Source organism: Kribbella pratensis, assembly GCF_004365355.1.
Lineage (GTDB): Bacteria > Actinomycetota > Actinomycetes > Propionibacteriales > Kribbellaceae > Kribbella.
Genome location: NZ_SODP01000001.1, coordinates 230687 through 342514, shown reverse-complemented (window position 1 = coordinate 342514; position 111828 = coordinate 230687). Strand labels below are relative to the sequence as shown.

General features: G+C 67.4%; 115 protein-coding genes and 1 tRNA gene (1 of these 116 running past the window's edge). 47 read left to right on the top strand and 69 right to left on the bottom strand.

The genetic code is table 11. The features are described 5' to 3' along the window. Nucleotides 1-105: 105 nt before the first annotated feature. The 4 genes from EV653_RS01630 to EV653_RS01615 all read right to left on the bottom strand — a co-directional run bounded on the left by EV653_RS01630 (nt 106) and on the right by EV653_RS01615 (nt 3811). Nucleotides 106-996 (bottom strand): helix-turn-helix domain-containing protein, encoded by an 891-nt coding sequence (locus tag EV653_RS01630; protein ID WP_134097236.1) that lies wholly within the window; start codon nt 994-996, stop codon nt 106-108. Next, nucleotides 993-1760 carry a phytanoyl-CoA dioxygenase family protein gene (locus EV653_RS01625; protein WP_134097234.1) on the bottom strand — a complete coding sequence of 256 codons (768 nt, stop codon included), beginning with the start codon at nt 1758-1760 and terminating at the stop codon, nt 993-995. Before EV653_RS01625 ends, EV653_RS01630 begins: the two co-directional genes overlap by 4 nt. A 109-nt stretch (nt 1761-1869) precedes the next feature. Further along, nucleotides 1870-2118 carry a hypothetical protein gene (locus EV653_RS01620; protein ID WP_134097232.1) on the bottom strand — a complete coding sequence of 83 codons (249 nt, stop codon included), beginning with the start codon at nt 2116-2118 and terminating at the stop codon, nt 1870-1872. Between the two features lie 13 nt (nt 2119-2131). Continuing rightward, complete coding sequence (locus EV653_RS01615; protein ID WP_134097230.1) at nt 2132-3811, bottom strand: sodium:solute symporter family protein; 1680 nt, start codon at nt 3809-3811, stop codon at nt 2132-2134. A gap of 166 nt (nt 3812-3977) precedes the next feature. On the opposite strand from EV653_RS01615, the gene EV653_RS01610 reads away from it, so the two are divergent. Genes EV653_RS01610 through EV653_RS01600 form a run of 3 tightly spaced genes read left to right on the top strand, consistent with a single transcriptional unit; the run spans nt 3978 to nt 6221 of the window. Then, the gene (locus EV653_RS01610) at nt 3978-4463 is read left to right on the top strand and encodes a DUF1453 family protein (RefSeq protein WP_134097228.1); all 486 of its coding nucleotides are present in this window, start codon (nt 3978-3980) and stop codon (nt 4461-4463) included. After that, nucleotides 4460-5587 carry a sensor histidine kinase gene (locus EV653_RS01605; RefSeq protein WP_202871451.1) on the top strand — a complete coding sequence of 376 codons (1128 nt, stop codon included), beginning with the start codon at nt 4460-4462 and terminating at the stop codon, nt 5585-5587. Before EV653_RS01610 ends, EV653_RS01605 begins: the two co-directional genes overlap by 4 nt. Continuing rightward, nucleotides 5580-6221, top strand: a complete 642-nt coding sequence (locus EV653_RS01600; protein ID WP_134097226.1) for a response regulator — start codon at nt 5580-5582, stop codon at nt 6219-6221. The genes EV653_RS01605 and EV653_RS01600 overlap by 8 nt, the downstream gene beginning before the upstream one ends. Here the strand turns inward: EV653_RS01600 and EV653_RS01595 are convergent. Further along, nucleotides 6210-7208 (bottom strand): endonuclease/exonuclease/phosphatase family protein, encoded by a 999-nt coding sequence (locus EV653_RS01595; RefSeq protein ID WP_134097224.1) that lies wholly within the window; start codon nt 7206-7208, stop codon nt 6210-6212. The two genes, EV653_RS01600 and EV653_RS01595, sit on opposite strands and share 12 nt — an antisense overlap. Nucleotides 7209-7359: 151 nt before the next feature. On the opposite strand from EV653_RS01595, the gene EV653_RS01590 reads away from it, so the two are divergent. From EV653_RS01590 to EV653_RS01570, 5 genes are all read left to right on the top strand, one after another. Continuing rightward, nucleotides 7360-7977 carry a hypothetical protein gene (locus EV653_RS01590; protein WP_134097222.1) on the top strand — a complete coding sequence of 206 codons (618 nt, stop codon included), beginning with the start codon at nt 7360-7362 and terminating at the stop codon, nt 7975-7977. A gap of 91 nt (nt 7978-8068) precedes the next feature. After that, complete coding sequence (locus EV653_RS01585) at nt 8069-12790, top strand: ATP-binding cassette domain-containing protein (protein WP_134097220.1); 4722 nt, start codon at nt 8069-8071, stop codon at nt 12788-12790. After that, a complete protein-coding gene (locus tag EV653_RS01580) occupies nt 12787-13764 on the top strand; it encodes a hypothetical protein (RefSeq protein WP_134097218.1) in 978 nt (325 codons plus the stop codon). Before EV653_RS01585 ends, EV653_RS01580 begins: the two co-directional genes overlap by 4 nt. 43 nt (nt 13765-13807) lie before the next feature. Then, the gene (locus EV653_RS01575; protein WP_134097216.1) at nt 13808-14230 is read left to right on the top strand and encodes a carboxymuconolactone decarboxylase family protein; all 423 of its coding nucleotides are present in this window, start codon (nt 13808-13810) and stop codon (nt 14228-14230) included. Continuing rightward, on the top strand, nt 14230-14781 hold the full coding sequence (locus EV653_RS01570; RefSeq protein WP_134097214.1) for a dihydrofolate reductase family protein: 552 nt from the start codon (nt 14230-14232) through the stop codon (nt 14779-14781). Before EV653_RS01575 ends, EV653_RS01570 begins: the two co-directional genes overlap by 1 nt. Nucleotides 14782-14827: 46 nt before the next feature. Here the strand turns inward: EV653_RS01570 and EV653_RS01565 are convergent, their stop codons facing one another. The 7 genes from EV653_RS01565 to EV653_RS40920 form a co-directional block, all read right to left on the bottom strand. Continuing rightward, nucleotides 14828-15841: an ABC transporter substrate-binding protein gene (locus EV653_RS01565; RefSeq protein WP_238159497.1), complete on the bottom strand. Its 1014-nt coding sequence runs from the start codon at nt 15839-15841 to the stop codon at nt 14828-14830. 26 nt (nt 15842-15867) lie between these two features. Then, a complete protein-coding gene (locus tag EV653_RS01560) occupies nt 15868-18150 on the bottom strand; it encodes a glycoside hydrolase family 95 protein (protein WP_134097212.1) in 2283 nt (760 codons plus the stop codon). A 125-nt stretch (nt 18151-18275) separates the two neighbouring features. Further along, on the bottom strand, nt 18276-19937 hold the full coding sequence (locus EV653_RS01555) for an extracellular solute-binding protein (protein WP_134097210.1): 1662 nt from the start codon (nt 19935-19937) through the stop codon (nt 18276-18278). A 30-nt stretch (nt 19938-19967) separates the two neighbouring features. Then, a complete protein-coding gene (locus EV653_RS01550) occupies nt 19968-20918 on the bottom strand; it encodes a carbohydrate ABC transporter permease (protein WP_134097208.1) in 951 nt (316 codons plus the stop codon). Beyond that, nucleotides 20915-21916 (bottom strand): ABC transporter permease, encoded by a 1002-nt coding sequence (locus EV653_RS01545; protein WP_134097206.1) that lies wholly within the window; start codon nt 21914-21916, stop codon nt 20915-20917. The genes EV653_RS01550 and EV653_RS01545 overlap by 4 nt, the downstream gene beginning before the upstream one ends. 346 nt (nt 21917-22262) lie before the next feature. Further along, entirely contained in the window at nt 22263-23072 is an 810-nt protein-coding gene (locus EV653_RS01540) for a phosphotransferase enzyme family protein (protein ID WP_134097204.1), read from the bottom strand. Further along, nucleotides 23072-23365, bottom strand: coding sequence for an ArsR/SmtB family transcription factor (locus EV653_RS40920; protein WP_166679263.1), 294 nt, complete (start codon nt 23363-23365; stop codon nt 23072-23074). Before EV653_RS40920 ends, EV653_RS01540 begins: the two co-directional genes overlap by 1 nt. Nucleotides 23366-23678: 313 nt before the next feature. Between EV653_RS40920 and EV653_RS01530 the strand changes: the two genes are divergently transcribed. Next, on the top strand, nt 23679-24992 hold the full coding sequence (locus tag EV653_RS01530; RefSeq protein WP_134097200.1) for an MFS transporter: 1314 nt from the start codon (nt 23679-23681) through the stop codon (nt 24990-24992). Nucleotides 24993-25012: 20 nt separating this feature from the next. On the opposite strand, the gene EV653_RS01525 is transcribed toward EV653_RS01530, so the two are convergent. Further along, nucleotides 25013-25999, bottom strand: a complete 987-nt coding sequence (locus EV653_RS01525; protein ID WP_134097198.1) for a TerC/Alx family metal homeostasis membrane protein — start codon at nt 25997-25999, stop codon at nt 25013-25015. Between the two features lie 301 nt (nt 26000-26300). Here EV653_RS01525 and EV653_RS01520 point away from each other — a divergent pair, with 301 nt between their 5' ends. The 6 genes from EV653_RS01520 (at nt 26301) to EV653_RS01495 (ending at nt 32476) form a co-directional block, all read left to right on the top strand. Continuing rightward, nucleotides 26301-26849, top strand: a complete 549-nt coding sequence (locus EV653_RS01520) for a TetR/AcrR family transcriptional regulator (RefSeq protein WP_134097197.1) — start codon at nt 26301-26303, stop codon at nt 26847-26849. Then, nucleotides 26846-28345 (top strand): MFS transporter, encoded by a 1500-nt coding sequence (locus tag EV653_RS01515; RefSeq protein WP_134097195.1) that lies wholly within the window; start codon nt 26846-26848, stop codon nt 28343-28345. Before EV653_RS01520 ends, EV653_RS01515 begins: the two co-directional genes overlap by 4 nt. A 210-nt stretch (nt 28346-28555) precedes the next feature. Beyond that, nucleotides 28556-28867, top strand: coding sequence for a septal ring lytic transglycosylase RlpA family protein (locus EV653_RS01510; protein WP_238159496.1), 312 nt, complete (start codon nt 28556-28558; stop codon nt 28865-28867). Between the two features lie 13 nt (nt 28868-28880). Then, nucleotides 28881-29483: a cell wall protein gene (locus EV653_RS01505; RefSeq protein WP_134097191.1), complete on the top strand. Its 603-nt coding sequence runs from the start codon at nt 28881-28883 to the stop codon at nt 29481-29483. A gap of 1 nt (nt 29484) precedes the next feature. Continuing rightward, on the top strand, nt 29485-30306 hold the full coding sequence (locus tag EV653_RS01500) for a MauE/DoxX family redox-associated membrane protein (RefSeq protein WP_134097188.1): 822 nt from the start codon (nt 29485-29487) through the stop codon (nt 30304-30306). A gap of 133 nt (nt 30307-30439) precedes the next feature. Then, entirely contained in the window at nt 30440-32476 is a 2037-nt protein-coding gene (locus tag EV653_RS01495) for a PQQ-dependent sugar dehydrogenase (protein WP_134097186.1), read from the top strand. A gap of 57 nt (nt 32477-32533) precedes the next feature. On the opposite strand, the gene EV653_RS01490 is transcribed toward EV653_RS01495, so the two are convergent. The 4 genes from EV653_RS01490 to EV653_RS01475 form a co-directional block, all read right to left on the bottom strand. Then, nucleotides 32534-33391 (bottom strand): haloalkane dehalogenase, encoded by an 858-nt coding sequence (locus EV653_RS01490; protein WP_134097184.1) that lies wholly within the window; start codon nt 33389-33391, stop codon nt 32534-32536. Nucleotides 33392-33400: 9 nt separating this feature from the next. Continuing rightward, the gene (locus EV653_RS01485) at nt 33401-33838 is read right to left on the bottom strand and encodes a MarR family winged helix-turn-helix transcriptional regulator (protein ID WP_134097182.1); all 438 of its coding nucleotides are present in this window, start codon (nt 33836-33838) and stop codon (nt 33401-33403) included. 42 nt (nt 33839-33880) lie between these two features. Further along, entirely contained in the window at nt 33881-34123 is a 243-nt protein-coding gene (locus EV653_RS01480) for a hypothetical protein (RefSeq protein ID WP_134097180.1), read from the bottom strand. 265 nt (nt 34124-34388) lie between these two features. Beyond that, on the bottom strand, nt 34389-34898 hold the full coding sequence (locus tag EV653_RS01475) for an NUDIX domain-containing protein (protein ID WP_202871450.1): 510 nt from the start codon (nt 34896-34898) through the stop codon (nt 34389-34391). 52 nt (nt 34899-34950) lie between these two features. On the opposite strand from EV653_RS01475, the gene EV653_RS01470 reads away from it, so the two are divergent. After that, on the top strand, nt 34951-35346 hold the full coding sequence (locus tag EV653_RS01470) for a VOC family protein (RefSeq protein ID WP_134097176.1): 396 nt from the start codon (nt 34951-34953) through the stop codon (nt 35344-35346). Here the strand turns inward: EV653_RS01470 and sigJ are convergent. Together sigJ and EV653_RS01460 are read right to left on the bottom strand one after the other, a co-directional pair. Beyond that, nucleotides 35331-36206 (bottom strand): RNA polymerase sigma factor SigJ, encoded by an 876-nt coding sequence (sigJ, locus tag EV653_RS01465; protein WP_134097174.1) that lies wholly within the window; start codon nt 36204-36206, stop codon nt 35331-35333. The two genes, EV653_RS01470 and sigJ, sit on opposite strands and share 16 nt — an antisense overlap. Continuing rightward, on the bottom strand, nt 36206-36730 hold the full coding sequence (locus EV653_RS01460) for a cupin domain-containing protein (RefSeq protein WP_134097172.1): 525 nt from the start codon (nt 36728-36730) through the stop codon (nt 36206-36208). The genes sigJ and EV653_RS01460 overlap by 1 nt, the downstream gene beginning before the upstream one ends. 123 nt (nt 36731-36853) lie before the next feature. Between EV653_RS01460 and EV653_RS01455 the strand changes: the two genes are divergently transcribed. The 3 genes from EV653_RS01455 to EV653_RS01445 all read left to right on the top strand — a co-directional run bounded on the left by EV653_RS01455 (nt 36854) and on the right by EV653_RS01445 (nt 39362). Further along, on the top strand, nt 36854-37954 hold the full coding sequence (locus EV653_RS01455; RefSeq protein WP_134097170.1) for an NAD(P)/FAD-dependent oxidoreductase: 1101 nt from the start codon (nt 36854-36856) through the stop codon (nt 37952-37954). Between the two features lie 80 nt (nt 37955-38034). After that, nucleotides 38035-38475 (top strand): iron chaperone, encoded by a 441-nt coding sequence (locus EV653_RS01450; protein WP_134097168.1) that lies wholly within the window; start codon nt 38035-38037, stop codon nt 38473-38475. Next, the gene (locus EV653_RS01445; protein ID WP_134097166.1) at nt 38475-39362 is read left to right on the top strand and encodes an alpha/beta fold hydrolase; all 888 of its coding nucleotides are present in this window, start codon (nt 38475-38477) and stop codon (nt 39360-39362) included. Before EV653_RS01450 ends, EV653_RS01445 begins: the two co-directional genes overlap by 1 nt. On the opposite strand, the gene EV653_RS01440 is transcribed toward EV653_RS01445, so the two are convergent. Continuing rightward, nucleotides 39348-39818 carry an SRPBCC family protein gene (locus tag EV653_RS01440; RefSeq protein ID WP_134097164.1) on the bottom strand — a complete coding sequence of 157 codons (471 nt, stop codon included), beginning with the start codon at nt 39816-39818 and terminating at the stop codon, nt 39348-39350. The two genes, EV653_RS01445 and EV653_RS01440, sit on opposite strands and share 15 nt — an antisense overlap. Nucleotides 39819-39896: 78 nt before the next feature. Here EV653_RS01440 and EV653_RS01435 point away from each other — a divergent pair, with 78 nt between their 5' ends. Together EV653_RS01435 and EV653_RS01430 are read left to right on the top strand one after the other, a co-directional pair. Further along, nucleotides 39897-40571 carry a TetR/AcrR family transcriptional regulator gene (locus EV653_RS01435; RefSeq protein WP_202871449.1) on the top strand — a complete coding sequence of 225 codons (675 nt, stop codon included), beginning with the start codon at nt 39897-39899 and terminating at the stop codon, nt 40569-40571. 23 nt (nt 40572-40594) lie between these two features. Then, entirely contained in the window at nt 40595-43726 is a 3132-nt protein-coding gene (locus EV653_RS01430) for a BTAD domain-containing putative transcriptional regulator (RefSeq protein WP_134097162.1), read from the top strand. Here EV653_RS01430 and EV653_RS01425 read toward each other — a convergent pair. Continuing rightward, nucleotides 43710-44453 carry an ABC transporter permease gene (locus tag EV653_RS01425; protein ID WP_134097160.1) on the bottom strand — a complete coding sequence of 248 codons (744 nt, stop codon included), beginning with the start codon at nt 44451-44453 and terminating at the stop codon, nt 43710-43712. The two genes, EV653_RS01430 and EV653_RS01425, sit on opposite strands and share 17 nt — an antisense overlap. After that, nucleotides 44450-45394, bottom strand: coding sequence for an ATP-binding cassette domain-containing protein (locus EV653_RS01420; protein WP_134097158.1), 945 nt, complete (start codon nt 45392-45394; stop codon nt 44450-44452). The genes EV653_RS01425 and EV653_RS01420 overlap by 4 nt, the downstream gene beginning before the upstream one ends. A 150-nt stretch (nt 45395-45544) precedes the next feature. On the opposite strand from EV653_RS01420, the gene EV653_RS01415 reads away from it, so the two are divergent. Next, nucleotides 45545-46219, top strand: a complete 675-nt coding sequence (locus EV653_RS01415) for a DUF4097 family beta strand repeat-containing protein (protein WP_134097156.1) — start codon at nt 45545-45547, stop codon at nt 46217-46219. A 19-nt stretch (nt 46220-46238) separates the two neighbouring features. Here EV653_RS01415 and EV653_RS01410 read toward each other — a convergent pair whose 3' ends face one another. The 4 genes from EV653_RS01410 to EV653_RS01395 all read right to left on the bottom strand — a co-directional run bounded on the left by EV653_RS01410 (nt 46239) and on the right by EV653_RS01395 (nt 50350). Next, nucleotides 46239-47780, bottom strand: coding sequence for an alpha/beta fold hydrolase (locus EV653_RS01410; RefSeq protein ID WP_134097154.1), 1542 nt, complete (start codon nt 47778-47780; stop codon nt 46239-46241). Between the two features lie 75 nt (nt 47781-47855). After that, the gene (locus EV653_RS01405) at nt 47856-49208 is read right to left on the bottom strand and encodes a type II toxin-antitoxin system HipA family toxin (protein ID WP_134097152.1); all 1353 of its coding nucleotides are present in this window, start codon (nt 49206-49208) and stop codon (nt 47856-47858) included. Beyond that, the gene (locus EV653_RS01400) at nt 49205-49504 is read right to left on the bottom strand and encodes a helix-turn-helix domain-containing protein (protein ID WP_134097150.1); all 300 of its coding nucleotides are present in this window, start codon (nt 49502-49504) and stop codon (nt 49205-49207) included. The genes EV653_RS01405 and EV653_RS01400 overlap by 4 nt, the downstream gene beginning before the upstream one ends. Nucleotides 49505-49621: 117 nt before the next feature. Further along, nucleotides 49622-50350: a hypothetical protein gene (locus EV653_RS01395; protein ID WP_134097148.1), complete on the bottom strand. Its 729-nt coding sequence runs from the start codon at nt 50348-50350 to the stop codon at nt 49622-49624. Nucleotides 50351-50612: 262 nt separating this feature from the next. Between EV653_RS01395 and EV653_RS01390 the strand changes: the two genes are divergently transcribed. From EV653_RS01390 to EV653_RS01375, 4 genes are all read left to right on the top strand, one after another. Then, nucleotides 50613-51290 (top strand): dihydrofolate reductase family protein, encoded by a 678-nt coding sequence (locus tag EV653_RS01390; protein WP_202871448.1) that lies wholly within the window; start codon nt 50613-50615, stop codon nt 51288-51290. 81 nt (nt 51291-51371) lie between these two features. Then, nucleotides 51372-52016, top strand: coding sequence for a dihydrofolate reductase family protein (locus EV653_RS01385; RefSeq protein ID WP_134097146.1), 645 nt, complete (start codon nt 51372-51374; stop codon nt 52014-52016). A gap of 93 nt (nt 52017-52109) precedes the next feature. Next, entirely contained in the window at nt 52110-53582 is a 1473-nt protein-coding gene (locus EV653_RS01380; protein ID WP_202871447.1) for a serine hydrolase domain-containing protein, read from the top strand. Between the two features lie 47 nt (nt 53583-53629). Continuing rightward, entirely contained in the window at nt 53630-54436 is an 807-nt protein-coding gene (locus tag EV653_RS01375) for a GNAT family N-acetyltransferase (RefSeq protein ID WP_134097144.1), read from the top strand. 158 nt (nt 54437-54594) lie between these two features. On the opposite strand, the gene EV653_RS01370 is transcribed toward EV653_RS01375, so the two are convergent. Continuing rightward, the gene (locus EV653_RS01370) at nt 54595-55407 is read right to left on the bottom strand and encodes a MerR family transcriptional regulator (RefSeq protein ID WP_134097142.1); all 813 of its coding nucleotides are present in this window, start codon (nt 55405-55407) and stop codon (nt 54595-54597) included. A 79-nt stretch (nt 55408-55486) separates the two neighbouring features. Between EV653_RS01370 and EV653_RS01365 the strand changes: the two genes are divergently transcribed. Next, complete coding sequence (locus tag EV653_RS01365; RefSeq protein ID WP_134097140.1) at nt 55487-55855, top strand: nuclear transport factor 2 family protein; 369 nt, start codon at nt 55487-55489, stop codon at nt 55853-55855. A 12-nt stretch (nt 55856-55867) separates the two neighbouring features. On the opposite strand, the gene EV653_RS01360 is transcribed toward EV653_RS01365, so the two are convergent. Beyond that, entirely contained in the window at nt 55868-56254 is a 387-nt protein-coding gene (locus tag EV653_RS01360) for a hypothetical protein (RefSeq protein ID WP_134097138.1), read from the bottom strand. A 461-nt stretch (nt 56255-56715) separates the two neighbouring features. Here EV653_RS01360 and EV653_RS01355 point away from each other — a divergent pair, with 461 nt between their 5' ends. After that, complete coding sequence (locus EV653_RS01355; protein WP_202871446.1) at nt 56716-57231, top strand: ATP-binding protein; 516 nt, start codon at nt 56716-56718, stop codon at nt 57229-57231. Between the two features lie 78 nt (nt 57232-57309). Here the strand turns inward: EV653_RS01355 and EV653_RS01350 are convergent, their stop codons facing one another. Continuing rightward, on the bottom strand, nt 57310-57672 hold the full coding sequence (locus EV653_RS01350) for a hypothetical protein (RefSeq protein ID WP_134097136.1): 363 nt from the start codon (nt 57670-57672) through the stop codon (nt 57310-57312). Between the two features lie 25 nt (nt 57673-57697). After that, on the bottom strand, nt 57698-58135 hold the full coding sequence (locus tag EV653_RS01345) for an NUDIX domain-containing protein (protein ID WP_134097134.1): 438 nt from the start codon (nt 58133-58135) through the stop codon (nt 57698-57700). 363 nt (nt 58136-58498) lie between these two features. Between EV653_RS01345 and EV653_RS01340 the strand changes: the two genes are divergently transcribed. Continuing rightward, nucleotides 58499-59167, top strand: coding sequence for a Type 1 glutamine amidotransferase-like domain-containing protein (locus EV653_RS01340; RefSeq protein ID WP_134097133.1), 669 nt, complete (start codon nt 58499-58501; stop codon nt 59165-59167). 353 nt (nt 59168-59520) lie between these two features. Here EV653_RS01340 and EV653_RS01335 read toward each other — a convergent pair whose 3' ends face one another. Further along, nucleotides 59521-60009, bottom strand: coding sequence for a DUF1269 domain-containing protein (locus EV653_RS01335; RefSeq protein WP_134097131.1), 489 nt, complete (start codon nt 60007-60009; stop codon nt 59521-59523). Nucleotides 60010-60363: 354 nt separating this feature from the next. On the opposite strand from EV653_RS01335, the gene EV653_RS01330 reads away from it, so the two are divergent. Beyond that, complete coding sequence (locus EV653_RS01330; RefSeq protein WP_134097129.1) at nt 60364-60684, top strand: hypothetical protein; 321 nt, start codon at nt 60364-60366, stop codon at nt 60682-60684. Nucleotides 60685-60763: 79 nt separating this feature from the next. Here the strand turns inward: EV653_RS01330 and EV653_RS01325 are convergent, their stop codons facing one another. The 3 genes from EV653_RS01325 to EV653_RS01315 form a co-directional block, all read right to left on the bottom strand. After that, a complete protein-coding gene (locus tag EV653_RS01325; RefSeq protein ID WP_238159495.1) occupies nt 60764-61039 on the bottom strand; it encodes a hypothetical protein in 276 nt (91 codons plus the stop codon). 314 nt (nt 61040-61353) lie between these two features. Beyond that, a complete protein-coding gene (locus tag EV653_RS01320; protein ID WP_134097125.1) occupies nt 61354-61941 on the bottom strand; it encodes a GNAT family N-acetyltransferase in 588 nt (195 codons plus the stop codon). A 28-nt stretch (nt 61942-61969) separates the two neighbouring features. Next, nucleotides 61970-62179, bottom strand: coding sequence for a hypothetical protein (locus EV653_RS01315; RefSeq protein ID WP_134097123.1), 210 nt, complete (start codon nt 62177-62179; stop codon nt 61970-61972). A gap of 122 nt (nt 62180-62301) precedes the next feature. On the opposite strand from EV653_RS01315, the gene EV653_RS01310 reads away from it, so the two are divergent. After that, nucleotides 62302-62763, top strand: coding sequence for a hypothetical protein (locus EV653_RS01310; RefSeq protein WP_134097121.1), 462 nt, complete (start codon nt 62302-62304; stop codon nt 62761-62763). Between the two features lie 1083 nt (nt 62764-63846). On the opposite strand, the gene EV653_RS01305 is transcribed toward EV653_RS01310, so the two are convergent. Beyond that, nucleotides 63847-64572: a peptidase E gene (locus EV653_RS01305; RefSeq protein ID WP_134097119.1), complete on the bottom strand. Its 726-nt coding sequence runs from the start codon at nt 64570-64572 to the stop codon at nt 63847-63849. A 673-nt stretch (nt 64573-65245) separates the two neighbouring features. On the opposite strand from EV653_RS01305, the gene EV653_RS01300 reads away from it, so the two are divergent. Further along, nucleotides 65246-65785 (top strand): hypothetical protein, encoded by a 540-nt coding sequence (locus EV653_RS01300; RefSeq protein WP_134097117.1) that lies wholly within the window; start codon nt 65246-65248, stop codon nt 65783-65785. Nucleotides 65786-66784: 999 nt separating this feature from the next. On the opposite strand, the gene EV653_RS01290 is transcribed toward EV653_RS01300, so the two are convergent. The 7 genes from EV653_RS01290 to EV653_RS42445 all read right to left on the bottom strand — a co-directional run bounded on the left by EV653_RS01290 (nt 66785) and on the right by EV653_RS42445 (nt 70634). After that, on the bottom strand, nt 66785-67477 hold the full coding sequence (locus EV653_RS01290) for a PASTA domain-containing protein (RefSeq protein WP_238159494.1): 693 nt from the start codon (nt 67475-67477) through the stop codon (nt 66785-66787). A 453-nt stretch (nt 67478-67930) separates the two neighbouring features. Next, nucleotides 67931-68003 (bottom strand) — tRNA-Ala (locus EV653_RS01285). A gap of 576 nt (nt 68004-68579) precedes the next feature. Continuing rightward, a complete protein-coding gene (locus tag EV653_RS01280) occupies nt 68580-69224 on the bottom strand; it encodes a histidine phosphatase family protein (protein WP_134097113.1) in 645 nt (214 codons plus the stop codon). Then, the gene (rsfS, locus tag EV653_RS01275; RefSeq protein WP_134097111.1) at nt 69221-69613 is read right to left on the bottom strand and encodes a ribosome silencing factor; all 393 of its coding nucleotides are present in this window, start codon (nt 69611-69613) and stop codon (nt 69221-69223) included. Before rsfS ends, EV653_RS01280 begins: the two co-directional genes overlap by 4 nt. A gap of 7 nt (nt 69614-69620) precedes the next feature. Then, entirely contained in the window at nt 69621-70232 is a 612-nt protein-coding gene (gene nadD / locus EV653_RS01270; RefSeq protein WP_130438946.1) for a nicotinate-nucleotide adenylyltransferase, read from the bottom strand. 38 nt (nt 70233-70270) lie between these two features. Next, the gene (locus EV653_RS40915; protein ID WP_166679262.1) at nt 70271-70429 is read right to left on the bottom strand and encodes a hypothetical protein; all 159 of its coding nucleotides are present in this window, start codon (nt 70427-70429) and stop codon (nt 70271-70273) included. Between the two features lie 76 nt (nt 70430-70505). Continuing rightward, nucleotides 70506-70634, bottom strand: a complete 129-nt coding sequence (locus EV653_RS42445) for a hypothetical protein (protein WP_255510597.1) — start codon at nt 70632-70634, stop codon at nt 70506-70508. Nucleotides 70635-70778: 144 nt separating this feature from the next. On the opposite strand from EV653_RS42445, the gene EV653_RS01265 reads away from it, so the two are divergent. Beyond that, nucleotides 70779-71237, top strand: coding sequence for an Lrp/AsnC family transcriptional regulator (locus EV653_RS01265; protein ID WP_134097109.1), 459 nt, complete (start codon nt 70779-70781; stop codon nt 71235-71237). Here EV653_RS01265 and EV653_RS01260 read toward each other — a convergent pair. Next, a complete protein-coding gene (locus tag EV653_RS01260) occupies nt 71161-72381 on the bottom strand; it encodes an MFS transporter (RefSeq protein WP_238159493.1) in 1221 nt (406 codons plus the stop codon). The two genes, EV653_RS01265 and EV653_RS01260, sit on opposite strands and share 77 nt — an antisense overlap. A gap of 82 nt (nt 72382-72463) precedes the next feature. Here EV653_RS01260 and EV653_RS01255 point away from each other — a divergent pair, with 82 nt between their 5' ends. Continuing rightward, nucleotides 72464-73327, top strand: a complete 864-nt coding sequence (locus tag EV653_RS01255; RefSeq protein WP_134097107.1) for a winged helix-turn-helix transcriptional regulator — start codon at nt 72464-72466, stop codon at nt 73325-73327. Here the strand turns inward: EV653_RS01255 and EV653_RS01250 are convergent. After that, complete coding sequence (locus tag EV653_RS01250) at nt 73314-74198, bottom strand: alpha/beta fold hydrolase (RefSeq protein WP_134097105.1); 885 nt, start codon at nt 74196-74198, stop codon at nt 73314-73316. The genes EV653_RS01255 and EV653_RS01250 overlap by 14 nt on opposite strands. A 65-nt stretch (nt 74199-74263) precedes the next feature. On the opposite strand from EV653_RS01250, the gene EV653_RS01245 reads away from it, so the two are divergent. Next, the gene (locus EV653_RS01245) at nt 74264-74842 is read left to right on the top strand and encodes a PadR family transcriptional regulator (protein WP_202871445.1); all 579 of its coding nucleotides are present in this window, start codon (nt 74264-74266) and stop codon (nt 74840-74842) included. Next, nucleotides 74839-75507: a 4'-phosphopantetheinyl transferase family protein gene (locus EV653_RS01240; RefSeq protein WP_166679261.1), complete on the top strand. Its 669-nt coding sequence runs from the start codon at nt 74839-74841 to the stop codon at nt 75505-75507. The genes EV653_RS01245 and EV653_RS01240 overlap by 4 nt, the downstream gene beginning before the upstream one ends. Nucleotides 75508-75530: 23 nt before the next feature. On the opposite strand, the gene EV653_RS01235 is transcribed toward EV653_RS01240, so the two are convergent. From EV653_RS01235 to EV653_RS01190, 10 genes are all read right to left on the bottom strand, one after another. Then, complete coding sequence (locus EV653_RS01235; protein WP_134097099.1) at nt 75531-76775, bottom strand: glutamate-5-semialdehyde dehydrogenase; 1245 nt, start codon at nt 76773-76775, stop codon at nt 75531-75533. Nucleotides 76776-76969: 194 nt separating this feature from the next. After that, nucleotides 76970-77392, bottom strand: coding sequence for a spore germination protein GerW family protein (locus EV653_RS01230; protein ID WP_134097097.1), 423 nt, complete (start codon nt 77390-77392; stop codon nt 76970-76972). Nucleotides 77393-77675: 283 nt separating this feature from the next. Further along, entirely contained in the window at nt 77676-78788 is a 1113-nt protein-coding gene (proB, locus tag EV653_RS01225) for a glutamate 5-kinase (protein ID WP_134097095.1), read from the bottom strand. Beyond that, nucleotides 78788-80359: a GTPase ObgE gene (gene obgE / locus EV653_RS01220; protein WP_134097093.1), complete on the bottom strand. Its 1572-nt coding sequence runs from the start codon at nt 80357-80359 to the stop codon at nt 78788-78790. Before obgE ends, proB begins: the two co-directional genes overlap by 1 nt. Before the next feature lie 167 nt (nt 80360-80526). Next, on the bottom strand, nt 80527-80787 hold the full coding sequence (rpmA, locus tag EV653_RS01215) for a 50S ribosomal protein L27 (RefSeq protein ID WP_130381076.1): 261 nt from the start codon (nt 80785-80787) through the stop codon (nt 80527-80529). Between the two features lie 12 nt (nt 80788-80799). Then, entirely contained in the window at nt 80800-81114 is a 315-nt protein-coding gene (gene rplU, locus EV653_RS01210; RefSeq protein ID WP_134103758.1) for a 50S ribosomal protein L21, read from the bottom strand. A gap of 170 nt (nt 81115-81284) precedes the next feature. Continuing rightward, on the bottom strand, nt 81285-84836 hold the full coding sequence (locus EV653_RS01205; RefSeq protein ID WP_134097091.1) for an Rne/Rng family ribonuclease: 3552 nt from the start codon (nt 84834-84836) through the stop codon (nt 81285-81287). A gap of 154 nt (nt 84837-84990) precedes the next feature. Continuing rightward, nucleotides 84991-85818, bottom strand: coding sequence for a TIGR03936 family radical SAM-associated protein (locus tag EV653_RS01200; protein ID WP_134097088.1), 828 nt, complete (start codon nt 85816-85818; stop codon nt 84991-84993). Nucleotides 85819-85836: 18 nt separating this feature from the next. After that, nucleotides 85837-86343, bottom strand: coding sequence for an anthrone oxygenase family protein (locus EV653_RS01195; RefSeq protein ID WP_134097086.1), 507 nt, complete (start codon nt 86341-86343; stop codon nt 85837-85839). Between the two features lie 101 nt (nt 86344-86444). Continuing rightward, a complete protein-coding gene (locus EV653_RS01190; RefSeq protein ID WP_134097084.1) occupies nt 86445-86759 on the bottom strand; it encodes a hypothetical protein in 315 nt (104 codons plus the stop codon). A 316-nt stretch (nt 86760-87075) separates the two neighbouring features. Between EV653_RS01190 and EV653_RS01185 the strand changes: the two genes are divergently transcribed. The 4 genes from EV653_RS01185 (at nt 87076) to EV653_RS01170 (ending at nt 90416) form a co-directional block, all read left to right on the top strand. Next, entirely contained in the window at nt 87076-87570 is a 495-nt protein-coding gene (locus EV653_RS01185; protein ID WP_134097081.1) for a hypothetical protein, read from the top strand. Nucleotides 87571-87652: 82 nt separating this feature from the next. Beyond that, complete coding sequence (locus EV653_RS01180; protein WP_134097079.1) at nt 87653-88450, top strand: lysophospholipid acyltransferase family protein; 798 nt, start codon at nt 87653-87655, stop codon at nt 88448-88450. Between the two features lie 39 nt (nt 88451-88489). Then, nucleotides 88490-89368: a prephenate dehydratase gene (locus EV653_RS01175; RefSeq protein ID WP_134097077.1), complete on the top strand. Its 879-nt coding sequence runs from the start codon at nt 88490-88492 to the stop codon at nt 89366-89368. A 73-nt stretch (nt 89369-89441) separates the two neighbouring features. Then, nucleotides 89442-90416 carry a GNAT family N-acetyltransferase gene (locus EV653_RS01170; RefSeq protein WP_134097075.1) on the top strand — a complete coding sequence of 325 codons (975 nt, stop codon included), beginning with the start codon at nt 89442-89444 and terminating at the stop codon, nt 90414-90416. Here the strand turns inward: EV653_RS01170 and EV653_RS01165 are convergent. Next, complete coding sequence (locus EV653_RS01165; protein WP_134097072.1) at nt 90413-90955, bottom strand: hypothetical protein; 543 nt, start codon at nt 90953-90955, stop codon at nt 90413-90415. The two genes, EV653_RS01170 and EV653_RS01165, sit on opposite strands and share 4 nt — an antisense overlap. A gap of 242 nt (nt 90956-91197) precedes the next feature. On the opposite strand from EV653_RS01165, the gene EV653_RS01160 reads away from it, so the two are divergent. The 4 genes from EV653_RS01160 (at nt 91198) to EV653_RS01145 (ending at nt 96417) form a co-directional block, all read left to right on the top strand. Then, entirely contained in the window at nt 91198-93510 is a 2313-nt protein-coding gene (locus EV653_RS01160) for a M43 family zinc metalloprotease (protein ID WP_238159492.1), read from the top strand. 110 nt (nt 93511-93620) lie between these two features. Further along, the gene (locus EV653_RS41530; RefSeq protein ID WP_202871444.1) at nt 93621-93800 is read left to right on the top strand and encodes a hypothetical protein; all 180 of its coding nucleotides are present in this window, start codon (nt 93621-93623) and stop codon (nt 93798-93800) included. Further along, a complete protein-coding gene (locus tag EV653_RS01150; protein ID WP_134097070.1) occupies nt 93797-95113 on the top strand; it encodes a M28 family metallopeptidase in 1317 nt (438 codons plus the stop codon). Before EV653_RS41530 ends, EV653_RS01150 begins: the two co-directional genes overlap by 4 nt. A gap of 5 nt (nt 95114-95118) precedes the next feature. Continuing rightward, nucleotides 95119-96417, top strand: a complete 1299-nt coding sequence (locus EV653_RS01145; protein WP_166679260.1) for an HAD-IA family hydrolase — start codon at nt 95119-95121, stop codon at nt 96415-96417. Here EV653_RS01145 and EV653_RS01140 read toward each other — a convergent pair. Both EV653_RS01140 and pcaD read right to left on the bottom strand, forming a co-directional pair. Continuing rightward, nucleotides 96414-98345 carry a TIGR03960 family B12-binding radical SAM protein gene (locus EV653_RS01140; protein ID WP_134097066.1) on the bottom strand — a complete coding sequence of 644 codons (1932 nt, stop codon included), beginning with the start codon at nt 98343-98345 and terminating at the stop codon, nt 96414-96416. The genes EV653_RS01145 and EV653_RS01140 overlap by 4 nt on opposite strands. Nucleotides 98346-98416: 71 nt before the next feature. Then, entirely contained in the window at nt 98417-99163 is a 747-nt protein-coding gene (gene pcaD, locus EV653_RS01135) for a 3-oxoadipate enol-lactonase (protein WP_134097064.1), read from the bottom strand. A gap of 101 nt (nt 99164-99264) precedes the next feature. On the opposite strand from pcaD, the gene EV653_RS01130 reads away from it, so the two are divergent. Next, nucleotides 99265-100203 (top strand): LLM class F420-dependent oxidoreductase, encoded by a 939-nt coding sequence (locus EV653_RS01130; RefSeq protein ID WP_134097062.1) that lies wholly within the window; start codon nt 99265-99267, stop codon nt 100201-100203. A 71-nt stretch (nt 100204-100274) separates the two neighbouring features. On the opposite strand, the gene EV653_RS01125 is transcribed toward EV653_RS01130, so the two are convergent. Further along, on the bottom strand, nt 100275-100727 hold the full coding sequence (locus EV653_RS01125; RefSeq protein WP_166679259.1) for a DUF2000 domain-containing protein: 453 nt from the start codon (nt 100725-100727) through the stop codon (nt 100275-100277). Between the two features lie 37 nt (nt 100728-100764). Here EV653_RS01125 and EV653_RS01120 point away from each other — a divergent pair, with 37 nt between their 5' ends. Next, nucleotides 100765-101226, top strand: coding sequence for an Lrp/AsnC family transcriptional regulator (locus EV653_RS01120; RefSeq protein WP_134097058.1), 462 nt, complete (start codon nt 100765-100767; stop codon nt 101224-101226). Between the two features lie 2 nt (nt 101227-101228). Here the strand turns inward: EV653_RS01120 and EV653_RS01115 are convergent, their stop codons facing one another. The 11 genes from EV653_RS01115 to EV653_RS01065 form a co-directional block, all read right to left on the bottom strand. After that, the gene (locus EV653_RS01115) at nt 101229-102107 is read right to left on the bottom strand and encodes a sigma-70 family RNA polymerase sigma factor (RefSeq protein WP_202871443.1); all 879 of its coding nucleotides are present in this window, start codon (nt 102105-102107) and stop codon (nt 101229-101231) included. Beyond that, nucleotides 102056-102487 carry a carboxymuconolactone decarboxylase family protein gene (locus tag EV653_RS01110; RefSeq protein WP_134097056.1) on the bottom strand — a complete coding sequence of 144 codons (432 nt, stop codon included), beginning with the start codon at nt 102485-102487 and terminating at the stop codon, nt 102056-102058. Before EV653_RS01110 ends, EV653_RS01115 begins: the two co-directional genes overlap by 52 nt. Nucleotides 102488-102554: 67 nt before the next feature. Then, complete coding sequence (locus EV653_RS01105) at nt 102555-103289, bottom strand: hypothetical protein (protein ID WP_134097054.1); 735 nt, start codon at nt 103287-103289, stop codon at nt 102555-102557. Nucleotides 103290-103348: 59 nt separating this feature from the next. Continuing rightward, nucleotides 103349-104515 carry a rod shape-determining protein RodA gene (gene rodA, locus EV653_RS01100; protein WP_134097052.1) on the bottom strand — a complete coding sequence of 389 codons (1167 nt, stop codon included), beginning with the start codon at nt 104513-104515 and terminating at the stop codon, nt 103349-103351. Between the two features lie 10 nt (nt 104516-104525). After that, nucleotides 104526-106580 carry a penicillin-binding protein 2 gene (mrdA, locus tag EV653_RS01095; protein ID WP_134097050.1) on the bottom strand — a complete coding sequence of 685 codons (2055 nt, stop codon included), beginning with the start codon at nt 106578-106580 and terminating at the stop codon, nt 104526-104528. Between the two features lie 76 nt (nt 106581-106656). Then, nucleotides 106657-107187, bottom strand: coding sequence for a rod shape-determining protein MreD (mreD, locus tag EV653_RS01090; RefSeq protein ID WP_134097048.1), 531 nt, complete (start codon nt 107185-107187; stop codon nt 106657-106659). 4 nt (nt 107188-107191) lie between these two features. Beyond that, entirely contained in the window at nt 107192-108130 is a 939-nt protein-coding gene (gene mreC / locus EV653_RS01085; protein WP_134097045.1) for a rod shape-determining protein MreC, read from the bottom strand. An 11-nt stretch (nt 108131-108141) separates the two neighbouring features. Further along, a complete protein-coding gene (locus tag EV653_RS01080; RefSeq protein ID WP_441294967.1) occupies nt 108142-109170 on the bottom strand; it encodes a rod shape-determining protein in 1029 nt (342 codons plus the stop codon). Nucleotides 109171-109316: 146 nt separating this feature from the next. Further along, nucleotides 109317-109727 carry a nucleoside-diphosphate kinase gene (gene ndk / locus EV653_RS01075; protein WP_134097044.1) on the bottom strand — a complete coding sequence of 137 codons (411 nt, stop codon included), beginning with the start codon at nt 109725-109727 and terminating at the stop codon, nt 109317-109319. Between the two features lie 3 nt (nt 109728-109730). Then, on the bottom strand, nt 109731-110093 hold the full coding sequence (locus EV653_RS01070; RefSeq protein WP_134097042.1) for a DUF4233 domain-containing protein: 363 nt from the start codon (nt 110091-110093) through the stop codon (nt 109731-109733). Next, nucleotides 110090-111451, bottom strand: coding sequence for a bifunctional folylpolyglutamate synthase/dihydrofolate synthase (locus EV653_RS01065; RefSeq protein WP_134097040.1), 1362 nt, complete (start codon nt 111449-111451; stop codon nt 110090-110092). The genes EV653_RS01070 and EV653_RS01065 overlap by 4 nt, the downstream gene beginning before the upstream one ends. A gap of 74 nt (nt 111452-111525) precedes the next feature. On the opposite strand from EV653_RS01065, the gene valS reads away from it, so the two are divergent. After that, nucleotides 111526-111828: the 5' portion of a valine--tRNA ligase gene (valS, locus tag EV653_RS01060; RefSeq protein WP_134097038.1), read on the top strand. The gene runs 2241 nt beyond the window's last position; only the first 303 of its 2544 coding nucleotides appear in the window; it begins with the start codon at nt 111526-111528; the stop codon falls past the right edge of the window.

The following is a 111828-nucleotide window of genomic DNA, read 5'->3' as shown; positions in this document are numbered from 1 at the left end:
ACATAAAAAAGCCCCTCACGCAGGAGGGGATGCCGTACTGACCGCGCCAGTACGGCTAACTAAGGAGCAGGCTCACTCGCATGGTGCCAGGATAGCACTGCCGCATCAGATGAATTCGGTGCCGCCGGTACGGCGATGGTCGCCTGGAGTGCGGCCGTAGTGGCGGCGGAACGCGGTGGAGAACGGACGTACGTCGGAGTAGCCGCAGGCACGTGCTACTTCGGTCACGGTGACCGCGGGGTCGAGCAAGAGCTGGGCGGCCAGTTCCAGGCGCAGGCGGCGCAGAGTGGACATGATCGAGGCGCCGGTCTGTTGCTGGAAGAGGCGCTCCGCGTGGCGCTCGGAGAGATGTGCGGCCGCGGCGACGTCCCTGACGGTAATAGGCCGGGACAGGTTGTCGCGCAGGTGACGCTGCATCGCCTCCACCACCATGGGGCCACGGTCGCGGCGGACCGGTTCCACAGCTAGGTCGTCGTCCAGCGCGAACGCTCTCGCGGTCTCCATCACCAAAGCGGCTCCCAGAGACGCCAGGACGGTGCTGTAGCCGGAGACTGGTGCAGCAGCCTCGGCGGACAGTGCACTGATGAGTTCCGGCAGCGAGCCAACGCGGTCCGACATCACTGGACCGTCCGCGCGCGTCAGACCTGACCACCAGCCAGGCTCCAACGATCCCGGGCGGAAGGTGAAGCCCCAGAAGGCGATGCCCAGCGGGGACGAGTGCGACGACTCGATCTCGTGTACGTCGCCGGGGCGGGCCAGGAACACCGAGCCCGGCGTGACGTCGTACAAGGCAGAGCCGGAGTTGAAGCGACCCTCGCCGGAGTACGCGAGGCAGACCTCGTGGAAGGAGTGGGTGTGCCAGTAGTTGCGCCAGTACTCCGGCCGGTAGTGACCCCAGCTGAGGAAGTCCGCGTGGAAGCCGTCGACCTCGCAGGACTCCAGTAGTCCCGCGAGGTCGACGAACCGATCCGCCGCTGCGACGGACGCAAGACTCAAACAGCGCTCCTGCCGGTGGGGTCGACTCCTCGCAGCATCATGCCCTGACCGAGCGACCAGTCGTGGGTCTTGACCATCGGCGGGTCCGCCGGGTCGCGGTACTGGATCAACCAGGTGGTCCGCGCCTCGCCGCTCACGTTCACCCCGGACCCGTGCACGGTCAGATAGGTGAAGAACAGTACGTCGCCCGCCTCGGCCGGCTGCGGCGTCGCCTCCTCGAAGGCAGGCTCGAGAAGGTGGTACGACCCTTCTGCCTCATGCTCCCGCGGACCGGACTTGTGGCTGCCGGGAATGACCCGCACGCAGCCCTTCTCGACCGGTGCGTCGTCGAAGTGGAAGATCGCCGCCCCGACCCGGTGGTGCGTGTGCGGGAAGAACGGGTGGTCCTGGTGCAGCGGGAACGGCGAACCGTTCTCCGGCGGCTTCACGAACAGCTTGGTGTGGTGCAGCTGCACGTTGTCCACACCCATCACCGCAGCGGCCACGTCGGTGAACCGCGGGTCCACCAGCAGCTTCGAGAACGCCGCGTCGTAGAACTGCGCGTCGTGCAGGTGCTGCAGCTTCGTCGGCGCCTCGGTCATTCCCCGGGCGGCTCCCCAGGTGGGGTCGTCGGACCGGTTCAGCTGCGCCAGCAGGTCATGGCTGCGCTGCCGGTAGTACGCCGCTTCTTCCTTGCTGAGCAGACCTTTCACCAGTACGAAGCCTTGCTCGGCGTACTGCTGTGCCGCGGTCGACAGGTCGGGCCTGTCAGAAGTGATCGTCATCTCGAAGTTCCTCCTGATCGGGTACTTCGAGCCTACGAACGGCGGCGTCCGGACGGGAGGACCCGCCCGGACGCCGATGTTCGTCAAACGGACATGCAGCCCCGGCCGGCTACTCCCCGGTCCCGTCTTCCTCGACCGGTACGGCAATCGGCCGCAGCCGGGCCCAGAGGACGAACAGGGCGGTGAACACGAGCATCGCGATGCCGCCCCAGAGGTTGATGTTGATGCCGGCAGCCTTGTCGATCTCCTGCTGCTTCTCGACGATGCCGAGGATCGTCAGCACCACTCCGTAGATGCCGATCAGGGCCGCGATCACGATCCGGATGTCGAAGGCACCGGCCTTCTTCTTGTCTGCCATCTCGAGCCCTCCCTCAGGCGAAGATGATGTTGAGAATGATGGTCAGCGTGAGTGAGATCCCGGCCAGCAGGACCGGCCTGCGGTACCAGCCGCCGTCGCCCGCGACCGCCACCTCGGTGCGCTGTTGTTTCGGTGTCAGCGAGTACACGAGGCCGACCAGCTCGGTGTCGCGCTTCGGTGTCGTCACCAGGCTGACCACCACACTGATCACGATGTCGACCACGAAGGCCGCACCCGCGCCGACGAAGCTGGCGCCCTGACCCGGCAGGTTGATCACGCCGTTCTCGGACAGTACGAAGACCAGGATCGCCGTCGCCGTGCCGCTGACCAGGCCGATCCAGCCGGCCGTCGCGGTCATCCGCTTCCAGAACATACCGAGGATGAACGTGGCGAACAGCGGCGCGTTGAAGAACGAGAACAGCTGCTGCAGATAGTCCATCAGGTTGCTGTAGCCGGACGCGATCGCGGCCGTTCCGATCGCGACCAGTGTGCCGGCCACCGTCACGATCCGGCCGGTCTGCAAGTAGAACTCGTCCGGCCGGTCCTTGATCAGGTAGCGCTCGATGATGTCGTACGACATGACCGTGTTGAACGAGCTCAGGTTGGCCGCCATACCGGCCATGAACGAGGCCAGCAGACCGGTGATCGCCAGGCCGAGCATGCCGTTCGGCAGCAGGTCGCGCATCAGCAGCAGCAACGCGTCGTTGTAGTCGACCTGGCCGCTGCCGTTCGCCTTGAACTGGGCCAGCTCGGGCACGACCACCGCGGCGATGATGCCGGGGATGATCACGATGAACGGGATGAACATCTTCGGGAACGAGCCGATGATCGGAGTACGCCGGGCCGCCGACATGTTCTTCGAGGCCAGCGCGCGCTGGACCTCGGTGAAGTTCGTCGTCCAGTAGCCGAACGAGAGCACGAAACCGAGGCCGAAGACAATGCCGATCACGGACAGGAAGCTGTTGTGGAAGCCGCTCAGCGCATTGCCCGGCCACGCGGACATCTGCTCCGAACCACCCGGCGACGCGCTCACCTTGTCGACCAGGCCCTGCCAGCCGCCGACCTTGTGCAGGCCGACCAGCGTCAACGGCAGCAGCGCGGCGACGATCACGAAGAACTGCAGCACCTCGTTGTAGATCGCGGCGGACAGGCCACCGAGGGTGATGTAGCTCAGAACGATGGCCGCGGCAACGATCACCGACACCCAGATCGGCCAGCCGAGCAGCACATTCACGATGGTGGCCAGCAGGAACAGGTTCACGCCCGCGATCAGCACCTGCGCCAGGGCGAAGCTGATCGCGTTCACCAGGTGCGCGGGTTTGCCGAACCGGCGCAGCATGAACTCGGGGACGCTGCGGACCTTCGAGCCGTAGTAGAACGGCATCATTACGACGCCGAGGAAGAGCATCGCCGGGACCGCGCCGATCCAGAAGTAGTGCACGGTCGGGATGCCGTACTGCGCACCGTTCGCCGACATGCCCATGATCTCGATCGCGCCCAGGTTGGCCGAGATGAAGGCCAGGCCCGTGACCCAGGCCGGCAGCGAACGGCCGGACAGGAAGAAGTCCAGGCTGCTCGAGACCGCGCGTCTGGCCAGGTACCCGATGCCGAGCACGAAGACGAAGTACAAGGCGATGATGATGTAGTCGATCGCCGTGGCATCCAGTCTCAGGATGGATTGTTGCGGAAGCATCGCCCCTCCGTGTCGTCGCGTGTGACGCATCGTGGTGTTACCGGTGAGGAAGGTTACTCCTACTTTCAATCATCCGGGCGGCGACACCGCGCCCGATGGTTCTCCACCCGGATCTCCACCCTTGGTCGGTCCTCTGGAGAGACCGGACAGCCCTACCGTCCGTGACATGAGCTTCGGAACGTTACCCAACGCACTCGTCGTCGTCGCCGTGGTCGTCCTGGTCCTCGCCCGGCGGATGTCCTGGTCCGAGCTGGAGAATTCCGACACCGACGTCTGGCGCGGGCCGCTGATCCTGATGGCGGCCGGGGTCTACCAGTTGTACGACCGGCACACCGGCCTCGGCTTCCTCGACGTCGTCCTGCTGGTCATCGGCGCCGCGGTCGCCCTGATCGCGGGCACTGCCTCCGGCCGGGTCGCTCAGGTCGAGCGGCGGGCCGGGAAGGTGTTCTTCCGGCTCGGGACGCCCGGGCTCGCCATCATGGTGGCCTATCTGGTCGTCCGGCTCGGGCTGGCAGGAGTCGGGCACCTGCTCGGCGCCTCGATGTCCGGTGGCCCCGCGCTGATGGTCTCGATGGGTGCGAACCTGTTGACTCAGTCTGTGGTCATCCAGAACAAGGCCCGTCGCGAGGCAGAGGAGTACAGCACCCGGTGAATCTGAAGGCGCTGCTGCCGACCCGGCCGCACGGCGAGAGCGGCTGGGTCGGCCGGATCCTCACCGCCGGCGTCGTGGTCGCCGTACTGGCGACCGCGCGCCCTGCCGACGGGTGGGTCTGGGTCGTGCTCACCGTGAGCTTCGTCGTCTTCGTCATCGGCTCCGTGCTGATGGCGTCCCGTCCGTACGCCGCCCTCGTGCTGCTGTCCGCGGTCGCAGTCACCAACGCCCTGATCGCCGGCTACCCGCAGTCGAACTCGCTGGCCCTGGTGCTGGTCGCGATCACGGATATTGCCGTCATCGACTTCGAACGGCACGGCAATCGGCCGATCGTTGCTGCGGGCATCGGTGTCGCGGCGGCGTACGCCGGATCGGCGTGGTGGTTCGGCCAGCCGGACACTTGGTATTTCACCCAGTTGCTGTGGACCGCCGTACTCGTCGCGTTCGGGTTGAATCGGCGGCAGTACGAGGTGCAGGCCCGGCAGACCGAGCAGTTGCTGGAGCAGACCCGACTGGCGCAGAGCGAGCACGCCCGGGCTGCCGCGCTCGAGGAACGCGGGCGGATCGCGCGTGAGCTGCACGACGTACTCGCGCACTCGTTGGGTGCGTTGAGCGTTCAGCTCGAGGTGGCCGAGGCGCTGCTCGACGAGCGCGATGATACCGAGGGCGCGTTGGAGCGGGTACGCCGGTCGCGGCGGCTCGCCGTACAAGGGCTGACGGAGGCTCGCAACGCGGTAGCTGCGCTGCGGGCCGATTCGGTGCCGGACCTGGCGGAAGCAGTCGCGGCGCTGGCCGAACAGCATGAGAACGACCACGGTACGGCGGTGCGGCTGAGCGTGACCGGGACGGTCGTGCGGGCCGATTCCGGGGTGACTGTTGCCTTGCTCGGCGCTGCTCGGGAGGCGCTGACGAATGCGGCTCGGCACGCGCCCGGTCAGCCGATCGAGCTGCAGCTGGCTTACTCCGAGGGTGTGCGCCTGTCCGTGCGGAACAAGGGAGCGACAACCGGCGAGGGGTTCGGGCTCGCCGGGATGCGCGAGCGGCTGGCCCTGGTCGGTGGGACGCTGACGGCGGGTCCGGACGGGGACGACTGGCTGGTGGTCGCGGAGGTGCCGAATGAGTGATGCGATCCGCGTGGTGGTGGCCGACGACCAGCAGGTCGTGCGTGAAGGTCTGGTGGCGCTGCTCGGGCTGATTGACGGTGTCGACGTCGTCGGCGCTGCCGCGAACGGTGCCGAAGCCGTCGAGCTGGTTGCTGGAGGCAACGTTGACGTGGTGCTGATGGATCTGCGGATGCCGGTCCTCGACGGCACGCAGGCGACGGCGCGGATCACGGCCGACTTCCCGGACGTCGCCGTCCTGGTGCTGACGACGTACGCCGATGATGCGTCGATCGCGAACGCCCTGCGTGCCGGAGCGCGCGGCTACCTGACGAAGGACGCGGGCCGTGCCGAGATCGGCGCCGCGCTGCGGTCGACCGCGGCCGGGCAGTCCACGTTCGATCCCGAGGTGTCCAAGCGTTTGATCGCCGGGCTCGCACCCGAGTCGTCCGGCAGCGACGGGCTGACCGCGCGCGAGACCGAAGTATTGCGGTTGATCGCGCGCGGACTGAGCAACCCGGAGATCGCCGGGAAGCTGTTCATCAGCGAGGCGACCGTGAAGACGCACATCAACAACACGTTCGCGAAGATCGGCGCCCGGCACCGCGCGGAGGCGGTCCGGTATGCCTACCGGAAAGGAATCGCGTCAGATTCGTAGCTCGGCGACGACTGGGCGGTGGTCGCTGCCTGTGGGCTTCATCACCCAGGCTTTGGTGGGTGTGACGCCGCGCACGAGGATGTGGTCGATCCGCGCCATCGGGAACTTCGACGGCCAGGTGAAGCCGAACCCGGTGCCGGCCGCTCCCTGCGCCGAGCGCAGTCCGGAGGTCAGCGGGGCGAGGCTGCGGTCGTTCGCCGTGCCGTTGAAGTCGCCCATCACGATCACGCCGGCCAGTTTCTCGTCGGCGATCTGCCGGCCGAGCGCCTTGATCGTGTCGTTGCGCTGATCCGACGTGAAGCCGCTGGTGCCGACGCGCACGGAGGCGAGATGAGCGACGTACACTGCGACCTTGCCCTCCGGCGTGCTGACCTCGGCGCGGAAGGCGCGGGTCCACGCGAACCCGACGTCGACCGACTTGGTCTCCACCAGCGGGTACTTCGACCAGAGGGCGACGGTGTCGCGGGACACCTGGTACGGGTACTTCGCGGCGAACGCGGCCTTGTAGACCTTGAGGTCGGACGGGGTGATCTCCTCCAGCGCCATCACGTCCGCGCCGGCGCCGAGCAGGTCGTTCGCGGTCGCCTTCGGGTCCGGGTTGGCGGCGTCGACGTTGTGCGTGAGCACGCGCAGGTCGTACGCGCCGCCCGAGCCCTTGCCCGGGAGCAGCAGGTCACCGAACATCACGCCCCAGACGAGCGCGGGGACGAGCAGGGCGACGCCTGCGGTCGCGGAACGCCGAACCAGAGCCGCGACGGCGAGGATCGGCACGGCCAGGCCGACCCACGGCAGGAACGTGTCGAGCAGGCTGCCGAGGTTGCCGATCGAGTTCGGAACGTAACGATGGAAGATCAGTGTCAGCGCGGACAGGATCGCCAGCGCCGCGATGAACCAGCCGCGACGCCATCGACCGCCCTTCTTGCGTCGGCTCGCGTTGCTGCGCGACGGCGGTTGGCGGGTGGCGACTGCGGTTTGGCGGTCCGGCATGCAGCGATTGTTGCGGACACCGGGGCCGGACCAAAGTCGGTGGGCGGTCGAGTTCGGCGATTTCATCCGTCCGGACGACCGTTCCGGCCGTTCTGATGAGGAATCCGCGAGAACTCTGGTGCCTCGGAGTGACAGGCCCGACAATGCCCGTATGCCGTCAGCGCATCAACTCAGTCAGCCGTTCGTCGTCAAACGCCGCGGGATCGGCACCACGACGACCGCGCTTGCGGTGGGGACCGTCGTGTTCGGGCTGATGGTGGCGCTGACTCTGGTGATCGTCGTGGTGCAGGCGATCCGTGGGGAATCGATCCGGGAGCCGCTCGAGGCCGTGTGGCTGGCCTGGGGCGGTACGCCGCTGATTTTCGCGGTCGGGCTGCCGATCTTGTTGCTGGCGGGGGCGATCACGGCGCTGGAGGAGCGGCGTGAATCCGACGAGGACGACGTACTGCTGACTGTTGACGACTCGGGCATCTATCTGGGCGGGGAGCAGCCTCGGGCGATTCCCTGGGGGCAGATCCGCGGGGTGTGCCGGCTCGAGCGACACGAGGTCAACGACGAGGGCGACGAGATCTGGGAGCCTCGGCTGGTCGTGATGTTGCTGGACGAGGGGATGCTGCCCCGCAGCACGAAGGCGTGGGGACCGTCGTGCCCGTGGCCCGGCAGCCACGAGATTCTCGGCAGACCCCTCCTGTACGACGAACTTGTCACCGCCGTCGCCCAACGCGCGCCACACATCCAGGTCACCAATCGAGGCAGAGTCGCCGACTGACCGCCCCAGATCCGTTGCCTGGAGCAACGGGTGAGGGCTGATCCAGCGGCTCAGGCTCGTTCGTGCGCCTCGTAGCTGCGAGGATGGCGGGGTGGAGCGCCGAAGTGCGGGAGACGGTGTGGTCGGGCGTGCTCGCGGCCCGACGCGTCGGGGCGGGCGGATTCTCGACGTACAGGGCGCTGCTGAACACAATCTGCGCGCTGTCGACGTGTCCTTCGGGCCGGGGCTGACGGCTGTTGTCGGGGTGTCGGGGTCGGGGAAGTCGTCGTTGGCGTTCGACGTGGTGTACGCCGAGGCGCGGCGGCGGTTCGTCGAGTCGTTGGCCCTCGGAGGGAACAACGCGCGCGTTCCTGCCGCGAGGGTTCGGCGGATCGAGGGCCTGGGCCCGGCGGTGGCGGTGGCTCAGAACGTGCTCAACCGGAACCCGGCCTCGACGGTGGCGACGTCCGTCGGCCTGCACCCGTTCTTGCGAATCTTGTACTCACGCTTTGCCGAGGTCGAATGCCCGCACTGCCACCTACCGGTCCGGGCGATCTCGGCCGAGGAGCGCCTGACGACCGCTCTGGACCTGCTCGCCCGCAACGACGGCCTCGACGTCGAAGTCGCGATCGTTCGCGGGCTGGTTGGGAGTCACACACGACTGCTCGCCGGTATCCGAGGACAGTTCGCCCAGGTCACGGTCGACGGACGCCCGCGGTCGACGACCTCCAAGAGCCGCCTCGACCCGGCGCTCCCCCACGACATCGTCGTACGAGTGGCCACCCTTCACCCCGGCATGTCGGCAGCCGAGGTCCGGGCGACGCTGGAGCAAGCTGACGGGTTGGGCCGGCCCGAGGTGCTGCTCGGTGGTACGCCGGTACTGCGGGCGCCGATCTGTCCGCAATGTGGCGCCTGGGTCCGGCCGCTCGCACCGTCGGCGTTCCGGGGTGACAACGACACCTCGTCGCATCGCATCGCCGGCGTCACGCTTCAGGAGCTGACAGCTCGATCCGTGACCGAGGTCCTTGACTTCGTGCAGGAGCTCCCGCTCGGGTCGCGCGCTCAGCGCATCCAGGACGAGTTGCTGAGACGGCTGCGTCCGCTGCAAGAGCTCGGCCTTGGGTACCTCGCCCTCGACCGGTCGATGCCGACGCTGTCGCGCGGCGAGGCGCAACGAACGCGGCTCGCCGTCGTACTGTCGGGGCGCCTCGAAGACCTGCTGCATGTCCTCGACGAGCCGACGATCGGGTTGCATCACAACGATCTCAGCCGACTGCTCGACGCCATCGCTGCGCTTCCGGGACCGGTGCTGATGGTCGAACACGACCCGTTGGCCGTTGCCATGGCCGACGATGTCGTGGAGATCGGGCCTGGCGGCGGCGACGGCGGAGGGCGGTTGGTCTTCCAGGGTCCGCCCGCGGAGCTGTGGCGAGCCGGAACAGCCTCGGGCCTCGGCTTCTCCGCCGGCGCACGCCGACAGCGAGCGCAACGCCCGATATCCGGCGACCGGATCCGCATGACGGGCGCGAACCTGCGCAACCTCAGCGCTGTCGACTGCGAGATCTCGCTCGGATCGCTGACCGTGATCACCGGGCCGTCGGGAGCAGGCAAAACCACCCTCACCCAGGAGGTGCTGCTGGCATCCCTGCGCGAGCGTGCCCCGGTCGGATGTACGGCGTTCGACGCGCCGGCGACCCGCGCTCGTGCGGTGGATCAGGCTCCGCTGGGCAACAACCCGCGGTCGAATCCGGCGACGTACACCAAGGTGCTCGACCGGATCCGCGACGTCTTCGCGGACGAGACCGGACGATCGCCATCGGAGTTCACCTTCAACCGGGCGGAGGGTGCGTGCCCGGACTGCGAGGGCATGGGGTCAGTGGCGATCGGCATGAGCTCGCTCGCGCCGATCTGGGTTCCGTGCGAGACCTGCGACGGCCGGCGCTACCGTCCTGAGGTCCTCGAGGCGACCTGGGCGGGTCGGTCGATCGCCGACGTGTTAGCTCTAAGTGTCGACGAGGCCACTGCGGTGTTCGCTGAGCACCCTTCGGTGAGCCGCATCCTGCAACCACTACAGGAGGTCGGGCTCGGCTATCTGACGCTCGGGCAGCCGTCTCCGAGTCTTTCCGGTGGCGAAGCCCAACGCGTCCGGCTCGCCCGCGAGGTGGCCAAGGCGCGGTCCGGCGACCTCGTGCTGCTCGACGAACCCACGACAGGTCTGCATCCCGGCGACCTCGATCGGCTCCTGGCGGTGCTCGACCGGCTGACGGACAGCGGTTGCACGGTAGTCGTCGTCGAACATCAGCCCGACGTGATCGCCGCAGCCGACTGGCGCATCGATCTGGGCCCGGGCGGGGGTCCCGACGGCGGACGGCTGCAGCACTGCGGGCCTCCCGTTGCCGACGAGCAGCCGCCGGTGCGGCCTCGCGCCAAGCCGCGCACCAGCCGCCGGTCCAGCGACACCATCCAGGTCCGAGGCGCCCGCGCCCACAACCTGCACGGAGTCGACGTTGACTTCGCCAAGGACAGGTTCACCGTCGTCACCGGCGTATCGGGTTCGGGCAAGTCGTCGTTGGTCCACGACGTCCTCGAGTCGGAGGCGACCAGGCGACTGCTCGAATGCTTGTCGGTCTACGAGCGGCAGTCGGTCCGAGAGGGACCGGAGGCTCCGGTCGATTCCCTGACCGGCCTGGGTACGACGATGAGCATCGACCCGTCCGGCCTGAGCTTCGACGGGCGCGGGCCGGGCTTCTACGTCTGGGACGCCGACCGGGTCACCGTCGGCCGGTCCACCGACCTCGACCGCCTGCTCGCCGTGGTCATCGCGAAGGCCGGCGTCCGTACCTGCCTTTCCTGCGGAGGCGAGACCGTACGCCGGACGTCCCCGAAGCCGGAGTCGCCGTGGAGCTGCAGCGACTGCGGGACCAGCGCGGTGCCGATCGAGCCGCGTCATCTGGTCGGGTCACCCGTGTCGATCTGTCCGCAATGCCTGGGTCTCGGAGTCGAGCGAGAGTTCGAATTCGACAAGCTGATCGTGAACCCGGACGCGCCTGTCTACGGCGGCGTGTTCGGCGGCATGCTGGCGTGGTTCGGCACAACCAGTGGGGAGGAGCCGCCGATCCGCTCGCTGGCCGAGCGCTACGGGTTCGACTTCGACCGCACCCCTTGGAAGGCGTTGAGTGACGAGGCCCAGCACGCCGTTCTGTATGGTGACGCGTTCTGGCGCGGGTTGAACGCGTGGGCCGCGAACGACGTCGGCGGCACGGTCTCGACCGCGTCCCCATGTCGGGAGTGCGCCGGCCGGCGGCTGCGCGCGCCGTACCTGACGATCCGACTGCAGGGACTCGCGCGGGACGAGTTCTTTGCAGCCTCGCTCGCGGATCTGGAGGTCGTGCTGACCTCGATGGAGGTACCCAACGATCCACAGGCTGCGGAGGCCCGGACCGTCGCGCTGCGTCGGCTCGGCTTCCTGCGTTCCGTCGGGCTGGGCTATCTTCACCTGAATCGGGCGACCTGGACGCTCTCGGCCGGCGAGGCACAACGGATCAAGTTGGCGTCGGTGCTCGGCGACGGACTGGTCGGCATGACGGTGCTGCTGGACGAACCGTCGAGGGGTCTGCATCCCGCTGAAGTCACCGCACTGGCCGGGACGCTGACCGAGTTGCGGGCCGCCGGCAACACGGTCATCGCCGTCGAGCACGACCCGATCATCATCCGCGCGGCCGACGACGTGATCGAGATCGGCCCCGGTGCCGGGCCGTCCGGCGGTCGCCTGGTCGGTCTGGACAGCGCGCAGTCGGTGACGCGAGCGATCCTCGACGGACGGGTTCCGGCGGTACGCCGCGACCGCCGTCGGGAGCCGGCCGGTTGGATGAAGGTGACCGGAGCGCGCGAGAACAACCTCGACGGCCTCGACGCCGACGTACCCCTCGGCGTGCTGGTCGGGGTCTGCGGGGTGTCCGGGTCGGGAAAGTCGTCGCTCGTCGTCGACACCGTCGCGCTGGGTCTCGTCCGACCGAAGACCAACATTCCCGGCCGCGGTGCGATCCGCGTCCGGCCCGGCGACCACGACACCATCTCCGGTGCGCCGACCCGAACGGTGGTGGCCGACCAGTCCCGCGCGGAGATCACGTCACCCGGAATGTTCCTCGGGCTCAGCGGCGCCGTCCGGAAGGAGTTCGCCGCGAGCGAGGCCGCGATCGAGCAGGGCATCACGATTAAGGACCTGAGCTACGGCTGCGACGCTTGCAAGGGCAAAGGCACGTGGCAGCAGGACATGTCGTTCCTGCCGTCGGTTCGCCAGACCTGCGACGCCTGTGGCGGAACCGGCTATCGCCGCGAGGCCGCCGCTCTGCTCGATCGGGGCCGGAGTCTGGCCGATATCGAAGCGCTCACGATCGCCGAGCTGGTCGACGAGTGGGGCGACCTCGACGCCGTACGACGGGTGGGCGGCGCCGCCGTCGAACTCGGACTCGGCTACCTGGTACTGCGACAGCCGGGCTGGAGCCTCTCGGGCGGCGAAGCGCAGCGGCTGAAGCTTGCCAAGGAGTTCGCCCGGACGACGAAGGCAACCGCTCTGTACGTGCTGGACGAACCGACCGTCGGCCTACACGCCACGGATGTCGCGGTACTCGTCCGCACGCTCGACACCCTCGTTGCCGCTGGCAACAGCGTGCTCGTGGTCGAACACGATCCGGCCTTCCTCGCCGCCTGCGACTGGCTCATCGAGCTCGGACCGGGTGCGGGCCCGGACGGCGGCCGGATCGTCTTCGAGGGGCCGCCCGAGGCGATGGTTGACACGCCGACCGCGCCGCATCTGCTCGAGGTGCTGCGATGAACGTCGGAACCCTGTTGCTCGGAGATCCGTCCCCTTCGTTGCGGTGGCGAGCCGCCCGCGAACTGGAGGGCGCGAAGGACGAGGACGCCGAGGTAGCCGCGTGGCGTGCCGAGATTGATGGGAGCCCGGAGATCGAGGCACTCGTCTCGCGGCTGGTAGCGGCCGGGCCCTATGACGCGGGGCATCTGCTCTGCCAACTCGCCTACCTCGGCTATCGCGGACCGGCGATGGCGGCCGCGGCCGAGAAGCTCTTCGCCGTACAGCAACCGGATGGCTCGTGGTCGGTTCCTGGCCCGGTCGAGGGTCCTCGCTTCATCACGATGCACACCGTCGTACCGCTGCGTGGCATCGCCGCCGCGGGCTTCGCGACCGATCCCCGGGCCGAGCGTGCCTACGAGTGGCTGCTCGGCGTCCGCCTCTCCGATGGGTCGTGGCCCGCGGGCCCGAAAGCCGATCTCGGACAGGCGGGCCGCCCGGCCCCGCCGGAAAAGGAGTACCGCCGGTTGACTCGCGGGCTAGGGTGCCGATCGGCGACGACCGGCGCGGTCGCCTGCTTGGCGATGCATCCCGAGCGACGGCGATCCGACGCCGCACGGATCGGCGTCGACCACCTGCTCGCCCGCGAGACCCGAGACGCGTCGACGATCGGTTGGGAGGTGTCCCGGCTCGCCGGGCTCGAACGGGCGATGGGCCAGATCACGTTCTACGCCACCTTCGACCTCGCCTTCCTGCTCGACCTCGCCTCACGATGCGGCGTCTCCCCACAGGACCGCCGGATTCACGACCTGGTCGACTACTTGGAGAGCCTCCGCGGGCCTTACGGGCTGTGGCAACACGCCGTCCATCCACAGCTCGCCGGTTGGCTGACCCTCGATCTGGAGACCAGCCTGCGCCGCCTCGACGACGGCGACTGGATCGGCAACGAGGAGCCCGCCGGCTTCACGCCGTACCAGCGCGGACCACACCGCTACTGACGCATCGCGCGGGGGTAGCCCGGTCGCGGGTTAGCGTCGGAGTATGACGGCTCCTGACATCAACAGTCCTGAAGAGCAGGTCCGCTACCAGCGAGGGCTGGAGGTGCTGAACGCGGTCGACGGCGGCTCCGCGCCCGCCGTGATGGAGAACCTCGCCGACATCGCACCGGCCATGGCTCACCACATCGTCGCGTTCGGCTTCGGCGACATCTATTCGCGCCCTGGCCTGGACCCCAAGCAGCGCCAACTCGTCACACTGGGCATCCTCACGGCGCTGGGCGGCTGCGAACCTCAGCTCGAGGTCCACATCCGCACGTCGCTCAACGTCGGCCTGACCCCGACCGAAATCGTCGAAACCTTCACCCACGCAGCCGGGTACGCCGGATTCCCCCGCGCGCTCAACGCGATCGGCGTGGCCAAGCGCGTCTTCGCCGAGCGCGATCTACTGCCCGTCAAGGAGAACTGATGGCCAAGCTGGTCTACTCCGCGATCGCCTCACTCGACGGGTACGTCGAGGACGCCGAGGGCAGCTTCGACTGGGCCGCACCGGACGCGGAGGTCCACGCGTTCGTCAACGAACTGGAACGCCCGATCGGCACGTACCTGTACGGGCGCCGGATGTACGAGACGATGGCCTACTGGGAGACCGCCGCGGACCCGTCGCCCGTCAGTCAGGAGTACGCGAACATCTGGAAAGCGGCTGACAAGGTCGTCTACTCGCGGTCACTGGACGCAGTTACCACCACCCGCACACGCCTCGAACGCGACTTCACCGCCGAGTCGGTGCAACAACTGAAGGACTCGTCCACCACCGACCTCAGCATCGGCGGCGCAGAACTAGGCGGCCAGGCCCTCCAAGCAGGCCTCGTCGACGAGATCCACCTCCTCCTCAACCCGGTCATAGTCGGCGGCGGCAAACCCGCCCTACCCAACAACCTCCGAGCAAACCTGACCCTCCTCAACGAACACCCCTTCCCCAGCGGCGTCGTCCACCTCCACTACACCGTCCGGCCCTAGCGCAGCGACGAAGGAAGCGGCCGCGTAGCACGCGGGGGCTTACTAGCTAGCCGTTCGGGCCGAGGAGTTTCTCGAGGTCGGAGAGGACGTCCATGGCGCCCAGCGGGCCGAGGCCCAGGAACCAGACCTCGTCGTCGACGCGTGCCGACTTACCCGCCTTCACCGCGGCCAGCGACTTCCACAGGTTGCCGTTGACAACCTTGTTCTCGTCGGTCGTGTCCGGCTTGCCGTAGCTGGAGTAGAAGATCCAGTCGCCGGCAGCCTTGCCGATGTTTTCCTGCGACACCTCGACCGCGAGATCCTGCACGTCCTGGATCTTGGGCCGCGGCAGGCCGATGTCCTTCAGGATGACGCCGATGAACGACAGGTTGCCGTACAGCCGGATCTCCCCCGGCCGGAAGCGGACGAGCGAGATCGTCGGCGAGCCCTGGACCTTGGACTTCACCTCGTTGGCGCGCTTCTGGTAGTCGTTCAGGATTGCGGTGGCCTTGTCCTCCTCGCCGACCGCGTCCGCGACCAGCAGGAAGTTCTCCTTCCACGGGAAGCCGGGGCGGATGCTGAAGACGGTCGGCGCGATCGCGCTGAGCTTGTCGTATAGGTCGTTCGCGCGCAGTTTGCTGCCGAGGATGAGGTCCGGCTTGAGCGCCGCGATCGCCTCGAGGTTGAGTTCGCTGATGCCGCCGACCGTCTTGATGCCCTGCGCCTTATCGGCGAGGTACGACGGTACGCCGTTCTGCCCCGCGGTCGTCGCCATGCCGACGGGCGTGATGCCCAGGGCCAGTACGTCGTCCAGCTCGCCGCTGTCGAGCACGACTACGCGCGACGGCTTCGCCGGGATCTTGGTCTCGCCGAGCGCGCCCTTCACAGTCCGCGGGAACACTCCGGGCGCGGCGTCCGAGCCGAGTTTCGCGGTCTCGGCGTCAGCGGTGCTGAACAGCCGCCCGCCGGTCGCCACGTCCTTGTCCCCGACGCCGGTGTCCGCGCTCTTGGTGTCACCACCACCGCAGCCCGCCACGAGCAGGACGGCGGCCGACACGACGATTCCCATCAGCTTCTTCACGAACGTTGAGCCTACAACAACCAAGGTTAGGCAGACCTAACCAGGTCCACTTGTTGGCCGGCCGCGAGCTCCACAGTCCGCTCCCCGTCCGGCAACACGATGCGGTGCGTGCCCGCATGCGACGCCCGTACGACGGCCTCCGTCAGTACGCCGTCCCGCCACGCCACGTCGAACGACAGACCGCCCCGCGCAAGCAGCCCGCGGAACGAGCCGTCGGGCCACTCGGACGGCAGTGCCGGCAGAACGCGGATCACGTCGGTGTGACTCTGCAGCAATAGCTCCGGGATGCAGCCGGTCATCCCGAAGTTCGCGTCGATCTGGAAGATGTCGCCGTCGCGGTGCAGAAGGTTGTCCGACACGAGTCGACCCAGATAGTCCTGAATCACTGCAACTGCCTTCGAAGGCTCGAACAATCGCGCCCACAGCGCCACCAACCAGGCCGCGGTCCAGCCACCGTTCACAGCGTCATCGGTCCGCAGGTCCAAGGAAGCACGCGCGGCCGCAGCCCACTCCGGCGTACGCGTCGGGTCGATCTCGGCGCCCGGATACAACCCGTAAAGATGCGACTGATGCCGATGCTGCGGCTCGGACGGCTGCCAGTCCGTCGGCCACTCGTACAACCGGCCGTCCGGCGTCACCCGCACCGAAGGCAGGCGATCACGAGCCGCCGCAGCACGCGAAGTCAACGACGAGTCGAGCCCCAGGGCCTCAGCGGCTTCAGCCAGGTTCGCGAACAGTTCGCGGATCAGCCAGATGTCGTACGTCGAGGTCAGGTCGACGGAAGCCTTCGAGCCCGACGGCAAGATGAAATGATGCTCCGGCGCCGTCGACGGGATGAACTGCAGCACTCCATCGCCATCCTCGACGAGCATCGAGAGCACGAACTCCGCCGCGCCTGCGATCAACGGGTACGCCCGGTCGCGGAGGAAATCCACGTCCAGCGTGAACCGGTAGTGCTCCATCAGATGCGCCGTCAGCCAGACCCCGCAGGTCGCGCACATCGCCCAGACGGGATCGTCACCACCCGCGCCGACCGGCCAGGTCGCGCGCCACAGGTCCGCGTTGTGATGCGAGACCCACCCCGGCGCGTCGTACAGGATCCGCGCGGTCTCGGCGCCGGACGACGCCAGGCCCTCGATCAAGTCGACCAGAGGGTCGAAGCACTCGTGAAGGCCGGTCAGGTCAGCCGGCCAGTAGTTCATCTGGGTGTTGATGTTGTTGGTCCAGTCGCTGGCCCACATCGGCCGGCGGTCCTGGTTCCAGATGCCTTGCAGGTTGGCCGCCTGCGTCCCGGGGCGGGAGGACGCCATCAAGAGGTACCGCCCGAAGTTGAAGGTCAGCGCGACCAGGTCCGGATCGTTGCCCCCGGCAGCTGCCGCCTTGATCCGCTCGTCGGTCGGCAATTCACTGGGCGCACCCAACGAAAGCGACGAACGGTCGTACAGCGTCGCATGATCCTCGACATGACGCGCACGAAGCTTGTCCACAGCAACCGAATCGAGGACCTCCACCGCAGCAGCCAAAGCAACCAACGGATCCCGCCCCGGCGGCACTGACCAGCCGGCGAACGTACTTGCCGCCGACAACACGACTGTCACGCTGTCCGCACCACGGACCACAACGCCCGCGTCCGAAGCCACCGACGTCCCACCATCGACCAGCGCCCGGAGCGCGACACCGAACCCGATCCCGCGCCCTTCCTCGTACCGGATTGGATCCGGCCGATCCCGGTACTCGATCGTCAGATCCGACGGCGCATGCCCGACGACGCCATAGGTGCCATCGGCAACTTCCGGCCGGACCGGATGCTGACTCTCCAACGACAGTTCGAGATCGACAGCACCCGGCCGGCCGGCCGTGATCGTCCACACCATCACCTGGTCCGGGGTGGACACGAAGGTCTCACGCCGGAACCGGGTGCCGTCCACTGTGTAGTCCACACCGACGATCCCGGTGCGCAGGTCCAAACTCCGCCTGTAGTCCGCACCCACGCCGGCCGACCGGATCACCAGGTCGGCGAGCGGCTGGTACGACTCCACCAACGGACCCTGTAACGCGCGGGTCCGCTCGGTGGCCGCCAGCCGATCACCTTCCTCCAGCAACAACCGCCGTACGTCGGCCAGCACCGCCGGCCCGTCCGGCACCGTCAAGGTGCGCGGACCGTCACCCGACCAGACGTCGTCGAGGTTGAGCGCGATCCGCTCCTCACCGACCCGGCCGAACACCTTCCCGCCGAGATGCCCGTTGCCCACCGGCAAAGCCTCGAACCAATCAGGTGCAGGGGTGCGGAACCACAGTTCGCCGGTCATGGGGCCTCCCGGCCTGGACTGAGGAGCGGAGGGAGCGAAGCGACCGGAGCGACGAGGGAAGGACGGGAGTTACAGCCCCATGACCCGCCGCGCCGGAGGCGTGGCATCGGTACAGACATGAGGAGTTACTTGCTCCCGGACTTGTACTTGTCGTAGGCCTGCTGGTTGATCTGCAGGTACCGCGGCATGCCGGTGCTCTCCAGACCCTTCACGTACGCGTCCCAGTCGGTGTCGATGTTCTTCGAACCGGTGATGAACGCCAACTGGTTCTGGTTCACGTAGTTGTTCAGGTTCGTCTGCAGCGTGGCGATCTCACCGCTCAGGCTCGGGTCCGGCCACATGAACGACTGGGGGAACCACTGCGACTTGTCGACATGTCCCTCGTACTGCTTGGTCGCCTCCCACAGCCGCCGCTCCAGACCGGCGCCCGAGTAGATGTCCTTCGGCACGACCTGCGCGTTCCGGAAGGCCAACGTGTTGTTGTACTGACCGAGCGCGCCCCAGCTGATGTTCTTCGGGGCGTTCTGCGCCGGCTTGTACAGCGGCTTGGTGCTGGCGTCGAGCGCGATGTCACCGGCAGCGGGCTTGGTCCAGCCGACACCCTCCGGGCCCATGTTGGTGATCATCTGACCCTCGTCGCTGTAGATCCAGTCGAGCATCTTGATCGCCGCGACCTGGGCCTCCTTACTGGCCTTGTTGGTCAGCATGAACGTGTAGCCGGTCGAGGTCGGGTGGTTGTACCCGGTGTAGCTCTTGCCCTCCGGACCGGTCAGCGGCGGAACGGCGTCGTACTGCTTGTCGCGGCCGTCCTTGGAGTCGAGCTGGACGAAGATGCCCGGCCACAGGACCGGCACCGATCCGAGCTTGACCGCCTTCGGGTCGTTGCCCTGCGCCTGCAGCGCCTGCGCGTTCTGGGTGAACGCCGCCTGGTCGATCAGGCCGTCCTTGTAGAGGCCGTGGATGTACTTCAGGCCTTCCTTCCACTGGTCCGAGGTCACCGGCGTGACGACCTTGTCGCCGTTCAGGGTGAGCAGCGACCGTACGCCGTTGTTCGCGCCGACCGGGTCATAGGCGAACGCGTTCATCAGGTACGCGATCAGGCTGCTGTCCTGGACGTCGGTGGTCATCGGGATCTCGTCGGCCTTGCCGTTGCCGTTCGGGTCCTTGGTCTTGAACGCCTCGAGCACCTTACGCAGGTCATCGGTGGTCTTGGGCACCTGCAGGCCGAGCTTCTTCAGCCAGGTGCTGTTGATCCACAGCTTGTCCGGGTAGGTGCAGTGGAAGCAGTCGGCCCACTGCGGCAGCGCGTAGATGTGACCGTCGGGCGCGGTCGCCATCTCCTTGTATTCCTTGTTGCTGTCGAGCACCTTCTGGATGTTCGGCGCGTTGTCCTTGATCAGGCCCTCGAGCGGCACCGCGACGCCCTGCTGGCCGAGCTTGAGCACCTCGGCCTGGGTGAACGCGTCGACCCACGGGATCAGGAAGAACAGGTCCGGGTAGTCGCCGCTGGCCAGCGCGATCTGCCGCTTCTCCTTGGCCGGCCCGGCGTCGTACGTCGTGGTCTGCCAGCGGAACTGGATCTTGAACTTGTCGCTGACGATCTTGGTGACCGCGTTGGTGGTCAGGTTGGTGCTGGAGTCCGACGGCGTGAACGTGTCGATGACGACCTTGCCGTCGGCCGAGGTCTCGTTCGCCGCTCCCTTGGACGATTTGTCCGAGCTGCACGCCGCCAGGGCGAGCGCACCGGCGGCCGCCAGCGCGACGACCTTGCTCACGGATGAGCGCATTGCTGTGTTCCTCTCTGAAGTGGGCCGGGTTCAGCCCTTGACCGCGCCGACCATTACGCCCTTGGTGAAGTGGCGGGCGACGAACGGGTAGATGATCAGTACGGGCAGACTCGAGATGACGATCAGCGCGTACTTGAGGACGTTGGCCAGCTGCTGCTGTTCGAGCTGCTGGGCCAGGTTCGTCGTGGTGGTGGATCCGGTGAGGGTGTTCAGGATCAGCACGTTGCGGAGCACGATCTGCAGCGGGTACAGACCGGGATCCTTGAGATAGATCAGGGCGTCGAAGTAGCTGTTCCACTGGAAGATCGCGTACATCAGCGCGATCACCGCGATCACCGGCTTCGACAGCGGCAGCACGATCGACCACAGGAAGCGCAGGTCACTGGCCCCGTCGATGGTGGCCGCCTCGTACAGCTCGTCCGGGATCGTCGAGCGGAAGAACGTGCGGGCGATGATCACCTGCCAGACCCCGATCGCGCTCGGGATCACCATCGCCCAGCGGGTGTTCAGCATCCCGAGGTCCTGGACCACCAGGTACGTCGGGATCAGGCCGCCGGAGAACAGCATCGTGAAGATCAGCACGCTCATGATCACGTTCCGGCCGAAGAACGTCCGGCGGGACAGCGGGTACGCGATCGCGATCGTCAGCGTGACACTGATCAGTGTCCCGCCGATCGCGTAGATGAACGAGTTCAGGTAGCCCTTCATGATCAGCGGATCGCTGAAGGCTTCTTTGTAGGCACGGATACTCGGCTCGATCGGCCAGAACAGCACCCGCCCCGCACTCACCGCCGACGGGCTGCTGAACGAGTTCGCGACGATGTAGATCAGCGGGACCGCGACGATGATCAATGCCAGCCAGAGCATGATCTTCACGCCGGCCAGGAAGATCTTGTCGGTCCGCGTCTCCTCGATCGCGGTGCGCTTCGAGCTGTCCGGACGCTGCGCCGTACGCCGGAAGCCTTGCAGTGTGACGCTCATGACCAGAGTCCGTTTCCGGTGATGCGCTTGGCGACGAAGTTCACGCCGAGCAGGAGGAAGAGGTTGATCACCGAGTTGAAGAGCCCGATCGCGGTCGCCATGCTGAAGTCCGCGTTCAGCAGACCGGTCTTGTAGACGTAGGTGGCGATGATCTCGGACTGCGCGGTGTTCAGCGGGTTCTGCAGCAGGAACGCCTTCTCGAACCCGATCGACATGATGTTGCCGACGCCGAGCACCAGGATGATCACCGCGGTCGGCATGATCCCCGGCAGGTCGACGTGCCGGATCCGCTGCAACCGGCTGGCGCCGTCGATCCGCGCCGACTCGTGCAGCGCGGGGTCGATGCCGGACAGTGCGGCCAGGTAAATCACCGCGGAGTACCCGGTGGTCTGCCAGACGTCGGACCAGACGTAGATGTGACGGAAGTAGTTCGGGTTCCCGAGGAAGTCGATCGACGGTACGCCGAACAGCCCGATCGCGTCGTTCACGAAACCGAGCCGTGGCGACAGCACCAGGATCGTCATCGAGACCACCACGACGGTGGAGATGAAGTACGGCGCGTACGTGACCAGTTGGACGGTCTTCTTGAACCGGCCGTTACGGATCTCGTTCAGCGCGATCGCCAGGATGATCGGGATCGGGAAGCTGGCGAGCACCGTGTAGACCGACAGCAGGAAGGTGTTCTTCACCAGGGTCCAGAACACCGGATTCTGGAAAAACAGCTCGAAGTTCTTGAAGCCGACCCAGTCGCTGCCCCACGGGCCCTTGACCGGGCTGTAGTCCTTGAAAGCGATCACCGCGTTGGCGATCGGGATGTACTTGAAGATGACGAAGTACGCGAGCGGTACGACGACCAGCAGGTACAGCTGCCAATGCCGCCGCAGGCTCCGCCGGGCCTGGGTCCGCCGGGACGTTCGCGGTGGCTTCCGGGCAGCCGTCTCACCCGCCCGCGGCGCCGCTGGCGCCGGCGCCGGTTTCACCTCGAAGGTTGCGCTCACTCCGCATCCTTTCCCTCACGCGCTGGAGTGGAACCGATATCCGATAGGATCTCGGGTTTCGCTATCCCGGAGGATGACACACAACCCCTCCGGAGCGGAAGACTTCCCGGCCCGGTCGATACCGGACGGTGACCGATACGCCCGATTCCCTTGCACACAAGGAGAATCCGGTGTTGCCTGCAGCAACTACCGGGCGGCAAACGCCGAATGATCCGATGGCCAGCCACCGGATCCGGGCACACACCGATCAAGCCCGGAGTCGCTCTGAGCCACCGACACCGGACCGATCCACAATTTATTTCTTCCGTTAACTATATAGCAGTCAACCCGCCCGCCGGTCCTCATGTCAAGACCCGAACTTGTCCAGATGCCGGGTGATCATCGCCTCGTCGAACCGCCCGCCGTGCTGCCCGTTCCACAGCCCCGCCATCACCATCAACACCTGCAACACAGCTTGTAACGGCTCGATCGCGGCAAGCTCGGATTCGTTGAGTGGATGCGTAGTTGCCCGTTGGTATCCGGTCAGCAATCCAGGCGCCAGATCCAGCCGCGCGATCACGAACTCCCAGGCGGGGCTGTCGGGGTGAGCGAGGTCGAAGTCGATCACGCCGGCGAGCCTGCCGTCGTCGTCGAAATGCACGTTCCAGCTGGCGAAGTCGCCGTGGACGATCGTCTGCGGCAGTCGCAGCAGGTCGACTCCGCGCTCCCAGCTCTGGAACTCCCCCATCACGTCGAGGTCAGCCGCCTGAAAGAACCCAGGCCGCGACCCGAGTTCGAGGTCGCGCAAGTCAGCGTGGAGGCGGGCCAGCAACTCGCCCCGCTCGGCTTGCTGTGCCGCAGTCTCTTCCTTGTGCGGCTGCCCCGGCACGAACTGCGTGACGGCCCACAGGCGGTCGTCGTACCGGATCGGGCCGGCAATCTTCGCGGGTACGCACCATCCGCGTCCCGTGAGGTGGTCGAGAACCTTGGTCTCGTACGCGAGGTCCAACTCGCTCCGCAGCACGTGATAGCGACGGAGGACGTGGTGCTCACCGTCCCGCGTCCACAGATGCCAGTTGCCGTTGCCTGCAGAGTCGTCATCACCTGGTCGGGTCGGTTCGATGCGCTCCGCGTCGAGACCGAGTGCGGCCACGATCGCGTCCAACGAAAGAGGCATCAGACGTCGCTCGGGATCCTGTTCGTTGCCTCGACCACGTCGAGGGACCAGGCGGCGAGGGATTGGAGGGGTTCGGGGTTTAGTTCGTGCCAGCGGTGGCGGCCGGTGAGGGTGGTTCGGACTACCTCGGCTGTCTGGAGGATCTTGAGGTGTTGGGACACCGCGGGCCGGCTGATGGGGAGGAGTTCGGCCAGTTGGCCGGTGGTGGCAGGGCCCTGGGCCAGGCGGGTCACGATTCGGCGGCGGGACGCGTCGGCCAGCGCGGTCAGGACGGCGCCGATCTCGATCGCCACAGCGCTCCTCCCATCGCGTAAGCCGGACCTTACGCGTAAGGATCTACTTACGCAATGCGGCGAAAACCTGACCCGACCATCACGGGGGAACGGCCGGGCCAGGCAGTAACGATAGTACCCCGGATCACCGCCTGTGGTCGGCAAATCCGGAGGCGGACGCGCCGGGTCTCGTCTACCCTGAGCGACATGCAAACCCGCTCCTGAAAGCGCACCTCCGCGGGCCTGACACGGGCCGCCGTCGTGCGTCACGCCAAGCGCTGGACCGCCGGTCGCGCTTCGTCATGCCCGCACACGCTTTCGGGAGCACTTCGACATGTCTGTCTACCGGTCCGCGGACGCTGTTCGGACGTACTACGTCTACAACGCCGCCTGGTCGTTCCTCGCCGCACTGTCCTTCACCCTCAGCGCGGTCTATTACGTCCGCGACGCCGGCCTGAACCCGCTGCAGATGGTCCTGGTCGGGACCACGCTCGAGCTCGCCTGCTTCCTCTTCGAGATCCCCACCGGCATCGTCGCCGACCTCTACAGCCGCCGGCTCTCGATCATCATCGGCTTCGCCCTGATCGGCGCCGGCTTCCTGCTCCAGGGCCTGGTGCCCGCGTTCCTCGCGATCCTCGCCGCGCAGGTGCTGTGGGGCGTCGGCTTCACGTTCACCTCGGGCGCCGACCAGGCCTGGATCACCGACGAGATCGGCACCGAGCGCGCCGCTCCGGTCTTCGTCCGCGCCCAGCAGTTCGAACTGGGCGGCAGGATCGTCGGGATCGTCAGCGCCGGCGCACTCGGTCTGATCAGCCTGCCGCTGCCGATGGCGATCTCCGGCGCCGGGATGATCCTGCTGGCCCTGATGCTCGCGGTCTTCATGCGTGAGCAGAACTTCCACCGGACCCCGAAGCACGAGCGCGAGACGTTCCGGCAGATGGCCGAGACGTTCAAGAGCGGCCTCGACGCGGCCCGGCGGCGTCCCGTCGTACGCACGCTGGTGATCATCAGCCTGATCTCGGGCCTGGCCAGCGAGGCCTTCGACCGGCTGTGGTCGGTCAAGATCCTGAACTTCAGCTTCCCGACCGTGTTCGGTACGTCGGACCCCGCGTTCTGGTTCACGGTCCTCGCACTCGTCGGGACCCTGCTGTCGCTGTTTACGTCCCTCGTGCTGAACCGGCTCTCCCCCGACCGCCTGTCCGCAACACATCCGACCGGCATCCTCGCGACGCTGGCAATGCTGCAGGTGGTCGGCATCTGCTCCTTCGCGCTGCTCGGGAACCTCTGGCTCGCGCTCGCCGCGATGTGGCTGAACACCGTCGCAGGCACCCTCGCCTACCCGATCGAGTCCGCCTGGCTGAACCGCCACGTCGACTCGAAGTCACGCGCGACGGTGATCTCGATGGTCTCGCAGGCGAACGCGATCGGTCAGGTCGTCGGCGGCCCGCCGCTGGGCGCCCTCGGCCGTGCCTCGCTGCGCGCTGCATTGCTGGCATCCGGTCTGATCTGGCTACCGATCCCGGCGCTCTATCTCAAGCTCCGCGCCACCAACGCCCGGCGAGGCGGCCCGCCGGCACTGACCAACCCGGCACCAGCGGACGGCTCGCCGCTCATCAGTACTGGCGAAGCGGCGCCCGAGCGCGATTGATCAGTGCGGGCGGTCCGCGCTCAGTCCTCGATCTTGACGCGGACCTCTTCCCGGCGGTTGTCGTATGAGGACTTGATCAAGCTGGCGACCGTGGTGACGAACAGCGTGCCGACGATGAAGCCGAGCGACGTCAGGATGCCGATATGCGGTAGGTGGATCGCGCCGATGTCGTCGATGTGCGAGCCGTGCAGCGCCTCGATGATCAGCTTGACGCCGATGAAGGCGAGGATCACCGACAGGCCGACGTTCAGGTAGATGATCCGCTCGAGCAGGCCGCCGATCAGGAAGTACAGCTGGCGCAGGCCCATCAGCGCGAACGCGTTGGCGGTCAGCACGATGTACGCGTCCTGGGTGAGGCCGAAGATCGCCGGGATCGAGTCGAGCGCGAAGATCACGTTCGCCATCCCGATCGCGGCGATCACGATCACCAGCGGCGTCATCAGCCGGCGACCGTCCAGACGGGTGGTCAGCTTGTCGCCGTCGTAGTTGTGCGAGATCGGGAGAATCCGGCGCATCCCCCGCAGTACGGCGTTCTCCTGGAAGTCGCTCTCGTCGTTCTCACCCTCGAGCGCCAGCCGGACGGCGGTATAGACCAGGAAGGCGCCGAAGATGTAGAACACCCAGCTCGCCGCCGAGATCGCCGCCGCGCCGGCCAGGATGAAGATCGCCCGCAGCAGCATCGACACGACGATGCCGATGTACAGCACCTTGTCCTGCGCCAGGCTCGGTACGGCGAAGCGCGCCATGATGATCACGAACACGAACAGGTTGTCGACGCTGAGGCTGTACTCCGTGATGTACCCGGCGACGAACTCGCTGCCGCTCTGGCCCGGGCTGAACAGGAACAGGCCGAGCGCGAAGAGTCCCGCGAGGCCGACATAAAACAGCACCCACCGGGTCGCGTCCTTGATCGTCACGGTGTGGTTGCGGCGCGCGATCACGACCAGGTCGAACGCGACGATCGCGAGCAACCCGATGATCGTGAGCACCCAGACAACGGGTGGCATGACAGAGACCATAACGAACCTCCGGACGTCGGCGAACAGCAAGCTTGGTCCGGAGGTCTCTTCCACCCGAGCGGTCCTCGAACTCGACCAGCTCGGGCCGGCAGCACCGGTTCGGCCGCCCAGGCCTCCCGTGATGACGACACTGCCGTGGCGGAATACTCCCCTCCACAAACGCAACAAGTATATCCGGGCCTGATTCATTCCCGGTCACACCCGTCCCGTTCACCCGGATCGTATACCGCATACTGACTCCAATGCTAGAGGAGAGACACGAGTGTCTCAAATGGGTTAGGCTTGTCTCATGGCTGTAGATCGGGAGCGAGTACTGCGGGATGCCGCCGGACTGCTGATGCGGAAGTCCGGGGCGACGATGGACGAGGTCGCGCGGGCGGCCGGGATCAGTCGCGCGACGCTGAACCGGCAGTTCGCCGGACGCGACGCACTCGTCCGGGCGCTCGAGGAGCTCGGACTCACCGAGTGCGAGAGCGCAGTGGAGAAGGCAGACATCGACGACGGTCGGGCCGCAGACGCGGTGCGACGGCTGGTGCGAGAGCTGGAGCCGGCCGCGGGCCTGCTCGCGTTCCTGTACTCGGAGAACCAGCTCTTCGAAGGCGACGGGCAGAACGAGGGCTGGGCCCGCCTGGATGCCCGCATGGTCGCGCTGTTCCGGCGCGGTCAGGAGGCCGGCGAGTTCCGGATCGACCTCAGCCCGGTCTGGTTGAGCGAGGCGCTCTACGGCTTGCTGGTCTCCGCGGCCTGGACGATCTACGAGGGCCGCGTCGCCTCCCGGGATTTCACCTCGAACATCACCGAGTTGCTGCTCGGCGGCGCAGTACGGAGAACGGAATGAAGCAGCAGGTCATCCGGCCCGGGCGCTGGCTGGCGCTCGGCGTACTCGTGCTTGCCGTGCTGCTCGTCGCGGTCGACGCGACGGTCCTCGGCCTGGCAACTCCGTTCCTCACCGAGGATCTGAAGCCGTCGGGCACCCAGCTGCTGTGGATCGGCGACGCCTATTCGTTCGTCCTCGCCGGGCTGCTCGTCTCGATGGGCAGTCTCGGGGACCGGATCGGCCGCAAGCGGATCCTGCTCATCGGCGCGACGGCGTTCGGCGCGATCTCCATCCTCAACGCGTACGCGAACTCGGCCGAGCTGATGATCGTCGCCCGAGCGCTGCTCGGTGTCGCCGGCGCGACGCTGATGCCGGCCACGCTCGCGTTGATCCGCAACCTGTTCCACGACCCGCGCGAACGCAGTCTCGCCATCGGCATCTGGGGTGCGTCCGCATCTGCCGGTATGGCGGTCGGACCGATCGTCGGCGGCGTACTGCTGGAGAACTTCTGGTGGGGTTCGGTCTTCCTGATCAACCTGCCGGTCATGGCGGTGCTGGTGGTCGTCGGTGCGAAGCTGCTGCCCGAGTCGCGCAACCCTCGGCCGGGTCCCTGGGATCTGCCCAGTGTCGTCCTGTCGATGGTCGGCATGATCGGTGTGGTCTACGCGATCAAGGAGTTCGCGGCACACGGCTTCGGCTGGATTGCCGTTGCGGCGTTGGTCGTCGGCGTGGCCGCGCTCTATGGATTCGTACGGCGTCAGCGGCGGCTGCCGATCCCGTTGCTGGATCTGCGCTTGTTCCGCCACCGCGGTTTCAGCAGCGCGGTCCTGGCGGATCTGCTCACGATCCTCGGACTGTCCGGCTTGATCTTCTTCCTCTCACAGTACCTCCAACTGGTGCAGGGCAGGGGGCCGTTCGAGGCCGGACTCGCGGAGCTTCCCGCCGCGATCGGGTCGGTTGTCGCCGGTTTGCTGGCGGGTCGCGTCGCACGACGCTTCTCGGTGCGCGCGGTCGTCGCCGGTGGTCTGGCTGCGATCGGCCTGGCGCTGGCTGCGCTCACGACGATCAGCCACACGACCGGGTATCCGTTGCTCGGTGCGGCGCTCCTCGTGGTCGGGGCAGGAGCTGGCTTCGCGTTCACCGTGACGGCTGACGTGATCCTGACCGCAGTCCCGAAAGAGCAGGCCGGCGCGGCGAGTGCGGTGTCCGAGACGGCGTACGAGCTCGGTGCGGCGCTCGGTATCGCGCTGCTCGGCTCGATCGTCGCAGGCATCTACCGAGGCTTCCCGGGCCCGGTCGGTACGCCGGCCGCGGCGCACGAGTCACTCGGCGGCGCCGTCGAGGCCGCGGCGCATCTGCCACCCGAAGCCGCAGCCGCACTGCTGGACGCGGCCCGCCAATCCTTCGCTAGCGGTGTCGCGACGGCGGCGGGTGTGGGCGCCGCGGTTCTGCTGGCGACGGCGGTCGCCGTGTGGTTCCTGCTGCGCGGTCAAACGCTGAGCACGCACGAACAGTAGGCAAAAAGTTTCCATTTCCGCGCTGAGCTCTGGGACATTCCGCCGGAACGGAGTACAAACAGTCCTTGTAGGTCTTACCGCCCCTAGGCCTAGGAGGAATCTGTCATGGCCGGAATCACTGCCGAAGCCTCATGGTTCTGTTGTGGGAACGCATGGGGTCCCTGTGGAAGCGCCGGACACGGCGCATGCGGGACATGCAATTCGGGAAACATGCAGCACGCTTGGCCGAACACCTCGGACTCGTGCTACGCCATCACCCATCCGGACACCTGCGGGATCACCGCGATGTCCCGGCGTACCTGCGGTTTCAGGCACGCCACCACCAGCCTGTGCACCGGCAAGCGGGTGGTCACGTCGATCGCGGACTGCGGTCCGCAGACCGACCTGTTCTGCGGCGAACGGACCTGCTGCGGCGGGAACTGCGCCTCGAACCGGGTCATCGACTTCACGCCGGCCGCGTTCAGCGCGCTCGGCCTCAGCCTGAACAGCGGCCTGTCCCCCGTATCGATCGACGTGGCGTGAGAGGAGAGCCGAGATGACTACCACGATGGACCGTCGTTCCCTGCTCTCCCGCGCGGCCCTCGGCGCGACCGGCCTGGTCGCCGCCAGCGCCCTGGGGTCGCTAGCCCCGGAGACCGCGTTCGCCGCCGGCGCACAGTTCGCGGATGCCGGCCAGCCGGACCCGAACTTCGCCGAAGGCCTGATCACCGGCCGGAACCAGGATCTCCTGCAGGTGCAGGGATCCGACGGCCGCCTGCACCGGATCCAGTTGACCGGTGTGACGAGTGTCTGGAAGCTGCGCCCGACCACGATCGACCAGGCCAAGATCGGCGACGGCCTGTACGCGCGTGGCGTGCTGCTCCCGGACGGAGTACTGGCCGCCGAGGCGGTTTGGGTCAACATCGTCAACCTGACCGTCGCCATCACGTCGATCGCCCGCTCAGGCGTGCAGTTCGACCACCACGGGCAGAAGGTCGTCGGCCACGTCCAGGCCGGTACGACGGCAGCCGTGTACAACGGCACGCCGGCCGTCTCGGACCTGTCGATGCTCAAGGTCGGCCGGCACGCCCAGGTGATCGGCGCCTGGCGACCGGGCACCAACGAGATCGACATCGCGACGATCTACACGTCGAACTGACATGGGTACCGAACAAGTAGCGGCCGCCCAGCCGCTCCTGATCGGCGTACTCCTGCTCTGGTCGTCCTACGGCAAGTTCAAGAATCCCCAGCAGGCGGACCGCACGGCACTCCCCCGCCTGGTAGGCGATTCACGCGCAAAATCCGCCTATCTAGCGGTCGCCGCGCTCGAGGCGCTGATCGCCCTCGGCTTACTTGCACCGCCTTTTACGGCGATCGAGGCAGTTGCCGCTGCTGCACTGGGCCTCGGCTTCACCGGATTCCTCATCTACTCGAAGATCGTCGTACCAGAAGCATCGTGTGGATGTGCGGGGAAGTCGGCCAAACCTGTTGGTTACCGGGCGATCGCACGCGCCTTGTTGCTGTTGGCAACTGCAGTTCTGGCGACGACGGCCACGGGCGGCTGGTGGTCGGCAGGTCTGGCGTTGGTCGTGCTCGTGGCCGAGGCAGCGGTATTCGTGATGTTGTCCGCCGAACTCGACCGCTACTGGCTGCTCCCGATCCGCCGATTCCGGACCAGGCTCAGTCATCCGTACGCCGGTACCGCGTCCAGCACCCCACCACTCGCCGCAACCCAGCGGCGCGTTCTGCTCAGCCCGGCGTACCGCGCGGTCGACGGGATGCTGCGGTCCGACATCCACGACTACTGGGACGACGAGGACTGGCGCTACCTGAGCTACATCGCCAGGTACGACGGCCGCCGCGCGACCGCCGTCTTCGCCGTACCGCACCAAGACTCCACGCCGGAGTCCGTCCGGGTCGCCGTCGTCGACGAGACGTCCGGGCTGACCCTCTACCGCCCGACGGTGCTTGCCACCGCCTAACCCACCCCAGCGACGCCCCCGCGGACCAGATTCGCGGGGGCGTCGTGCTGTTGACAGATCTCATTACTGTTAGGAAGCTTTCCTAATAGTTAGTCCCCTGCAACTCCTCCGCCCCGGAAATCCAGGAGACCTCATGAGACCCCGCTTGATCTGGACTGTCACCGCGCTGGCCGTCGCCACGCTCGGGCTCAGCGCACCACCCTCCGCCACCGCGGCGTCCACCGACTACCAGGCCGAGGATGCGGCCATCTCGCAAGGTGTGGTCGAGTCCAACCATGCCGGCTACACCGGCAGCGGCTTCGTCAATTACGACAATCTCGCTGGCAGTTATGTCGAGGTGACTGCTCCGGCCGGCCCGGCCGACGTCACTCTGCGGTACGCGAACGGTACGGCGGCCACCCGGCCGATGGACATCACCGTCAACGGACAGCCGGGCGCGGTCGGCATCACGTTCCCTGGCACGGGTGCGTGGACGACGTGGAAGACCAAGACCGTTCGTCTGCAGCTTGTTGCCGGCACGAACAAGATCCGCGCCCGCGCGACCAGCGCCGACGGCGGACCCAACGCCGACAAGCTGACCGTCACCCCGACCACCGACGACACCACACCACCGTCGGCGCCCGGCAACCTGACCGTCAGCGACCTCAAGTCGAACGCCGCGACCTTCCATTGGACTGCCGCGACCGACAACGTCGGCGTCGTCCGGTACGAGATCAACCGCGGCGGCAACGTCCTGAAAGTTGTCGACGGCAACACTCTCTCCGCGACCGTCGACACGTTGACCGCGAACACGTCGTACGACATCTCGGTCGGCGCGTTCGATGCCGCAGGCAACGCTTCGCAGCAGAGCAACGTGGTCACGTTCACCACGCCCGGCAGCGGCGACACGCAACCACCGTCGGTGCCTGGGAACCTGCACTCGACCGGCACGAGCGCGAACAGCGTCTCGCTCGCCTGGAACGCATCGACCGACAACAGCGGCAGCATCGCCGGGTACGACGTGTACCAAGGCTCGACGAAAGTCGCGACGACTGGATCGCTGACTACGACGGTGACTGGCTTGACCGCCAACACGGAGTACACGTTCACCGTCAAGGCGCGCGACCCTGACGGCAACGCTTCCGCGGTGAGCAACGCTGTCACGGTTCGTACGTCGACCGGTGGCACCGGCGGGATTCCGGCGTACGACAAGGACATCGCGAAGGTGGATCTCGGCTGGAGTGCGGCGTTCCTGCCGGACGGGTCGGCGCTTGTGACGGAGCGGGACCGGTTCGAAGTACTGCGGGTGACGGCGTCCGGCCAGAAGACGACGCTCGGGAAGGTGCCGGGAGTGGTGACGACCAGCGGTGAAGGCGGCCTGCTCGGCGTCGCGCTGTCGCCGAACTTCGCGACCGACCACTGGGTGTACTTCTACCACACGGCGTCCGGCGACAACCGGATCGTGCGGATGAAGTACGAGGACGGCAAGCTCGCCACGACGTCGTCGCCGGTGCTCACGGGTCTGGCGAAGAACCGGTATCACAACGGCGGACGGATCGCGTTCGGTCCGGACGGGAAGCTGTACGCGACCGTCGGCGACGCCAAGAACTCCGGCAACGCGCAGAACAAGAACTCACTCAACGGCAAGATCCTGCGGATGAACCCGGACGGTACGCCGCCCAGCGACAACCCGTTCTACAGCAGCGGCGGCAACGCCCGATACGTCTGGAGCTGGGGTCACCGCAACCCGCAAGGCCTGGCGTGGGACTCGCACGGCCAACTGTGGGCCGCCGAGTTCGGCGAGAACAGCCAGGACGAGCTCAACCTGATCCAGAAGGGCGGGAACTACGGGTGGCCGTCGTGCGAGGGCACGATCGGCGACTGCTCCGGATACATCGCGCCGAAGCGGACCTGGTCGACGTCGCAGGCCGGGCCGAGCGGCATCGAGATCGTCAACGACTGGATCTACATCGCCGGCGTCACCGGCGAGCAGCTGTGGGTCACGAAGATCAATGCCGCAGGCAACGGTGTCGGGACACCGCAGGCCGTGTTCTCCGGTCGGTGGGGACGGCTGCGCAGTGTCACGCGTACGCCGGACGGCGGGCTGTGGCTGACCTCGACCAACGACGACAAGAACGGCGGGACACCGAGCACGATCGACAACGTGATCGTGCGGCTGAAGTTCTCGTAGCTGCGCGGCCCTCGGCGTCAGTTCCTGCTGGATGGCGTCGAGGGCCCCGGCCGGTAGCTAGCGCAGGTCTCGTTTGTCGATCCAGGTGGAGATCTCGGTCCCGATCTCCTGCGGCCGATCCTCTGCGGCGTGGTGGCCGGCCTTACCCACGTGCACGATGTCGAGCGCGGCGATGTTGGTCTCGCACCAGTTCTTGTAGTTCTGGTCCATGAGCAGGGTCGGGGAGCCTTCGAACGTGAGCAGCAGCTTCGGTACGTCGATGCTCGCGGCGAGCCACGCGTCGTACGCCTCGATCCTGGCGACCAACTCGGCCGGGTCGCCGCCGAGCGGGATCTGGCGGGCCCAGGCGAGGATCGGCTTGCGAGTCTCGGGTGTCGGGTACGGCGCCAGGTAGATCTGCAGGTCCTCGTCGGGGACGGGCGTGAGCACGCCGCCGGTGAAGGCTTGGCGGACAAAGAGGTTCTGTTCGAGGACGAGGTCCTCGCCGGGACCCGTCGTACGGATCAGGCGGGAGCGTTCCGCGGCCTGTGGCGACAGGTCCTCCCACGCCATCGGTTTCACGATGCTCTCGAAGAACGCGATGCCCTTCACACGCTCGGGATGACGCGCGGCCCAGTCGAACGCGAGCGCGCCGCCCCAGTCGTGGCCGACCAGGATCACGTCGTCGAGCTCGAGCGCGTCGAACCAGGCGTCGAGGTAGCGGGCGTGGTCGGCGAACCTGTACTCCAGGTCGGGCTTGCCGGAGCGGCCCATCCCGATCAGGTCAGGCGCGAGCCGGCGTCCTTCACCGACGAGCGGGGTGATGTCGCGCCAGACGTACGACGACGCAGGATTGCCGTGCAGGAAGACGATCGGCGTACCGCTGCCAGTGTCTTCGTAGTGGATTGTCGAGTCGAGCAGATCGATATCAGGCATGACTGTTCCTCACAGTGGAGTGTCGAGAAGTTCGGTGAGATCGCGCACGAAGCTCTTCGTCCGCGCACCCCGGCGTCCCCCGAGCGGCGCCAGCAGTTTGTCCAGCAGGGCAGCGACTTCCGCGATCGCGGGCTCGATGGTCTCGCGTCCTCTTGCAGTCAGCTCGAGCCGCATTGTGCGCGTGTCAACGGCATCCCGGGTCCGCTGCATCAGCCCGTCGGCATCGAGACTGCGCGCCAGCTTCGAGACGTACAACGCCTCCAGCCCGGTGTGATCAGCCAGCTCCCGCTGACTGGGCACCCGCCCGTCCCGCTCGAGCCCGTACAACGACGCCAACATCACATACTGCGCATGCGTCAACCCCCGAGGCGCCAACGCCCGATCCACCGCCACCCGCCACTTCATGGACAACCGCCACACCAAATGCCCCGGAGTCGCTTCAACCATGTCAGATACAGTACATGGCTACTAAGTACATGGCTACTATTTTCAGAACAGGCGGAACTGTTCACACTCGGGATGGAAGCCGGCGGCTCGACGGACAGCTTCGTCAAGCGGTACGCCGTACGTGTGGAGGAAGAAGAGGTTGCTCACAAAGGCGAGCGCGGCGGCTCCGTCCGGGGAGTCAACCGGCGCCACGTAGGACGTCGTACCCGCTGCACGGAAGGCGGCGGACAGGTCGTCGGAGCCGGTGCAGCATCCGAGGTTGACGACGGTTTGCCTTCGAGGCATGCGTGATCGCGGACGTCGCCGGGCGTAATCGGATCTTCGTCGGGGAGCAGGATGCCGTGCTCGTCGCCGTGGCAGGAGACGATCACCACCTGGTCGGTCGGGATCTCCCCGGTCAGCAACTTGATCGCCTCGGCGCGCGAGCCAACCCAATGGCTGCTCGTTCGGTAGTTGAGGCCCTCGAGGACTGCGCGAACGGCGGTTGCTTCCAGGGGGTCTGCGATCGCGATCAGTGTGACGTTCCGCTTAGGGACGTACGGGATCTCGGTCACCTGGCCCGCCCGAAGTCGGCGTAGGTGGGGGTGTTTGTGGTTAGGGCGTGTTGGGCCAGGGATAGGCGGCGGGCCATGGAGGGGCGGAGGTGGGGGGTAGCCTCGGCGAGGGTTAGGTAGTGGTGGGCCCTTGCTTCGGTGGGGTCGAGGGTTAGAGGAACCTCGTCCAGGACGCCGCCGTCGAAGACGAAGGCGAGGGCGTCGGACCAGGGGCCTAGGGCGGGGACCCAGTCGACTACCAGGAGGCGGCCTATCTGCAGGTCGAGGCCGATTTCTTCTTTGACCTCGCGGCGGCAGGCCTCGTACGGCGATTCGTCGTACTCGACGATGCCGCCGGGGATGTCGAGCGTGGGTTTGTAGGTGGGCTCGAGGAAGAGGATGCGGCCGGCGCGGTCGCGGATGAGCGCGCCACCGGCTGCCGTCTTGCGGGGCAGGCGGGCGGCGATGCCGGGGTTGAACTCCTTCTCCGGCTCCCCCTCGGCGGCGAGATCGTTCTGTCGGTTCACGGGTCTAGTGTCGGGCAAACCACGACCGAGGAGACCGAGGAGAGGTACTGCGATGCTGCGAGGACGTTCGGAGAAGGGGCATTGGTTCGGGACCGTGATCGACGCGCCGGACCCGCAGGCGCTCGGCATGTTCTACCACGCGGTGCTCGGCTGGGAGATCCACAAGAACGAGCCCAACGAGTTCACCCTCGCGGTCCCCGGCAACTCCGAGACCTACCTCGCGTTCCAGGCGCAGACCTCCGCGCCCTGGGCCCGCCCGGTCTGGCCGGCCGCCGAGGGCGAGCAGCAGATGATGATGCACCTGGACATCGAGGTCGGCGACCTGAACGCCGCGGTCCAGCACGCCGTGGAGCTCGGCGCCACACTGGCCGAGTTCCAACCGCAGGACGACGTCCGAGTCCTCTTGGACCCGGCCGGCCACCCCTTCTGTCTCTACGCCAACGGCTGAAGTTGCGTGCGGAGGTAGGTGAGTTTGTCGGGGTTGAGGATGGCGCGGATCGTGGTGATGCTGCCGTCGTGGATCTCGGGGATGAGGACAGCGGTGAGGTCGCCGGATTCGTGGACGAGGATCGCGGTGGCGTTGTTGATGTCGGCAACGGATAGGTGGGCGGCCGGTGCGCGCGGGCTGGACGCGAGTCCGGCCAGGTAGTGGGCGGCGTTGGAGCGGCCGAAGATCGGTTCGCGCGCGGCGATCGCCTTACCGCCGCCGTCGGCCCAGATCGCGGCGTCCTCGGTCAGGATCGCTTCCAGCCCCGCAACATCGCCCTCGACGGTGGCCGCGATGAAGCGTTCGACCAGCTTGGTCCCGTCAGCAGGCCGTACGTCGAACCGGCGCCGCGCCTCACCGAGCCGGGCCAGCGCTCGGTGGTACAGCTGCCGGGCATTCGCCTCGTCGACGCCAAGGACCTCCGCGCTCTCACGGTGCGTGTAGTCGAACGCCTCCCGCAGTACGAAGACGGCCCGCTCCGGCGGCGTGAGCTTCTCGAGCAGGACGAGGAATCCGAGCGACACCGTGTCCCGACGCTCCATCAGCTCGGCAGGATCGTTGCCCGTAGCAACCGGCTCGGGCAGCCACGGGCCGACGTACCGCTCACGACGGGCGCGCGCCGAGGTCAGCCGGTTGATGCACAAGTTGGTGACGACCGTGGTCAGCCAGGCAGCTGGCGTCCCCACCGCGGCAGGCCGCGATCGCCAGCGCAGGTACGCGTCCTGGACGACGTCCTCCGCCTCGCTCGCCTCGCCGAGCATCCGGTACGCGATCCCGAACAACCGGCGCCGCTGCTGCTCGAACTCCACAACCTCGATCATCACCCCTCCGGCTTCGAAGGAAAGGGGACCACCTGTTCCCGTTCACCTTCGCGTACGGCGAGCTCCTGCCGCCAGACCGGATTGTCGACAAAGTGGTTGTCGAACCGCTCCGCTGTCGCGAGCACCTCGGCCGGCGACGCCTCGCCGCGGCGGATGCGATCACCCAGCCGGAAGTAGTCGAAGCGGTTGTTCCCCGGAGCCTTGACGATCAGTACGTCGGCGCCGCTGCCCATCGGCGTACCCCAGGCGTGGTGCATCATCGGCGGCACGAGCAGGTAGTCGCCCTTCTCGATCGTCACGACCCGGTCGCCGGCCAGCACCCGGAGCGCGCCGTCGAGCAGGTAGAACATCTCCGGAGACTCCTTGTGGAAGTGCGGCGGCGGGCCGTCGACGCCCGGGCCGAGCGTGGTGCGGACGACGTTCATGATCCCGTCGGTGTGCTCGGCGTCGGCGATCAGCCAGGTTCGGTTGGGCGCCTCGCCCAGCCGTTCGGCGTCGGCGCCGCGGGTCAGGACTGCCTTCATAGCTGCCTCCTCGATTGTGACGACCACCTGACCGAGTGGCCCCCGCGATTCGTGACGTGACCGTCGTCACGTCACATCCGGAGCGGTGAGCGGTGTCTGGTGTTCGTCGAAAGGAGTGCGGACATGCACATCGTCGTACTAGGAGCCGGGTACTCCGGTCTCGTCGCAGCCAAGCTGGCGGCCCGCCGGACGGATTCATCCGTCACGCTTGTCAACGCCCGGGAGACCTTCGTCGAGCGGGTCCGGATGCACCAGCTCGCGTCCGGGCAGCAGCTGCCCGAGCGGCCGATCAAGGACCTGCTCGAGGGGACCGGCGTCGAGTTCGTCGCCGATCGGGTGCAGCGGATCGACGCCGCGAACCGGACCGTCGTACTGAGCGATCGGGAGCTGCGGTACGACGTACTGATCTATGCGCTCGGCAGCCGCGCGGACCTGAACTCGGTGCCTGGGGCCAACGAATACGCGTACACCGTGGCTGATGTGGACCACGCGGGTAAGCTCCGGGAGCGCCTCCGCAGCAGCGGAACCATCGCTGTCGTCGGCGGTGGGCTGACCGGGATCGAAGCCGCGACCGAGCTCGCCGAGACGTACCCGGATCGGGTCGTTCGACTGGTCACGAGCGGTCGACTCGGCTCCGCTCTGTCCGAGCGCGGCCGTAAGCACCTGCACGGCGCGTTCGACCGCCTCGGCATCGAGCTCGTGGAGAATGCGCGCGTCGCCGCCGTGGACGCCGACGGTCTCAAGCTGGACGACGGAGATCGCGTGGCCGCCGACGTCGTGGTGTGGACGACCGGGTTCGAGGTGTCCCCGCTGGCCGCCGAGGCTGGGTTCGCCGTCGACGCGCACGGTCGGATGCAGGTCGATGCGACGCTGCGTTCCACGTCGCACCCGGACGTCTACGCGGTCGGGGATGCAGCCGCGGTACGCCGTACCAGCGGTCAGGAGCTGCGGATGGCGTGCGCGACCGGTCTGCCGGCGGCGGCCCACGCCGTACGGTCGCTCAAGGCCCGTCTCGAGGGGCACGAGCCGAAGCCGCTGCGGTTCCGCTACATCAACCAGTGCATCAGCCTGGGGCGCCACGACGCGCTGATCCAGTTCGTCCACGCGGACGACTCGCCTCGCAAGGCGGTGCTCACCGGGCGGGCCGCCGCCCGCTACAAGGAAACGATTGTCCGCCTCGCCTACCTCACCCAACGGCGCCCCGGCCTGACCGCCTTGACCTGATCGATCAGTTTTCAAGAAGCGCCCGGCGTACGGCGGCTCTTAGTGTTTGGAGTGTTCAGACCGACCGAGAGGACACTCCGATGGCCACCACGAAGAAGACAGCAGCCAAGGGCAAGTCGTACGAGGGGTTCACCGAGGACGAGGTCGCCGCGATGAAGGAGCACGCGAAGGACCTCAAGAGCAAGCAGGACCCGACCGAGGCGCAGCTGGCGAAGATCGCGGGCATGGCCGACGGCGACCGCGAGATGGCCCAGCGGCTGCACGACCTGATCGCAGCCGAGGTGCCGGAGCTGTCGCCGAAGCTCTGGTACGGCATGCCCGGCTGGACCCTCGGCGGCAAGAACGTCTGCTTCTTCCAGGACGCCGCCAAGTTCAAGGCCCGCTACGCCACCTTCGGCTTCAGCGACGAAGCCAAGATCGACGACGGCGACCTCTGGCCCACGTCCTACGCCGTCAACAAACTCACCCCCGCAATCGAAAGGAAACTCATCACCCTGGTGAAGAAGGCCGTCCGCTCGTAATGACGCCGGACCCAGCCCTCGCGGCGTTCGACGCGCTGATCGGACGTGGGGCCACGCGCCGGGAACTCGACCGCGGAGGTCGCGCACTCCGGTGGATCGAGGCGGGCGAAGGTCCGAGCGTCGTACTCGAGGCAGGGGCGATGTCGCCGGTCGTCGGGTATGCGGCCGTGTTCAGGGAACTGGCTGCCGACTTCCGCGTGATCGCCTACGACCGAGCAGGGTACGGCGCGAGCGATCCTGCTCCCCTGAGCTTGGACCTCCAGGTCGACGACCTGACCGCCGTACTCGAGGAAACCGGGCCAAGCGTCGTCGTGGGGCACAGCTGGGGTGGGCTGCTCGCCCAGCTCGCCACCTGGCGCCGGCCCGACCTGGTGAGCGGGCTCGTGCTCCTCGACCCGTCGCATGAGACCTTCTGGCGCGACGCCGAGCCTGAACCACACCCGGATCGCACCCGCCCGCCTGCGGACGACCCTCGTACCAAGGACGTGCTGAACTTCGGCGCGGAGCTGGCGGCCGACGTCTCCCGCAGCGTGGCGGCCGATCGAGACCTGGAGCACCTGCTGACCGAGGCATGCCACTCGTACCTACAGACCGACGACCAGCTCTTCAGCTATCTCGACGAGCTGCCGATGATCCTCGACCACATCGACGACCTGGGCACCCGTCGTGCGCGGGCCGCCTGGCCGAAGATCCCGATCGTCGTGCTCACCGCCACCAAGGGCAGGCCCGCGGAGTTCACTCCTCAAGTCATCGCAGTCCAGGACCGCCTGGCCGCTCAATCCGGCGCCCGCCACCAGGTAGTTCCCGACTCCGGGCACTACCTTCACATTGATCGGCCCGAGCTGGTTGCCGGATGCGTCCGGGAAGTTGCCTCAGGCGCCAGCTGAGGGTTTGTGGAGGGTGCCGGTGTCGTCGAGGTTTGTGAGGAGGGTGGGGAGGGCGACGGTCAGCATTTTCTTGCGGACTGCGCCGAGGAGTTTGGACATCGCGAAGCCGGTGATGCCGACAAAGCCGGTGTGGTGGTAGGTGAAGCGGGTGCCGTCGGCTGTCGGCTCCAGGAGGTAGGTCACGTAGCTCGGCGGCTCGCCCTCGGAGCCGACCCAGGTGTAGCACAGGAACTCCTGGTCGCGGACCTCCAGCACCTCGCAGTCGACGATGCCCCGCCATCCGGGCACCGGCTTGGCGACGAACTGGAAGTGGTTGCCGACCACGGGCTCGAAACCGACCGCACGGGCGCCCTGGCCGGTCGAGGTCCAGTACGGGATCAGGTCCGGGTCGGTCATCGCCTGCCAGACCTTCCTCGGCGAATGGGGATAGTCGCACACGATCTTGATCTCGGCCATGAAGCCCTCCAAGAAGAATTCAGTGACTAGAAATTTAGAGTAACAGTATATTTCTGGTGACTGTAGTAGTCTGCGGCCATGAGCACGGAGGGCCTGCGAGAGCGGAAAAAGCGCGCGATGCGCCGGCAACTGTCCGACACGGCCGCGCAGATGTTCCTCGAGCACGGGTACGACGCCGTACGGGTGGCCGATGTCGCCGAGGCCTGCGGTGTCTCCGAGAAGACCGTGTTCAACTACTTCCCGAGCAAAGAGGCGCTGGTCCTCGACCGCCTGGAGCCGACCGCCGACGCACTGCGTACGCACCTGGCCGACCCGACGCTCCCCCCGGTAGCCGCGATGCTGAAGGTCCTCGACGACGAACTGCAGAGCCTCAGCGCGAGCCTGACGACCGCGCCCGACCAGGTCGAGGCGGTGACCCGCTACCGCAAGTTCGGGGACCTCATTCAGGAGGCGCCGTCATTGCGGGCGTACCAGAGCGACATCGCCGAGCGGTTCGCCGATGTTGCGGCCGAAGTACTGGCCTCCCGGCTCGGACTCGAGCCCGCAGACCCGGAGCCTCAGGTCGCCGCAGCCGCACTGCTCGGTCTGTGGAAGATCCAGTTCCGCGCGATGCGGACCCACCTGCGTCCAGGGCGCCCGATCCAGGACGCAGTCGACGCCGCGGCCTCCGAGGTCCAGCGCGCTGCCGCCCTGATCGAGGCGGGCCTTGCCACGCTCCCGAACCGGGCGGAGCAGGTCACCAAAGCGGGTTAGCGCCTCGTGGCACAATCTGCCGGGTGCAGATCGGGATGTTGGGGCCATTCGAGGTTCGTGCGGACGATGGCGGCATCGCCGACGTGCCGGGCGCGCGGTTGCGCGCGCTGCTGATTGCCCTGGCTCTCGAACCCGGGCGCGTGGTCCAGAAGGCGACGCTGGTCGACTGGATCTGGGGTGAGCAGCCGCCGGCCGACGCGGCGAACGCCTTGCAGCGCTTGGTTTCCCGGCTCCGGAAGGTGCTCCCTGAGGGGTCCGTCGAAGGTCACACGGACGGCTACCGCCTGCAGGTGGATCCCGACGCGGTGGACGCCGTACGGTTCGAGCGACTCGTTGCCCGGGCCCGCACCGACCAGGATCCGCAGGGCGTCCGACTGCTCCGCGAGGCACTGGAGCTGTGGCGCGGTGCCGCGATGCAGGACGTCGGGCTCACTGAGAGCGGTGCGTTCGACGCGGCTGTGACCCGGCTCGACGGTCTCCGGCTGACCGCCATGGAGGATCGGTACGACGCCGAGATCGCCCTCGGCCGCGGCGCCGAGATGGTGACGGAACTGACCGACCTCGTCGCGGCGAACCCGGTCCGCGAACGCCTCGTCGCCGCGTTGATGCGCGCCCTCGTCGCGTCCGGCCGCGACACCGAAGCGCTCCGCGTGTACGAGCGCACCCGAGAAACGCTCGCCGACGAGCTCGGCGTCGACCCTTCACCCGAGCTCTCCGCACTCCACGTCGCCCTGCTCCGCGGCGAGCTGGTACGACGGGACGAGAAGCGCAACACCAACCTCCGCGAAGAGCTCACGACGTACGTCGGGAAGGACGCCGACATCGCCGCCGTGCGCGATCTCATCGGCGAGCACCGGCTCACCACGCTCATCGGGCCGGGCGGATCGGGGAAGACCAGGCTGTCCGCGGAGACCGCGCGTACGCTCCTCGGCGATCTGCCCGACGGAGCCTGGATGGTCGAGCTCGCAGCCATCGGCCCCGACGGCGACGTGGCGCAGGCGACCCTCTCGGCCCTTGCGCTCCGGGATGCGCTGCTGGGCGACGTACCGGAGGCAGATCCGACCGACCGCGTGATCGCCGCGGTCCGCGAGCGGGCCATGTTGCTGATCCTCGACAACTGCGAGCACGTGATCGAGTCGGCGGCGGCGTTCGCCCACCGGATCCTCGGCGAATGCCCGCGGCTGCGGATCCTCGCGACGAGCCGCGAGCCGCTCGGCATCACCGGTGAGGCGCTGTGGCCGGTCGCACCGCTCGCGGTCCCCACGGACAGCGGCGAGATCGACTCCTCACCCGCCGTTCGCCTCCTGCAGGATCGTGCCGGTGCAGTGCGCGCAGACCTCACGGCGGACGCGCAGACTTTGGCCACGATGGCCCGTATTTGCAGGGCATTGGACGGTATGCCGCTCGCCATCGAGCTCGCCGCCGCCAGGTTGCGGACCATGTCCTTGGAGCAGCTCGCCAACCGCCTCGACGATCGCTTCCGCCTGCTGACCGGCGGCAGTCGTACGGCGCTCCCCCGGCACCGCACGTTGCGCGCGGTGATCGATTGGAGCTGGGAGCTGCTGTCAGATGCCGAGCGATCGGTCCTGCGCAGGCTCTCGGTCTTCGCCGGCGGCGCGAGCCTGGAAGCAGCCGAACAGGTCTGCCTCGGCGGAGCGGTCGAGTCGTGGGAGGTGCTCGACCTGCTGACCGCGTTGACGGAGAAGTCGCTCGTGGTCACGAAGGACGAAGGCGCTCCGCGCTACCGGATGCTCGGCACGATCAAGGAGTACGCCCAGCAGCGTCTCGAAGAAGCCGGCGAGTCGGATCTGACCCGTCGTACGCATCTCGCGTACTTCACGGATCTCACCGAGACCGCGGACCCGCATCTTCGTCGCGCCGAGCAGCTCGAATGGCTGGCCATTCTCGAACCGGAGCACGACAACATCGCCGCGGCGATGCGGGGCGCGCTCGCTGCTCAAGATGCCGACGGAGCGATGCGGCTGGGCGCGGCAGCCGGCTGGTACTGGTGGTTCGCCGGACACAAGGTCGAAGGCAACGAGTACCTGATGGCTGCGCCCGCCGTACCCGGTGAGGCGTCCGACGAGACCCGGGCCGTGGTGTACGCGTTCGTCACGAACCTGATGACGTCCGGACGAGGGCGCGACCAGTACAACGCGGAGGACTGGATCCGGAAGGCCGCCGATGTCAGCCGCCGGGTCCAGAACCCGCACCCGGCCGTGAAGCTGTCGGCCGCCCTGGAGCGTCTGCTGGACGGACCGAGCGCGTTCGTTTCGGCCTTCGAACCGTTGCTCACCGACGACGATCCCTGGGTCCGGGCGCTGGCCCGCCTGCAGACCGGCAAGATGCGGATCATGCTCGGTGACGGCGACCCGGAGGCTGACGCCCTGCTGGAGGCCGGGCTGGCCGAGTTCCGCGCGATCGGTGAGCGCTGGGGTATGTCGTTCGCGCTGACCGAGCTGGCCGATCGGGTCGCCGTCCGCGGCGAGTTCACCGCTGCCTGCGAGTACTGCGACCAGGCGATCGCGGTCGCCACCGAGGTCGGTGCGACGGAGGACGTCGTACGGACGCGGTCGCGGCAGGCGCAGCTGTACTGGCTGGCCGGTGACCTGGAGTCGAGCGCCGCCGCGATGGCCGAGGCGCAGCGGCAGGCGGAACGGGTCGCGTGGCCGGAGGCGCTGGTCGAGCTGGCGCTGTGCAAGGCCGAACTCGCTCGCTGGAGTGGGGACAACGACGAGGCGCGACGGCAACTCGTTGTCGCGACGACGATGCTGGGACCGGAGGCCGAGCGGCCCAGCCTGCGGATGATCCGGCACGATGTGCTCGGCTACCTGGCCGAGGATCTCGACGAGTCCTGGGAGCACCGCACCGCCGCGATCCAGGCGGCGACCGAGACCGGCCACATCCCGGGCATCGCGCAGGTGCTGGTCGGGATCGCGGATCTGGCGTTGCGCACCGATCAGGACGAGCAGGCCGCCCGGCTCCTCGCGGCGAGCGCTGTGGTCGGTGGTCTGCCGGACCTGTCCAACCCCGACCTGACCCGGATCGAGCAGGAAACGCGCAGTCGCCTCGGTGACACGCGGTTCACCGAGGCGACTGAGGAGGGACGGCAGGCGGACTGGTCCGAGTTGGTCCGGGTCACGCTCGCTTCTTGAAGGTCGAGGTCGCCCAGACGTAGCCGACGACCGCGATCCCGACCAGCCAGGCGAGCGCGGCGAGCAGGTCGCCGGTCGCCGCCGAGCCGTTCAGCAGCCCGCGCAGGGACTCGATGATCGGCGTGAACGGCTGGTACTCCGCGAACTGCTTCACGCCCGGACCCATCTTGTCGGCCGGCACGATCGCGCTGCTGAAGAACGGCAGCATGATCAACGGCACCGAGGCCAGGCCCGCGGTCTCCGGGGTCTTCGCGAACAGCCCGAGAGCAACGGTCAGCCAGCCGGTCGCGAGACCGAGCAGTACGACGATGCCGATGACACCGAGCCACTGGACGAAGCTCGCCGACGGGTTGAATCCGAGCGCGAACGCCACCCCGATGATCGCCGCGATCGCGACCAGGTTGGTCATCAGGCTGGCAATCACGTGGCCGGTCAGCACCGCGCCGCGGGGTACGTCCATCACCTTGAACCGGTTGATGATGCCCTTGGTCATGTCGGAGTTCACCGACGTGGCCACCGATCCCAGGCCGTAGCAAACCGCCAGCAGGAGCATGCCGGGCGTCGCGTAATCGACGTACGGAACACCGACGCTGAACGCGTCGCCGAGCATGTAGACGAACATCAGCATGACCACGACCGGCATCAGCACTGCGTTGAAGACCGAGGTGGGATTGCGGGCGATGTGCTTGAAGTTGCGGCGCAGCATCACCATCGAGGGGTTCTTCATTTCGCGACTACCTCCGCGGTGTCGTGGCCGGTCAGGGCCAGGAAAACGTCATCGAGATCAGGGGTGTGGACAGAGAATTCCTCGGCGTCGAGCGAGTGCTCGTCGAGGCGGTCGAGCAGCGCGCGGACCGACTTGGTACCGCCGTCGCTCGGGACCCGCAGAGTCAGCGCGTCGTCGTCACGGGTCGACTCCGGCAGGACCCCGGCGGCGGCCTCGAGGTCGTCGAAGCTGGCGAACCGGAACCGGACATGCGTGCCGGGGATCTGCCGCTTGAGCTCCTCAGGGGTGCCCTCGGCAACCAACTTGCCCTTGTTCAGGACTGCGATCCGGTCGGCGAGCTGGTCGGCCTCGTCCAGGTACTGCGTGGTGAGGAAGATCGTCACGCCGTCGGCGAGCAGCTCGCGGATGATCGTCCACATCGTCCGCCGGCTGCGCGGGTCCAGGCCCGTGGTCGGCTCGTCCAGGAAGATGATCCGCGGGTTGCCGACCAGCGTCATCGCCAGGTCGAGCTTGCGCCGCATACCTCCGGAGTACGTCGCCGCGGACTTGTCGGCCGACTCCACCAGGTCGAAGCGCTCGAGCAGGTCGGTCACGATCCGCTTGCCGTCCTTGGCCGCCACCGGGCTCAGGTCGACCATCAGCTGGAGGTTCTCGCGGCCGGTCAGCAGCTCGTCGACCGCCGCGAACTGACCGGTGACCCCGATCGCCGAGCGGACCGCCTTGGCCTCGGCGGCGACGTCGTGCTCGGCCACCCGGACCGTGCCGCTGTCAGCCTTGATCAACGTGGTCAGCACGTTGACCGTCGTCGTCTTGCCGGCCCCGTTCGGACCGAGCAGGGAGAAGACGGTGCCCGCGGGTACGTCGAAGTCGATGCCGTCGAGCACGGTCTTGTCGCCGAATGTCTTGCGCAGTCCTGAGACCGCGATCGCCGAAGTTGTCATGGGACTACCTTCGGCAGCCGCCCTGACACGCACCTGACACGCCGCCTACACCGTGTCAGCGCCGCTGTCCTCGGCTCATGACGGTGCGGTGTCAGGGGTCCCGGCCAGAGTCGTCCTTGTCATCACCGACTCTCGCAAAGGACAGACATCATGCCGACCTTCGCCACCCCCGCGCCGATCTCCGCCGACGTCGACATCATCTTCGGGAACGTCACCGTCAAGGCCGGCGACCGGACCGACACCGTCGTCGAGGTCCGCCCGGTCGACCCGGCCTGGGACCTCGACGTACAGGCCGCCGAGCAGGTCGTCATCGAGTTCACCGACGGGAAACTGGTGGTCAAGCACCCGAAGCTGCGGACGCTGTTCGCGAAGAAGTACGGCGAGGTGGCCGTACTGATCGAGCTTCCGACCGGGTCAGACATCCAGGGCTACACCGCCAAGGGCGACTACGTCGTCGAGGGTGAGGTCGGCGCCTGCCAGCTGAAGACCGCGAACGGCGACATCCAGGTCGGCAAGGTCACCGGCGACCTGCGGGCCAAGTCGGCCACCGGCAACATCAGCGTCGACGTGGCGGGCGCCGCGGTCAACGCCCGTACGGCCAGCGGCGACATCCAGGTCGGGCAGCTCGGCAGCGGCGCAGCCGACCTCTACACCGCGACCGGCTTCGTTGCGGTCGGCGTACCGGCCGGCACCGCCGCCCACCTGGATGCCCACACCTCGATCGGCCGCGTGTTCAACGAGCTGGACGCCGAGGAGCAGACCGACCACACCATCGCCGTACGCGCCCGCACCCACAGCGGCAACATCACCGTCCGCCGCGCATAACCCGCCTGAGCTCGTGATGTCACGGCGCCTCGGTCGGCACTGGCAGGGGGTGACCGGCCACGGTGGTGTCCGTCGGAGGTAGTTCACCGGTCAGGAGGTACCTGGTGCCGATTGCGTTCGCTGCGACGTTGACAGCTGCGAGGCGGTTGGCGAAAACGCCGTGTTTACCCGAGTTCAGTTCGGTGACCAGGACCGAAGTCGGCAGCGCCTTGTGCATCTTCAGCGCACCGGCGTACGGCGTGCCTGGGTCACCGATCGAGTTGAACATCAAGACGCCGGGCAAGCCCTCGCCCGTGATCCTGAGGCGGCCGGGGCTGTCGAAGGCCCAGCTCTGGCAGGCGCTGCCGCTGGTCCACATGATGTACCAGGCGAATTGTGAGGTCCGGGCGAGCTTGTCCGCGTCGTGCTCGTACTTCGCCCGGTTCCGCGGCCATTGCGAGTCGGCGCAGATCACTGAGGTGAAGATCGCGTTCGCCTGTTCGCCGTCGGGACTCAGGTCGGGCGCGGCGATGTCGGTCAGCATGCTGTCATCCCCGTCGACGACGTACTCGCTGAGTGCGCCGGTGAATCCGATCCAGCCACCCTCGGCAAACATCGCGCCGTACGCCGTGCCGAGCAGTTCGCCACCGCCGACGTCTCCGTGCGGGTTGGTACGGAAGTCGGTAAGCGTCTTGTTCCAGGCCGCCCGCACGGCCGGCACGGTCTTGCCCAGATGGAACACGTTGTTGTACTTGGCAACCCAGGGCAGGTAGTCGTGGTCGAACCGCTGCTGGAACGCCGCCGCCTGATCGATCCAGACCTGGTACCAAATGTCCTTCGGGGTCGGATCCATGTTGCCGTCAAGAATCATCCGGCCGACGCGTCGCGGGAACAACTGCCCGTACACGGCGCCGAGATAGGTGCCGTAGGACAGACCCAGATAATTCAGCTTCTGCTCGCCCAGCGCGGCGCGGACGGCGTCCATGTCACGAGCCCCGTCGACCGAACCCAAGTGGGGAAGGATCGCTTTGTTGTTGGTCTGGCAGTCCTGTGCATAGCTGCTCCAGAGCTTCCACAGCTCGTTGCGGCTCGACTTCGCATCCGGGTCCGGCTGCGGGGCGCCGAAGTGATCAGGAGCCGCACAGCTCACCGGCGCGCTCAGAAAGACGCCGCGCGGATCGAATCCGATGATGTCGTAGGCATCCAGAACGGCGGTGTCGAGCTGGGTGAAGCCGGTGGCGTCCGGTCTGCTCAGCGATCCGGCGTACGCAGCACCGCTCACGCCCGGGCCGCCCGGATTCACCACCAGCGAGCCGATCCGCTTCGCTGGTTTGTTGGCCGCGTGCTTGGTCACCAGCAGCGAGATCTTGGCGCCGTTCGGGCGCGAATAGTCCAGCGGGACCTTCAGTGTGGCGCAGGTGAGCGCCGGGTACGGCTCGGCGATATCACTGGGGCAGGTGCCGAAGATCAGGGCCGACGCGGACTTCCTCACTTCGGCACCGGACGGGTTCGCAACGGCAGGCACTGCGGTCGCGATCAGGGCAAGAGTAGAAGCGGCGGTCAGGGCCCATCGAAGACGCATCTGCGAACCACCTTCACGACGTCGAAGACTTCCGCAAAGTATCGCGCGACCGGGTTCCGAACCGCTTGAACTCAGCTACGAAGACGGGTGCTCTCGCTCGGGGCGGGCGGCGAACTGGCCGCCACGCCTCGAGCCTCTCTGCACACGAGGCCGGTCATTCGGCAAAGTCCTCGCTCCGCCAGCACCCGCTACGCCGTTTGCGACAGTCGCGATCTGCTCGCGGAGTCCGTCGAATGCCGGCTCGAAGCGGTGACGCTCGGCCTCGCCAATCCCGTGTGCGGCAGCGACTCTGCGCCAGTCGGCCGTTGCATCGCCAACCTCGCGCAGGATCCGCTGCGCATCCCGCGCGTTCAGGTCGAAGGTTTGGGCATACGTCATCAGTCCAGTGAGCTCATCCGCTCGGCTGCGCGCGCCGCCGATTCCGGTCACACGGGCTTCGGAAACGATCGGGTTCGGGTTGATGTCGAAGACCGGCGACAGACCCCATCCGCCTGCCTCACGCAGGAACCCATGATTGCGCAGGTGATCGTCGGTGTTGTGGATCGCAACCGAGAAAGCGATCCGCCGCCACAACTCGTGGAGGTCGGCCTTGACCCGCGCACCATGCTCGGTCAGCGTCTCCGCGACTTCGACATAGTCGCGTACGTCGCCGTCGCGTCCTTCGACCAAGGTCATCGCGCTGATGTACCCGCGACGCTGTACGCCGTCACGGTCGAACCGGTCAAGCACCAGGACATGCCGGCCGCCGATCTGTAGCAACTCGGTTCCCGGAACCTCGATCCCGGCCCGCTCCGCCAGGTCCAAGGCTGTCTTCTCCCAGGCCATCACATCCCAGTCATCGCCGCGGTGCGGGAACTTCGCGATCAGCAAGCGATCTCCCTCGCGGACCGATGCCTTTGGTCGCGCCCCACCGAGTGAACCCGAACCCGCGTCCAATAGCGCCTTTATCGCGGTCAAGTCGTCGCCATCGCCGACCACCTGATCAACGGCCTGTAGCAGGCGCGGCAACTCGACCAACTTCGGCACCTGCAGGTCCGGGTCGAGAAAGGGGCCTTCGGCTGTAGACCTGAATCGGAGCGCGCCTTGGCGCGTCAGATCACTGACTCCGACGAGGAAGTCGGCATCGCCGAGAGACGGCGCGGTGCGCGCCTCTCGAAGCGCGAGCGCCTGGAGGCGCTTGGTGATCAGACCCCGGCCCCATCGGTCCGGTGAACAATCGGCGAACGCACCCGGAAGCCCATCAGTTTGTTGAGGCCCGGCAAACAGCCCGAGAGCTGGGTCGATGGGATAGGCACGTTTGTCGGCGAGATAGCTCGGAGCATATTGGAACGAGGTCGAGGACGTACCTCGACGGCGACTGAGGTACGCCGATCCGACCTCGACAGGCTCGCCATCGAGATCGACAGAGACCAAGAGTGAGCCAGTCATCGCCGGACTCGCTTCGGAAGCACCTCGTCCGCGCGCGCCCGCCCCAGATCGGTCTCGTAGGGATCGAAGGCGTCGACCACGCGGTCAAGAACGCCGAGAGCCCGCGCCACGTTCAGCAGAACGTCGAGCCCCACAGTCATCTCACCGTTCTCCAGCCTGCGCAGCGTCCCGCGCGAGATCCCCGCCCGCTCAGCCACCTGCGCAGCAGTCAGCCCCTGAAGCTTCCTCCACGCCGCGAGATGCCCACCAATCCGCTCGGCCCCCAACCGAGCCCGAGTCGACACCGGCCTCGCCATCACACACCACCTCCCCTCCTAATGACCGCTGCATGAACCACTATAGCCGATAATGGTGCATCCGGCGGTCCTTAACTGGCCGTGACGAGGCGCCCGCTCGCCGACCGTTCTACGCCGTCAATCCTCGTCCGGGCTCTCGGACGCCGGCGGCATGCTTGGCGTCTGCTCTGGCCACGCTGCCGGAGGCGCCCCAAATGCGCGGCGACCGGCTCTCACCGCCAGAGCGGCGAGAGCGGCGTTGGCACCACCACCGATCACAACGCCGATGCCGAACGGTGTCACTCGACCAAGCACGATGATCCCCTGCTTGGTGCCGTACTTCGTCACGAAGTTCTTTCCGAGGACCTTGTTGATCTGGCGCAACGTCTCGACCGGCACCTTGGCGACCACCTGACGCCCCCAGTGTTGCCCCGTCCGTTCGGCAACCTTGCCGATGGTGGCAGAGCCGGATCCACCGAGCAGGATGCCCATGACGATCGTCCGGCGGCGTTCGATCTCGTCGATGGGGACTCCGTGAACTTCGGCGATCGACAACGCGAAGAGCGCGCTCAACTCGAGAGTCGAAAAACCCTCGCCTGCCGACAGCGCCAGCGCGACTCCCGTGCCAACGCCCGGCGCGGCTGCAACTCCTCCCACTGCGGCGCCCGTCCCGGTCAGGGCACTGACGTACATCCTCTCCAGACTGCGGATCACTTGCGCCGGAGTCGCCTCCGGCTTCCGCTGGCGCGCCCGAGCAATGTTCCTGTACACCAGCGAACTCTGAACGGCGATCGCCTTGTCCAGGACGTCAAGTAGTCGCTGACCGGCCACCCCCGGCCCCGATTCGCCCTGAGCATCTGTAGCCATGCTTTGAACCCCCTAGGTCGTCACGTCCCGGAGAGTCTCCCACTGAACCAGCACTCAACGTCAGATAAATCAGGCTGGCGCCGGAGCGACCCATACGCGCTTGACGATGTCGCCTTCCACGGCTTCTTGCCTGAGGCATGCATTCACCGTGACACGGGGCGCGCCCACTGCACTGGCAGCGGCCGGACGGGTCGCTGGCGCGCGGCCCTGGCGTTGACACTTGCCGATATAGGCATATGATTTTCGCCATGGTTCGAAGCGAGTGGAGGAACTGATGGCCGGCAAGGTCTTCTTCGGTGTGACGATGTCGCTGGACGGTTTCATGGCACCGGAGCACGTGCCGGCCGAGCTCGTGTTCACATCTGAGGGGCAGGACGATCCCAGGGCGCAGCGCTGGTTGAGGAAGTGGTCGGAACTGCAGGCGTGGGCGTTCCCGCAGCGCCACTTCCGGGAGAACCTCAAGCTCGGCGAGGGCGGCGAGGAGGGGGTCGACAACGACCTCTCCCAGGAGACGCACGAGCGCATCGGCGCCAACATCATGGGCAAGCGGATGTTCGAGGCCGGCGAGCTGTCGTGGCCGGAAGAGGCGCCGTTCCACACCCCGGTGTTCGTCCTCACCCACACCGAGCGCGAGCCGTGGGAGCGGCCGGGCGGTACGACGTTCCACTTCGTCAACGACGGCATCGAGAGCGCGCTGTTCCAGGCACGCGCGGTCGCCGGCGACCGCGACATCCGCATCTCCGGCGGCGCCGAGACGATCCAGCAATACCTGGACGGCGGTCTGATCGACGAGTTCTCGATCAGCCTCTCGCCGGTGCTCTTCGGCACCGGGATCCGCCTGTTCGATCATGTGGATCCGGACCGCATCGCGCTGGACCAGACGCGTTCGGTCGCGTCACCCCGGGTGACCCACCTGACCTACACCACCTCGAAACGGTAATTGGCTCTCGTCATGTCAAAGCGGCTCGGTCGGCTCCGACCTGGTGGTGAGCATCTCCCATCGAGCTGAAGGAGCGACACCATGGCTGTGGTCCGGGTTCACAACTTTTCGATTTCGCTGGACGGTTTTGGGACCGGCGAAGGTCAGTCGCTGGAGGTCCCGTTCGGGCACGCCGGTGAGCGGCTGCACGAGTGGTTCGTCGGCACGCGGTTCTTCCGCGCGCAGGACGGCCTGTCCGGCGGCACGCAGGGCGCCGACAACGCGTTCGCCGAGCAGCACAACCGTGGGATCGGCGCGGAGATCATGGGCGCCGGCAAGTTCGGTCCGCCCGGATGGCAGGACGACCCCGACTGGAAGGGCTGGTGGGGCCCGAACCCGCCGTACCACACTCCCGTCTTCGTCCTGACCACCCGCCCGCGCCCGTCGATCGATATGGACGGCGGCACCACGTTCCACTTTCTCGACGCCACCCCGGCCGAAGCTCTCGCCCAGGCCCGCGAGGCCGCCGCGGGCGCTGACGTACGCATCGGCGGCGGCCCCACCGTGGTCCGCGACTTCCTGGCCGAAGGTCTGATCGACTACATGCACGTAGCCCAGGTCCCGATCGTGCTGGGCCGCGGCGTACGCCTCTGGGACGGCCTCGAATCCCTCGAACAGGCCTACACGATCGAGCCCGTCTCGACCCCGAGCGGAGTAACCCACCTGACCTTCACCGCCAGGCGCTAACTCGCCAGCACCTCTCGCGCCTTGGCGATTTGCCCTTGGAAGCAAGGGCATATATCGCATGACCCGATCGGGCAGGCTTGTTACTGTGCGCGGATGGCTTCTCAGCGTGCCCTCCTGCCGCGGTCGACTCCGGCCGCCGCGGGGATGTCGTCCACTGCGATCCTCGCGCTGCTGGACGAGCTCGAGAGGCAGTCCATCGAATGCCACTCGATCATGATCGTGTACGGCGGTCAGGTCGTCGCGGAAGGCTGGTGGGCGCCGTACTCCGCTGAGCGTCCGCACCTGCTGTACTCGTTGACGAAGTCGTTCACCTCGATCGCCGTCGGACTCGCGATCGCCGACGGGCTGTTGTCGCTGGACGATCGGGTGGTCGACGTACTGCCTGATCACGTTCCTTCCCAGGTCTCGGAGCAGGGCCGGCGCATCACCGTTCACCATTTGCTGTCGATGACAGCTGGGCACGGCAAGGACAGCCTCGAGGAAGCGTGGGAGCTGGAGCCCAGCGACCTGGTGAAGGGGTTCCTGCGCGTCTCGTTCCCCGCGCCCGAAGGCAGCCGGCACGACTACGACAACGCGACCACCTTCATCCTCGCGCGGATGGTTGAACGGGTCACGGGCCGCGAACTCCCCGAGTTCGTCGACGAGCGCCTGTTCAAGCCCATGGGCATCGAGGGCGCCGAATGGGACCGCGTGGCGAGTGGCGCCGCGTTCGGATTCCACGGTCTGCATCTCACAACCGAGGCCATCGCTGCCTTCGGCGAACTGCTCCTCCGCGGTGGCCGTTGGGGCGACCAACAACTCGTCCCGAGCGAATGGATCGAGCTCGCAACTCGGCGCCACATCGACACCCTCCCGCTCCCCAACTGGTTGCCGAACCCCGACTTCGTCTCTGGCTACGGCTACCAGTTCTGGATCTCCCGGCACGGGTACTTCGGCCACGGTTCCTTCGGCCAGTACTGCGTGGTCGTCCCGTCCCACGACCTCGTCATCGCCTTCACCGGCGCCGTCGGCCCGACAAACGCCCTACCCGGCCTCTTCTGGGAGCACCTACTCGACGCCGCCCCCGCAAGTCCCGAAGACGACGACCGCCTCGCCAACCGCCTCCAACAACTCTCCATCCCCACAGTCCCGGGTTCGGCCGCTCCAACCCCATTCGCCAAGGCAACCCCCGACACCCGCTCCGCCAAGGCAACCCTCGGCACCCGCTCGATCAAAGCGACCATCGACGCCTCCGCCGAGAATTCCGCCCTCCCCGACGGAACCCCGGTCACCGTCGAGCCCACCCACAACGGCTGGCTCATCCACCTAGGCCTGTCCCTCACCATCGAGGCCGGCCACAACGCCTGGCGAGAAAGCTCCCCCCTCGGCCGCCCAGTCGTAGCCTCCGCCGCATGGCAGGACGACACCTACGTAGCCGACCTCTACGTCATCACCACCCCCCACCGAGTCCACCTGACCATCACCGAAACCACCGCCACCACAACCTGGAGCACCGTCCCCCTAACGGGCCCTGATCTGAGCCTTCACCTGCAGTCGCCCCTGATGACACGACCCGACGTCGCGTAGGTTCATCTCGAAGCTGTCCAACACCATGCGTACTCGAAGGGGGCGCGGTGAGTCGAGGCTCTGAAAGCAGCGATGGAGTCGCACGGCAAGGTGACGTCCGGCTTGCCTGGAGCGCCGCGGTCGACGGATGGCGGCAGTTGGCACAACTTCCGTCCGCAGTCGGCGTGTTCACCTGGGAACAGATCACTGGCGCCGACTGCTTCTGGTGGTCCGGCCCACCCGGCACGATGGCTCATCAGATCTTCCTGACCACCACTGAAGACCAAATCCTTCAAACCCTCGATCAGGCCCTCGCCTCCCCCAACTGTGGCGTCGGCTCCGGCATCGTCGTCCGCTGTATCGACACCCCAGAGTCCTCTCGCGCTCTCGCCCGCATCAAGCCTGAGAACGTCGGCACCGGGCTGTTCATGACGTGCGACCTGACCAAGGCGCGAGAACCGGTCTCCCCTCGACCATTCCGTACGACGATCATCGCCACACCTGCTCAACACGACGACCTGCTCGCCATGCTCAGCAGCGTCTACCGTGACGTCGGCGGTCTCACTGCCTTCTTCCAAGGCTTCGGAGCCACACAGATCATCGGTGTCTACGATCAGGACCGCCTCATAGCATCAGCCACCATCGTCCGCTCAGGACCGACAGCGAACATTTGGTCCGTAGCCACCGCAGCAACAGACCGCGGCCGCGGCGCAGCCACCGCTGCCGTCTCCGCCGCTCTCGACCACGCCGCCAAATCCGGCTGCGCCACCGCGAGCCTCAGCACCTCAGACGACCTCGCCCAGTGGTACCAGCGACTCGGATTCGAACCAGTCGGCCGCGAATACACAGCAACGATCCGGCACCTGGCTCGATAGCGCGGACATTCTCGAAGGCCTAGCCCACGCATTGGAAGTAACCCTGATCGTCGTCCTGGCGCTCACCGCTCTAACTCCCCCGCTCGTCGCCCTGCTGCCGCGCACGGCAGCACAAGAACTCGGCGACTGACCACCAGCATTGCGCTTGACCAGTAGGTTCAGTCGGGGGTGATGCGGAAGATCGGCCAGCCGATCTCGGTGCGCCATCGGTCGGACTCGCCGGTGTCCCGGGGACCGACCAGGTAGGTTTCGTGGACGGGGCCGTCCACGGTCAGGGTGTGTGTTGTTGCCCAGTTACCCAAGCGACCGTAGGTGACGTCGATGTCGTCGTGTGGTCCGATGTGGACGGTGACCGCGAGTTCGACCGCCGGGAGCTCGAGAACCTCGATCCGCCCGGTCGCCCGGGGTTCGCGCACGCGATGGAACACAGTCAGCTCGCCCGACCCGTGAGTGAACAGTTCGTTGTCGTATCGGCCGGCAGGCGGTCCGTTTCGCTCGCCGGGTGGGAACGCGGCGTCCAACTCCGCCATGGCTGCGGCGTACCACTGGTGGACGTCATCCGCTCCGACAATGCCGCGGATAGCGACGACCGTGCGGGCAGGGACGGAGCGCAGGCGCACAGCCAGTTCGTCGGTGTCGGTGCGCAGTAGGGTGCGCAGCGACACGACGGCGGCGCGGGTGCGGTCGAGAGTGTCCTCCAGTCGACGCAGGTGCGCCGTGACCAAGTCGGTGCGCTGCAGAGGATCGTCCGTGGCCAGGATCTGCTTCACCTCAGCCAGCGGTACGTCGAGCTGACGCAACTGATGGATCACCTGTGCGGATGGGATCTGCCCCGCAGCGTAGTACCGGTAGCCAGTGGTGGGGTCGACGGTCGCGGGCACCAGCAAACCGGACTCGTGGTACCGCCGCAGCGTGCGCACGCTCAGGTGGGTGAGGGTCGCGAACTCTCCGATGGTCAGGCCGGCGCGCATGCTCCCACTGTGCACCCTCCCGTTGGGAGAGAGTCCAGGACTTGACCCTCTCCCGGCGAGAGAGCCCAGCTTGGGCGACATGGAACAGTTCGATTGGACCCAAGTAAGCCAGATCGCGCCGGAGGAACTCCCCGACGTCATCACCACCTACCTGATCGCGCACCAGACGCGTGATATCGACAGCGCGATCGCGCACTACACGATCGACGCAGTGGTGACCGACGAAGGCCGGGATCACCGCGGAGCCGCGGAGATCAGAACTTGGTTGGGCCGTGCGGCCACCGAATACACCTACACGACCACACTCACCGCCGCCTACCGCGCCGACCAGGACCACTTCGATGTCCTGCATCGCCTGCAGGGCAACTTCCCGGGCGGCATCGCGGACCTGCACTTCCGCTTCACGCTACGCGACGGCCTCGTCGCCCGGCTGATCATCGAACCCTGACGGACGGCATTGTCAGGCCAGGGTCAGTGTTGGATCGAGGCGGACCAAGCCCTCGGGCAGGGTGTCGGCCCATTCAGCTATCTCAGCGGTGATCCGGAACATCATGGTCGCGATGAACGGTTGAGCTTGCTCATCCGAGCTGGTGCCGAAGGATTCCACGCGCCAGTCTCGCCAATTGGCGAGCAGGACGTCGTACACCTCGTCGAGTTGCGCGCGGGTGAAGCGGCTAGGCACGACGCAGGGCTGCCGTGGCATCTTCGGAGACAGCTGTCGGGTCACGGCGTCCACGTCGGTGGCGGCGACGACGAGGACTTCCTGATCTTCGGAGGGACGGAAGATCACCGGGTGGACCATCGCCCCGGAAGATTGCAGGTCGCCGAGATCGAAGTTCAGGTCCACCGGGCCGTGCCGCCAGCCAACCGGGCGGCGCCGGGCACGGCGGTTCCCTCCAAAGTGCACGCGGCTCCGGCGCGGGGATCTCCGCCGAGATCGCCTCGACCTCGATGCTCTCGTCCCGCCAGATCCCTACCGCCGAGATGTAGCCCGGGCGGTGGTTCAGTGCCGCGTCGGTAGCGAGTGCCTCGGCGACCGACCCGATCAACCGGATCGACCGATCCGACTTCCAGCCCGGTTGTCTGAAGACCAAGTCATGAACGCGGGCCACATCCAACCAATCACCGTCCGGACCACTCACGAACCGCCCCCCAAGTTCTGCCCCCTGTCCCCCACCTCGAACACCAAATCCCTCGCCGCCATAACTACACGCTGCTCCACCCCAACGCCTTCGGGCTGCCCCGAGCCTTGCCCGATTCCCGGTGGTGCTTGGATAGCCGGTGATGACCAGGCAACCAACTCTGTTCTTGACCGTCGGACTCCCATGCACCGGGAAGACCACGGCCGCGCGGCGCATAGAGGCCGAGCATCGAGCGCTGCGTCTCACGAAGGACGAATGGGTGAAGGCCCTCTATGGGCACGAGAACCCGGACTCGGCCCAGCGTGTAATCGAAGGACGGCTGATCGAGATCGGGCTGCGCTCTCTCGAACTTGGTAACAACGTCATCATCGACTACGGCCTCTGGAGCCGCGACGAGCGCTCCGCTCTCCGGCAGGCCGCAGCCGACCTCGGCGCGAAGGTGGAGATGCTGTACTTCGAACTCCCCGAAGCCGAACAACGCAAACGGCTCGACCAACGCCAAGCCGAAGCACCACACACGACGTGGCCCATGTCCGACGAGGAACTCGCCGAATGGGCCGCCAGCATCGAGATCCCAACCCCAGGCGAACTCGACGGCAGCGAGCCCATCGATCCCCCGCCGCCCGGATTCGCAACCTGGAACGAATGGCGCACCCGCCACTGGCCACCGACGGTCTCCTGACGTTATAGCCAGGGACTTTCCCCTTGTTCATAAGGCACTTTCGCCTACCTCGCACTTGCGCGAATGCGTGAACAGTGGCTAACTCTCCAGCAGACCGAAGTGCCGCAGAGTGCGCTCTGCTACCTCCTGCGGCCCGAGAGTGCTGGTGTCGATGACCAGTTCGTCCAGACCCGCGGCCTCCAGGCGGGCGGCTATCTCATCGCAACGCTCCAGGTGCCACTCCAAAGCCGATCTCTGGCTGGCGCTATAGCGGCCTCGCAATCGCTTCCTGATGATGTCTGCATCGGCGGTGAGACGAACCATGCGAATAGTGCAATCGACAGCGGCCGCGTAGCCGTTCTCGAGCAACTTTCTCTTGCTCGGCAGGCGGCCAGGAGCGGTGGAACCAGTCACGTCCATCAGGCTGAACGGCCTACCTGCCTTCGCGAGCAGATCACCCACATGCTTAAGCCTCAGAGTGGTTGACTCACATGGTGAAGAGCGGACGGTTCATAGCGGCTAGCCAGTTTGCGACCCGGATGGCGCTCAGGAGATTCGGCAGGCTGGCGGGGTGGGCCAACGTCAAGTTTGTAAGGTCGCTGGGCCGGAACCAGAGCAGATCGTCGTGCTCCTCAGGCGCTGCGTTGACAGGTTCCCCGTCCCATCGCGTGACGAGAAACGCGTGTACGTCGAGACCCCGGTCGCTGACCACCATCGGGATGGGCACGGGGTCGTGGACCTGGACACCAAGCTCTTCCAGGCACTCCCGGCTGACGGCCTGCTGAGGCAACTCGCCCGACTCGACATGTCCGCCGACAAGGTCCCAACAGTCGGGATACCACCGACGTGACGGATGGCGATGCGCCAGAAGCACGAGACCGTCGCGCACAAGCGCAGCCACTGAGATCGAAATCGGGGCAACCATGGCAGCACCCTAGACGCGAACGCCGACACTTGCCGCGGAGCGCCTGGTCGGCCTGCTTGAACGCATCGAGCACGGAGACGCGGCGTGCTGATGAGCGGGTCATACGCGAGCAAGCAAACAGCCGAAGTGGTCGCTGGTCCCCCATCGATCTTGCCGACGAAGACCAACGCCGTACAGCTGTGGTCATCGATTGTCTTTGCCTGGGGAGGTTGCCGACGCTCCGGAAAACGTCGTGGGCTTGGTGTAGAAACAGGTGAATGGTGGCGAATCCACGACGCCGCAGGACAAGACGAGGAGCCAGGCGATGACGCGTCCGCGGTGCCTACGCGACACAACTCCGTCGCACTCAACTCGGGAGGCGTTGTGAAGCTCCTTCTCACATCCGGAGGCGTCACGAACGAGAGCATCCGCGATGCGCTGGTCGACCTGCTGGGCAAGCCGATCTCGGAGTCCCGTGCACTCTGTATCCCCACAGCGCAGTGGGGCCACCCGATGCTCGGGCCCGCCTCGGTGCGAAGCGTCGTCGCCGCCGAGCCTCCATTCCACATGCTGACCGGCCTGGGCTGGGCTTCCTTGGGCGTCCTGGAGCTCACCGCGCTGCCGAGCATCGGCGAGGAGCGGTGGGTGCCGTGGGTGCGAGAGGCCGACGTACTGCTGGTGGACGGCGGCGACGCGACGTACTTGTACCACTGGATGCAGCAGTCCGGGCTGGCGGACGTCATCCCGTCGCTACCCGAAACGGTCTGGGTCGGGCTCAGCGCCGGCAGCATGGTGATGACACCGAGGATCGGCAACGACTTCGTCAACTGGCCTTCTGCGCCCGACGACCGCGCGCTCGGGGTCGTCGACTTCTCGATCTATCCACACCTGGACCACGAGCAGATGCCGCAGAACACCATGGCCGACGCGGAACGATGGGCCGCCGACATTGCAGGCCCGGCCTACGCCATCGACGACCAAACTGCCATCAAAGTGACCGACGGCACCGTCGAGATCATCTCCGAAGGCCACTGGAAGGCCTTCCCCGCATAGCCGCCGACTGTCTCCCGGTGCTCCTCGTCTGCGCCCCCGGCCAGTCCCTGATCGCTCCCGCGGGGACCAGACCTCCCCGGCACGCTCGTCCGCGCCGCGGGACAGGTCCGCGCGTAAGCGCCGCGGCAGTCTCCCACCGCCGGCGGTGTCGATCATCGTGCCGCTGGCGGCGTAATCATCCAGGATCCGGCGGCCTCCTGACCTGGTGCTGGCGGACCGCCGACAGCACGCCGGGCCCATGCAGGTGCCTCAGCGGCCGGGGCTCCGCCTCGGCACTGTCGCCATCGCGGACGCTGGCAGATTCGCTGAGACGTGCTGCGGTTCCCTGAGGCTGGTCGACGGACGCCTCGGTGCTACTTGCCGCCGAAGGTCTCCATCAGGACCTGACGCTCAGCGTCAGTGAGGTTCGTGTCGATGAGCTTGCTGTGCATGCCATGGAAGCGTTCGCCGACCCGATCGAGATCACCTTGCTCAGTGACCGCGAAAAGGGCCGAGGTTCCTGGTGTGACCTCAGTGCGGATCTTGTGCAGCTGCTCCTTGGTGATCCCGGCATCTTGTGTCGACTTGCTGATCGCGCCGATCGCGGCTCCGGCCACGCCACCGATGACGGGCACGAAGAAGAGAGCACCGATGAGAACTCCCCACAAGGCACCCCACCCGGTTCCGCGCCAGGTTTCCTCATGGCTCTGCTTGGTGGTCGGATGCGAGTCGCCTTCGGGCCACGAGACGACTGCGTGGTCGAGGACCTTCACCAGCCCGTCTGCCTCACAGCCCTTCAGGATCGTGGCAGCGCCCTCAGCTCCACCCGGACTGTCGAACTTCCACACCGTAAAGGCGGTCATGGTGCCCTCCTTGCATTCAACCAACCCGAGCGCGGGTCGGCGCGGTTGCTGCGCTGTTCTCGTCAGCTCACGACCGAGCGCTGCATGGCCCACGCCCCTGCCGCACCCTCATCGTCGCCTCCACCAAACGTGACAACCTCACCCCACCGGGATGAATCTGACAGCCAACCAAGGAACCCCCTCTCGTCCCCTCAGGAGGCGCGTCTTGAAGATGTTGAGCAAGTTGTCGGACGCTGATAAGGCCGCGAGGTCTCCTCTGGCGATCAGATGCGCGACACTCGTCGGCCAGGCGATCTGCGACAGACGGAGGCGCGGATCGCGACATCTGAGCGCCGTTCATGACAGGCTGGACCGGTGCCCCAGGTTGACGTCGACATCACTCTTGACGAGTCGGGCCACGACTTGGTGAACGCGAAGTTCACTGACGACCGATGGGAACTCAACGTCAGAGCCCGAGCGTCGGAGTTCCTCACCTTGCGGGACATCCGCGCCATGGATTGGAACTCGCGCCGGGTCGCGAAAGTAGGAACTTCAGCGGGTGCTGGTGTCTTCTGGTGCGCAGATGGGGACGGTGCGACGATCATGATCGGCCACGACGAGGAGACGTGGGACCTGGCCATATCCGTACCGCTGAGACTCGTCGATGACCTCGTCCGCCAAGTCGAGAGCCTCTAAGGCTCCATTGGCCGATCTGAGCTCCGACTAGCGCGCTGTAGAGACCTCGTTGCCCGCGCACGGGTGAAGCGTCGACCGGTCAGACGGGATCGGTAAATGACACTGGCTTGCCCGTGGCGTGAGCGTACGCGATCTCCCGGCGCGTGGACTCGCCGATATACCCGCCGGGGTTGATCACCAGAACTCGATCAGCCAGGTCAATCTTTCGCAGGTGGAGTGCGCCCAGCGCGGTCTTCTGCTCGTCGGTGATCTTCTCGTCTGTCTCACGATCCTCGGGTCGGCCGAAGACGGCTGGTGCGACGACGATGACACCCGCGAGCGTCAGGTCACGGTTCGCCGCGAGCATCTCTTCCATGAACCGAGTAGAACCGCAGATGCACACAATCTCAGGTCGGTCGGGCACAGCTCAGTCCTTCGGATCGAACGGCATAGCCATCAGTCCGCGTCCTGACATCACAGATAGCTGCACGAACCAATAGCTTACGCAGCGGGATGGCCATCACACGGCGGCACTGCCACAGGAGAGAGACGTTGCCCGCGACGAGTCGACTGGACCGCCTCGACCGCCTCGACCGCCTCGACCGCCTCCACGATCATGCGCGTCGACCAGCACGGCACGACCATCCAGCACCCCCGCAGGGGCCCGATCGAACCCTTTAGCCACACGGCCTACGTGCCCGCCAGCCTCAGTATCAACCGATCAAACATCGGTGAGTCGGGGACCGGCTGCTTCTCCCCGAGCTGCGCCCAGCCCCACGACCGGTACGCCGCCTGGGCGGGAATGTTGTCCTTGCGCACCAGCAGCTCTGCGACCGGTTCGGGACGTCGTCGGAGCAGTGCGTCATGAACCCGACGGCCGATGCCCTTCCGCTGGTTGTCCGGGTGAGTGGCGAACTCGCGGAACATGTACATGGGCACTGGTTCGGCGGAAAGACCCCAGGCTGGGTACGTCGAGCGCAGGTCGTCCCAGATCGCGCCGTGCTGGTCGCGCGGACTCCCGAAGGCGTAGCCGACGACAACGCCGGCGATGCGACCTGCAACGAGCTCAAAGTCGCGGCCCGGAAGGTATAGCTCGACCAGGCGCTCCCAGAACTGATCAGGGTGGAACCAAGGATCGTCCTGGTCGTCATGGGAAGCGGCGTACGCCGGCAAGATGTCCGCTTCCCAGTCGACCCAGAGCCCGACTAGGTCGTCGCGCAGCTTCAAAGTCGCTGCACTGTCGTACCGCGCAACGACGAGTTCATCGACGTAGGTCATGCTGTTGGGACTACCTCTCTGAGGCGGCTCAGCCGGCGCCTGTGAGTTCCAGGCACTCCCGAAACTCGATGACTGCTGGCTTCGAGATCTGGGGTGCGGGTACGGCGCCGAGCACTTCCTTGCCTAGGGCAATAATCGGCCGGATCTGGTCCTTGCTCGGAAGACTCTGCAGTGCGGCCGATGCATGTTCCACACCGGCCGCCACATCACCGGCGTTGACCATCCACAGCGTTCGCAACTCAATCTTCCTTGTTGCTGCGGGTTGGGTCCATTTCAAGACCGTTGTTACGCGTGGCTCGCTCCCAAACCCTCCCACGGCGGTGGCAGGTCCGGTGGCCTGCCGGCCTGTAAGGTCATGCTATGGACCTGCTCTTCGGCTGGCGCGGACGGGTTCGCCGGTGGCCGAGAATCGATGGCCGTCGACTGCCTTGGGGTGAGCTGGATGACGTCGGTGACATCAAGGTCATATCGACCGAGGTCCTCAAAGGGCTCATGGAGAAGGCTGCGCGCACGCCGGGTGTCAGCGCTACCGGTCGTCCGGAATGGCTGGAGGAGCATCGCGACGCCCTCGGCGACCATTACGTTGTCGTGTTTGGACCGGACAGTCACGACTTCTATCGGTGCATCGTGTTTTCTGTGCTGGAGGATCGTCCGGCGGGTGCCTACACACTCGACATGAGCAGGGCCGACTTTCACGCCCTCCCTGATATCTCGCCCGCCGAACTGGTTGAGTTCGCTCATCGTCACCTGAGCGCTGTCCCTATGGTGCCGTTGGACCCGAGCCAAGAGCAGTCTTGGCAGCGGGTGTCGGACGAGCGATGAGCATCTCGAGCGCCAACTGCGGGCTGACAGTTACGTGTCAAGCGCGCGGGCAGTCCCCCGCATCGCCCCGATAGCTGCCGACCCTAGGTTCGGAGCGGTGCGGGTCAAGGGTCGAACTTGCTCGATCGTTTGCGATGCCGGAGGCACCCTTGACGCGTGCCGGGCCGGACCGCACTTCCCATGATTGCTAGGGGGCGATGCGGGAACCCACGGCCAGGCGGGAGTGGGCATCAACCGCGGGCAGCGGGTGGTTGACCGTTTTCGGCGAGTACTACATCGACAGGGTGCCGATCGTTGATGGCGTGTTCTGGCTGTCTTCGACCCGGCACCCTGTTGGCACGTGCGCGCCAAACCAAGGGACGCGCCCAGAACGCAGCGAAGCGGGCAGGCGGGCCGCCCTGCGGTGACGGCGAGCGTTCGGGCGCTGGAGGGACCCGTCTTGAACTTCCGCCAACGGTTCTGGCGACCTGCTTGGGATGGCATCGACACGAACAATCCGTCTTCAACCCGACATCTGCCAGCGATTTTGTCTGGCTTCCGGTTTCATGAAGGCCGGCACACCCACGCGACCTTGCTTACCGAGGATGGAATCTCGTAGGTCGCCCGTCGCGCTCGGCTCGGTCACAAGATGAAGGGCATGGGCCGTGTCTATGACCACGTAACACCCGAGATGGAGCGGCAGATCCTCGAGTCGCTGGAAGAACCTTTCGTGACCTCCGTGCTCGCGCTGGCTCAGGATGTGCAGGAGAAGCTCCTCGCCTGGGTGCCGGTGATCAAGGACACGATCGGGAAGGCTCAGTGCGAGGCTGAGATCCTGGCCGCGAAGCTGGTGGGAGGAAAGCGGTTCTGCCAAATCTCTCCCACTGAGCCCACAAACGAAAACAGTTCAGGGGCGAAAAGCCTCCTGACCTGCGGTTACTGCTGGGTGGAGCTTAGGGGATTCGATCCCCTGTCCTCTTCCATGCCATGGATTTCTGATTTGCCAGCAGCATCCCTGGCACCTTCAGCCTGCGTCCATGGAAGTCCATCTCGATCCGCCGCAAGCTATCGCGGTTGCCTCCCAGCTAGCCTCCCGTGCGGCGGTCATCGGGAGTCCGATGTCGCACCCAGGTACCTGGCCAGCAAACGCTCCTCGGATAGCCCGGTATCGCCCAGGAAGACGGCGTAGGCACTCGCGTCGGGACGCGAGCTGACGACATTCGCCAGGTGGGCATTGGTGAAGTGCAATGCAACGCCGTCCTCGGCTGCGTAACCGGCCGGGAAGCCAGACCGGACCAGGCTGAGGAAGGTGTCACGCCGCAGCGCCTCGCCGTCGTAATGGGGGCAGGCGCTGCCGGGAAGGAACCCGAGGCCGTCGGCCAGTGGACCGCAGCCGTTCGTGTCAAACGAATCCGTCACCGAGGCCTCGAACCAGCAATTCATCCCAGCGCTGATCCCGGCCAGGATCACGCCTGCTCGGTACGCCTTCTCCAGGGCTGCGTCGAGTCCGTGCAGCCGCCAGATGGCGAGCAGGTTCGCGGTGTTGCCACCGCCTACGTAGACGACGTCCTGGTCCAAGATAAAGGCTTCCAGGTCGGCCACCGAGCGTTTGAAGAGGGACAGCACTGTCGCTTCCGCACGATCCGGGCCGAATGCCGTCAGGAAGCGATCGCTGTACCCCTCGGAGTCGCCGCTGGCGGTCGGAACGAAACAGACCCGGGGCTTGCGGTCCGTCGGCACCAGCGAGAGCAGGTAGTCGTCCAGCAGCGGATTGTCCGGCTCCATAGAGAAGCCGCCACCGCCCAGCGCCACAATCTGCGAATCAACCATCGGCCTTCCAATCCAATTTCTACGTGGCCACGGCCACAAGCTCATGCACGCGAGCCTCCCGCCTGAGGTCGGTCCACGTCGCGACCCTCTTCAGCTGGCACGTCCGCGGCACAGCCATCGTCCGCGAAAGCAAGATCAAACCAGGCCGCTCTCTGAGCAAACGCCTCGGCCCCGCCCGAGCTTGGACTGGGCGTGAGAAGGTCCTACGGCGCGCGAGCGGCGGCCGGTGCTCCGGACAGGGGCGAAGAAGATAGACGAGATCTTCGCGGTCTCCCTCTCACGGAGACTCAGCCTCCCGGGTCATGCAAGAGGCCGGTTTCCTGAGTGGGAAACCGGCCTCTGACTTGCGGTGGAGCTTAGGGGATTCAAACCCCTGATCTCTTCCATGCCATGGGCGGGGGTCGTCTTGGCCACCTACGCCGCACGAGGCTCACTCCCCTATATACAAGGGCTTTTGACGGTTCTGATTGTTGCGCGTTGGACCAAATTCAGGACCGTTGTTGCGGGTGTTTCGCTCCCAAAGTTCTCCCACGGCGGTCGGCGGTTCGGTGGCCCGTCGACGGGCCTACCGTCGTTGTTCCGCTCCCACACTCCGTCGACCTCCACTCGGGGTCTGGTGACAGCTGCAGAAATCCATTGGTGCGTGTGTAAGCGCGGCGTCACCCTGGATGACATGCATCTCACCTTCCAGCACGATCCGCGCGGCGAGAGCCTTACGTTGATCCGGCGGGCGGACGGCGCAGTCTTCAAGCTCACGTCGTACACACGCAAATGGCGCGTACCGCACGACCTCTCGCACGCGGTGACCGAACGAGAGCTCGGCGTCGCCGACGGAATCTTCGGCGTGATCGCGGCAGGCGCGGTCTTCTCCACCATGACCCAGATCGAGGGCAAGGCGCGCTACGACGCCAAGGTCCGTAGCGACCGCATCTTGAAGGCCGCCAAGGGTGTCGGCATCAGTGAGGCGATCGCGGCAGTAATCCATGAAGCCGTCGAGAAGCGGCGACCGACTCCGTACGCCGAGGTGCGCGAGAGTTGGGGCGTCATCTCTCAGGATCCTTGTCCGTATCCGAACGAGCACATCGACCGTGCTACTACGGTGCTGCGCGAACTGGGCGAACAGTGGGCCGCGAGCTCCGAGCCCCTGGAGTTCCCCTGGCCGGCCAGGCTACGGGCCACCGACCCCAAGAGCGCGCGAGTTCGGGCGCGCTAGCGAGTTGACGATTACGTGTCACGCGCACGGACAGACCTCCCGCATCGCCCCGATAGCTGCCGACCTTAGGGTCGGTGCGGTGCGGGTCAAGGGTCGGAGATCCCGAAGGGACGCCGTAGGCGCCCTTGACGCGTGCCGTGCCGTGCCGGGCCGTCCCTCCCATGATTGCCAGCGGGGCGATGCGGGAACCCACGGACAGGCGGGCGGCATGGGCAACCGGCGCCGACTGGTAGCCGGCCTTTCCGGCGAGGGGTGGAACCGGCAGGGTGTCGGGCGTTGATGGCGAGTTCTGCTGTCTTCGACCCGGCACCCTTTGGCAGCCCTTCTGGCGGCCCGCATGGGACGGCGTCGATCCGACTAACCCGTCTTCCGAGCGCCACATGCCTGCGATCCTGTCTGGCTTCCGGTTCCACGAGGGGCGACACACGCACGCCACGTGGCTGACCGAGGACGGCATCGAGGAGGTCGCTCGCCGCGCTCGGCTCGGCCACAAGATGAAGGGCATGGGTCGGGTCTATGACCACGTGACACCTGAGATGGAGCGTCAGATCTCGGAGGCTCTGGAGGACCGATGGGTCACGTCCGTACTCGCCCTGGACAACGACGAGCGGGAAAGGCTGCTCACCTGGGTGCCCGTGGTCAAGGACACCATCGAGAAGGCCCAGCAGGAGGCTACGACCCTCGCGGCCAAGTTGGTGGGAGGCGAGCGCTTCTCCCAAATCTCTCCCACTGGGGCCTCTAACGAAAACAAGCCAGGGGGCGAAAGTGCCCCTCCTGGCCTGCTGTTTCGTGCGGTGGAGCTTAGGGGATTCGAACCCCTGACCTCTTCCATGCCATGGACTTTAGCCCCACCACATCGGCCGAGACTGCGGTGGAAGACGCGTCTATCAACGTCTGTCACGATCTATAGACGGATGTCCCTGTTGCCTCCCAATTTGCCTCCCCTGGATCGTCACCGTCCAAGGCCATGACTGGACCACGTCCAGCGAGCTGCCTGATTCAGGGTGGCGCGACGACAGTGACTGTGACCGTCGCTCCAGGCGTCAGCATTGTGCCGGCGGGGGGCGAGACGGCTAGGACGGTACCTGGTATGGAGCCAGGGGACTTCCTGGTGTGGATATTGGGTTTCAGGCCCAGTGCGGTGAGCCTGTCCTCGTATTCCTCGCCGAAACGGGCGGCTGGATTGGATTCGCTGAACATGGGCTCTGGGACACCGATCTTGTCTGGAACGATCATGATCCGGGCGAGGACGCTGTGAACCTCGCCGGCGTTCGTGGAGGACTCCGCCTGGAACGCTACGTCGAGAGACGGAATGAACACCGCGCCTGAACAGACCGTGACGGGATTGTCGCCCGTGCAGGTTGTCCGCTGACGTTGGGCTCGCACGCCGTCGAGTTGGAAGGTCTCGTCGGCACGGAAGTCGATTGGCATGCCGCTACGCACCATGACGCTCTCGACACCTTTGGGGTAAGGCGCCTCACAGAGGTTTTGGGGGCCCGCGTCGATGATGACCGTGTCCTTCAGCGGCGTTCCGCAGTGGAGCTGGTTTGTGGCCCATTGCGTGGGTACGGCGATGGCGGCGTGACCGATGCCCACCAGTCGCGTCGCGGCAGGCACCGGAGGTGTGGAGGCGGCCGGCGGCGCGGGGTTCGTGACGCTCGGGCCGCCCGCGAGCAGCAGCGTCCCGTCCACCGCACCAACTGCAGCTGCCACGCCGACAGCCGATAGTGCCGCTGCACGACGGCGGCGGCGCGCAGCCCCTGCGCGCCAGCGCGCGGCAACGTACTCGCTCAAGTCCGCGTCCCCGGCCATCCCTCACCTGCCCCCTCAGGAGCCCTCACCCGTATAGACAGGCTGGCAGTACCAAAGCGGTTTCCGCCATGTCTTACACGCTGCCAAGTGTCGATCCTCTGCCGCCAGGGCTTCAGCCGTGCAGAACACAAGCTGTAATGCCTTCCCCACCGGCGCCCCGCGTGCGACCTCCTGCTACTCCTGGTCCTCGCGCAGCGCGACGACGCATCGCTCAGCAGCGTCTAGGCCGATGCCGCAGCTACGCCAGGCGTCATGATGTCCTGTGCCTCGACGAGCTGTCCGCGTCCATGCAAGAGGCCGGTCACCGAGTGGGAAACCGGCCTCTGAAGTCGGTGGAGCTTAGGGGATTCGAACCCCTGACCTCTTCCATGCCATGGAAGCGCGCTACCAACTGCGCCAAAGCCCCGCGGTGTCTTGCGACTCCGGAAGTTTAGCGGATGGGGGGCGGCAAAGAAAAATCGGTTGGCTCGTGGGGCTGGTGAGGTGTGCGACAGCCCTGTTGCCCTCCTTTGAGAGGCTGGTGGCACGCTTGCTCACGGCTGTCTGTACGCCGAGCACGATGTCTGCTACCAGGCTCTGCATCCAAGGTGCGAGCTGACAACTGCCCCGTCTGCAGGCGGGGCGCCTGGGGTGTCACACCAGTCCTTCCCCGATAAGCATTCGGCGACGGTGCAGTCGCCCGCCGAACAAATCGGACGCAGGCGAAGCCGGTCACCAGGACAGCGACCGCGAAGCGGTGACCTCTACGCACGACACCCCCGACCAGCACTCCACGACGCAGCAGCCACCCGCCGAACGAGCCCAGCGCCGGCGAAGCCGGCCAACAGGACAGTCGCCGCGAAGCGGTGTCCTTTACCGCTGGCGCAGCTCACTAGCTCCCTGGCGGGCAGTCGGCTGCGGGACGTCTGCGCCGCCGGAGGCGGCCAACAAGACAGCCGCCGCGAAGCGTTGTCCTTTGGGGGCGTTTCCCGGCGTACACCAGCTACTTCTGGGGGTCGTCGCTCATTACTGGTTCGGGGAGGGAGCCGGCGTTCCATTCTTCGATTCGGTAGCCTTGGCGGCCGTTGAGGAGGGAGACCCAGTTGCAGTTGGCGAGGCCTCCGAAGGCGGGCCAGTTGGGCTGGGGGATGCCGAGGAACAGGCAGATGCCGACGCGGCCGGCGAGGCCGTGGGTGGCTATGACGATGGTGTCTTCGGAGGTGCCTTCCGCGGAGATGCGTTTGAGGGCGCCGCTGAAGCGGGCCGCGACTTCTTCGACGGTTTCGCCGTTGGTGCCGCGGCGTTGGGGTTCGCCGCTGCGGATGCGGGCGGCGGCTTCGGGGTTGATGGCGGCGAGTTCGGCCGAGGTGAGGCCGGCCCAGTCGTCGACGTCGATCTCGCGGAGCGCTTCGTCGTACTCGATCTTGAGGCCGGTCAGCGCGGCTAGCTCACCCGCAGTGGCGACTGCGCGTTGGAGGTCGCTGGCGAAGAGTCTCGTCGGCGCCAGGGCGGCCAGGCGGGCGGCGGCGGAGCGGGCCTGGGACAGGCCGACCGAGTCCAGTGGGATGTCGGCCTGGCCCTGGATCTTGTCCTGCAGGTTCCACTCCGTCCGGCCGTGGCGCCAGACGATCAGTCTCCCCGCGGTCATTCGGCGCCGGGGCGTGCCGAGCCGGGGACGGGCGACGGCAAGGCGATGACCGGGCAGTCGCGCCACAGGCGCTCGAGGGAGTAGAACGCGCGCTCCTCGTCGTGCTGGACGTGGATGACGATCTCGAGGTAGTCGAGCAGCACCCAGCGCCCCTCGCGGGCGCCCTCGCGGCGTACCGGCTTGGCGTCGAAGTCGACCCGCAGCTTCTCCTCGATCGCGTCCACGATCGCGCGGACCTGGCGGTCGTTGGAGGCGGAGGCGACCAGGAACGCGTCGGTGATGGCGAGCTGCTCGGACACGTCGAAGGCGAGGACGTTCTCGGCCTTCTTGTCGTGGGCTGCTTCGGCAGCCGCGGTCAGCAGCTCGATGGCGCGTTCACTGGCAGACATACAGGTCCTAACGGTTGGTGTAGAGCTCACGCTTGGCGATGTACTGGACGATCCCGTCCGGCACCAGGTACCAGGTCGGGTTGCCCTTGGCGACCCGGGCGCGGCACTCGGTCGACGAGATCGCCAGCGCCGGCACCTCGAGCAGGGTGATCCGGTCCATCGGCAGCTGGTCGAGCGGCAGCTCGAGGCTTTCGGTCCCCGGCCGGGTGCAGCCGACGAACTGGGCGAGCTTGAACATCTCGTCCACGTCCCGCCAGGTGAGGATCTGGGCGAGCGCGTCGGCGCCGGTGATGAAGAACAGCTCGGCGTCCGGGTACAGCCTGGACAGGTCGCGCAGGGTGTCGATGGTGTACGTCGGACCCGGCCGGTCGATGTCGACCCGGCTGACCGAGAACCGCGGGTTCGACGCCGTCGCGATCACGGTCATCAGGTACCGGTCCTCGGCCGGGGAGACCTTCTTGTCCGACTTCTGCCACGGCTGGCCGGTCGGAACGAAGATCACCTCGTCGAGATCGAAGTACGCCTGCACTTCGCTGGCCGCGACAAGGTGGCCATGATGGATCGGGTCGAAAGTGCCACCCATCACACCGATGCGTCGTACCCGCTCCACAGAAGCCACGTCAGCCCTTCAGACAATCTGCACAGCACGACAGCCGCCTAGCTGTGCGGCCGGCCCTTACCCATGATGACGGTGACGAGCAGCAGCAGGAGGAGCACGAACAGCGCGAACCCGCCGTACCACCACTTCGAGATGTGTGACGCCTCGACGGCGGCCGATTCGATGGCCGCCACCTGCGGCACGAGGATCGAGAACATGATGCGAAGCCTATCTCCTGACCGCCCCGACAACAGCGACCGGTGGCCCAGGAGGGCACCGGTCGCGTGAAATAGGTCAGCTGTGGCGGACGTGACGGGTCAGCAGCCGGCGCCAGGCAGACGGTACGGCGTGGGCGCGGCGGGCCTGCGCTGCGACGCGGTGCCGCTCGTCGATCTGGGCACGGGCAACTTCGGGGGTGATCATGTTTCCTTCACTGGGTTGGTGCGGCGGAGCTGGGGCGGGCTGGCCCCAGTACCTCAAATTGTACGGTTTGAACTACGTTGTCACAAACGAATTAAAGGTCTGAAACATTCCAGGCCTTAGAATCTGTGGTGAACAGGAGGCGTCATGGACGCGATCGACCGGCAGCTGATCGAGGCGCTCCGGCTGAACGGCCGCTCCAGCTGGGCCGAGCTCGGCCGCGAGGTCGGCCTGTCCGGTCCGAGCGTCCAGGAGCGGGTACGGCGGCTCGAGGAGCGCGGCGTGCTCCTCGGGTACCGCGCGGTGGTCGCACCGGATCAGGTCGGACTCGGCACGAGCGCGCTGATCGGGCTGTTCCAGCGCGACGACGTCGAGACCGATGACATCGTCGAGCAGGTCCGGGACATCGTCGCCGTCGAGGACTGCTGGTTCGTGGCCGGCGACCAGGAGCTCGTGGTCAAGGTCCGGGTCGCGGACGTCACCCAGCTCGAGGCGGTCGTCGGCTCGCTGCGACGCGTCAACGGCGTGGTCAGGACACGGACGACGGTCGTCCTCTCGACCCGCTGGGAGGGCCGGCCGGCTCCGCTTCCCGATCAGCCGACCTGACCTGCGACTGGACGATCGCGGCTACAACGGCGAGCGCGGCCGCGACCGGGAAGAGTGCCCCCGGGACGTGCTGGTACGCCGACCCGCCGAGCGCCGGCGCCAGGAACATGCCGCTGATCGACGCAGCGGCGTACAGGCTGGAGTACCGCCCGACCATCCCCTCCGGCGCCGCGTCGGCGACATGCGCGGTGGCGGTCGGTTTGTAGAGCATCTCCCCCGCCGTGATGACGACGATCGCCAGCGTCGCGCCGACGAGCGCCGGCCACACGCCGAGGATCGCGAGACCTGCGCCGACGAGCGCGAAGCCGATGGCGATGACCCGGTTCGCGCGGTGGCCGCGGAGCCGTACGGCGAGCGGCGCCTCGAGAAGCACGATCACGACGGAGCTGACACCGATGAGTACGCCGTACGCGACGGCCGGCGTACCGGCATCGCGGAGCAGGAGCGGCATCGTCGCGAAGATCTGCCGGTAGACGGTGTCGACGACCACGATCGTGGCGAGCAGCACGAGAACCGAGCGGTCGCGGGCCAGCGCCTTCCACAAACCGTGCACGCGGACGGACGCCGTACGGCGGGCAGCGGGCACGAAGCGCCAGATGACGGCTGCCATGACGAGGCTGGTCACAGCGTCGACGAGGAAGACCAGCGAGAAGTTGTACGCCGCTAGCAGCCCGCCCAGCGGCGGGCCGATGGTGAAGCCGGCGTTGCTCGCCGTCCGGGACAAGGCGATGCCCTCGCGGCGACGCTCGGCCGGCAGCGCGGTTGCGACCAGCGCGCTGAGGTTGGGGCGGCTCGCACCACCGCACAGCCCGGCAAGCGCGGCAAGCGCGGCAACGACGCCGATCCAGGACGTGCCGACCAGGGGCATCGCGCAACAGGTGACGACCCAGGCGAGTTGGCTGGCGACTGCCGCCGTACGCAGACCGAAGCGGTCGCCGAACCACCCGCCGCCGAGGTTGCCGCCGAGCAGTCCGATGCCGTACGCCGCTGCCGCGAACCCGGCCTGTTGCGCCGACATGCCGCGGTCCTCGACCAGGTAGAGGGTCAGGTAGATCCAGGCGAGTGCACCGGCGGAGCTGACGAGCTGGCCGACCATGACGGCCTTGAGCCAGGTGGGCAGGTCCGCGATCCGGCGCCAGTACATGCTTGCCCTCCTGTAGTAAGTTCCTAACGGGAACTTACTCGGACGGCTAGCGTGGTGGCAACCGGAATCGAAGGAGTACGTCGTGCGGCGGAGCACCTTCTCGCCTGAGCCGGACTGTGCGATCGCGCAGTCCCTCGGCGTCATCGGCGACGGCTGGGAGCTGCTGGTCGTCCGCGATCTCGCGCGTGGGTTGGAGCGGTTCGACCAGCTCGCCGAGTCGCTGCACATCTCGCGGAAGGTGCTTACCGAGCGGCTGAACGGTCTGCTCGAGAGCGGGATCGTCTCGCGGTCGGCGTACCAGGAGCGGCCGACCCGGTATGCGTACCAGCTGACCGAGCGCGGGCGGGCGTTGCTGCCGGTGCTCGTCGCGCTGCAGGACTGGGGCGATCGGTGGCTGCTCGGCGATGGGTCTCTGAGTGGGACCAATTCGAAGGACGAGCCGCCGGCGCATCGCTTGCACGAGCTGGTGGGTCAGCGGGTGCCGTACGTCGCCCTGCCGTCGATCGCCGGTACGGCGGTAGATGTGGTGGACACGGATGCGCGGGCGACCGTGCTGTTCGGGTACCCGGCGACCGGGCGGCCGACCCCCTTGCCGGACGGGTGGGACGAGATCGCCGGGGCTAGCGGGTGCACGCTGGAGAACCGGCTCTTTGCTGGTCGGTACGACGAGTTTGCTGCTCGCGGGATCGCCGTGCGCGGGGTGAGCACGCAGCGGACCGACGAGCAGCAGGCGTTCGCGCGGGCGGAGGAGATTCCCCACCTGCTGCTGTCGGACCTCGATCTGGAACTGGTGGCGGCGTTGCGGTTGCCGACCTTCCGTGCGGGTGGGTACGAGCGGTTGAAGCGGGTCATCCTGGTGATCGGCGCCGATCGGGTCGTGCAGGCCGTGCGGTATCCGGTGGTTGATATCGCGGATGCCGTCGAGTGGGCCTTCACGACTGCTTGAAGAACGCCTTCACCTCTTCGGCGATCCGCCGTACGGCCTCTGGCTTGCCGGTGGGGTTGACGCCGCCGGGGTCCGAGGACGAGCCGTGGTCGTAGCCGTCGAACTCGATGCGGCGGCAGTGCGGGAGGACCTTCTCGAGAGTGGCGCGGCCGGGCTTGAGACCGGCAAGGCCCTTGGTGCCGCCCATGAGCAGTACGTCGGCGGCGACGGTGCGGAAGTTGTCGAAGGTGCCGCCGAGCTCGGCGACGATCGTGCCTTCGGCGTGGATCGTGGGGGCGAGCCGGCGCATGGTGATCGCGTCGGCGGGAGCCTGACGCTCCTCCTTGACGAGCATCTTCTCGGTCATCCTGCGGAGCAGGCCGCGGGGTATGACCTTGAGGAACGCCGGGGCCATCTCGAAGCCGAACATGCTGGTGACCATCCCGCCGGCGAGATCGCCGCGGGCGATCTCCTGGTCGAAGCGGATCAGCCACTCGCGATGCGGGGCGCCGTCGGCGACGATCGCGGGCTCGTAGAGCGCGATCTGCTGCAGCGGCAATGTGCGGGCCGCTTCGAGGACGACCGCTCCCCCGGCGCTGACGCCGAACGCGCGGTCTGCGCCGGCCGCGGTCAGGACTGCTTCGAGATCCTCGACCTCGGTGCGGACCGTGTAGTCGGCGCGGTGCGGTCCCGAGAGGCCACGACCGCGGCGGTCCGGCAGGTAAACGGTGAAGTCTGACGCCAGCGCTTCCGCCAGGAGCGTGTGGCTGCGGGCTGACTCCATGCTGCCGTGCAGCACGACGGCGGCGGGTCCTTGGCCGGTCTTGTAGTAACCGATCTCGGTGCCGTCGCGGGAGGTCACGGTGCCCTGGGTGAGTTCTGCGGTCTTCATGGATCGATAGTTACATGGGATCTAGTTACATTGCAACTAGTTTCTTTGCCCCCTATGCTGAGGACGTGACTTTTCGACGCTCACCGCTCGCACTCGCGATCCTCGGCCTGCTGGAGAACGGGCCGATGCATCCGTACGGGATCCAGCGGCTGATCAAGCAGTGGGGCAAGGACCAGGTCGTCAACGTCGGTCAGCGGACCAGCCTGTACCGAATGATCGTGCGGCTGGAGGAGGCCGGCCTGCTCACGGCCGGCGCGACCGAGCAGGACGAGCGCTATCCGGAGCGGACGGTCTACCACCTGACCGACGAGGGACGGAAGGTCTGCCGGGAGTGGTTGGCGGACATCCTGACGACACCGCGGAACGAGTTCCCGGAGTTCCCGGCGGGGTTGTCGTTCGTGATGCTGTTGACGCCGGAGACGGCGGGCGAGCTGCTCAGCCAGCGGCGGGAGTCGCTGACCAAGCGCATCGCCGAGCTGCAGCTGGAGCTGCGGTCGGAGGTGGACGGTCAGCCGATCCCCCGGTTCGCGCTGCTGGAGACGGAGTACCAGGTCGCTGTAGCGATCGCTGAGGCCAAGTGGATCGACGGCGTCCTGCACGACCTTCGGAGCGGCAAACTGACGTGGACGCCAGGCCCGGTGTGACGGACGACATCGGCCAGAAAGCTCTGCGCTCTGCGGGGGTCGAGGTGTGGTGGGCGCGGGTCGGAGCCGCTCAGGATGCCTTTGTGCGGGATCTGGATCCAGTCGAGCGGGAGCGGTTGGCGGCGTACCTGCGGGACGAGGACAGGGCGCGGTTCCTGCTGGGAGTGACGATCACGCGCCGGGTGCTCGGTGCACGGTTTTCGTTGCTGCCGGCAAGGATTCGGCTGGATCGGACATGTTCGGAGTGCGGGAAGCCGCATGGGAAGGTGCGGGCTGACGGCGTGGAGTTGTCGGTGACGCACTCGGGCGAGTTCGTCGGCGTGGCGTTCTCGGATCAGCCGGTGGGACTTGACGTCGAGAAGGTTGATCCGGGCGTGGATGTTGACGGCGTGGCTCGGATTGCACTGAGCGCGGAGGAAGCGCGGGAGCTGGAGCGGTACGACGGGATCGCGAAGGCGCAGGCGTTCACGACGTACTGGACGCGGAAGGAAGCTGTGCTGAAGGCGACCGGGCAAGGTTTGCGCGGGGAGCTTCGCGCGCCGGCGCCAGCGGGGATTCAGGTGCAGGAGCTGGAGGTGGGCGCGGATCACCGGGCAGCTCTGGCCGTGGTGAGCGCAGAGCCGCCGGTCGTGCGGGTCCAGGACGCGACGCTACTGCTGAGCTGACCTCTGGCGCGATCAGACCGGAGTCACGTGCGGATCTGGCCGTCGCCGATGACGATGTACTTCGTCGACGTCATCTCCGGCAGACCCATCGGCCCGCGGGCGTGGAGTTTCTGGGTCGAGATGCCGATCTCGGCGCCGAAGCCGAACTCGCCGCCGTCGGTGAAGCGCGTGCTGGCATTGACGACGACCGCTGCGGAGTCGACCGCCTGGGTGAAGCGGCGGGCCGCGGACTGCGAGCGGGTGATGATCGCCTCGGTGTGGCCCGAGCTGTAGCGGCGGATGTGCTGCACCGCGTCCTCGAGCGAATCGACCACCGCGGCCGACAGATCGAGCGAGTTGTACTCCGTGCCGAAGTCCTCCTCGGTCGCCGCGACAACATCCTTGCCAGCAGCAACTACCGCTGGGTCACCGTGAACCGTCACGCCGGCCTCGGCCAGGGCCGGCAGAGCACGCGCGAGGAACTCGTCCGCAACCGCGGAGTGAACCAGCAGCGACTCGGCCGCGTTGCAGACGCTGGGCCGCTGAGTCTTCGAGTTCAGCAGGATCTCGAGCCCGAGGTCCAGATCAGCATCCGCGTCGATATACACGTGGCAGTTCCCCACGCCCGTCTCGATCACCGGCACCGACGACTCGCCGACGACGGTCTGGATCAGGCCGGCACCACCACGAGGGATCAGTACGTCGACCAGCCCGCGGGCCTGCATCAGCTCCTTCACGGCAGCGCGATCCGTCGCCACGCCCTGGATCACATCGGCAGGCAGCCCGCAGGCCGCGGCGGCGTCCCGCAGTACGCCGATGATCGCCGTGTTGGACTCTGCAGCGGACGACGAGCCACGCAGCAGTACGGCGTTACCGGACTTCAGGCAGATGCCCGCGGCGTCGGCGGTCACGTTCGGCCTGGCCTCGTAGATGATGCCGACCACGCCGAACGGCACCCGGACCTGGCGGAGCTCGAGCCCGTTCGGCAGCGTGTACCCGCGGACCACCTCACCCACCGGGTCGGTCAGCCCGGCGAGCTGCTCCAGCCCGGCCGCCATCCCGTCGACGCGGGCCGGGTTGAGTGCCAGCCGGTCGACGGTGGACTCCGGCGTACCCGCCTCACGCGCCGCGGCGACGTCGACAGCGTTCGCCGCGACGATCGCGTCCGTGTTGTCGCGCAGCGCCGCTGCCATCGCGCGCAGCGCCGCATCCTTCGTCGCCCGGGACGCGTCGGCCAAGGCGTACGACGCCTCGCGCGCCCGCCGCGCCAGCTCGATGATCTCGCTCACTCGCTCATCCTAGTGCGCCCCACGGCGACCCTCCGCCGCCGTCTCAGCCCACCTTGAGCACCCACCAACCACCAAATCGCGGCACGGAAGGTTGGTGGGTGCACAAGGTGGCGCACCGCCACGATCGACCGCGACCATTCACCCCTGCAGACATGGGCCCGACGTACCGCGGGGAGTCTTCGACCAGCGGGCTGTCAGTCCGTCGTCGCAGCTTCCTCCGGGGCAGGAGACGGTTGCTGAGCACGGGTTCGGCGGTCGCGGATCATCTTGAACAGGGTCCGGAGCGTGAACAAGGCGACCATCCCGACCAACTGACCGCCGAGAATGACCTTGGTGACGTCCACTGCCGGAGACCAGGTGACGCCGTCATCGCGGATGACGTACACACCGACCGGCCGGGCCGACAAGCCCAGACCTCCGCCGGAGCCGTCGGCGCCACGCCCGTTGCTGCCGTCACCACGCCCGCCGCCTCCACCACCGGCGATGCGTGCGACCGGCAGCACAGTCAGGCCGTTGCGACTGACAGGGGTGCCGAAAACCGTTCCCGCCTTCACGCCGTCGATCACTCCACGCAGGACCTCGAGCACCTCGCCGCGCGTCTCGTCAGGCTTTGCCATGCCTTCCACCTCACATCCTTGCGGAGCCGACCTGTTTCCAGGGTCAGCAGGGTGATGCGCCACCGGCAGGGCCCACAGTCCTTTCAGGACAGGACCTTTGGGGCGGGACGGCCGCGAGCATTGCGGGGACGCTCGTGGCGAGAAGGTGTAGCCATGCTGAGGGAGACTCCACACCGCCCCTCATCCACGACCCGGCGCACCGCGACGTTGATCGCCGCAGTCGGCGCCAACCTCGTCTACGTCCTCGCAGATCCACCGTGGCTGACCGTTACCGGGTGCGCCACTAGAGCAACACCAGGTCGTCGCGGTGGACGACTTCGCGTTCGTACGCCGCGCCGAGTTCGCGAGCCAGGTCCCGGGTGGAGCGGCCGAGGAGGCCGGGGAGCTCGCTGGCGTCGTAGTTGACCAGACCGCGGGCGATGACGACTCCCGATGGCGAGACCAGATCGACGGGGTCGCCGGCGGAGAAAGTGCCTTCTACTGCAGAGATTCCGGCCGGGAGGAGGGAGGCGCGGCGTTGGGTGACAGCGCGGACGGCCCCTTCGTCCAAACGCAGTACGCCCTGGCCCGAGGTCGCGTGGGCCAGCCACAGCAGCCGGGTCTTGCGGCGGCGTCCGGTGGGGTGGAAGAGGGTGCCGACCTTCTCCCCGCGCAAAGCCTCGCCGACGTGCCCGGCCGAGGTCAGGATGACCGGAATCCCTGCCTCTGTGGCGATTGCGGCCGCCTCGACCTTCGTCTGCATGCCACCGGTGCCGACGCCGGACGAGCCCGTCTTGCCGATCGCGAGCGGCTCCAGATCAGCCGCACCGCGGATCTCGGTGACCATCGACGTACCAGGTTTGCGCGGATCCCCGTCGTACAGGCCGTCGACGTCGGACAGCAGCAGCAACAGATCGGCGTGGACCAGATGACTGGTCAGAGCCGCGAGCCGGTCGTTGTCGCCGAAGCGGATCTCGGTGGTCGCGACGGTGTCGTTCTCGTTCACGATCGGTACGACGCCCAGCTCGAGCAGCCGCGCGAACGTGCGGTACGCGTTGCGGTAGTGACTGCGCCGCGTCACGTCGTCGACGGTCAGCAGCACCTGCCCCACCCGCAGCCCGTGCGCCGCGAACGCATCGCTGTAGCGAGCCATCAACAGGCCCTGCCCGACCGAAGCGGCAGCCTGCTGCGTGGCCAGGTCACGCGGTCGCGACCGCAACCCCATCGGGGCCAGGCCGGCGGCGATCGCGCCGGACGAGACGAGCACGACCTCGGCCCCCTCCACCCGTCGCGCCGAGACGGCGTCGACGAGCAGCCGGAGCCGTTCGAGGTCGATCTTTCCGCGCTGGGTCAGCGATGACGAGCCGACCTTCACGACGATTCGCGTGGCCGCAAGGACCTCCGCGCGAGCGTCCATCAGAAGTCCTGATCTGTGCTTTCTGCCGCCGCTTCGAGCTCGCGCGCTTCCTTGCGCGCCAGCTTCTCCGCCTTCACCGCTGCCCGTTTCGCCTCGGCCGGGGACAAGTCGACCTCGTCCTCGCCCCATTCCTGCTTGTAATCGGTCCGAACACCCTTGTTGGCGTGGTACTCGGTGTCTTTCTCCCGCCGCCGCTGGGCCGCCGGACGATCCTCCTCGAGCCGGTGGTCCTCACCGCGCCGGGCCAGGATCTCGGCGCCGGCCAGGACGTCGGGCGCGAAGTCGAACACGATCGCGTTCGGTCCGTCGCCGATCATCACCGCGTCGCCGGCGAGCGCGCCCAGCTTCAGCAGCTCGTCCTCGACGCCGAGCCGGTTCAGCCGGTCGGCCAGGTACCCGGTCGCCTCCGCGTTCGCGAAGTCGGTCTGCCGGACCCAGCGCTCGGGCTTGTCGCCCTGCACCAGCCAGCCGCCGTCGTCCGGCAGCTTCTTCACCTTGAACTCAGGACCGCCCTGCACGTGCGGTCGGATCACGATCCGCGTGGTGTCGGGCTTCTCCTCTTCCGCGCGACGCCGTACGACGATGTCGGCCATCGCGAACTTCAGGGCCTCGAGGCCCTCGTGCGACGCGGTCGAGATCGGGAACACCCGCAGCCCGCGCTGCTCCAGCTCGGCCTGCACCATGTCGGCGATCTCGCGCGCGTCGGGTACGTCGATCTTGTTCAAGGCCACGAGTCGCGGCCGGTCCTCGAGCCCGCCGTGCGCCTGCAGCTCGGCCTCGATCGTGTCGAGGTCGCTGAGCGGGTCACGGCCCGGCTCGTACGTCGCGCAGTCGATGACGTGTACGAGCGCCGCACACCGCTCGACATGCCGCAGGAAGTCGTGCCCGAGCCCACGCCCCTCGCTCGCACCCTCGATCAGACCCGGTACGTCGGCAACGGTGAACGTGACGTCACCGGCAACGACGACGCCGAGGTTCGGGATGAGGGTGGTGAACGGGTAATCGGCGATCTTCGGCCGGGCGCGGCTGATCGCGGCCACCAGCGACGACTTGCCCGCGCTCGGGAAGCCGACCAGACCGATGTCAGCGACGACCTTCAGCTCGAGGACGAGAGTGCGCTCCTCGCCGTCCTCACCCAGCAGGGCGAATCCAGGGGCCTTGCGCGAGCTGCTGGCCAGGGCCGCGTTGCCCAGACCACCCTTGCCGCCTTGGGCAGCAACGAATTCCGCGCCCGGTCCGACGAGGTCCGCGAGTACGACGCCGTCCGGCGTGCTGATGACTGTGCCGTCGGGGACCGGCAGGATGACGTCGCCGCCGTTGCTGCCGGCCTGGTGGTCACCCTTGCCCTGGGCACCGTTCGTGGCGGTGCGGTGGCTGGAGCGGTGGTAGTCGACGAGCGTGGTCACGTCGGGGTCGACGCGCAGGATCACGCTGCCGCCGTCACCGCCGTTGCCGCCGTCGGGACCGCCGAGGGGCTTGAACTTCTCCCGGTGCACCGAGGCGCAGCCGTTTCCGCCGCGGCCCGCGGCGACATTCACCGTCACGCGGTCGACGAAGCTGGGGATTGCCATCGGTGTTCTCTACTTCCTGTTGGGTCCGCCATCCCCCCGCCGCGAGTGAAGCGAGGGGTGGTTTGTGGTCTTGTGCTCTTGCTTTCCCTTGAGACAGCAAAAGGGCGGGTGCGCGGTATTCCGCGACCCGCCCTTTTCAGAGCTTGCAGTACGTCCGGGTGGCGGTGTTACTCCGCCGGGGCCGGGACGATGTTGACGACGCGGCGACCGCGCCGGGTGCCGAACTCCACGTGGCCCTCGGCCAGCGCGAACAGCGTGTCGTCGCCGCCACGGCCGACCAGGTTGCCCGGGTGGAAGTGCGTGCCACGCTGACGGACGATGATCTCGCCGGCGTTGACCAGCTGACCGCCGTACCGCTTCACGCCGAGGCGCTGCGCGTTGGAGTCACGACCGTTGCGGGTCGAGGCCGCTCCCTTTTTGTGTGCCATTTGATAATCAGCTCACTTCTTCGCGTCGATCGCGGTGACCTTGACCTGGGTGTAGTGCTGACGGTGCCCCTGGCGCTTACGGTAACCGGTCTTGTTCTTGTACTTCATGATGGTGATCTTCGGGCCCTTGGAGCGGCCGAGAACCTCAGCCGAAACGGCCACCTTGGCCAGCGCCGCAGAGTCGGTCGTCACGGTGTCGCCATCGACGACGAGGACCGCCGGAAGGGACACAGTGTCGCCCACCTTGTCCGTCAGGCTGTCGATCTCGATGACATCGCCGACGGCGACCTTCTGCTGGGTGCCGCCACTGCGCACGATCGCGTACACCGTGGATCTCACTCTCTGCTGGTTCGGAAAACTTACGGGGGCCTGCACAGACCTGGCGGCCCACACAAACATGGCACGCGGAACGCGCGCCGACGCTCAAGTTTACGGGTCCCCTCACAGACGGGTCAAACTGGCTCCCCCGCCTGCAACGGGACCCACATCACATCGGTTCAGCTACCGGTGGTGACGAGCTCGGACGGCTCCGCGCCTTCACCCTCGGTGCTGGTCTTGCTCCGGCTGCGGCTGCTGCGCCGCCGCCGGGTGCTCTTGGTGGCCCCGTTCTGGGCGGCGTCGGCCGGTCCGGCCGCGTCACCCGCCGGGGCCGGAGCCTCGGAGTCGGCCGGTGCCGGGGTCTCGGTGATCACGGTCGTCGCCTGGGCCGTCTCGGCCGGGAAGCCGGTCGCCTCCGGGCTGACGTGCTCGTCCGCAGCGGCAGAGATCGGGTAACCGGTCGGTTCCGGCGTACCGTGCTCGTCGTCCTTCTTCGCGGAGGCGGCGGCGATCAGCGCGAGCTTCTGGGCGGCATCGGCGTTGTGCTGCGCGGTCTCGGCCGCCCTGGACTCACCAGTCTCGGCGGCCTCCTCCTCACCGCGGCCCTTGCCCCGGCGGCGGCGCGAGCTCTTCCGGCCACCCTCCTCCGCCTGCGCGGGCTTGCCGTGGTCGTGACCGTTGCCGTTCGAGTTGCCGTTGCCCTGGCCGTTGCCGTTGTTGCCCTGCGCGTGGCCGTTACTGCCGTTGTTGCCCTGGCCGTTGCGGCTGTCGCGGCGGCGGGACTCTTTCGGCTCGTCGTGCAGGATCAGGCCGCGGCCACCGCAGTGGTCACAGTTCTCGCTGAACGCCTCGAGCAGGCCGGTGCCGATCCGCTTCCGGGTCATCTGGACCAGGCCGAGCGAGGTGACCTCGGCGACCTGGTGCTTGGTCCGGTCGCGGCCCAGGCACTCGACCAGCCGGCGCAGGACGAGATCGCGGTTCGACTCGAGCACCATGTCGATGAAGTCGATCACGATGATGCCGCCGATGTCGCGGAGCCGGAGCTGCCGGACGATCTCCTCGGCCGCTTCCAGGTTGTTCTTGGTGACGGTCTCCTCGAGGTTGCCCCCGGAGCCGGTGAACTTGCCGGTGTTGACGTCGACGACGGTCATCGCCTCGGTCCGGTCGATGATCAGCGAGCCGCCGGACGGCAGCCAGACCTTGCGGTCCAGCGCCTTCTTGATCTGCTCGTCGATCCGGAAGTTCGCGAAGACGTCACCGTCCCCGCTCCACTTCTCGACCCGGTCGGCCAGGTGCGGCGCGACGTCGGCGACGTACTCGCGGACCTGGTCGAAGGCGTCGTCGCCGGAGATCACCAGCTTGGTGAAGTCCTCGGTGAACAGGTCGCGGACGACCCGGATCAGCAGGTCGGGCTCGCCGTGCAGCAGCTGCGGGGCCTGGCCGTTCTTCGACTTGCGGTCGATGTCTTCCCAGTACTTCTGCAGGCGGCTGACGTCGGCGGTCAGCTCCTCCTCCGAGGCGCCCTCGGCGGCGGTCCGGACGATCACGCCGGCCTCGTCGGGGACGATGTCCTTGAGGATCGTCTTCAGCCGGTTCCGCTCGGTGTCGGGCAGCTTGCGGCTGATGCCGCCGTTGCCGCCGCGCGGGACGTACACGACGTACCGGCCGGGAAGGCTGATCTGGTTGGTGAGCCGGGCGCCCTTGTGACCGATCGGGTCCTTGGTCACCTGGACCAGGACGGACTGACCGGACTTCAGCACCTGCTCGATCTTGCGCGGACCGTTGGCGCCACCAAGGGTGGCCCAGTCGACCTCGCCGGCGTACAGGACGGCGTTGCGGCCCTTGCCGATGTCGATGAACGCGGCCTCCATGCTGGGCAGCACGTTCTGCACGCGGCCGAGGTACACGTTGCCGATCAGCGAGCTCTGCTCCGCCGTGGTGACGTAGTGCTCGACCAGGACGTTGTCCTCGGAGACCGCGATCTGGGTCAGGTCCTCGCGGGACCGGATCACCATCGTCCGCTCGACCGACTCGCGGCGGGCCAGGAACTCGGCCTCGGTCACGATCGGCGCGCGGCGGCGACCGGCGGCGCGACCCTCGCGGCGGCGCTGCTTCTTCGCCTCGAGGCGCGTCGAACCCTCGACCGCGGTGATCTCGTTCACGGTGTTCTTGCTGCGCGGCTCACGGACCCGTACGACGGTCTCGTCGGGGTCGTCCGGGGACGACGCGCTGTCCTCGCCCTTGCGTCGCCGGCGACGCCGGCGACGCCGGGACGAGCTGCCTGCCTCGCCGTCCTCGTCGGAGTCGGCCGCACCGTCGTGGTCGCCGTCCTCGGACGCGTCGGCGTCCTGGTCGGTGTCCTGGTTGTCGTGGGTGTCGTGCTCGTCCTCGTCGTCGGACTGGTCGTCGGCGTTGTCGTCCGCGCCTTCGCCGGTCTTGCGACGACGACGTCCACCGCGGCGGCGACGACGGCGACGAGTCCCCTCGCCACCTTCCTCGCCGTCCTCGGACTGGGCGTCGGTGACGTCCGCGGACTCCTCGTCCGCCTCGTCGTCGGTCGCAGTCTCAGCCACGGGAGCCGGAGCGGCGGTCTTGCGGGCGGACCTGCTCCTGGACCGTCCGCTGGGCGCGCCGTCACCAGCGGAGGCGTCTGCGGAGGCGTCTGCAGAGGCGTGCGGCTCGGCGGCGTCGGTGGTCTCCTCGGCTACCTCGGTCTCGCGGGCCTCGGCGTCGCGGTTACGACGGCTGCGGCGACGGCGGTTGCCGGTCGGCTGCTCGTCGGTCCCGGGCTCGGGGGTCGCTTCGGCGGCCGCCTCAACCGCGGTCGGCTCGCTCTGCTGGGGGGCAGGCTGCTGTGCAGTTTGCTGAGGGCCGCCGGTCGGCGCCTGGAACAGCACGGCCGCGGGGGCGGCTGCACGCCGACGCGTACGGCGGGTTGTCGGCTCCTCGGAGGTCGCGTTGGCGGGATCGCCCGTGGAGATGCCGGAGGACGCGACAGAACCGGAGCGGTCCAGCGAGTCACCGTCGGTCACGCCGGAGTTGGCGTCAGTTGCGCCGCTGGTCCGGTCGCGCCTGTCGTTGCGCGTCGCACCCGAGTCGCCGTGGTCCGCGGAGGCACCCTCAGCGGCCGGGGCCGCCTCGGCGGACTTGCTCGTACGGCGGCGGGAGGTGCGCTTGCGGGCGGGGGCGTCCGCGGCCGGCGCGCTGGTCTCCGCGGTGAGTGCGCTGGCGTCGGCGACCGGCGCATTGGTGTCGGCGTTGGCTACCGGGCCGTCGGAGACCGGAGAATCTGCGGACAGCAGGTCCGGAGCGCCGGCAGCCTTCTTGGCGGCGCGCTTGCGGGTCGTCTTCTTCGCGGGGGCCGCATCTGCGGTCTCCGGCGCGTCGTCGGGGACGAACTGCGGGAAGATGTCCTGCTCAGCGGTCTTCTTGGCGGCGCGGGCGGTCTTCTTGGCCGGAGCCTTCGCCGCGGCCTTCTTGGCCGTGGTCTTCTTCGCGGCAGTCTTCTTGGCTGCCGCCTTCTTGACCGGCTCCGGCGCCGGATCGGCGGTCTGGCCGTCGGACTGGGTCGGGACCGCCGTGGCGTTCTCGGGGGCGGTCTTCACCGTGCGCTTGCGCGTGGTGGTCTTCTTCGCAGCCGGCGCCTTCTTCGCAGTCCTGCGAGTGGAGGCGGTGGGCTGGGCGGTGGCAGCCGCGTCGGCTGCCTCGGTGGTCGGCTCGTTGTCGAGCATGTAGTGCGGTCTCCTCAAGCCCTCCGGCGCATCCTGCGACCCCTGTCACGGGTCCGGCGCGGCCACAAGGCGGTCACGGTTCGCCGCGCATGGCCCGGAAATCTTCCCGGGGCCGCCGCGTGGCGGAAGCCTGCTGGATCCGCTCCGCCCGCGCTCAGGGCACAGAGGGAGCGGCGGCGTCGCCCTCCGCTGTGTGCGTCTGGTGAGGATCTGCCTGGCCGGTCGCGGTCGCCTGGTTGGCGTCGCGGTCACGAGCGAGCGGGTCTTCCACCGTGCCGGTGTCCGTGGTGAGCGGGCCCTGGGCGAGCCTGGTCAAAAGAGCCGGGCCCGTCACCGGGAGCGTCGCTACCTCGAGCGCGCCGGCGAGAACGTCGTCGGGTCTCACGGCCGGGGTTCCGTGCCGTAACACCACTTGCAGTATCGCACACGTCTCAACCGGCCCCGGTTCACTCGCGACGGTGAGTCGGAGAACGGCAGCCCGACAGTCGAACGAACGAACCCCTCGTTTGGTCATGCGCTCGACCAGAATTTCCTCCCGAGCCAGGAAGGCCTCCACCGCGGCTCCGGCCACCTCGGGATCCACCCCCGGTAACGCGATCCGCCACTCGCTGGCCTCCAGCCGCTCGGCCAGCGACCCCGGCCCGGCGACGACCACCTCGAGTACGTCGAGCCCCGGCGGCAACGCCTCGTCGAGCGCGGCCCGCACCTCGTCGGCGTCCCGCTCGTGTGTGAGCGAAATCTCCAGGTACTCCGCTTCGGAGGCGGCTCCGGTCGGCGCGGCACCGGCGTACGAGATCTTCGGGTGCGGGCTGAAGCCGTGCGAGAACGCCACCGGCAGCTCGGCCCGCCGGACGGCGCGCTCGAACGCCCGCTGGAAGTCGCGGTGTGAGGTGAATCGCAGCCGTCCCCGCTTGGCGAACCTCACCCGGAGTTTCTGGACCGCGGGGAGCTGCTGCGAGGGCGGAGCTTGAACTGGTGGCACGGGGACAGTCTCTCAAAATCATCCCGACGGCTGAGCGGCGGACTTGCCGGTCAGGTACAACGCCCAGCCGAGGAGGCCGAAGGAGACCAGGGCGAGGATCGTGCGGAGCAGGTTGAAGGCGACCCATCTGGATTCGTCGAAGGCCGCTCGGGCTGCCGCGACGTCGATGGTCGCGGGGTCGCCGACGGCCTTCAGGGCGTCGTTCAGGGGGACATTCACCGCGATCGTGACGATGATCGTGACCAGGTACAGCACGAACGCGACCGCGATCCACGGCAGCGCCTTCTCCTTGAGGCTGAGTAGTCCGGCGAGCACCGTGAACAGCGCCGCGCCCAGGAAGCCCAGGCCGAGGAAGAGTGGGTTCACGATCGCCCGGTCCACCGCCGTGAACGCCCCGACGAAGGTCTTGTCGTCGGTCTTCGCCAGACCGGGCATGAACGCGTTCGCATAGATCGCATAGACACCGGCCACCAGACCGGTTGTCATCGTGGCCGCCATCAGGGACGCCACCCGCAGTCCGTTCATCTCACTCCTTCTGTACGGCGGGAACTCCCCGCGCTCAGAAAGTTATGAGAACCGCGCTGCCGGGGACATGTCGGCGAAACTCACGTCCATGTCTGCTCGGCTCAGAGCTTCGCGCACTGCCCGGCTCGGGGGCCCGACACCTTGTTCGGCGCCTGGAGGTTGGTCGGTTCCGAAGCGTTGGCTCGGCAGCTCGCGATGTTGCCGGGGGCATCGATAGCGCGGAACTCGATCTGATGACGCCCGTACCCGGGCGGTACGTCGTCCCACGGCACGACCCGCGGTACGCCGAGCTTGCCGTAGACGAGCTGATCGATCTCGGTGTCCTCGGCGGTGAACTTGAACGGCAGGGACACATCTGTCGGCCTGCGCGCCGCGGTCGCCGCGGGCGTAGTAGTCGTCTTCGTCTTGGAGCCCACCGTGCGAATGGCCGAGTTCGTGCGGCGTGATGAGGGCCGAGAGCGCGTTGCCCCGCCGGACGCGGTCGCATACGTCCCGCCCGCTCCGCCGCACGTATCGCTGTTGTCGATAGCAAGGATCTGCTGGTTGGAGGCGGGTACGACTTGAACGGCTCGATGCTCCAGAGGATGTTCAGGTCCTTGTCGAGCTGCTCGCGGAACTCCCCCATCTGGGCGACGGTGTGATCAGAAACTTACGAAGCAGTACGTCGCGATGTCAGCGGCTTCCGCGTGGCGACCGAGCTCGATGCCCCGGGGCCGGCACTAACTTGCATTCATGACCAATCCAACTGAGGACACCATCGCCGTCGAACGGGAACGAGTGATGCGTCCGGTGATCCGCCTGGTGGCGATCTACCTCGGCCTGAGCATCCTGATCGCGGTACTCGTCGCCGTCTTCCACCACAGCGTCCTCAACTACCAGTTCGCCCATGCCCCGAACCACGACTCACCCGATCCCGCCGTCCGGGACCAGGTCCGGACCAGCCTGTCGTGGGCGCTGTGGTCGCGGCCGATCACGGCGCTGATCGTCCTGCTCGTCTACCTGCGCATCATCAGAGGGCTGCGGCACGGCAGGCGCTCGTCGTACCGGCGGATCCGGGTCGTGGCGATCGTGGTCACCGTGCTCAACGTGTACTACATCGCGTCCGGCCAGAATCCGGTCTGGATGAGCATCGGCCAGGGCCTCCAGATCGTGGTGCTGATCACCACCTTCGTCCTCGCCAACCGCCCCGACGTCAAGGCACACTTCAGGCCTGCCCAGGGCGATTGATCCGCATCCGGGTTGGCTGATCCCCATCCGGGTTGCCGTACGGCATCATGAAGGTTCGGGGAACGCGTGAGGAAGGAATCCGATGACGGAACCGGCACAGTCGCCGCGGCGCGAGCCGGACCCTGCGGTCGTGGATGCCGGCGACGGCGACGGCAAGGGCATCTACTGGGTGCTGAAGAACGTGCTGGTCGGTCCGCCGGTCAAGCGCATCTTCCGGCCGAATGTGCTCGGCGCCGAGAACATCCCGGCCACCGGCGCGGCGATCATCGCCAGCAACCACCTCTCGTACTCCGACTGGATCTTCATGCCGCTGGCGCTGCGCCGCCGGGTCACGTTCGTCGCGAAGTCCGACTACTTCACCGGGGCCGGGATCAAGGGCCGGTTCCAGCGCGGGTTCTTCAAGGGCACCGGCCAGGTGCCGATCGACCGCTCCGGCGGGTCGGCGTCCGAGGGCGCGATGCGGGCCGGGATGAAGGTGCTGGAGCGCGGCGAGCTGTTCGGGATCTACCCGGAGGGGACACGGTCGCACGACGGGCGGCTGTACAAGGGGCGAACCGGCGTGGCCCGGCTCGCGCTGGAGGCGAAGGTGCCGGTCATCCCGTGCGGGGTGATCGGGACGGATGTGGTGGCTCCGCCCGGGAAGGTCGTCGCGTCGTTCGCTTCGCCGACGGTGAAGTTCGGCGAGCCGCTGGACTTCTCGCGGTACGAAGGGATGGAGAGCGATCGGCTCATCCTGCGCGCGGTGACCGACGAGATCATGTACAAGATCATGGAGTTGTCGGGGCAGGAATACATCGACATGTACGCCACGAAGGCGAAGGCGCTCGAGGGTCGCGCGGTCACCGGGGCACCGGAGAAGGTCCGTAAGACGGACACCTGATCCGGCTGGTGAGATGCGGTGGGTCTAGGCTGGTAGATCGTGGACGGACCGATCGCTTATCAGGGTGAGCCAGGCGCGAATTCAGCGATGGCCTGCACCGAGATGTTCCCGGACCGCGAGCAACTGCCTTGTACGACGTTCGAGGACGCGCTCGAGGCCGTGAGCAGCGGGCGCGCCGGGCTCGCGATGATCCCGGTGGACAACTCGATCGCCGGCCGGGTCGCGGACATCCACCACCTGCTGCCCGAGTCCGGGCTGCACATCGTCGGCGAGTACTTCCTGCCGATCCACTTCCAGTTGCTGGGGACTCCTGGTACGACGCTGGACCAGATCCGGACCGTTCGCAGCCACGTCCACGCGCTCGGGCAGTGCCGGAAGATCATCCGGGAGCACGGCTGGTCGACTGTCGTCGCGGATGACACCGCCGGCGCGGCCCGTGAGGTCGCTGAATTGGGTGACCCGACGGTGGCGTCGCTCTCTCCGCGGGCGGCGGCCGAGCTGTACGGGCTCGAGACGCTCGCGTCCGACGTCGAGGACGAGCACCACAACACGACCCGCTTCCTCGTGCTCTCCCGCGAGCCGGAGGTGCCGCCGGTCGGCTCGGGCCCCGTGATCACCAGCTTCGTGTACCGCGTACGGAACGTGTCGGCTGCGCTCTACAAGGCTCTGGGCGGATTCGCCACCAACAGCGTGAACATGACCAAGCTGGAGTCCTACCAACTCGGCGGCATGTTCTTCGCCACCCAGTTCTACGCCGACATCGAAGGCCACCCCGAGGACCCGAACGTCGCCCTGGCGTTGGAAGAACTCGCCTTCTTCTCCGTCGAGGTCCGCCTGCTGGGCGTCTACCCCGCCCACCCCTTCCGCACCTCAATAGCCGAACCCGCCGCCAACCGCGCCCTCCGCCCCCACCACTGAATCGAGCCTTCGCGCGGATCGCCTGCAGCTAATTCCGGGGACCGTCACGCCCTCGCGCGCCTAGGGTGCCTGCGTGGAGATTGTTTGGGTTGATGGGCGGGATCCTGAGCTGTTCAGGCGGTTCTATGACGTGAAGTTCGGGGTCCGGCGGGAGGAGCTGGAGTTTCCGGTCGGGTTGGGGGTGGAGGAGGCTCGGGTTTTGATGGCCGGGACCCATGCTGATGTGCGAGCTGAGGGGATCGGAGTAGTCGAGGGGGACGCCTGGCTCGGGGTGGCTTGGCTGGATTGGTGGTTGGTGGGAAATACCGACACGGTGGACGTGGAGCTCGCCGTGGTGCCGGAGTTCAGGCGGCAAGGGGTGGGGAGTCGGCTGCTCCAGGTGGCGGTGGAACGGGTGCGGGCCGAGGGACGACGGATTGTTTCCGGGACCAACGTTGCGGGCGATCCGGTGACCGGTGAGAGTGCTGGGACGGCGTTCGCTCGGGCTCGAGGGTTCGAGAAGAAGCACGCGGAGCTGCATCAGGTCGTGGAGTTGCCGATCGACGTGACGGCGTTGGAGCAGCCTGTCGACGGCTACGAGTTGGTGCAGTGGCGTGAGCAGGTGCCGGATGAGTGGCTCGAGCAGTTTGTGGAGTTGTTGAGCGGGATGAGTGAGGACGTGCCGACCGGCGATCGGACGGACGAGCCGGTGCGGTGGACGCCTGAGCTCGTGCGGGACGCTGAGGCCCGCCGCGTGGCCCAAGGACGGTTCACCTACACCACGGCCGCCGTGCACACCGCGTCCGGCGAGCTTGCGGCGTACACGCAGATGGGCGGTACGCCGGAGACCCCGGAGCGCCTCAACCAGTACGACACCTACGTACGTCGTACGCACCGCGGCAACGGGCTGGGTATCGCCGTGAAGGCGCCGAACCTGCGGGCGATTCAAGCCGGTCCTGCCGTGCTGCATACCTGGAACGCGCCGGAGAACGGCCCGATGATCGCGGTCAACGCCAAGCTCGGGTTCCGCCCGGTTGCGCAACGGACGATCTGGGAACGGAGCCTCTAGGCGAACGTCCAGGTTGGGTGTTTTGTTGTGAGGAGGTTGCGGTGGCCGGCCCAGTCTGCGGATGGTAGGGCGGCGACGTCGAGGAGCGTGGGGCGGCCGGAGCGTAGTTCGTAGCCCCAGGTGAAGGCGGCTATCGGGACGACGTGATGGGAGCGGATCACGTCGGGTACGACAACGAGGAATGTGTCGGCGCGCCACGTGCCGTCGGGGTGGTCGGGGTTCGCGGGGGCGTCGAAGAACGTCGGTAGATAGCCGTACGCGTAGAACGGATCGGTTGCGTCCAGGTTCGGCGCGAGGTCGACCGATACCTCGGAGCCACGTGAGACGACCTGGATCCAGCCCATGATCGCGTTGATGCCGCGTCCGTGGTACCTGATCGACGCCGTGCAGATCGGGAAACCGCGGAACGCCTCGGCGTTCAGATCGGGTGCGACGAGTTGGTGCCCCGAGGCCCATGGGTCGTCGTTCGGCACCACCCGGACCGAGATCAACCCACGATGCGCACGCACCTCGAACGGGACCGACTTCTCACGCTGCATAGGTCAATCCTGCACTGTAGACAAATCGAGGCCGGACAGATCCGAAAGTCTTGCCACGAAGGGTTGTGTGCGCGCGGTGAACGGAGCAAGGTGAAACGCAGAACAGGGACTTGGGGGCCGACTGTTCGGTGGGGGAAGGCGGTAGGGACCGTCTTCGGTCGAGGGGTGCGCTGGGGGTGAATCTTCTCGGTTCGGCGCGCGCACGTCGACCTGCCCGTGCGCCCCCGCCGGAAGGGGGAGAGATGCCGAGAAAGGCCAACGGGCGAGCGGACAAGCACCGGGACGACGACCGGATGCCGGGTGAAGCACCGGCGACCGAGCAGAACGGGCACGCCGCGAACGGACAGCCCGCGGCGGACGGCATGCCGATGACCGGGGCACCGGCCTCGAGCAGTACGACGATGAGCGGCGGCGGATCACCCGCGGCAGACATGGGCGGCGGCGGATCACCGGCAGCCGACATGGCCGGCGGCGGATCGCCCGCGGCCGACATGAACGCCGGCGGATCGCCTGCGGGCGCGGGGATGACGGGCGGCGGCAAGGCCAGTGGTGCCGGTATGAGCGGCGCGACCGGCGGTCAGACCGAGCTCCCGAACCGCAGGCAGTGCGGCGTCATGGATGTACACCGCAGACTCCTGTCGACCGATCCGTCGTACGCCGCGGCACGGTCGGCGCTCGAAACCGCGACGATGGTCTACGTCTCCCGCGAGGAGCGTTTCACCGGGGTCGCTCGCATCCCGTGTGTCATCCATGTCGTCTGGAACACCAACGCCCAGAACATCTCGCAGGCGCAGATCGACAGCCAGATCGAGGTACTGAACCGCGACTACCGCGCCACCAACCCGGACACCAGCATCGTGCCGAGTGTGTTCAGCGGGCTGATTGCGGACTCGCGGGTGGAGTTCTTCCTGGCGACCGAGGACCCGAACGGGAACCCGACGACAGGTGTCACCCGGACCCAGACCAGTACGGCGACCTTCGGCACCGACGACAAGGTGAAGTCGTCGGCGACCGGCGGCATCGATCCGTGGGACCCCGCGCACTACCTGAACATCTGGGTCTGCCAGCTCGGCGGCGGTCTGCTCGGATACGCGCAGTTCCCGGGCGGTCCGGCGAACACCGACGGCGTGGTCATCCTGCACAGCGGGTTCGGCACGAACGGTACGGCGGCGGCGCCGTTCGACCTCGGCCGTACGACGACGCACGAGGTCGGGCACTACCTGAACCTGTTCCACATCTGGGGCGACGACGGCACCGGCTGCAGCGGGACGGACGAGTGTGCCGACACCCCGAACGCGGCCGGCCCGAACTTCGGCGTACCGACGTTCCCGCACGTCACGTGCAGCAACGGGCCGAACGGCGACCTGTTCTACGACTACATGGACTACACCGACGACCGCGGCATGGTCATGTTCACCACCGACCAGGTGGCGCGGATGCAGGCGACGCTGGACACCGTCCGCAAGGACCTGCCGGTCTTCGGCTCCGCCGGTACGCCGGAACCGGCCGGCTCGATCGTCTCGTGGGGCGCGAACCGGCTGGACGCGTTCGTGCTCGGCACCGACCTGGCGATGTATCACAAGTGGTGGGACGGATCGGCCTGGGGACCGTCCGTCGCCGGTTACGAGTACATGGGTGGTATCTGTATGAGCGCTCCTGAAGTCGCGTCCTGGGGCCCGAACCGGCTGGACGCGTTCGTCCTCGGCACCGACCACGCGCTCTACCACAAGTGGTGGGACGGCTCGAACTGGGGACCGTCCGTCACCGGGTACGAATACCTCGGCGGTGTCTGTATGAGCCCGCCGCGGCTCGCGACCTGGGGTGAGAACCGCCTGGATGCCTTCGTGCTCGGGACCGACCGGGCGTTGTATCACAAGTGGTGGGACGGCTCGTCCTGGAACGGCTACGAGTACCTCGGCGGGATCTGCATGAGCCCGCCCGAAGTAGTTGCCTGGGGCCCCGATCGGCTGGACGTGTTCGTCCTCGGGACCGACAACGCGGTCTACCACAAGTGGTGGGACGGCTCGTCGTGGAACGGGTACGAGTACCTCGGCGGCGTCTGCGCCTCACCACCGCGTGTGGTGGCGTGGGGCGAGAACCGGCTCGACCTGTTCGTCATCGGCACCGACTCCGCGCTCTACCACAAGTGGTGGGACGGCTCGTCGTGGAGCGGCTACGAGTACATGGGCGGCGTGTGCACGACGGCGCCGACCGTGGTCTCGTGGGGCTCCGACCGCCTCGACGTCTTCCTGCTCGGAACCGACTCCGCTCTCTACCACAAGTGGTGGGACGGATCCTCCTGGGGACCGAGCGTCACGGGGTACGAGTACATGGGCGGGATCTGCACCGACGAGCCGCGCGTGGTCTCGTGGGACACCAACCGGCTCGACGTGTTCGTCACCGGCACCGACAAGCAGCTGTATCACAAGTGGTGGGACGGATCGGCCTGGGGACCGTCGGTCACCGGGTACGAAGGCCTCGGCGGGGTCATCAGCGACTTCAAGCTGACGGTCCCGGACTCCCCCGCCGCGATCGGACAGGCGGTGAAGATCTGACCACCACGCCGACCGGACGCTGGACGCATTCCTTCGAGGAGGACCACGACGGGATCAGCGTCTACCGGCCCGACGACTTCGCCTTCCCGCCGGCCCGTGGCCGGCGGGGGGTGGAGTTCCGCCCGGACGGGACGTTCGTACCGCTGCAGATCGGCCGCGGCGACGCCCCCTCCCCCGGTCCGCCGGGGCGCTGGGACACCGCCGGCCGCCTGCACCTGCCGGACGGGACCGGGCGGATCGTGTCCTCGGCGCCCGATCGACTCGAGATTGCTTGGCAGGACCAACCATGAATGTGCGCTATCTCGTCGTACCGACCGCGGACGCCGCCGGCGGCGCGCGGTCGGCGCGGTTCGGGGAGAAGACCCTCCTCTGGGTCCCGGCCGAACAACGCCTCGGCCGGGCCTCCCGGACCGTCCCCGGCCTGCTACTCGTCACACAGGTGGGCCGGAGTTTCCAGGACGAGTACCCCGATGTCACGCCGCTGCTCGATCACGGCCGGCATCTGGTCATCTCGTCGGCCGACAAACCGCGTCGGCGGTCCAACCAGCACTGGCGGATCGAAACGCTCCGCCCGAACACGACGGTCGTCGACAGCCCGCGGGCCGCTGCGGCGCGGGTCGACCCGGACGTCGCGGACCTGGTCGGCGATGTGTCCACGACGTCGTACCAGAACGACCTGACCTGGCTGGCGAGCCTGCCGACCAGGCATTCGTCGAGTCCGACGTTCACCCAGGCGATGGATTTCGCGTCCGACCGAATGGTTGCCCTCGGCTACCAAGTGGCCCGGATGCCGGTCACCGTCGGCGCGGGCCACTCGGCCGACCTGATCGGCGACCGGACGGGCGTCGGCAGCGATCGTCAGTTGGTGATCGTCACCGCGCACCTCGACTCGATCAACATCGCGGGCGGTCCGGCCGCGGCGGCGCCGGGTGCGGACGACAACGGGAGCGGCTCGGCCGGCGTACTCGAGCTCGGTCGGCTCCTGTCGACGCGTAGTTGGCAGCACGACATCAGGCTGATCTTGTTCGGCGGCGAGGAAGAGGGGTTGTTCGGCAGCAAGCAGTACGTCGCCGCGCTGCCCCCGGCGGAGCGGTCACGCGTCCGCGCTGTCCTCAACATGGACATGATCGGGACCAGGAACACCGTGACGCCCGGCGTACTGCTGGAGGGAGCGGCAGTGTCGTCGAGTCAGATCGCGGATCTGTCGACCGCAGCCGCGACATACACGGGGTTGGCGGTCGAGACGTCGCTGAATCCGTTCGCGAGCGACCATGTCCCGTTCATCAACGCCGGTATACCAGCGGTCCTGACGATCGAGGGCGCCGACAGCGCGAACGGCCACATCCACTCCGCCAACGACACGTTGAACTTCATCGACTGGTCGCTGGCCGCGGAGATCCTCCGGATGAACATCGCCGCCTTGGCGGGATGGCTCGAGCCGGCCGCCGCCCGGCGCCGGCCACAACCAGCCGGCTCGGTGGTCTCCTGGGGACCGGGCCGGATCGACGTGTTCGCGGTCGGCATGGATTCCGCCGTACACCACAAGGCCTTCGACGGGACCTGGCACGACTTCGAGTCGTTGGGAGGCATTGTCTTAAGCTGACAGCTATGTGGAGCCCGAATGCGCGTGACGTTGGCGGACTTCCGACGCGGTACGGCGTACCGACACGGGCGCGGGCTCTGCTCCGCAGTGAGTGTATCGACGCCGACGGCCTGCCTGCGTTCGAGCAGGTGGACGCCGGGCTGGTGCTCGATCTGCGGTCTGATTGGGAGTTGAGGCAACCACATCCGCTGGGCGGAGATTCGGTCTACCAGCGGATCCCGTGGATCGACCCGGCGGCCGAAGCGACTCGTGATCCGGCCGCCGAGCCGCGGCTGGTCGACGTCTATCGCAACAGCCTGGTCCGGAACGCGGCGCACATCGGCAGGATCTTCACCGCGATCGCCGCGGCGCCGGCGAACCAGCCGGTCGTCGTGCATTGCAAGGCGGGCAAGGATCGGACCGGGCTGACGGTTGCGCTGCTGCTCGACCTCGTCGGCGTACCCCGATCGGACATTGCCGCGGACTACGCGATCAGCGAGACGAACCTCGGTCTGGAGGATGCGCCGGCCTTCTCGCGGTCGCATCCGGACACGATCCTCGGGTCGCTCTCGTACGTCGACGAGCGCTTCGGCGGGGTCCGCGGGTACCTCGCGTGGCTCGGGCTGAGCGAGACGCAGATCCACCGGCTCGCGACGCGGCTGGTGCCGACGGACGTGCAGGCGATCGTGTTCGACTTCGACGGTCTGCTGATGGACACCGAGACGACGATGGTCGAGAGCTGGCAGACCGAGTGGGCGTACCACGGTCTCGAGCTGGACCTCGACGGCTTCTGGCCGGGACACGGCGGCGACGTCAGCGAGGACCGGTACGCCGTCCTCGCAGCAGCCGTCGGGAGTGGGTTCGACCGCGCCGAGAGTCATGCGCGCAGGCTCGCCCATCGGGACCGGATGCACGCCGAGCTCGACTTCCGGCCGGGGATCCGGGATTGGATCTCGTCGGCGCGGAAGCTGGGGCTCCGGGTCGCCATCGCCAGCAGTTCGCCGCGGAGCTGGGTGGTCGGTCACCTGGAGCGGGTCGATGCGGTCAACCTGTTCAACGAGATCGTCACCGGCGACGAGGTCGCCACTCACAAGCCCGATCCGGCGATCTACCAGCTCGCCTTGGAGCGGGTCGGCGTACCTGCCATCGCTGTCGAGGACACCCCGCATGGCGTGGCGGCAGCGCAGGCGGCCGGGATGTACGCGGTCGCCGTACCGAATCCGTTCGTCACGAAGGCCGCGGTGGCAGCGGCCGACCTGGTTCTGAGCAGCGCCGACGAGCTATCACTCAGCGACCTGCTTCTTTCGGCCGGCTCGAGAAGCTAGACGACAGACAGCGGCAGGAGCTTCTTGCCCGTCGGGCCGATCTGGATCTCGGTGCCCATCTGCGGACAGACGCCACAGTCGAAGCACGGGGTCCAGCGGCAGTCCTCGACCTCGATCGCGCCGTCCTCTTCGAGGGAGTCCTGCCAGTCCTCCCACAACCAGTCCCGGTCCAGGCCCGAGTCGAGGTGGTCCCACGGCAGTACTTCGGCGTACTCGCGCTCGCGCGTCGTGTACCAGGCGAGGTCGACCGGCTCGTCGGCGAGCGCCTGCTCGCAGGCCGAGACCCAGCGGTCGTACGAGAAGTGCTCGCTCCAGCCGTCGAACCGGCCGCCGTCGCGCCAGACCGCCTCGATCACCCGGCCGACGCGGCGGTCGCCCCGGGACAGCAGGCCCTCGATGATGCCGGGCTTGCCGTCGTGGTACCGGAAGCCGATCGCCTTGGCGTAGTTCTTGTCGGACCGGATCGCCGCGGCGAGCTTGGACAGCCGCGCGTCGGTCTCCTCGGCGCCGAGCTGGGACGCCCACTGGAACGGCGTGTGCGGCTTCGGCACGAACCCGCCGATCGACACCGTGCACCGGATGTCGCGCCGGCCGGACGCCTCGCGGCCGGTCGCGATGACCTTCTTCGCCAGGTCCGCGATCGCGAGCACGTCCTCGTCGGTCTCGGTCGGCAGCCCGCACATGAAGTAGAGCTTCACCTGCCGCCAGCCGTGGCTGTACGCCGCTGCGACCGTGCGGATCAGGTCCTCCTCGGTGACCATCTTGTTGATCACCTTGCGCATCCGGTCCGAGCCGCCCTCGGGCGCGAACGTCAGCCCGCTGCGCCGGCCGTTGCGGGAGAACTCGTTGGCCAGCGTGATGTTGAACGCGTCGACCCTTGTCGAAGGCAACGACAGCGAGACGTTGCTGCCCTCGTACCGGTCGCCGAGGCCCTTCGCGACGTCGGCGATCTCGCTGTGGTCGGCGCTCGAGAGACTCAGCAGGCCGACCTCTTCGAACCCGGTCTGCTTCAGGCCGTTGTCGACCATGTCGCCGATCGTGGTGATGCTGCGCTCACGCACCGGCCGGGTGATCATGCCCGCCTGGCAGAACCGGCAGCCGCGGGTGCAGCCGCGGAAGATCTCCACCGAGAAGCGTTCGTGCACGGTCTCGGCCAGCGGGACCAGCGGCTTCTTCGGGTACGGCCAGGCGTCGAGGTCCATGACCGTGTGCTTCGCCGTCCGGAACGGAACGCCTTGGCGGTTCGGGGTGACGCGCTGGATCCGGCCGTCGGCAAGGTACTCGACGGTGAAGAACTTCGGGATGTAGACGCCGCCCGACTTCGCCAGCCGCAGCAGCACCTCGTCGCGCCCGCCCGGACGGCCCTCGTCCTTCCACTCCCGGATCACCTCGGAGATCGCGAGCACGATCTCCTCGCCGTCACCGAGCACCGCGGCGTCGATGAAGTCCGCGATCGGCTCCGGATTGAACGCGGCATGCCCGCCCGCGAGCACGATCGGGTCCTCGTCGGTGCGGTCGACCGCGTGCAACGGGATGCCCGCGAGGTCGAGCGCGGTCAGCATGTTCGTGTACCCGAGCTCGGTCGAGAACGACAGGCCGAAGACGTCGAACGCCTTGACTGGACGGTGCGAGTCCAGCGTGAACTGCGGGATCGCGTTGTCCCGCATGATCTGCTCCATATCGGGCCAGACGGAGTACGTCCGCTCGGCCAGGATGTGGTCGCGCTCGTTCAGCACTTCGTACAGGATCTGCACGCCCTGGTTGGGCAGGCCCACCTCGTACGCGTCCGGATACATCAGCGCCCACCGCACGCTGACCGCATCCCACTCCTTGCTGACCGAGTTCAGCTCACCTCCGACGTACTGGATCGGCTTCTGCACACTCGGCAGCAACGCCTCCAGGCGCGGGAACAGCGATTCGACAGTCATGGCAACTTCCAGTCAGCGGTTCAGAGCGCCTACCAGCCTAACGCCGAGCCCGCCGTACGCCGGAATCGCGCTCAGGCGAGATGGGCGAGGAGTAGCGGGTTGATGACGTCGGGGTGGGAGTAGGTGACCAGGTGGGCGGCCTTCTCGACGATCTCGAGGTGGGCGCCGGGGATCTCGGAGGCGAGCGGTACGACGGTTTCCGGCGGGACGGACTGGTCCGAGTCGGTGGTGATCAGGAGGACCGGGGCGGTGATGTCCTTCAGGCCGGGGAGGAGGTTCAACGCGCTGATCGCCTCGCAGCAGGCGGCGTAGCCCTCGTCGGGGCAGTCGAGCAGCATCCGGCGGACGGGCTCGAGGTCCTCCTCGAAGTCGGGCAGGAACCAGCGGCCGAGGGTGGCGTCGGCGACGGCCTGGGTGCCTTCGGCGCGGACCTGGGCGGCACGGTCGATCCACGGCTGGGGGTTGGCCGCGGTGTTGGACGGCGGGCAGATCGCCACCAGGCGGTGGATCCGCTCGGGCGCGTGCTGGGCCAGCCAGAGACCGACCGATCCGCCGAGCGAGATTCCGACGTACGACGCCTGCTCGACCTCGAGGGTGTCGAGCAGTTCGACAACATCGCCTCCGAGGTCGTCGATCGTGTACGGCCCGGGCGGTACTTCGGACTTCCCGTGACCGCGGTGGTCGAAAGCCACCACACGGTACCGCTTGGACAGGGCATCCAGCTGCGGCGCCCACATCGCCTGCGTCGCCCCGAGCGACGAACCCAGCAGGACAACCGGTGCGTCGGCGGGACCTGTCGCCTCGTAGTTGAGTCGCATGTTCCCACCATACGGACGCCCGCAGTCACGGACCGATTCCTTTTGGCGTGCCGACCGGTCGATACCCACAGACGAGTCAGACACTTCAGCGAAAGGCCGCCATGACCGACTTCAGTGTGTTCCTGCCCACCGGATTCACCGGCGATCTCGCCGGCCTCGATCCGGCCGACGCATTCCGCCGGATCACGGCAGTGACACAGGTCGCCGACGAGCTCGGCTTCCACGCGGTGTACGTCCCCGACCACGTGCATCCGATCCCACCCTCGCAGGCTCCGGTGTTCGAGGCCTGGACGATGATCACAGCACTCGCGGCCGCCACCGACCGGATCCGGCTCGGCCCGCTGGTGACCTCGAACAGCTACCGCAATCCCGCCCTCCAGGCGAAGATCGCGTCCACGATCGATGTCGTCAGCAACGGCCGGCTGATCTTCGGAATCGGCGCCGGCTGGTACGAGCCGGACTACCTCGGGTACGGGTACGAGTTCGGCACGGCCGGCGAGCGGTTGCGACGGCTGGACGAGGCCGTGCAACTGATCCGCCGGTTCTGGACGGAGGAATCGGTCGACTTCGAGGGGAAGTACTACCGGGCCGCCGGCGGACTCAACCAGCCGAAGGGAATCCAGCAACCGCACATCCCGATCCTGGTCGCGGGCGGCGGCGAGCAGAAGACCCTGCGGACGGTCGCGCGATGGGCTGACGCCTCGAACGTGATGGACTCGCCGGAGGTTCTGCGCCGCAAGTACGACGTACTGCGCAAGCACTGCGCCGATGTCGGCCGCCCGTACGACGACATCCGGCGAACGGTCACCACGTCGTACATCCTGGGCACGTCGGACGCCGAAGCCCGCTCCAGGATCCCGGCAGGCGCCGAGTTCGCGTTCCCCGGCGACCTCGGCTCCTACGGCCTGATCGGGACAGCACCGACGATCCGGCAACGGATCGCCGCGTTCGAGGACGCCGGAGCCCAGGAACTCATCGTCGGCTTCGAGAACGGCCTGGACCCGGACGAACTGCGCCGCTTCGCCGACCTCTGCTTCTGAGCCGCCTACCGCTAGAGGGCCTACCGGTAGGGCGGGCCTACCGGTAGAGCGGGCCTACCGGTAGAGCGGGCCTACCGGTAGAGCGGTAAGGCGCCGGTCAGGGAGTCGACGGCGGAGCGCGGACCGTAGAGGGCGAGCCCGAGGTACTCGATGTCTTCGGGCTTGGTTCCGCTGAGGGTCGTCGACATCTGCTCGTAGGTGCGCGCGCGTTGAGCGATCTGGTGCATGTCGTGCACGGTGACCTCGTCCCGGGCCGCCGCCTGCGTGTGGAGGTCGTGCAGTTGCTCGGCGGATGCTCGCAGTACGGGAATCGGGTGGGCGCACATCCCGGCATGCGGTGCGCCCGAGGCGTCCGCGGTGTCCGGGCCGACCACGTCGTCGTGATGGTGGCCGAGGCCGACCCCGAGCAGGGCGGCGGTGTTCAAGGCGACGCCGACCGGCGCCTCGGCCGCGATCACCACGACCATTTTGTTCGTCATCACGACGACAAAGCTAGCCAGGTGCACGGCGTCGTACTCGGTCATCCGAACATCGTTCGGCGGATCTGCGAAACTTCCTGTCATGGACGAACTTGATACGGCGCTCCTGCGGATGCTGCAGAACGACGCTCGGCGGACCAACCGGGACATGGCCGCCGAGCTCGGCATCGCGCCGTCGACGTGCCTGGAGCGGATCCGCGGGCTGCGCGACCGAGGGGTGATCCGCGGGTATCGCGCGGAGGTGGATCTGCAGGCGATCGACCGGTCCACCCAGGCGATCATCTCGATCAAGCTCCGTCCCCAGGCGATGGCGGTCGCGACTGCGTTCCAGGACTACGTGATGCAGCTCCCGCAGACCCTGGACATGTTCATGGTCTCCGGCGCCTCGGACTTCCTCGCCCACGTCGCCGTCAAGGACACCCAGGCGCTCCGCGACCTTGTCCTCGCACTGGCCAAACGCCAGGAGATCGCCGACATCCGCAGCTCGGTCGTCTTCGAACACCACCGCCGCACCACGATCATGCCGCTCACCGCCGGGGACTGAGCTCACGAACGCTCGAGGACCGACAGCTTGGCCGGACTCGCGACGACCCGGATGCCGGCGATCTGCCCAGCATCGACGTCCAGCACCAGGACATGGCGTCTGCCGTTGAGCTGAACGTCCAGCGCCGGACCGGTGACCAGGTCGAGCGGTACGACGCTCAGCGCGGGACGACCGTAGACATGGGTGAAGAACTGCGCCACCTTGGCGCGTCCGACCACCGGCTTGCGTGCTGCGCGGCGAACGCCGCCGCCGTCGGTCCACGAGGTGACCGACTCCTTCAGCATCGCCTCGAGGCGGATCAGGTCGCCGTCGCGGGCAGCGGCGACGAAGTCGAGCAGGAGCCGCCGCTGCTCCTCGGTGGAGGGTTCGAACCGCGATCGGTCCCGGTCGAGCGCGTGGACAGCCCGCCGGTGGAGTTGGCGGCAGTCGTCCGGCGTACGGTCCAGGATCTGCGCGATCTCGTCGTACGGGAGCGTGAAGGCGGTGCGCAGGACGTAGACAGCGCGCTGCGGCGGAGTGAGTCGCTCCATCAGGTGCAGCAGCGCCATCGACAGGTCTTCGAGTTCCAGCGCGTCCGACCGGACCGGCTCCGGGAGCCATTCGCCGACGTAGGTCTCGCGGCGCGCCTGCCTGGTTCGCAGTACGTCGATGGACAGCCGCGTCACCACTCGGGTCAGGTAACGACGCGGCTCGGCCACATCGCTGCGGTCGGCGGCCGACCAGCGGACGTACGCGTCCTGCAGCACGTCCTCGGCGTCGTGCCAGCTGCCCAGCAGCCGGTACGCGAGGCCGGCGAGCATGCCGCGCGCGGACTCGAAATCCTGCAGGATCAACCGGCCAGTTCCGGCTGTCTCCGGGTCGCGACGTTCAGACGGGTCCACAAGTTGATGGTGCCAATCGCGAGCAGCACATTCGCAGCCCCCTCCTGACCGAAGTACTCCACCACCGCGTCCCACACGTCATCGGGTACGCCGTGAGGCTCGAGCACCGTGACCGCATCGGTCAGCGCCAGCGCGGCACGCTCACGCTCGTCGTAGAACGAGGACTCGCGCCAGGCCGCCAGTCCGAAGAGGCGCTGGCTGCTCTCGCCCTCCTTCAACGCGTCCGTCGTGTGCATGTCGAGGCAGAACGCGCACCTATTGAGCATCGACGCCCTGACCTTGATCAGGTGCAGCAACGTCTGGTCCAGAACGCCCTGCACGTAGTTCTCCACGCCATACACGGCCCGGAAGCCGGCCGGCGAGACCTTGCTGAAACTCATCCGCTCTTCCATGCCAACACGACGGTGGCACGCGACGCCGACGTGACAACGACCGGTGTGACACCGGTCACGCGGACTTGAGGACCTGCCGGGCCTTGGTGACGGCGGCCTCGGTCGCCGGCTCCAGCTCGCCGCCCTGGCCGGCGAGCACGCCGACGGAGAGGATCACGTCGTCCACGCCGGTGACGACCGCCGTGTACTCGAGGCCGCGCTTGGGCCCGCTGGTGCCGGTCAGTTGGAACGCGAAAGGCTTCGTGCCGTACGACGGGGCGGTGATCTTCTCGACCTTCATCGAGGTGTTGCCGGAGCCCTCGGTCTTCAGCGTCACCTTGGTGCAGGAGTCGACGGCTTTCGCGTACGAGTCGCGCAGGTCGTCGACCTCGGCGGCAGTGCCCATCGAGTCGAGGCCGTAGTCGATGTAGGGACCTTCCTGGCCGCCGGTGAAAGTGCGGGTGACGCTCGCCTTCGACCCGGGAGCCTTGGTGGCGTTCAGGTATTTGACCAGGGTCTTGCAGCGGCTGCTCGGCGACGAGAACGGCTTCGAGCCGTCGTCGGCTTCGTCCTTCTCCTGCGAGAACCCGCTCGGCAGGTCGTTGAGCTCGAGCAGCGCCTTGGTCAGCTCGTCGGCCGTCCGCGTCACCGGGGCGGTCGACGTCGGCTCCGCGGCGCTGGGGGTCGAGCTCGGCACCGGTGTGCTGACCGGCGTACCGGCGTCCTTCTTGTCGTCATCCCCACCGCAGGCGGTGAGCGACAGCGTCAGGGCGGTGGCAAGCGCGAGCGGGAACGACACGTACCTGGTCATGGCGACATCCGAACTCTAGGCGGCGGCCAGCAGCGTATCTGACGTGTCAGGTCCGGCCGTCAGTACCTGTGGGAGCGGAGGTGGATGTTCTGCAGCAGGCCGACCGCGAGCAGGCAGGCGAACATCGAGGAGCCGCCGTACGACACGAACGGCAGCGGGAGACCGGTGACCGGCATGATGCCGAGCGTCATGCCGATGTTCTCGAACGCCTGGAACGCGAACCAGCAGACGATCCCGGTCGCGACCAGCCGGCCGAACGCGTCCCGCGCGTTGATCGCGATCCGCAGCCCACGGAACAGGATGATCGCGAACAGCACGATGATCGCGCCGGCGCCGATCAGCCCGAGCTCCTCCCCCGCGACCGTGAAGACGAAGTCGGTGTGTTGCTCGGGGACGAAGGCGTTCTGGGTCTGACCGCCGTGGAACAGGCCCTGCCCGAAGACGCCGCCGTTCCCGATCGCGATCCGGGCCTGGTTCACGTTGTAGCCGATGCCCTGCGGATCCGAGGACGGGTGCGCGAACGCGATGAAGCGGGAGATCTGGTACTGCTTCAGGATGTGCAGCTTGATCGCGACGGCCGCGACGAGCACGCCCGCGGTGAGCAGAGCGAGCATCCACCGTTTCGGCACGCCGGACACCGCGATGATCCCGAACACGATCGAGCCGAGCACCATCACCGTGCCGAGGTCGGGCTGCAGCATCACCAGGATCACCGGCACCGCGGCGACCGCGACGGCCTGCGCGACGTCGACGGTCCGGGCGTTCTCGTGGCGGTCGGTCTCGCTCTTCTCCGCGATCAGCAGCGCCATCCCGACGATCACCGCGAGTTTGGCGAACTCGCTCGGCTGGATCGACATGAACGGCAACTGGATCCACGACCGCGATCCGTTGATCGTCGAGCCGACGCCGGGCACCAGGACCAGGATCAGTCCGACGATCGAGGCGGCGTACAGCAGCGGGGCGAGGATGCGGACCCGGCGATGATCGGTGACAGCGGCGCCGATCGCGAGGACCAGGCCGATCGCGAAGTTCAGCGCGTGCCGGACCAGGAACGCGTACTGGTTGCCGTCGGTCAGCGAGGTCCGGTTGTGGGTGGCGGACCAGATCAGCATCGCGCCGAGGAACGACAGCGCGACGACGCTGAGCACGAGGACCCAGTCCACCTGCCACACGGTCGAGCGCCGGTCCATCCGCGATCGCATCCGGATCGGAGTCAGGAGTGCCATCTGCGCCCCCTCACTGCTTCGGCTTCTCTTGCCCGGGCGGCGGCGCCGGCTTGATGTTGTACAGCGTCTCGTAGATCTTGCGGACCGCGTCACCACCGGCGCCCGAACCGGTACCGGCCTGGCTGATCATCATCACCACGGCGTACTGATCGGTGTACGACGCGAGCCAGGAGGTCGTCTGCTTGCCGTAGACCTCGGCCGTCCCGGTCTTGGCGCGGACCGGGATCTTGTCGAGCGGGAAGCCCTGGAACTTCCAGGCCGCGGTGCCGCTGACCGTGGTCTGCTTCAGCGCGGTGTCGATGTACTTCAGGGTGTTCTTCGCGACCGGGAGCTTCGATTTCACCACCGGCTTGATCTCGTGCGGCTTGCCGTTCGCGCCGACCCACGACTGGACGACGCGCGGCTCGAAGAGGGTGCCGCCGTTCGACAGGGCGGAGTACACGGTGGCGAGCTGCAGCGGGGTGACGGTGGTGTCGCCCTGGCCGATCGCGAAGTTCACCGCGTCACCGGCGCGGTACTTGTACCCGTCGACGCAGAACTCGCGGGCGAACTGCTTGAGGAAGGCTGACGTGCCGGCCGGCGGGTTGGCCGACAGCTTGCAGTAGTAGTCCTTCATCGAGTCGTAGTACGTCTTCTTCCACTGCCGGTCCGCGATCCGGCCGCTCGTCTCGCCGGGCAGGTCAATGCCGGTCGGCTTGCCGAGGCCGAACTTCTTCGCCATCTCGACCAGCGGGTCGTACGTGCTGATGTCGCTGGAGTTGCCGCCCTCCTTCAGCCAGAGCGCATACGCGATCCGGTAGAAGAACGTGTCGCAGGACAGCGCCAGCGCCTGGTCGAAGCCGATCATCCCGTACGACGCGGACTCGTAGTTCTTGAAGCGGCGGTTGCCGACCTCGAAGTACGACGAGCAGTCGAGGCGCGTCTTCGGGCTGTACCCGGCGCCCAGCGCGGCCGAGGTGGTGATCGGCTTGAACGTCGACCCCGGCGCCAGCTGGGCCTGCAGCGCGCGGGAGACCAACGGCGTGCCGGACTTGGTCGAGTACAACGCGTCGAGCTCGCGCTGGGTGATACCGCCGACCCAGACGCCCGGGTCGTAGGTCGGGTAGCTGGCCATCGCGACGACCCGGCCGGTCTTGGTGTCCATGACCACCGCGGCACCGGAGTCGGCGACGTACTTCTTGTGGGTGACCGGGTCGGTCTGCTTGCGCGCGGTCATGATCGCGTTCTTCAGCTGACTCTCGACCGAGGCCTGGATCCGTGCGTCGATCGTGGTGACCAGCGTCGCGCCCGGGACCGGCGCGGTCTGCTTCTGGATGCCGGTGGTGTACCCGACAGCGTCGACGATCACGTCCTTCTCGCCGGGCGTGCCGCGCAACAGCTTGTCGTACGAGCGCTCGACACCGGCGCGACCGACCAGGTCGGACCGGTGCGGGACCGAGTCCTGTCCGGCCTTGTCCATGTCCTCGAGCTCTTCGGTCGTGATCGGCGACAGGTACCCGAGGATGTGCGCCGCGTTCACCTTGAACGGCTCGGGGTAGGCGCGGAGGGTCTGTGAGTCGGCGGCGATCCCGGGGAAGTCCTCGCGGCGCTCCATCACGTCGATCGCGACCTGCTCGCTGACGTCCTTCGCGACCGGGATCGGCTGGTACGGCGTGCCGTTCCAGCAGGCGGGTGGTTTGGACGCGCCGGGCTCGCCGCACAGCATCGTGCGGGCCTTGAGGTCCGCGGGCTTCTGGCCGAGCACCTTCGCCAGGCGGATCAGGACGACGTTCTGCTGGCTGTCCGGGAGCTTGGCGAGCACCGACCGGTCGACAGTGATCACCAGCGAGACCCGGTTGCCGACAAGGGTCCGGCCCTGGGAGTCGACGATCGTGCCGCGTGGGGCCGGGATCAGGACCTGGCGGATGTGTTGCTGCGTCGCCGCCTGCGAGTAGTCGGCGCTCGACATCACCTGCATGTACCAGAGCCGGCCGAACAGCGTGCACAGCAAGGAGAAGACCAGCACCCCGATCACGAACAACCGCAACCGTGCCTTCAACGGCGCCTCGAAGCCGTCCCAGCTCATCCACGTCCTCGCTTCGCTCCGGGCGCGGATGAGGCACGAGACGCGCTGTGCTTGATGATGAACTCGCTTCGCTCGTTCATGGCACGACTCGACGCTCGCGGGCGGGTTGGACGCGGCCCATGATCCACATGACCAGCGGTATCACCACGATCGCGCCGACTACGTCGTACCCGGCGGCGATGCCGAGGCGGACGCCGAACTCGCCCCAGTCGACCGACGGGTCGTGCAGCAGCGAGCCGGTCGCGCTGTAGATGAAGAACGAGATCGCCGTCCCGAGCACGACCGTCAGCGCAACACCCAGCGGACCGACCGGCCCGCTCGAGGTCTCACGACGGATCAGGCCGGCGACATACCCTGCGATGGCCAGCGACAGCGCCCAGCGGCCGGCGGTGTGGTCCGCCGGCGGCACGATGTCCAGCAGCAGGCCGCCGACGAATCCGGCGATCGCACCCCACTCCGGCCCGCGGGACAGCGCGAGCGCGATCACCACGATCAGCGTGAGGTCACATGTCACCCCGGCGACCGCGATGTTGCTCAGCACGGAGGTCTGCACGGTCACGGCCACCATCAGGAAGAGGGCAGCCAGGCCGATGCGTAGTGCGATCACGGTGTCAGTTCCCCTTCCCTGGTAGGTGTCCTCGTGGTGGGCGGGCGGGTGGTCCGGTGACCACGCCGACGGTGTCGATCCGGGTCGGGTCGACGTACGGCTTGATGGTTGCGGTGGATCCGAGGGAGCCTTCGTTCGGCGTCACGGAGGTGACGACGCCGATCGGGACCCCCGGCACGTACGGCGCGTTGCCGCTCGAGCCCCAGGTGACGATCCGGTCCCCGACCTTGGGCCGGGCCTTCGGGTCGACGAGCTTGTAGTCGAGGGTGCCGGCCACATCGCCGCGTCCGGAGACGAAGCCGAGCGCCATCGACGAGTTCAGCCGACCGCCGACGGTCGAGTTGCGGTCGCCGATCAGCAGCACGGTCGCGGTCCCCGTGGTGGTGCGCACCACCCGGCCGACCAGACCGGTCCCGTTCATCACGGTCATGTCGGTGCGCACACCGTCCGCCGTCCCGGCGTCGATCGTGACCGTGTGGCTGAACGTCTGTGCCCCACCGATCCCGATCACCCGGGCCGGCGTCATCGTGTACGCCGGCGCGACCTTGAGCAGCTTGTCCAACTCCTGCGCCCGGTTGCGGGCGTAGTCGGAGGTGTTCAGCTCCCGGGTCAGATTCTCGTTGTCCTGCTTGAGTTTTTCGTTCTCTGCTTTCAACCTATCCATTTCCGCGAACCGGTCGCGGAGGTCGTCCACAGGCTGCCGGGCCGAACTCGCGGTCGACTCGAGCGGGCCGAACACACCGGCCGCGGCCTCCCGCAGCGGCTCGACCGGCGAACCGGCCGAGCGGCGGGCATCGAGCACGATCAGCGTGAAACAAGCCAGGATCACCAGCGCGAGCACACTCCGGCGGCGACGGACCTGCCGCGGCATGCCGGTCGCGCGGAGCGGTGCGCCTGCCGAGCGGATCGCGCTGCGGGCCGGGGTACCGAGGTCTTTGAGCATCGGGTGGTACCTCAGCGCCGGTTGTCGGTGACCAGGATGCGGTTGAGGGTCTCGATGTTGTCCACGCACTTGCCGGCGCCGAGGACGACGGCGTCGAGCGGATTCTCCGCGACGTGGATCGGGATGCCGGTCTCGTGCCGCAGCCGCTCGTCCATCCCCTTGAGCAGCGCGCCGCCGCCGGTCAGCACGATGCCGCGGTCGACGATGTCGCCGGCCAGCTCCGGCGGAGTCTTGTCCAGGGTCGCCTTGACCGCGTCGACGATCGCGGTGATCGGCTCCTCGATCGCCTGGCGCATGTCGGCCGAGGAGACCTTCACCGTCCGCGGCAGGCCGGAGATCATGTCGCGGCCGCGGATCTCGCTGTCCGGACCGTCGGTGGTCGGGAACGCCGACCCGATCGTCATCTTGATCTGCTCCGAGGTCGCCTCGCCGAGCAGCAGCGAGAACTCCTTCTTGCAGTAGTTCACGATCGCCTTGTCGATGGCGTCGCCGGCCACCCGGATCGACTGGCTGGTGACGATGCCGCCGAACGAGATGACCGCGACCTCCGTCGTACCGCCGCCGATGTCGACGACCATGTTGCCGGTGGCGTCGCGGACCTCGAGGTTCGAGCCGAGCGCGGCGGCCATCGGCTCCTCGATGATGTAGACCTTGCGGGCGCCGGCCATGTACCCGGCGTCGCGGACCGCGCGCTGCTCTACCGCGGTGATGCCGGACGGGACGCAGACCACGATCCGGGGCTTGGCGAAGTACCGCCGGCGGTGCACGCGCTGGATGAAGTACCGCAGCATCTGCTCGGCTGCGTCGAAGTCGGCGATCACGCCGTCCTTGAGCGGCCGGATCGCGGTGATGTTGCCCGGAGTCCGGCCGATCATCTTCTTGGCCTCGTGACCGAACGCGACCGCTTCCCGCGGGTCGTCCGTCCGGGTCGCGACCACGGACGGCTCGTTCAGCACGACGCCCCGCCCACGCACGTACACCAGGGTGTTCGCCGTTCCGAGGTCGACCGCCATGTCGCGGCCGAGCATGCTGTTCGCCACCGCGGCACCTCCCACTCGACCCCAACCCAGGCTAAGCGCCGCCCGCGCAAAGCCCGTGGACCGACACGACCGGTCCGCCCGGCACGTATCGTATCCGCTCACTCACCACCTGTCCGCACTGGCCTCCGGCGCGAACGGCCTTGCGATCAAGGCAGGTCGGGGAACCAGATCTTGATCTCGCGGCTCGCGGACTCCTCGGAGTCGGAGCCGTGGACGAGATTCTCGCGGTTCGACAGCGAGAAGTCGCCGCGGATGGTGCCGGGCGCGGCCTTGCGGCCGTCGGTGGCGCCGTTCAGGGCGCGGATGACCTCGATCGCCTCGTCGCCCTCGAGCACCATCGCGACCAGCGGGCCGCTGGTGACGAAATCGCGCAGCGGCGGGTAGAAGGCCTTCTCGACGTGCTCGGCGTAGTGCTGGTCGGCCAGCTCGGCGTCGATCGTACGCAGCTCCATCGCGACGATCCGGAGTCCCTTGGCCTCGAACCGGCCGAGCACCTCACCGATCAGGCCGCGGCGAACCGTGTCGGGCTTCAGCAGGACCAGGGTGCGCTGCGACATCTGTCAACTCTCTCTCGAACTAGGGTGGGCGGCCGAGCCTAATCCCTCGTGGGCTTTCTTGGCCTCTTCGATGCGGCGGCCGAGCACGATCGCGGCGACCCAGAAGGCCGCGAACGCCACGCCGAGGACGAACATCACCGAGACGACGAAGCCGAGTCCGACCGCGCCCACCTGGACCACCGAGCCGAGCACGTAGCCGACCTGGAACCGCAGCAGGCCGGCCGCGACGATCGCGAGCACCGCAAGACCGAGGCAGACCGGTACGGCGACCGCCGGCCGGACGTCGGCGACCGAGATCATCACCGGCGTGACCAGGGCGAGCACGATCGACTCGAACCCGAGCACGATCGAGGCGAGCGACCTCATGACTGCTCGCCCTTGGGCTTGCGGACCAGCAGCGAGCGGGCCTCGCCGGCGGTGATGACGGAGCCGGTGATCAGCACGCCGCCGCTGCCGAGCGCGACCGCGTTCTCCTCGGCCAGCCGGATCGCGTCGTCGATCGCGTCGATCAGGTGCGGCCGGACCAGCACGCGCTCCTCACCGAACACCTCGGCCGCCAGCTCGCCCAGTTCCTCGGCCGGCATCGAGCGCTCGACGAAGCTGTTACGGGTGCAGACGACCGTTTCCATGATCGGTTCGTACGCCTCCAGGACGCCGTACACATCCTTGTCCTTCATGCAGCCGAGGACGCCGATCAGCGGCTCGAACTGGAACGCCTCCGAGACCGTCGCCGCGGTCGCCTCGGCCCCGTGCGGGTTGTGGGCGGCGTCGACGATGACCGTCGGGCTCTGCCGGACGACCTCCATCCGGCCCGGGCTGGTGACATTGGCGAAGCCGGCCTGCAGCAGCTCGGTGGTGACGCGGCCGTCCGACTCCGGGCTGGCGCCGAGCAGCGCCTCGACCGCGGCGACCGCGGTGGCGGCGTTGTGCGCCTGGTACTCGCCGTGCAGCGGCAGGTACAGCTCGTCGTACTCGCCGCCGAGACCCTTCACCGAGATCACCTGGCCGCCGACCGCGAGCGTGCGGCTGACGACACCGAACTCGATCCCCTCGCGGGCGACCTGCGAGCCGACTTCGGCGGCCCGGCGGAGCAGGACCTCGAAGACCTCCAGGCTCTGCTGCGACATCACCGTCGTACCGCCGGTCTTGATGATCCCGGCCTTCTCGCCGGCGATCGTGACCGGATCCGCGCCGAGGATGTGCGCATGGTCGACCGCGATCGGCGTGATCACCGAGACCGTCCCGTCGGCGACGTTGGTCGAGTCCCAGGACCCGCCCAGGCCGACCTCGATCACCGCGACGTCGACGGGTGCGTCCGCGAACACGGCGTACGCCATGCCGGTCATCACCTCGAAGAACGTGAGCGGGTGCTCCTGCTCGGCGTCGACGACGTCCAGGTACGGCGCGATCTCGGCGTACGCCTCGACGAAGCGCTCCTCGCTGATCGGCTCGCCGTCCAGCGTGATCCGCTCGCGCACCGACTCCAGGTGCGGGCTGGTGAACCGGCCGGTCCGCAGCCCCGCTTCGCGCAACAGAGTGTCGATCATCCGGGCCGTGGACGTCTTGCCGTTGGTCCCCGTCAGGTGCACCACCGGGTAGGCCTTCTGGGGGTCGCCGAGCAGCTCGACGAGCCGCCGAACCCGGTCCAGGGAAGGCTCGATCTTGTGCTCCGGCCAGCGCGCCTGGAGCAGGGCCGACACGTCGGCGTAAGAGAGGTCACTCATCAGAACGCCAAGTCTAGGTGGGGGCTGTGGATAAGCGTTCGGAGCACCCCTTGACAACCACTACGATTGTGCGCATGAGCCAGACGTCCCGTGTTCCAGACAAGCCCACCCTCGAAGGCCTCGAGGAGAAGTGGGCTGCTGTATGGAAGGAGCAGCAGACCTACGCCTTCGACCGCACCGCGGAGCGGGCCGACGTGTTCTCGATCGACACGCCGCCGCCGACGGTCTCCGGGTCGCTGCACGTCGGGCACATCTTCAGCTACACCCACACCGACCTGGTCGCGCGGTTCCAGCGGATGCGCGGGAAGAAGGTCTTCTACCCGATCGGGTGGGACGACAACGGTCTGCCGACCGAGCGCCGGGTCCAGAACTACTAC

What these genes read in the sequence shown, in the direction of transcription:
- EV653_RS01625 (WP_134097234.1), bottom strand. Translation starts at nt 1,760, where the DNA reads ATGACGATCACTTCTGACAGGCCCGACCTGTCGACCGCGGCACAGCAG.
- EV653_RS01620 (WP_134097232.1), bottom strand. Translation starts at nt 2,118, where the DNA reads ATGGCAGACAAGAAGAAGGCCGGTGCCTTCGACATCCGGATCGTGATC.
- EV653_RS01615 (WP_134097230.1), bottom strand. Translation starts at nt 3,811, where the DNA reads ATGCTTCCGCAACAATCCATCCTGAGACTGGATGCCACGGCGATCGAC.
- EV653_RS01610 (WP_134097228.1), top strand. Translation starts at nt 3,978, where the DNA reads ATGAGCTTCGGAACGTTACCCAACGCACTCGTCGTCGTCGCCGTGGTC.
- EV653_RS01600 (WP_134097226.1), top strand. Translation starts at nt 5,580, where the DNA reads ATGAGTGATGCGATCCGCGTGGTGGTGGCCGACGACCAGCAGGTCGTG.
- EV653_RS01595 (WP_134097224.1), bottom strand. Translation starts at nt 7,208, where the DNA reads ATGCCGGACCGCCAAACCGCAGTCGCCACCCGCCAACCGCCGTCGCGC.
- EV653_RS01590 (WP_134097222.1), top strand. Translation starts at nt 7,360, where the DNA reads ATGCCGTCAGCGCATCAACTCAGTCAGCCGTTCGTCGTCAAACGCCGC.
- EV653_RS01580 (WP_134097218.1), top strand. Translation starts at nt 12,787, where the DNA reads ATGAACGTCGGAACCCTGTTGCTCGGAGATCCGTCCCCTTCGTTGCGG.
- EV653_RS01575 (WP_134097216.1), top strand. Translation starts at nt 13,808, where the DNA reads ATGACGGCTCCTGACATCAACAGTCCTGAAGAGCAGGTCCGCTACCAG.
- EV653_RS01570 (WP_134097214.1), top strand. Translation starts at nt 14,230, where the DNA reads ATGGCCAAGCTGGTCTACTCCGCGATCGCCTCACTCGACGGGTACGTC.
- EV653_RS01560 (WP_134097212.1), bottom strand. Translation starts at nt 18,150, where the DNA reads ATGACCGGCGAACTGTGGTTCCGCACCCCTGCACCTGATTGGTTCGAG.
- EV653_RS01555 (WP_134097210.1), bottom strand. Translation starts at nt 19,937, where the DNA reads ATGCGCTCATCCGTGAGCAAGGTCGTCGCGCTGGCGGCCGCCGGTGCG.
- EV653_RS01550 (WP_134097208.1), bottom strand. Translation starts at nt 20,918, where the DNA reads ATGAGCGTCACACTGCAAGGCTTCCGGCGTACGGCGCAGCGTCCGGAC.
- EV653_RS01540 (WP_134097204.1), bottom strand. Translation starts at nt 23,072, where the DNA reads ATGCCTCTTTCGTTGGACGCGATCGTGGCCGCACTCGGTCTCGACGCG.
- EV653_RS01530 (WP_134097200.1), top strand. Translation starts at nt 23,679, where the DNA reads ATGTCTGTCTACCGGTCCGCGGACGCTGTTCGGACGTACTACGTCTAC.
- EV653_RS01525 (WP_134097198.1), bottom strand. Translation starts at nt 25,999, where the DNA reads ATGCCACCCGTTGTCTGGGTGCTCACGATCATCGGGTTGCTCGCGATC.
- EV653_RS01520 (WP_134097197.1), top strand. Translation starts at nt 26,301, where the DNA reads ATGGCTGTAGATCGGGAGCGAGTACTGCGGGATGCCGCCGGACTGCTG.
- EV653_RS01515 (WP_134097195.1), top strand. Translation starts at nt 26,846, where the DNA reads ATGAAGCAGCAGGTCATCCGGCCCGGGCGCTGGCTGGCGCTCGGCGTA.
- EV653_RS01510 (WP_238159496.1), top strand. Translation starts at nt 28,556, where the DNA reads ATGCAGCACGCTTGGCCGAACACCTCGGACTCGTGCTACGCCATCACC.
- EV653_RS01505 (WP_134097191.1), top strand. Translation starts at nt 28,881, where the DNA reads ATGACTACCACGATGGACCGTCGTTCCCTGCTCTCCCGCGCGGCCCTC.
- EV653_RS01500 (WP_134097188.1), top strand. Translation starts at nt 29,485, where the DNA reads ATGGGTACCGAACAAGTAGCGGCCGCCCAGCCGCTCCTGATCGGCGTA.
- EV653_RS01495 (WP_134097186.1), top strand. Translation starts at nt 30,440, where the DNA reads ATGAGACCCCGCTTGATCTGGACTGTCACCGCGCTGGCCGTCGCCACG.
- EV653_RS01490 (WP_134097184.1), bottom strand. Translation starts at nt 33,391, where the DNA reads ATGCCTGATATCGATCTGCTCGACTCGACAATCCACTACGAAGACACT.
- EV653_RS01485 (WP_134097182.1), bottom strand. Translation starts at nt 33,838, where the DNA reads ATGGTTGAAGCGACTCCGGGGCATTTGGTGTGGCGGTTGTCCATGAAG.
- EV653_RS01480 (WP_134097180.1), bottom strand. Translation starts at nt 34,123, where the DNA reads ATGCCTCGAAGGCAAACCGTCGTCAACCTCGGATGCTGCACCGGCTCC.
- EV653_RS01470 (WP_134097176.1), top strand. Translation starts at nt 34,951, where the DNA reads ATGCTGCGAGGACGTTCGGAGAAGGGGCATTGGTTCGGGACCGTGATC.
- sigJ (WP_134097174.1), bottom strand. Translation starts at nt 36,206, where the DNA reads ATGATCGAGGTTGTGGAGTTCGAGCAGCAGCGGCGCCGGTTGTTCGGG.
- EV653_RS01460 (WP_134097172.1), bottom strand. Translation starts at nt 36,730, where the DNA reads ATGAAGGCAGTCCTGACCCGCGGCGCCGACGCCGAACGGCTGGGCGAG.
- EV653_RS01455 (WP_134097170.1), top strand. Translation starts at nt 36,854, where the DNA reads ATGCACATCGTCGTACTAGGAGCCGGGTACTCCGGTCTCGTCGCAGCC.
- EV653_RS01450 (WP_134097168.1), top strand. Translation starts at nt 38,035, where the DNA reads ATGGCCACCACGAAGAAGACAGCAGCCAAGGGCAAGTCGTACGAGGGG.
- EV653_RS01445 (WP_134097166.1), top strand. Translation starts at nt 38,475, where the DNA reads ATGACGCCGGACCCAGCCCTCGCGGCGTTCGACGCGCTGATCGGACGT.
- EV653_RS01440 (WP_134097164.1), bottom strand. Translation starts at nt 39,818, where the DNA reads ATGGCCGAGATCAAGATCGTGTGCGACTATCCCCATTCGCCGAGGAAG.
- EV653_RS01435 (WP_202871449.1), top strand. Translation starts at nt 39,897, where the DNA reads ATGAGCACGGAGGGCCTGCGAGAGCGGAAAAAGCGCGCGATGCGCCGG.
- EV653_RS01425 (WP_134097160.1), bottom strand. Translation starts at nt 44,453, where the DNA reads ATGAAGAACCCCTCGATGGTGATGCTGCGCCGCAACTTCAAGCACATC.
- EV653_RS01420 (WP_134097158.1), bottom strand. Translation starts at nt 45,394, where the DNA reads ATGACAACTTCGGCGATCGCGGTCTCAGGACTGCGCAAGACATTCGGC.
- EV653_RS01415 (WP_134097156.1), top strand. Translation starts at nt 45,545, where the DNA reads ATGCCGACCTTCGCCACCCCCGCGCCGATCTCCGCCGACGTCGACATC.
- EV653_RS01410 (WP_134097154.1), bottom strand. Translation starts at nt 47,780, where the DNA reads ATGCGTCTTCGATGGGCCCTGACCGCCGCTTCTACTCTTGCCCTGATC.
- EV653_RS01405 (WP_134097152.1), bottom strand. Translation starts at nt 49,208, where the DNA reads ATGACTGGCTCACTCTTGGTCTCTGTCGATCTCGATGGCGAGCCTGTC.
- EV653_RS01400 (WP_134097150.1), bottom strand. Translation starts at nt 49,504, where the DNA reads ATGGCGAGGCCGGTGTCGACTCGGGCTCGGTTGGGGGCCGAGCGGATT.
- EV653_RS01395 (WP_134097148.1), bottom strand. Translation starts at nt 50,350, where the DNA reads ATGGCTACAGATGCTCAGGGCGAATCGGGGCCGGGGGTGGCCGGTCAG.
- EV653_RS01385 (WP_134097146.1), top strand. Translation starts at nt 51,372, where the DNA reads ATGGCTGTGGTCCGGGTTCACAACTTTTCGATTTCGCTGGACGGTTTT.
- EV653_RS01380 (WP_202871447.1), top strand. Translation starts at nt 52,110, where the DNA reads ATGGCTTCTCAGCGTGCCCTCCTGCCGCGGTCGACTCCGGCCGCCGCG.
- EV653_RS01370 (WP_134097142.1), bottom strand. Translation starts at nt 55,407, where the DNA reads ATGCGCGCCGGCCTGACCATCGGAGAGTTCGCGACCCTCACCCACCTG.
- EV653_RS01365 (WP_134097140.1), top strand. Translation starts at nt 55,487, where the DNA reads ATGGAACAGTTCGATTGGACCCAAGTAAGCCAGATCGCGCCGGAGGAA.
- EV653_RS01345 (WP_134097134.1), bottom strand. Translation starts at nt 58,135, where the DNA reads ATGGTTGCCCCGATTTCGATCTCAGTGGCTGCGCTTGTGCGCGACGGT.
- EV653_RS01335 (WP_134097131.1), bottom strand. Translation starts at nt 60,009, where the DNA reads ATGACCGCCTTTACGGTGTGGAAGTTCGACAGTCCGGGTGGAGCTGAG.
- EV653_RS01325 (WP_238159495.1), bottom strand. Translation starts at nt 61,039, where the DNA reads ATGGAAGAGATGCTCGCGGCGAACCGTGACCTGACGCTCGCGGGTGTC.
- EV653_RS01320 (WP_134097125.1), bottom strand. Translation starts at nt 61,941, where the DNA reads ATGACCTACGTCGATGAACTCGTCGTTGCGCGGTACGACAGTGCAGCG.
- EV653_RS01310 (WP_134097121.1), top strand. Translation starts at nt 62,302, where the DNA reads ATGGACCTGCTCTTCGGCTGGCGCGGACGGGTTCGCCGGTGGCCGAGA.
- EV653_RS01305 (WP_134097119.1), bottom strand. Translation starts at nt 64,572, where the DNA reads ATGGTTGATTCGCAGATTGTGGCGCTGGGCGGTGGCGGCTTCTCTATG.
- EV653_RS01300 (WP_134097117.1), top strand. Translation starts at nt 65,246, where the DNA reads ATGCATCTCACCTTCCAGCACGATCCGCGCGGCGAGAGCCTTACGTTG.
- EV653_RS01280 (WP_134097113.1), bottom strand. Translation starts at nt 69,224, where the DNA reads ATGACCGCGGGGAGACTGATCGTCTGGCGCCACGGCCGGACGGAGTGG.
- rsfS (WP_134097111.1), bottom strand. Translation starts at nt 69,613, where the DNA reads ATGTCTGCCAGTGAACGCGCCATCGAGCTGCTGACCGCGGCTGCCGAA.
- EV653_RS40915 (WP_166679262.1), bottom strand. Translation starts at nt 70,429, where the DNA reads ATGTTCTCGATCCTCGTGCCGCAGGTGGCGGCCATCGAATCGGCCGCC.
- EV653_RS42445 (WP_255510597.1), bottom strand. Translation starts at nt 70,634, where the DNA reads ATGATCACCCCCGAAGTTGCCCGTGCCCAGATCGACGAGCGGCACCGC.
- EV653_RS01265 (WP_134097109.1), top strand. Translation starts at nt 70,779, where the DNA reads ATGGACGCGATCGACCGGCAGCTGATCGAGGCGCTCCGGCTGAACGGC.
- EV653_RS01260 (WP_238159493.1), bottom strand. Translation starts at nt 72,381, where the DNA reads ATGTACTGGCGCCGGATCGCGGACCTGCCCACCTGGCTCAAGGCCGTC.
- EV653_RS01250 (WP_134097105.1), bottom strand. Translation starts at nt 74,198, where the DNA reads ATGAAGACCGCAGAACTCACCCAGGGCACCGTGACCTCCCGCGACGGC.
- EV653_RS01230 (WP_134097097.1), bottom strand. Translation starts at nt 77,392, where the DNA reads ATGGCAAAGCCTGACGAGACGCGCGGCGAGGTGCTCGAGGTCCTGCGT.
- proB (WP_134097095.1), bottom strand. Translation starts at nt 78,788, where the DNA reads ATGGACGCTCGCGCGGAGGTCCTTGCGGCCACGCGAATCGTCGTGAAG.
- obgE (WP_134097093.1), bottom strand. Translation starts at nt 80,359, where the DNA reads ATGGCAATCCCCAGCTTCGTCGACCGCGTGACGGTGAATGTCGCCGCG.
- rpmA (WP_130381076.1), bottom strand. Translation starts at nt 80,787, where the DNA reads ATGGCACACAAAAAGGGAGCGGCCTCGACCCGCAACGGTCGTGACTCC.
- EV653_RS01205 (WP_134097091.1), bottom strand. Translation starts at nt 84,836, where the DNA reads ATGCTCGACAACGAGCCGACCACCGAGGCAGCCGACGCGGCTGCCACC.
- EV653_RS01195 (WP_134097086.1), bottom strand. Translation starts at nt 86,343, where the DNA reads ATGAACGGACTGCGGGTGGCGTCCCTGATGGCGGCCACGATGACAACC.
- EV653_RS01185 (WP_134097081.1), top strand. Translation starts at nt 87,076, where the DNA reads ATGACCAATCCAACTGAGGACACCATCGCCGTCGAACGGGAACGAGTG.
- EV653_RS01180 (WP_134097079.1), top strand. Translation starts at nt 87,653, where the DNA reads ATGACGGAACCGGCACAGTCGCCGCGGCGCGAGCCGGACCCTGCGGTC.
- EV653_RS01165 (WP_134097072.1), bottom strand. Translation starts at nt 90,955, where the DNA reads ATGCAGCGTGAGAAGTCGGTCCCGTTCGAGGTGCGTGCGCATCGTGGG.
- EV653_RS01160 (WP_238159492.1), top strand. Translation starts at nt 91,198, where the DNA reads ATGCCGAGAAAGGCCAACGGGCGAGCGGACAAGCACCGGGACGACGAC.
- EV653_RS01150 (WP_134097070.1), top strand. Translation starts at nt 93,797, where the DNA reads ATGAATGTGCGCTATCTCGTCGTACCGACCGCGGACGCCGCCGGCGGC.
- EV653_RS01145 (WP_166679260.1), top strand. Translation starts at nt 95,119, where the DNA reads ATGTGGAGCCCGAATGCGCGTGACGTTGGCGGACTTCCGACGCGGTAC.
- EV653_RS01140 (WP_134097066.1), bottom strand. Translation starts at nt 98,345, where the DNA reads ATGACTGTCGAATCGCTGTTCCCGCGCCTGGAGGCGTTGCTGCCGAGT.
- pcaD (WP_134097064.1), bottom strand. Translation starts at nt 99,163, where the DNA reads ATGCGACTCAACTACGAGGCGACAGGTCCCGCCGACGCACCGGTTGTC.
- EV653_RS01130 (WP_134097062.1), top strand. Translation starts at nt 99,265, where the DNA reads ATGACCGACTTCAGTGTGTTCCTGCCCACCGGATTCACCGGCGATCTC.
- EV653_RS01125 (WP_166679259.1), bottom strand. Translation starts at nt 100,727, where the DNA reads ATGACCGAGTACGACGCCGTGCACCTGGCTAGCTTTGTCGTCGTGATG.
- EV653_RS01120 (WP_134097058.1), top strand. Translation starts at nt 100,765, where the DNA reads ATGGACGAACTTGATACGGCGCTCCTGCGGATGCTGCAGAACGACGCT.
- EV653_RS01110 (WP_134097056.1), bottom strand. Translation starts at nt 102,487, where the DNA reads ATGAGTTTCAGCAAGGTCTCGCCGGCCGGCTTCCGGGCCGTGTATGGC.
- EV653_RS01105 (WP_134097054.1), bottom strand. Translation starts at nt 103,289, where the DNA reads ATGACCAGGTACGTGTCGTTCCCGCTCGCGCTTGCCACCGCCCTGACG.
- rodA (WP_134097052.1), bottom strand. Translation starts at nt 104,515, where the DNA reads ATGGCACTCCTGACTCCGATCCGGATGCGATCGCGGATGGACCGGCGC.
- mrdA (WP_134097050.1), bottom strand. Translation starts at nt 106,580, where the DNA reads ATGAGCTGGGACGGCTTCGAGGCGCCGTTGAAGGCACGGTTGCGGTTG.
- mreC (WP_134097045.1), bottom strand. Translation starts at nt 108,130, where the DNA reads ATGCTCAAAGACCTCGGTACCCCGGCCCGCAGCGCGATCCGCTCGGCA.
- ndk (WP_134097044.1), bottom strand. Translation starts at nt 109,727, where the DNA reads ATGTCGCAGCGCACCCTGGTCCTGCTGAAGCCCGACACGGTTCGCCGC.
- EV653_RS01070 (WP_134097042.1), bottom strand. Translation starts at nt 110,093, where the DNA reads ATGAGGTCGCTCGCCTCGATCGTGCTCGGGTTCGAGTCGATCGTGCTC.
- EV653_RS01065 (WP_134097040.1), bottom strand. Translation starts at nt 111,451, where the DNA reads ATGAGTGACCTCTCTTACGCCGACGTGTCGGCCCTGCTCCAGGCGCGC.